This window comes from Nonomuraea sp. NPDC049129 (assembly GCF_040648495.1).
GTDB lineage: Bacteria > Actinomycetota > Actinomycetes > Streptosporangiales > Streptosporangiaceae > Nonomuraea.
Genome location: NZ_JBEZDU010000001.1, coordinates 401,517 through 514,356, shown reverse-complemented (window position 1 = coordinate 514,356; position 112,840 = coordinate 401,517). Strand labels below are relative to the sequence as shown.

The 112,840-nt window shown below is 69.6% G+C and carries 104 protein-coding genes (1 of these 104 running past the window's edge); 48 read left to right on the top strand and 56 right to left on the bottom strand.

Annotated features, from left to right (window positions below; genetic code table 11):
- Both AB0B64_RS02190 and AB0B64_RS02185 read right to left on the bottom strand, forming a co-directional pair.
- Nucleotides 1–2,792: the 5' portion of a glucodextranase DOMON-like domain-containing protein gene (locus AB0B64_RS02190; protein ID WP_358173977.1), read on the bottom strand. 475 nt of this gene lie to the left of the window's left edge; the window shows 2,792 of its 3,267 coding nt (coding positions 1–2,792); it begins with the start codon at nt 2,790–2,792; its stop codon lies beyond the left edge, outside the window.
- Between the two features lie 57 nt (nt 2,793–2,849).
- The gene (locus tag AB0B64_RS02185) at nt 2,850–4,007 is read right to left on the bottom strand and encodes a DUF418 domain-containing protein (RefSeq protein ID WP_357947879.1); all 1,158 of its coding nucleotides are present in this window, start codon (nt 4,005–4,007) and stop codon (nt 2,850–2,852) included.
- Nucleotides 4,008–4,249: 242 nt separating this feature from the next.
- Here AB0B64_RS02185 and AB0B64_RS02180 point away from each other — a divergent pair, with 242 nt between their 5' ends.
- The 3 genes from AB0B64_RS02180 (at nt 4,250) to AB0B64_RS02170 (ending at nt 6,140) form a co-directional block, all read left to right on the top strand.
- Nucleotides 4,250–4,939, top strand: a complete 690-nt coding sequence (locus AB0B64_RS02180; protein ID WP_357947880.1) for a type 1 glutamine amidotransferase domain-containing protein — start codon at nt 4,250–4,252, stop codon at nt 4,937–4,939.
- A complete protein-coding gene (locus AB0B64_RS02175; RefSeq protein ID WP_358173974.1) occupies nt 4,936–5,646 on the top strand; it encodes a dienelactone hydrolase family protein in 711 nt (236 codons plus the stop codon). Before AB0B64_RS02180 ends, AB0B64_RS02175 begins: the two co-directional genes overlap by 4 nt.
- 86 nt (nt 5,647–5,732) lie before the next feature.
- Nucleotides 5,733–6,140 (top strand): nuclear transport factor 2 family protein, encoded by a 408-nt coding sequence (locus AB0B64_RS02170; protein WP_357947886.1) that lies wholly within the window; start codon nt 5,733–5,735, stop codon nt 6,138–6,140.
- A 124-nt stretch (nt 6,141–6,264) separates the two neighbouring features.
- Here AB0B64_RS02170 and AB0B64_RS02165 read toward each other — a convergent pair whose 3' ends face one another.
- Nucleotides 6,265–7,167 carry a TauD/TfdA family dioxygenase gene (locus tag AB0B64_RS02165; protein ID WP_357947888.1) on the bottom strand — a complete coding sequence of 301 codons (903 nt, stop codon included), beginning with the start codon at nt 7,165–7,167 and terminating at the stop codon, nt 6,265–6,267.
- Between the two features lie 245 nt (nt 7,168–7,412).
- Between AB0B64_RS02165 and AB0B64_RS02160 the strand changes: the two genes are divergently transcribed.
- Nucleotides 7,413–8,996 (top strand): protein kinase, encoded by a 1,584-nt coding sequence (locus tag AB0B64_RS02160; RefSeq protein WP_358173971.1) that lies wholly within the window; start codon nt 7,413–7,415, stop codon nt 8,994–8,996.
- On the opposite strand, the gene AB0B64_RS02155 is transcribed toward AB0B64_RS02160, so the two are convergent.
- The 3 genes from AB0B64_RS02155 to AB0B64_RS02145 form a co-directional block, all read right to left on the bottom strand.
- On the bottom strand, nt 8,888–9,313 hold the full coding sequence (locus AB0B64_RS02155) for a DUF4832 domain-containing protein (protein WP_358174780.1): 426 nt from the start codon (nt 9,311–9,313) through the stop codon (nt 8,888–8,890). The two genes, AB0B64_RS02160 and AB0B64_RS02155, sit on opposite strands and share 109 nt — an antisense overlap.
- 219 nt (nt 9,314–9,532) lie before the next feature.
- Entirely contained in the window at nt 9,533–10,786 is a 1,254-nt protein-coding gene (locus AB0B64_RS02150) for an FxsB family cyclophane-forming radical SAM/SPASM peptide maturase (protein ID WP_357947893.1), read from the bottom strand.
- A gap of 92 nt (nt 10,787–10,878) precedes the next feature.
- Nucleotides 10,879–11,076: a hypothetical protein gene (locus AB0B64_RS02145; RefSeq protein WP_357947896.1), complete on the bottom strand. Its 198-nt coding sequence runs from the start codon at nt 11,074–11,076 to the stop codon at nt 10,879–10,881.
- Nucleotides 11,077–11,456: 380 nt separating this feature from the next.
- Here AB0B64_RS02145 and AB0B64_RS02140 point away from each other — a divergent pair, with 380 nt between their 5' ends.
- Complete coding sequence (locus AB0B64_RS02140) at nt 11,457–11,669, top strand: hypothetical protein (RefSeq protein WP_357947899.1); 213 nt, start codon at nt 11,457–11,459, stop codon at nt 11,667–11,669.
- 34 nt (nt 11,670–11,703) lie between these two features.
- Complete coding sequence (locus AB0B64_RS02135) at nt 11,704–13,833, top strand: hypothetical protein (protein ID WP_358173968.1); 2,130 nt, start codon at nt 11,704–11,706, stop codon at nt 13,831–13,833.
- A gap of 40 nt (nt 13,834–13,873) precedes the next feature.
- Here the strand turns inward: AB0B64_RS02135 and AB0B64_RS02130 are convergent, their stop codons facing one another.
- From AB0B64_RS02130 to AB0B64_RS02085, 10 genes are all read right to left on the bottom strand, one after another.
- The gene (locus AB0B64_RS02130) at nt 13,874–14,887 is read right to left on the bottom strand and encodes an NAD-dependent epimerase/dehydratase family protein (RefSeq protein ID WP_358173966.1); all 1,014 of its coding nucleotides are present in this window, start codon (nt 14,885–14,887) and stop codon (nt 13,874–13,876) included.
- A complete protein-coding gene (locus AB0B64_RS02125; RefSeq protein WP_358173963.1) occupies nt 14,884–16,119 on the bottom strand; it encodes a hypothetical protein in 1,236 nt (411 codons plus the stop codon). The genes AB0B64_RS02130 and AB0B64_RS02125 overlap by 4 nt, the downstream gene beginning before the upstream one ends.
- Nucleotides 16,116–17,396, bottom strand: coding sequence for a hypothetical protein (locus tag AB0B64_RS02120; protein WP_358173961.1), 1,281 nt, complete (start codon nt 17,394–17,396; stop codon nt 16,116–16,118). The genes AB0B64_RS02125 and AB0B64_RS02120 overlap by 4 nt, the downstream gene beginning before the upstream one ends.
- 2 nt (nt 17,397–17,398) lie before the next feature.
- Nucleotides 17,399–18,091: a hypothetical protein gene (locus tag AB0B64_RS02115; RefSeq protein ID WP_358173958.1), complete on the bottom strand. Its 693-nt coding sequence runs from the start codon at nt 18,089–18,091 to the stop codon at nt 17,399–17,401.
- On the bottom strand, nt 18,088–19,296 hold the full coding sequence (locus AB0B64_RS02110; RefSeq protein ID WP_358173956.1) for an ATP-grasp domain-containing protein: 1,209 nt from the start codon (nt 19,294–19,296) through the stop codon (nt 18,088–18,090). The genes AB0B64_RS02115 and AB0B64_RS02110 overlap by 4 nt, the downstream gene beginning before the upstream one ends.
- Entirely contained in the window at nt 19,293–20,324 is a 1,032-nt protein-coding gene (locus tag AB0B64_RS02105; RefSeq protein ID WP_358173953.1) for a glycosyltransferase family 2 protein, read from the bottom strand. The genes AB0B64_RS02110 and AB0B64_RS02105 overlap by 4 nt, the downstream gene beginning before the upstream one ends.
- On the bottom strand, nt 20,317–21,537 hold the full coding sequence (locus AB0B64_RS02100; RefSeq protein ID WP_358173950.1) for a hypothetical protein: 1,221 nt from the start codon (nt 21,535–21,537) through the stop codon (nt 20,317–20,319). Before AB0B64_RS02100 ends, AB0B64_RS02105 begins: the two co-directional genes overlap by 8 nt.
- A 121-nt stretch (nt 21,538–21,658) precedes the next feature.
- A complete protein-coding gene (locus AB0B64_RS02095) occupies nt 21,659–22,021 on the bottom strand; it encodes a nuclear transport factor 2 family protein (RefSeq protein WP_358173947.1) in 363 nt (120 codons plus the stop codon).
- On the bottom strand, nt 22,022–23,017 hold the full coding sequence (locus AB0B64_RS02090; protein WP_358173944.1) for a UDP-glucuronic acid decarboxylase family protein: 996 nt from the start codon (nt 23,015–23,017) through the stop codon (nt 22,022–22,024).
- 346 nt (nt 23,018–23,363) lie between these two features.
- Nucleotides 23,364–23,735 carry a hypothetical protein gene (locus tag AB0B64_RS02085; RefSeq protein ID WP_358173940.1) on the bottom strand — a complete coding sequence of 124 codons (372 nt, stop codon included), beginning with the start codon at nt 23,733–23,735 and terminating at the stop codon, nt 23,364–23,366.
- A 139-nt stretch (nt 23,736–23,874) separates the two neighbouring features.
- On the opposite strand from AB0B64_RS02085, the gene AB0B64_RS02080 reads away from it, so the two are divergent.
- Genes AB0B64_RS02080 through AB0B64_RS02070 form a run of 3 tightly spaced genes read left to right on the top strand, consistent with a single transcriptional unit; the run spans nt 23,875 to nt 26,007 of the window.
- On the top strand, nt 23,875–24,402 hold the full coding sequence (locus AB0B64_RS02080) for a SigE family RNA polymerase sigma factor (protein WP_358173938.1): 528 nt from the start codon (nt 23,875–23,877) through the stop codon (nt 24,400–24,402).
- Entirely contained in the window at nt 24,395–25,570 is a 1,176-nt protein-coding gene (locus tag AB0B64_RS02075) for a hypothetical protein (protein WP_358173935.1), read from the top strand. Before AB0B64_RS02080 ends, AB0B64_RS02075 begins: the two co-directional genes overlap by 8 nt.
- 29 nt (nt 25,571–25,599) lie before the next feature.
- Nucleotides 25,600–26,007, top strand: coding sequence for a hypothetical protein (locus tag AB0B64_RS02070; RefSeq protein WP_358173932.1), 408 nt, complete (start codon nt 25,600–25,602; stop codon nt 26,005–26,007).
- Here the strand turns inward: AB0B64_RS02070 and AB0B64_RS02065 are convergent.
- The 3 genes from AB0B64_RS02065 to kstD form a co-directional block, all read right to left on the bottom strand.
- Entirely contained in the window at nt 25,988–27,238 is a 1,251-nt protein-coding gene (locus AB0B64_RS02065) for an MFS transporter (protein ID WP_358173929.1), read from the bottom strand. The genes AB0B64_RS02070 and AB0B64_RS02065 overlap by 20 nt on opposite strands.
- 184 nt (nt 27,239–27,422) lie before the next feature.
- Nucleotides 27,423–30,491 carry an NACHT domain-containing protein gene (locus AB0B64_RS02060; protein WP_358173926.1) on the bottom strand — a complete coding sequence of 1,023 codons (3,069 nt, stop codon included), beginning with the start codon at nt 30,489–30,491 and terminating at the stop codon, nt 27,423–27,425.
- A gap of 95 nt (nt 30,492–30,586) precedes the next feature.
- Nucleotides 30,587–32,362 carry a 3-oxosteroid 1-dehydrogenase gene (kstD, locus tag AB0B64_RS02055; protein ID WP_358173923.1) on the bottom strand — a complete coding sequence of 592 codons (1,776 nt, stop codon included), beginning with the start codon at nt 32,360–32,362 and terminating at the stop codon, nt 30,587–30,589.
- 305 nt (nt 32,363–32,667) lie between these two features.
- Between kstD and AB0B64_RS02050 the strand changes: the two genes are divergently transcribed.
- Complete coding sequence (locus AB0B64_RS02050) at nt 32,668–33,861, top strand: Ig-like domain-containing protein (RefSeq protein WP_358173920.1); 1,194 nt, start codon at nt 32,668–32,670, stop codon at nt 33,859–33,861.
- Nucleotides 33,862–33,874: 13 nt separating this feature from the next.
- Here AB0B64_RS02050 and AB0B64_RS02045 read toward each other — a convergent pair whose 3' ends face one another.
- Nucleotides 33,875–34,504 (bottom strand): CoA transferase subunit B, encoded by a 630-nt coding sequence (locus AB0B64_RS02045; protein WP_358173917.1) that lies wholly within the window; start codon nt 34,502–34,504, stop codon nt 33,875–33,877.
- Nucleotides 34,501–35,274 carry a CoA transferase subunit A gene (locus AB0B64_RS02040; RefSeq protein WP_357947950.1) on the bottom strand — a complete coding sequence of 258 codons (774 nt, stop codon included), beginning with the start codon at nt 35,272–35,274 and terminating at the stop codon, nt 34,501–34,503. The genes AB0B64_RS02045 and AB0B64_RS02040 overlap by 4 nt, the downstream gene beginning before the upstream one ends.
- Before the next feature lie 201 nt (nt 35,275–35,475).
- Between AB0B64_RS02040 and AB0B64_RS02035 the strand changes: the two genes are divergently transcribed.
- Nucleotides 35,476–36,981, top strand: coding sequence for an IclR family transcriptional regulator C-terminal domain-containing protein (locus tag AB0B64_RS02035; protein WP_358173914.1), 1,506 nt, complete (start codon nt 35,476–35,478; stop codon nt 36,979–36,981).
- A 134-nt stretch (nt 36,982–37,115) separates the two neighbouring features.
- Here the strand turns inward: AB0B64_RS02035 and AB0B64_RS02030 are convergent, their stop codons facing one another.
- The gene (locus tag AB0B64_RS02030; RefSeq protein ID WP_358173911.1) at nt 37,116–38,528 is read right to left on the bottom strand and encodes a glycoside hydrolase family 6 protein; all 1,413 of its coding nucleotides are present in this window, start codon (nt 38,526–38,528) and stop codon (nt 37,116–37,118) included.
- Nucleotides 38,529–39,027: 499 nt separating this feature from the next.
- Between AB0B64_RS02030 and AB0B64_RS02025 the strand changes: the two genes are divergently transcribed.
- Entirely contained in the window at nt 39,028–40,356 is a 1,329-nt protein-coding gene (locus AB0B64_RS02025) for a GH1 family beta-glucosidase (protein ID WP_358173909.1), read from the top strand.
- 18 nt (nt 40,357–40,374) lie between these two features.
- Here the strand turns inward: AB0B64_RS02025 and AB0B64_RS02020 are convergent, their stop codons facing one another.
- Nucleotides 40,375–41,049 carry an MOSC domain-containing protein gene (locus AB0B64_RS02020; protein WP_358173906.1) on the bottom strand — a complete coding sequence of 225 codons (675 nt, stop codon included), beginning with the start codon at nt 41,047–41,049 and terminating at the stop codon, nt 40,375–40,377.
- A gap of 103 nt (nt 41,050–41,152) precedes the next feature.
- Here AB0B64_RS02020 and AB0B64_RS02015 point away from each other — a divergent pair, with 103 nt between their 5' ends.
- The 5 genes from AB0B64_RS02015 (at nt 41,153) to AB0B64_RS01995 (ending at nt 45,621) form a co-directional block, all read left to right on the top strand.
- Nucleotides 41,153–41,719 carry a sigma-70 family RNA polymerase sigma factor gene (locus tag AB0B64_RS02015; protein ID WP_358173903.1) on the top strand — a complete coding sequence of 189 codons (567 nt, stop codon included), beginning with the start codon at nt 41,153–41,155 and terminating at the stop codon, nt 41,717–41,719.
- 2 nt (nt 41,720–41,721) lie between these two features.
- Entirely contained in the window at nt 41,722–42,714 is a 993-nt protein-coding gene (locus AB0B64_RS02010) for a CU044_5270 family protein (RefSeq protein ID WP_358173901.1), read from the top strand.
- A 68-nt stretch (nt 42,715–42,782) separates the two neighbouring features.
- The gene (locus tag AB0B64_RS02005; RefSeq protein WP_358173898.1) at nt 42,783–43,091 is read left to right on the top strand and encodes a hypothetical protein; all 309 of its coding nucleotides are present in this window, start codon (nt 42,783–42,785) and stop codon (nt 43,089–43,091) included.
- A 148-nt stretch (nt 43,092–43,239) separates the two neighbouring features.
- Nucleotides 43,240–43,758 (top strand): family 43 glycosylhydrolase, encoded by a 519-nt coding sequence (locus AB0B64_RS02000; RefSeq protein ID WP_358173895.1) that lies wholly within the window; start codon nt 43,240–43,242, stop codon nt 43,756–43,758.
- A gap of 21 nt (nt 43,759–43,779) precedes the next feature.
- Entirely contained in the window at nt 43,780–45,621 is a 1,842-nt protein-coding gene (locus AB0B64_RS01995; RefSeq protein ID WP_358173892.1) for a rhamnogalacturonan lyase, read from the top strand.
- Between the two features lie 12 nt (nt 45,622–45,633).
- Here AB0B64_RS01995 and AB0B64_RS01990 read toward each other — a convergent pair whose 3' ends face one another.
- Entirely contained in the window at nt 45,634–46,629 is a 996-nt protein-coding gene (locus AB0B64_RS01990; protein WP_358173889.1) for an MASE1 domain-containing protein, read from the bottom strand.
- A gap of 215 nt (nt 46,630–46,844) precedes the next feature.
- Between AB0B64_RS01990 and AB0B64_RS01985 the strand changes: the two genes are divergently transcribed.
- The 4 genes from AB0B64_RS01985 to AB0B64_RS01970 all read left to right on the top strand — a co-directional run bounded on the left by AB0B64_RS01985 (nt 46,845) and on the right by AB0B64_RS01970 (nt 51,286).
- Nucleotides 46,845–48,050, top strand: a complete 1,206-nt coding sequence (locus AB0B64_RS01985; RefSeq protein ID WP_358173886.1) for a histidine kinase — start codon at nt 46,845–46,847, stop codon at nt 48,048–48,050.
- A complete protein-coding gene (locus tag AB0B64_RS01980) occupies nt 48,047–48,709 on the top strand; it encodes a response regulator transcription factor (RefSeq protein WP_357947983.1) in 663 nt (220 codons plus the stop codon). Before AB0B64_RS01985 ends, AB0B64_RS01980 begins: the two co-directional genes overlap by 4 nt.
- 82 nt (nt 48,710–48,791) lie before the next feature.
- Nucleotides 48,792–49,247 carry a GNAT family N-acetyltransferase gene (locus AB0B64_RS01975; RefSeq protein ID WP_357947986.1) on the top strand — a complete coding sequence of 152 codons (456 nt, stop codon included), beginning with the start codon at nt 48,792–48,794 and terminating at the stop codon, nt 49,245–49,247.
- Between the two features lie 404 nt (nt 49,248–49,651).
- Nucleotides 49,652–51,286 carry an IS200/IS605 family accessory protein TnpB-related protein gene (locus AB0B64_RS01970; RefSeq protein ID WP_357947989.1) on the top strand — a complete coding sequence of 545 codons (1,635 nt, stop codon included), beginning with the start codon at nt 49,652–49,654 and terminating at the stop codon, nt 51,284–51,286.
- Between the two features lie 183 nt (nt 51,287–51,469).
- On the opposite strand, the gene AB0B64_RS01965 is transcribed toward AB0B64_RS01970, so the two are convergent.
- The 6 genes from AB0B64_RS01965 to AB0B64_RS01940 form a co-directional block, all read right to left on the bottom strand.
- Nucleotides 51,470–53,236: a right-handed parallel beta-helix repeat-containing protein gene (locus AB0B64_RS01965; RefSeq protein WP_358173883.1), complete on the bottom strand. Its 1,767-nt coding sequence runs from the start codon at nt 53,234–53,236 to the stop codon at nt 51,470–51,472.
- A gap of 41 nt (nt 53,237–53,277) precedes the next feature.
- Nucleotides 53,278–54,045, bottom strand: a complete 768-nt coding sequence (locus AB0B64_RS01960) for a hypothetical protein (RefSeq protein ID WP_357947995.1) — start codon at nt 54,043–54,045, stop codon at nt 53,278–53,280.
- Nucleotides 54,046–54,246: 201 nt separating this feature from the next.
- Nucleotides 54,247–56,151, bottom strand: coding sequence for a hypothetical protein (locus AB0B64_RS01955; RefSeq protein ID WP_358173880.1), 1,905 nt, complete (start codon nt 56,149–56,151; stop codon nt 54,247–54,249).
- Nucleotide 56,152: 1 nt separating this feature from the next.
- Nucleotides 56,153–56,959, bottom strand: a complete 807-nt coding sequence (locus AB0B64_RS01950) for a carbohydrate ABC transporter permease (RefSeq protein ID WP_357948001.1) — start codon at nt 56,957–56,959, stop codon at nt 56,153–56,155.
- Entirely contained in the window at nt 56,956–57,885 is a 930-nt protein-coding gene (locus tag AB0B64_RS01945) for a sugar ABC transporter permease (RefSeq protein ID WP_358173877.1), read from the bottom strand. Before AB0B64_RS01945 ends, AB0B64_RS01950 begins: the two co-directional genes overlap by 4 nt.
- Nucleotides 57,882–59,153, bottom strand: coding sequence for an extracellular solute-binding protein (locus tag AB0B64_RS01940; RefSeq protein ID WP_357948006.1), 1,272 nt, complete (start codon nt 59,151–59,153; stop codon nt 57,882–57,884). Before AB0B64_RS01940 ends, AB0B64_RS01945 begins: the two co-directional genes overlap by 4 nt.
- Before the next feature lie 142 nt (nt 59,154–59,295).
- Here AB0B64_RS01940 and AB0B64_RS01935 point away from each other — a divergent pair, with 142 nt between their 5' ends.
- Nucleotides 59,296–60,381 (top strand): FCD domain-containing protein, encoded by a 1,086-nt coding sequence (locus AB0B64_RS01935; protein ID WP_357948008.1) that lies wholly within the window; start codon nt 59,296–59,298, stop codon nt 60,379–60,381.
- Here AB0B64_RS01935 and AB0B64_RS01930 read toward each other — a convergent pair.
- The gene (locus AB0B64_RS01930; protein WP_358173874.1) at nt 60,357–62,774 is read right to left on the bottom strand and encodes a glycoside hydrolase family 95 protein; all 2,418 of its coding nucleotides are present in this window, start codon (nt 62,772–62,774) and stop codon (nt 60,357–60,359) included. The genes AB0B64_RS01935 and AB0B64_RS01930 overlap by 25 nt on opposite strands.
- A gap of 188 nt (nt 62,775–62,962) precedes the next feature.
- Between AB0B64_RS01930 and AB0B64_RS01925 the strand changes: the two genes are divergently transcribed.
- The 4 genes from AB0B64_RS01925 (at nt 62,963) to pip (ending at nt 68,647) form a co-directional block, all read left to right on the top strand.
- Nucleotides 62,963–63,655, top strand: coding sequence for a FadR/GntR family transcriptional regulator (locus AB0B64_RS01925; RefSeq protein ID WP_358173871.1), 693 nt, complete (start codon nt 62,963–62,965; stop codon nt 63,653–63,655).
- A gap of 5 nt (nt 63,656–63,660) precedes the next feature.
- On the top strand, nt 63,661–64,593 hold the full coding sequence (locus AB0B64_RS01920; protein ID WP_358173868.1) for an amidohydrolase family protein: 933 nt from the start codon (nt 63,661–63,663) through the stop codon (nt 64,591–64,593).
- 151 nt (nt 64,594–64,744) lie between these two features.
- Complete coding sequence (locus AB0B64_RS01915) at nt 64,745–67,642, top strand: M36 family metallopeptidase (RefSeq protein ID WP_358173865.1); 2,898 nt, start codon at nt 64,745–64,747, stop codon at nt 67,640–67,642.
- Nucleotides 67,643–67,699: 57 nt separating this feature from the next.
- Nucleotides 67,700–68,647 carry a prolyl aminopeptidase gene (pip, locus tag AB0B64_RS01910; RefSeq protein ID WP_358173862.1) on the top strand — a complete coding sequence of 316 codons (948 nt, stop codon included), beginning with the start codon at nt 67,700–67,702 and terminating at the stop codon, nt 68,645–68,647.
- Between the two features lie 125 nt (nt 68,648–68,772).
- On the opposite strand, the gene AB0B64_RS01905 is transcribed toward pip, so the two are convergent.
- The gene (locus AB0B64_RS01905) at nt 68,773–70,137 is read right to left on the bottom strand and encodes an aminotransferase class I/II-fold pyridoxal phosphate-dependent enzyme (RefSeq protein ID WP_358173859.1); all 1,365 of its coding nucleotides are present in this window, start codon (nt 70,135–70,137) and stop codon (nt 68,773–68,775) included.
- Nucleotides 70,138–70,231: 94 nt separating this feature from the next.
- Between AB0B64_RS01905 and AB0B64_RS01900 the strand changes: the two genes are divergently transcribed.
- Genes AB0B64_RS01900 through AB0B64_RS01875 form a run of 6 tightly spaced genes read left to right on the top strand, consistent with a single transcriptional unit; the run spans nt 70,232 to nt 74,913 of the window.
- The gene (locus AB0B64_RS01900) at nt 70,232–71,173 is read left to right on the top strand and encodes a hypothetical protein (protein WP_357948029.1); all 942 of its coding nucleotides are present in this window, start codon (nt 70,232–70,234) and stop codon (nt 71,171–71,173) included.
- Nucleotides 71,170–72,015, top strand: coding sequence for a nitrilase-related carbon-nitrogen hydrolase (locus tag AB0B64_RS01895; RefSeq protein WP_357948031.1), 846 nt, complete (start codon nt 71,170–71,172; stop codon nt 72,013–72,015). Before AB0B64_RS01900 ends, AB0B64_RS01895 begins: the two co-directional genes overlap by 4 nt.
- Nucleotides 72,015–72,944 carry an ABC transporter substrate-binding protein gene (locus tag AB0B64_RS01890; protein WP_358173857.1) on the top strand — a complete coding sequence of 310 codons (930 nt, stop codon included), beginning with the start codon at nt 72,015–72,017 and terminating at the stop codon, nt 72,942–72,944. Before AB0B64_RS01895 ends, AB0B64_RS01890 begins: the two co-directional genes overlap by 1 nt.
- Nucleotides 72,941–73,888 carry an amino acid ABC transporter permease gene (locus AB0B64_RS01885; protein WP_358173854.1) on the top strand — a complete coding sequence of 316 codons (948 nt, stop codon included), beginning with the start codon at nt 72,941–72,943 and terminating at the stop codon, nt 73,886–73,888. The genes AB0B64_RS01890 and AB0B64_RS01885 overlap by 4 nt, the downstream gene beginning before the upstream one ends.
- Nucleotides 73,885–74,649, top strand: coding sequence for an amino acid ABC transporter ATP-binding protein (locus AB0B64_RS01880; protein WP_358173851.1), 765 nt, complete (start codon nt 73,885–73,887; stop codon nt 74,647–74,649). Before AB0B64_RS01885 ends, AB0B64_RS01880 begins: the two co-directional genes overlap by 4 nt.
- A gap of 39 nt (nt 74,650–74,688) precedes the next feature.
- Nucleotides 74,689–74,913, top strand: a complete 225-nt coding sequence (locus tag AB0B64_RS01875) for a hypothetical protein (RefSeq protein ID WP_358173848.1) — start codon at nt 74,689–74,691, stop codon at nt 74,911–74,913.
- Nucleotides 74,914–74,943: 30 nt separating this feature from the next.
- On the opposite strand, the gene AB0B64_RS01870 is transcribed toward AB0B64_RS01875, so the two are convergent.
- From AB0B64_RS01870 to AB0B64_RS01855, 4 genes are all read right to left on the bottom strand, one after another.
- A complete protein-coding gene (locus AB0B64_RS01870; protein ID WP_358174777.1) occupies nt 74,944–75,099 on the bottom strand; it encodes a hypothetical protein in 156 nt (51 codons plus the stop codon).
- On the bottom strand, nt 75,041–75,523 hold the full coding sequence (locus AB0B64_RS01865) for a pirin family protein (protein WP_358173845.1): 483 nt from the start codon (nt 75,521–75,523) through the stop codon (nt 75,041–75,043). Before AB0B64_RS01865 ends, AB0B64_RS01870 begins: the two co-directional genes overlap by 59 nt.
- A 108-nt stretch (nt 75,524–75,631) precedes the next feature.
- On the bottom strand, nt 75,632–76,069 hold the full coding sequence (locus AB0B64_RS01860; protein ID WP_358173842.1) for a VOC family protein: 438 nt from the start codon (nt 76,067–76,069) through the stop codon (nt 75,632–75,634).
- Between the two features lie 649 nt (nt 76,070–76,718).
- Nucleotides 76,719–77,741 (bottom strand): substrate-binding domain-containing protein, encoded by a 1,023-nt coding sequence (locus AB0B64_RS01855; RefSeq protein WP_357948043.1) that lies wholly within the window; start codon nt 77,739–77,741, stop codon nt 76,719–76,721.
- A 160-nt stretch (nt 77,742–77,901) separates the two neighbouring features.
- Here AB0B64_RS01855 and AB0B64_RS01850 point away from each other — a divergent pair, with 160 nt between their 5' ends.
- From AB0B64_RS01850 to AB0B64_RS01825, 6 genes are all read left to right on the top strand, one after another.
- On the top strand, nt 77,902–78,912 hold the full coding sequence (locus tag AB0B64_RS01850; RefSeq protein WP_358173839.1) for an asparaginase: 1,011 nt from the start codon (nt 77,902–77,904) through the stop codon (nt 78,910–78,912).
- Nucleotides 78,913–78,914: 2 nt separating this feature from the next.
- Nucleotides 78,915–79,790, top strand: coding sequence for a polysaccharide deacetylase (locus AB0B64_RS01845; RefSeq protein WP_358173837.1), 876 nt, complete (start codon nt 78,915–78,917; stop codon nt 79,788–79,790).
- An 81-nt stretch (nt 79,791–79,871) separates the two neighbouring features.
- The gene (locus tag AB0B64_RS01840) at nt 79,872–81,197 is read left to right on the top strand and encodes an MFS transporter (RefSeq protein WP_358173834.1); all 1,326 of its coding nucleotides are present in this window, start codon (nt 79,872–79,874) and stop codon (nt 81,195–81,197) included.
- Nucleotides 81,194–81,970: an SDR family NAD(P)-dependent oxidoreductase gene (locus tag AB0B64_RS01835; RefSeq protein ID WP_358173831.1), complete on the top strand. Its 777-nt coding sequence runs from the start codon at nt 81,194–81,196 to the stop codon at nt 81,968–81,970. Before AB0B64_RS01840 ends, AB0B64_RS01835 begins: the two co-directional genes overlap by 4 nt.
- An 11-nt stretch (nt 81,971–81,981) precedes the next feature.
- Nucleotides 81,982–82,746, top strand: coding sequence for a 3-oxoacyl-ACP reductase family protein (locus AB0B64_RS01830; RefSeq protein WP_358173828.1), 765 nt, complete (start codon nt 81,982–81,984; stop codon nt 82,744–82,746).
- A gap of 96 nt (nt 82,747–82,842) precedes the next feature.
- On the top strand, nt 82,843–83,559 hold the full coding sequence (locus AB0B64_RS01825; protein ID WP_358173825.1) for a hypothetical protein: 717 nt from the start codon (nt 82,843–82,845) through the stop codon (nt 83,557–83,559).
- Here AB0B64_RS01825 and AB0B64_RS01820 read toward each other — a convergent pair.
- A complete protein-coding gene (locus AB0B64_RS01820) occupies nt 83,537–84,748 on the bottom strand; it encodes an ROK family transcriptional regulator (RefSeq protein ID WP_358173822.1) in 1,212 nt (403 codons plus the stop codon). The genes AB0B64_RS01825 and AB0B64_RS01820 overlap by 23 nt on opposite strands.
- Nucleotides 84,749–84,851: 103 nt before the next feature.
- Between AB0B64_RS01820 and AB0B64_RS01815 the strand changes: the two genes are divergently transcribed.
- The 3 genes from AB0B64_RS01815 to AB0B64_RS01805 are packed head-to-tail and all read left to right on the top strand — an operon-like array spanning nt 84,852 to nt 87,969.
- Nucleotides 84,852–86,222 (top strand): extracellular solute-binding protein, encoded by a 1,371-nt coding sequence (locus AB0B64_RS01815; RefSeq protein WP_357948065.1) that lies wholly within the window; start codon nt 84,852–84,854, stop codon nt 86,220–86,222.
- A complete protein-coding gene (locus AB0B64_RS01810; RefSeq protein WP_358173820.1) occupies nt 86,219–87,148 on the top strand; it encodes a sugar ABC transporter permease in 930 nt (309 codons plus the stop codon). Before AB0B64_RS01815 ends, AB0B64_RS01810 begins: the two co-directional genes overlap by 4 nt.
- A complete protein-coding gene (locus AB0B64_RS01805) occupies nt 87,148–87,969 on the top strand; it encodes a carbohydrate ABC transporter permease (protein WP_357948071.1) in 822 nt (273 codons plus the stop codon). The genes AB0B64_RS01810 and AB0B64_RS01805 overlap by 1 nt, the downstream gene beginning before the upstream one ends.
- Here the strand turns inward: AB0B64_RS01805 and AB0B64_RS01800 are convergent.
- From AB0B64_RS01800 to AB0B64_RS01790, 3 genes are all read right to left on the bottom strand, one after another.
- On the bottom strand, nt 87,955–88,455 hold the full coding sequence (locus AB0B64_RS01800; protein WP_357948074.1) for an NUDIX domain-containing protein: 501 nt from the start codon (nt 88,453–88,455) through the stop codon (nt 87,955–87,957). The two genes, AB0B64_RS01805 and AB0B64_RS01800, sit on opposite strands and share 15 nt — an antisense overlap.
- Nucleotides 88,456–88,464: 9 nt before the next feature.
- Nucleotides 88,465–90,009, bottom strand: a complete 1,545-nt coding sequence (locus AB0B64_RS01795; protein WP_358173818.1) for a serine/threonine-protein kinase — start codon at nt 90,007–90,009, stop codon at nt 88,465–88,467.
- Between the two features lie 584 nt (nt 90,010–90,593).
- Nucleotides 90,594–91,301, bottom strand: coding sequence for a DUF4386 domain-containing protein (locus tag AB0B64_RS01790; RefSeq protein ID WP_358173815.1), 708 nt, complete (start codon nt 91,299–91,301; stop codon nt 90,594–90,596).
- Nucleotides 91,302–91,413: 112 nt separating this feature from the next.
- On the opposite strand from AB0B64_RS01790, the gene AB0B64_RS01785 reads away from it, so the two are divergent.
- Nucleotides 91,414–91,557 carry a hypothetical protein gene (locus tag AB0B64_RS01785; RefSeq protein WP_358173812.1) on the top strand — a complete coding sequence of 48 codons (144 nt, stop codon included), beginning with the start codon at nt 91,414–91,416 and terminating at the stop codon, nt 91,555–91,557.
- 83 nt (nt 91,558–91,640) lie between these two features.
- Here AB0B64_RS01785 and AB0B64_RS01780 read toward each other — a convergent pair whose 3' ends face one another.
- Nucleotides 91,641–92,312 carry an aminoglycoside phosphotransferase family protein gene (locus AB0B64_RS01780; RefSeq protein WP_358173809.1) on the bottom strand — a complete coding sequence of 224 codons (672 nt, stop codon included), beginning with the start codon at nt 92,310–92,312 and terminating at the stop codon, nt 91,641–91,643.
- 31 nt (nt 92,313–92,343) lie between these two features.
- Here AB0B64_RS01780 and AB0B64_RS01775 point away from each other — a divergent pair, with 31 nt between their 5' ends.
- Nucleotides 92,344–92,778, top strand: a complete 435-nt coding sequence (locus AB0B64_RS01775; protein ID WP_358173806.1) for a hypothetical protein — start codon at nt 92,344–92,346, stop codon at nt 92,776–92,778.
- A 343-nt stretch (nt 92,779–93,121) separates the two neighbouring features.
- Here AB0B64_RS01775 and AB0B64_RS01770 read toward each other — a convergent pair whose 3' ends face one another.
- From AB0B64_RS01770 to AB0B64_RS01730, 9 genes are all read right to left on the bottom strand, one after another.
- Nucleotides 93,122–94,909 (bottom strand): ABC transporter ATP-binding protein, encoded by a 1,788-nt coding sequence (locus AB0B64_RS01770; protein WP_358173804.1) that lies wholly within the window; start codon nt 94,907–94,909, stop codon nt 93,122–93,124.
- Nucleotides 94,910–95,073: 164 nt separating this feature from the next.
- Complete coding sequence (locus AB0B64_RS01765) at nt 95,074–97,950, bottom strand: type 2 lanthipeptide synthetase LanM family protein (RefSeq protein WP_358173802.1); 2,877 nt, start codon at nt 97,948–97,950, stop codon at nt 95,074–95,076.
- Between the two features lie 18 nt (nt 97,951–97,968).
- Entirely contained in the window at nt 97,969–98,160 is a 192-nt protein-coding gene (locus tag AB0B64_RS01760; RefSeq protein WP_357962539.1) for a DUF6229 family protein, read from the bottom strand.
- A gap of 54 nt (nt 98,161–98,214) precedes the next feature.
- A complete protein-coding gene (locus tag AB0B64_RS01755) occupies nt 98,215–98,403 on the bottom strand; it encodes a DUF6229 family protein (protein ID WP_225302757.1) in 189 nt (62 codons plus the stop codon).
- A 1,002-nt stretch (nt 98,404–99,405) separates the two neighbouring features.
- Nucleotides 99,406–100,149 carry a DUF6461 domain-containing protein gene (locus AB0B64_RS01750; protein WP_358173800.1) on the bottom strand — a complete coding sequence of 248 codons (744 nt, stop codon included), beginning with the start codon at nt 100,147–100,149 and terminating at the stop codon, nt 99,406–99,408.
- Between the two features lie 443 nt (nt 100,150–100,592).
- Nucleotides 100,593–101,150 (bottom strand): DinB family protein, encoded by a 558-nt coding sequence (locus AB0B64_RS01745; protein WP_358173797.1) that lies wholly within the window; start codon nt 101,148–101,150, stop codon nt 100,593–100,595.
- A gap of 447 nt (nt 101,151–101,597) precedes the next feature.
- On the bottom strand, nt 101,598–101,930 hold the full coding sequence (locus AB0B64_RS01740) for a hypothetical protein (protein WP_358173794.1): 333 nt from the start codon (nt 101,928–101,930) through the stop codon (nt 101,598–101,600).
- A 21-nt stretch (nt 101,931–101,951) separates the two neighbouring features.
- A complete protein-coding gene (locus AB0B64_RS01735) occupies nt 101,952–102,158 on the bottom strand; it encodes a hypothetical protein (RefSeq protein WP_357962527.1) in 207 nt (68 codons plus the stop codon).
- Nucleotides 102,159–102,227: 69 nt separating this feature from the next.
- Entirely contained in the window at nt 102,228–102,635 is a 408-nt protein-coding gene (locus AB0B64_RS01730) for a RidA family protein (protein ID WP_357962525.1), read from the bottom strand.
- Between the two features lie 143 nt (nt 102,636–102,778).
- Between AB0B64_RS01730 and AB0B64_RS01725 the strand changes: the two genes are divergently transcribed.
- Nucleotides 102,779–103,159 carry a helix-turn-helix domain-containing protein gene (locus tag AB0B64_RS01725; RefSeq protein ID WP_357962522.1) on the top strand — a complete coding sequence of 127 codons (381 nt, stop codon included), beginning with the start codon at nt 102,779–102,781 and terminating at the stop codon, nt 103,157–103,159.
- Between the two features lie 472 nt (nt 103,160–103,631).
- Here AB0B64_RS01725 and AB0B64_RS01720 read toward each other — a convergent pair whose 3' ends face one another.
- From AB0B64_RS01720 to AB0B64_RS01705, 4 genes are all read right to left on the bottom strand, one after another.
- On the bottom strand, nt 103,632–103,754 hold the full coding sequence (locus tag AB0B64_RS01720) for a hypothetical protein (RefSeq protein ID WP_358173791.1): 123 nt from the start codon (nt 103,752–103,754) through the stop codon (nt 103,632–103,634).
- A gap of 406 nt (nt 103,755–104,160) precedes the next feature.
- Nucleotides 104,161–104,604, bottom strand: a complete 444-nt coding sequence (locus tag AB0B64_RS01715; RefSeq protein WP_358173788.1) for a hypothetical protein — start codon at nt 104,602–104,604, stop codon at nt 104,161–104,163.
- A gap of 168 nt (nt 104,605–104,772) precedes the next feature.
- Complete coding sequence (locus AB0B64_RS01710) at nt 104,773–106,365, bottom strand: transposase (RefSeq protein WP_358173785.1); 1,593 nt, start codon at nt 106,363–106,365, stop codon at nt 104,773–104,775.
- A 530-nt stretch (nt 106,366–106,895) separates the two neighbouring features.
- Nucleotides 106,896–107,492, bottom strand: coding sequence for a TetR family transcriptional regulator (locus tag AB0B64_RS01705; protein ID WP_357962672.1), 597 nt, complete (start codon nt 107,490–107,492; stop codon nt 106,896–106,898).
- 130 nt (nt 107,493–107,622) lie between these two features.
- Between AB0B64_RS01705 and AB0B64_RS01700 the strand changes: the two genes are divergently transcribed.
- From AB0B64_RS01700 to AB0B64_RS01685, 4 genes are all read left to right on the top strand, one after another.
- Nucleotides 107,623–108,519: a zinc-binding dehydrogenase gene (locus AB0B64_RS01700; RefSeq protein WP_358173782.1), complete on the top strand. Its 897-nt coding sequence runs from the start codon at nt 107,623–107,625 to the stop codon at nt 108,517–108,519.
- 164 nt (nt 108,520–108,683) lie between these two features.
- Nucleotides 108,684–109,535 (top strand): IS5 family transposase, encoded by an 852-nt coding sequence (locus AB0B64_RS01695; RefSeq protein ID WP_358173780.1) that lies wholly within the window; start codon nt 108,684–108,686, stop codon nt 109,533–109,535.
- Nucleotides 109,536–109,567: 32 nt separating this feature from the next.
- Nucleotides 109,568–109,954: a VOC family protein gene (locus AB0B64_RS01690; RefSeq protein ID WP_357952195.1), complete on the top strand. Its 387-nt coding sequence runs from the start codon at nt 109,568–109,570 to the stop codon at nt 109,952–109,954.
- Nucleotides 109,955–110,104: 150 nt separating this feature from the next.
- Nucleotides 110,105–110,782 carry a GNAT family protein gene (locus AB0B64_RS01685; protein WP_357952196.1) on the top strand — a complete coding sequence of 226 codons (678 nt, stop codon included), beginning with the start codon at nt 110,105–110,107 and terminating at the stop codon, nt 110,780–110,782.
- A 209-nt stretch (nt 110,783–110,991) separates the two neighbouring features.
- On the opposite strand, the gene AB0B64_RS01680 is transcribed toward AB0B64_RS01685, so the two are convergent.
- Both AB0B64_RS01680 and AB0B64_RS01675 read right to left on the bottom strand, forming a co-directional pair.
- Entirely contained in the window at nt 110,992–111,657 is a 666-nt protein-coding gene (locus AB0B64_RS01680; protein ID WP_357952197.1) for a response regulator transcription factor, read from the bottom strand.
- Nucleotides 111,654–112,802 carry a histidine kinase gene (locus AB0B64_RS01675; RefSeq protein ID WP_358173777.1) on the bottom strand — a complete coding sequence of 383 codons (1,149 nt, stop codon included), beginning with the start codon at nt 112,800–112,802 and terminating at the stop codon, nt 111,654–111,656. Before AB0B64_RS01675 ends, AB0B64_RS01680 begins: the two co-directional genes overlap by 4 nt.
- Between the last annotated feature and the right edge of the window lie 38 nt (nt 112,803–112,840).

Sequence of the window (112,840 nt, the reverse complement as noted above, 5' to 3'; positions counted from 1 at the left end):
GGGTCCTGGACGTACACGTCGAGCAGCTGGGCGCCGATCTGGCTGCCGAAGGTGGGAGTGAGGTCGGCGATCTCGGCGCGCAGGTAGACGGTGCTCGCGTCCATGATCACCTGGAACCTGCGTAGGTCGAAGGCGCCCGCGTGGAAGTCGGCGGCCGTCGGGTAGGCGTAGGTGCCCGGCCCGTCGTCGTCGCCTTCGGGGTCGGTGACGTCGAGGACGGTCGTGGCGCCGGTGATGTCGCCGATGACCGACCGCCGGGCGTACCCGGTGCGGCCGTCGGGGGTTGTGGCGGTCACGGTGAGTACGACCTCGCCGAACGAGACCGGCGCCTGGGCGGTGAAGCGGCCGTCGGCTCCGGCCCGTACCGAGACGACCTTGGTGGCTGCGCCGATGTCGATGGGCGTGGCCGCGACGTCGACGCGCGCACCGGGCGCGGTGGTCCCTTCGACCGTGACCGATGTGCCGGTGGCGGTGCTCCCTTCCGCCGGGGCGGTGACGGTGAGCGGCGCCGTCGCGGGCATGCCGTGGGCGGCGTAGCGGCGGCGTACGATCTCGGGCTGCTCGGCCGGGCGGCCCGCCGCGAGCGAGAGGATCAGCCGCACCTCCTGGGCCTGCGCCCAGGTCAGCGGGGAGGCCGAGCCGGCGGGCTCGCCGTCGCGGAAGCCGATCGAGGCGGTGGCCGGGTCGGTGCCGTACGGCGCGGCGGCCAGGTCCGGGTTCTCCCACGCCTGCTCCGGGACCAGGCCGGTGCCGGAGGACATGGCGCGCATCGCCGCCAGGAGGGACGCCGCCGTACGCGGGTCGCCGGTCTGCAACGCCTGCTCGGCCCGTTCGCCGGACAGGACCGGCCACAGGTGGCCCGAGCCGGTGTTCGCGGTGGGCCAGGGCCACCCCGACGGGGCGCAGGAGGTGGGGTCGGGCTCGTAGCAGTCGCCGTAGCCGTCCTCGGTGCCCGCGGTGTCGGAGCCGTAGCGGTACCAGCCCCGGCCGTTCGGCGTCGTACGCCCGATCACCCGGTCCACGACCGGCAGACTGGCCAGCACGTCGGGGTCGGTGGCGGGCAGGACGCCCAGCCGGGTCAGCTCCAGGAAGCCCGCGTCCACCACCCGGCGCTGGTCCTCGGTCGGGCCGCCGTTGCCGAGGTTGTACGGGGCGGCGGCGTCCGGGTCGCCGGTGCGTGACAGGCGCAGGAAGTAGCGGGGGGCGTACGGGCCGGTCGTGGTGACCGTCCAGCCCTTGACCGAGCGGGCGAAGTGGTCGGCGGTGGCGCGGTAGAGCCTGGCCCGGCCCTGGTCGTCGCGGCCGGCGGCGATCTCCCCGGCGGCGACGAGACCGGCGATCTCGGCCGCGATCGTGGACGGCGAGTAGCCCTGCTGCTCCTCCCAGCGCTCGACGCCGAACGCGGGCCCGTGCGCGACCAGGAAGTCCGCGGCCTGGCGGACGTGTTCCCACAGCTCCGCGCCGATCCCGGCCTGGTGGGCCATCAGGATCGGGTACGCGCTCTCGTCGAGCTGGTCGCCGCCCGAGTCGGGGGCGAGCCGGCCGTTCAGCAGGGAGTTGCGCGGCAGGCGGCCGTCGGGCAGTTGCTGGCGTTCCAGCAGGAAGCGGGCCGTGGCGCGGGCGGTCGCCAGGTCGCCGTCGGTGAGGAAGCCGGTGAACGCCTCGTACAGGTCGCGGGCGAACACCTCGCGATACGACCCGAAATAGACCGCCTTGCCGCCCACCTTCTCGCCCGCGCCGACCGCCTGACCCCATGGGCTGGCCAGCGAGGCGACGACGGCTCCGGGGAAGGTCTTGTCCTCGCTCGCTTTCAGCACGTTGGCGGACAAGCGGTAGGCGTCGGCGAGCGAGGCGGGCGGCCTGCGCAGCCCGGCGTCGTAGGTGGCCCAGCCCGCCTCGTACCGGGCTCGGGTGGTCGCGAACGGCCGGGCGGCGGCCTCGCCCGCGGTCCGCAACGCGGCGGCCGCCGTACGGCCGAAGCCGAGCGCGAAGGTCACCGCACCCGAGCCGTCCAGGGGCAGCCGGGCGGTGGCGACCACGTTGCCGTCCGGCGCGGTGGCGTTGGGGGTCAGCGTGTGGTCGGCGTCCAACTGCGCGGCGCCGTCGCTGGGCGTTCCCGCGTAGCCGACGCCCGCCTGCGGCAGCCGCCGCTCCGCGCGCAGCGCCAGGTGGGTGGGTACGGCGTAGTCGCGGGCGGGTGCGGAGGTCTCGGTGTTCGGGTCGGAGATCACCGGGGCGCCGGTCTGGCCGTCCACCACGCCGCTGTCTGCCCCGCCGTTCGGCGTGCCGCCGCCTCCGTTGCCGTTGACGCTCGCGTCCAGCCGTACGTACAGGCGCAGTCCGGCCGGCTGGAGCCGGGTCCTGACCACGACGGCGTCGCTGTCCGGATCGGTGAGATAGGTGGTGGTCAGGCGGTAGCGGCCGGTCTTGCTGGAGGAGGTGATCGTGCAGGTCATGCCGGAGCGGTCGGTGCTCACCTTGTAGGTGGTGTCGCGGGACTGCAGCTCGGTGAACGTCGTGCCGTCGGTGACGGCGAACTGCATCGTCTCGACGTTGGTGTTGTCGATGGTCGGCTCGTAGACGTCGGACAGCACGCCGCCCGCGACCGTGTACCAGACCTTGGAGGCCCGGCCCGCGGCCGTACCGACGCAGTCCTTGCGCGCCAACCCGAAGTGAGACGCCACACCCGGCCCGGCAGGGGCGGGACCCCGGGCCTGCGCCGGTATGACCGGGAGCCCGACCAGCGCGACGGCGACGGTGAGGGCGAGTGTGAACCGTCGAACCATGGCCATGCCGTGCCCCCTTGGATCCGCCCTTTCGTTGCAGAGAAGACCAGGCCCTGATCCGTGTCAACCCCGACCCGCGGTGAGACGGCGAAGGCCGTACTCGATCGGGCCGTAACGATGGCTCCGCAGCCACCACCAGCTCAGCCCGAGCAGGAGCGCGTAGATCACCGCGGCCACGCCCATCACGGCGAGCGGCGACAACTTGCCCGCCAGGGCCAGTCCGTAGCCGGTGAAGACCAGGCAGCAGAGCAGCGACTGCCCGATGTAGTTGGAGGCCGCCACCCGCCCGGCCGGCGACAGCACGCCGATGACGGCGGGAAAGCGCTTGAACGCCTGGAGCAGGGTGACCACGTAGGCGGCCGTCAGCAGCACCGAGCCCACGTTGTTCACCGCCAGCGCGAGCAGATCCAGCGTGTCCCCGGACGAGGACGACGCCCAGGTGAAGAAGACCGCGGCGGGCAGGCCGACGCCGAAGCCCAACCACTGGACGCGCGGCACGAGATGGGCCCAGCGCTCCGGCTCCTCGAACAGCCTTGACCGGCCCGCCGCCAGCCCGAACAGGAACATCGCCATCGCCATCGGCCCCTGCCCGATCCACACCATCGCGGCCAGCGCCGGGTACGTCTCCACCTGGAACGACAGGAAGCTCAACGGCCCACCCGTGACCAGCGCCTCCGCCCGCGCCCCGGCCGCCGCGTCGGTCACCGCCGCCGTGCCCGCTGCCGTGCCCGTCGCCGGGTCGAGCAGGGTCAGCCCGGCCAGCAGCAGCCAGATCACCGACATGACGCCGATGATGACGCAGCCGGTGACGACGGCCTTCCTGGGCGAGATGCCGCGCATCGCCAGCAGGATCACTCCGAGGGTGGCGTACAGCGTGAGGATGTCGCCGACCCACAGCAGGAACCCGTGCAGCACCCCGATCACGAAGAGACCGAGGCAGCGCCGCAGCATCCTGGCCTTGACGTTGACCCCGTCGCGCGTCTGGAGCGTGAAGGAGTAGCCGAACAGGAAGGAGAACAGGATGTAGAACTTCGTCAGCACCAGCGTGCTGACGAGGTACGCGACCGGCCCCTCGGTGATGGGCAAGATGCCCGTCCCCACGGCGTAGCCGGGATCGGCGAAGAACCCGATGTTCGCCACGAGGATGCCCGCCAGCGCGAACCCCCGGACGGCGTCGATCTCGTGCACACGCCGTGAGCCCGGCGCCTCGGTCAGTGTCATGATCCCGACGCTAGAGAAGCCGAGCCCACCGGCACATCGACCTTTGGCAGCCTCCAAGGCCGACCAAAGTCGCTGGATCCTTCCGTTCCTCCGGAGCAGGTGTCCTTCCCGAAGGACCCTAGCCACCACGGACCGTCACAGGGATACGGTCGTGGGCGGAGCGGCCAGCTATCAGAATGCTGATGGATGCACCCACATCGGGCTATTGGCGGCCGATGGCCCCCGAGGGCGATCATGGGGCCATGACCCAACGCATTCTGATCGCACTGACCAGCCACGCCGCACTGGGCGACACCGGCAGGGACACGGGTTTCTACGTCCCGGAGGCGGCCCATCCCTGGGAGCTCTTCACCAAGGCCGGATTCGAGGTCGACCTCGTGAGCGTCGCCGGTGGCGAGCCGCCGCGCGACGGGGTGGACCTGGACGACCCCGTCCAGCAACGCTTCCTCGCCCTGCCGTCGCTTGGCAAAACACCTCGGCCGGAGGATGTTGATCCGTCCGGGTACAGCGCGATCCTGTTCGCCGGCGGGCACGGCACGATGTGGGACTTCCCTGACAACCCTGCCATGGCCGCTCTGACCCGTACCATCTGGGAGAACGGCGGCGTAGTCGCCGCCGTGTGCCACGGCCCGGCTGCCCTGGTCGGCGTGACATTGTCCGACGGCACGCCGCTGGTGGCGGGGCGCCGGGTGGCGGCCTTCACCGATGCCGAGGAGGCGGCCGTCGGGCTGACCTCGGTGGTTCCTTTCCTGCTCGCCTCCCGCCTGCGCGAACTGGGCGCCGACCACGTGCCCGCCCCCGACTTCCAGCCCCAGGTGATCCGCGACGGCCGCCTGGTGACAGGCCAGAACCCAGCCTCCGCCACAGGTGTGGCCGAAGCCGTCCTGTCCGCCCTTGCCGACGTCGCCTCAGGCACCGGCACGGCACCGTGAATCCCACGGTGCTGACCAGCGACGGTCCCATGGGTGGATACCTCGTCCGCCCCGCCGGGGACGGCGTGTATCCGGCCGTCATCGTGGCCCACCAGCTGTTCGGGCTGACCGAGGACGTGCGCGCGGTCGCGGACCGGATCGCGGGCATGGGGTACGTGGTGCTGGCCCCCGACTACTACCATCGCGCCGACCCGGGCGTGGAGCTGCCGGCCACCGACGAGGGCCGCGCACGCGGGTTCGAACTGATAGCGACGCTGAGCCGTACAGGAGTGCTGGAAGACACCCGCGCGGCCGTCGACTACCTCGCGGCCCGCGACGACACGAGTGGCGCGGTCGGCATGGTGGGCCTGAGCCTGGGCGGCCACCTGGCCTACCTGGCCGCCACCCAACTCGGCTTCCCGATTACCGTGGTCCTGTACGCGGGCTGGCTGACGGGCACCGACATCCCGGTGAGCAGCCCGGAACCCACGCTCGACCTGACCCCGGGCATCAAGGGCAAGCTGGTGTACATCGTCGGCGACCGCGACCACGCGATCACCGAAGAGCAACGGACGGCCATCGCCGAGCGCCTTCAGGCCGACGGGATCAGGCACGAGATGGTCGTCCTGGCGGGCGCCCCACACGCCTTCCTGGCACAGGAGGACTCGCCGTACCACGCCGAGACCTGGCAGCGCATCGAACGGGCCCTCGCCGACGAACTGGCCTGAGCCGTCCCGAGCCGCAGGCGAACCCTCAAGTAGCATCTATCGTGCGGGCCGAGCGACATTTCTACTGGTCACGAGGGGTGTAACGAGTGAACAGCGCAAGGGATCCCGAAGCTGAGATCCGGGCTCGGCTCCAGGAGCATTGGGCGGCCTCCGAACGCGGCGATGTCGACGCCGAGCATTCGATCTACGCCGCGGACGCGATCCTGGACTACCCGCAGTCGGGCGAGCGCTTCAGAGGCCGGGCGAGGATCCAGGCGCAACGCGGCGGGCACCCGGCCGAACGCCACTTCACCATCCGCCGGATCCTGGGCGGCGGCGGCGTTTGGGTGAGTGAGTGTGTGATCACCTATGACGGCGTGCCCACACACTCGCTCAGCGTCATGGAGATCACCGATGGCCTCGTGACGCACGAGACCCAATACTTCGCCGACCCCTTCCCCGCACCTCCCAGCCGGGCTGCGCTGGCCGAGCCGATCCCGGTCCGCGACCAATAGGAAATGCACGCCCGGCCGCCCACCATCCCGGCCTGGCCGGGCGGGACCACCCCCTCGATCGATCGGCGGTCTCGCTCGGCCAGGCCGCGTAGTCGTCTCCCTGGACGACAGGCCGTTCGCGGGGTCAGGCCGCGACAGGTGAGTACGCGGCCGCGTCCCCCTTCAGCACCGTGCTGGTCCGTCCGTCCACGTCCACCGGGACGTCGCCCGCGATCGTGACCCGGTGCAGGCGGCGCGGTTGGTCGCCGAAGTCGTGCACGACGCGGTGCTGGGTGGCGCGGTTGTCCCAGATGGCCACGTCGCCGGGCGCCCATCGCCAGCGGACGGTGTTCTCCACCTGGGTGACCTGCTCCTGGATCAGCTTGATGACCGAGGCGGAGGTCTGCGCCGACAGTCCGATCAGCCGCTTGGCGAAGTCGCCCAGCAGGATGGCCCGCTCGCCCGTCTCCGGGTGTACGCGCACCACCGGGTGCTCGGTCTCGTAGACGGTGGCGGCGAAGACCTCGGCGTACTCGCGGGTCCGCGCGGGATCCTCCGACGTCGCGATGCGCGCGTAGTCGTACTGGTTGGTGTGTACGGCCCGCAACCGGTCGAGCAGGTCACGCAGCTCGGCGGGCAGGTACTCGTAGGCGGCCACGGTGTTGGCCCACAGCGTGTCGCCGCCCGCCGGGGGAATGGTGATGGCCCGCAGGACCGAGGCGAGCGGCGGCCGGTCGACGAACGTGACGTCGGTGTGCCAGCGGTCGACCTTGTGCCCCTTGCGATAGTCGAGGTCGAGGATGTGCGCGTTGTCGTCGAGGGCGGGCACGGTGGGATGCGCGGTGGTCAGGTCGCCGAGCAGCCGGGCGAAGGCGACCTGCCGCTCCTCGTCCAGGTGGTCCTGGCCGCGGAAGAAGAGCACCTTGTGGGCGAGCAGCGCGAGGCGGATCTCGGCGACGACGTCGGCGGGCAGGTCGCCGCCGAGCCGTACACCGCTGACCTGGGCGCCGATCCGGCCCGCTACGGGGTCGATGTGCAGGGTTGACATGGATGTGGTCCTTCCAGGAGATGGGATGTCGGCCGATCAACGGAAGGACGGACAGAGCGCGCTGGCCACGCGGCAGAAGTCCACGTGACCTCGGATGGTGAGAACCATGGGCGTCACAGTTCTCACCGTAGATCGGGGACGCTCCTATAGTCAACACAACAGGTAGGAAATAAGGGTTTTAGTATTTCGCGCAATCCGCGTGTGGGACTGACGCGAATAAGGGGTGACTTTCTCGGGAGGAAGCGATGCGCGCTATCGAGCCCCTGCGTACGGGTGACCCACGCCGGCTGGGCGTCTATCGGGTGATCGGCCGGATCGGCAGAGGCGGCCAAGGTGAGGTGTACCTCGCGGAAGCGGACGGGCCGGAAGGGCCGACCGGGCAGCGTGTCGCCGCGAAGCTGCTGAACGCCGGTTCGTGGGACGACGAGCGGGCGCAGCGCATGTTCATGCGCGAGGTGGCCCTGGCCAAACAGGTGGCCCGATTCTGTACGGCTCAGGTGGTGGACGCCGGGATGCTCGGCGGTCAGCCGTACTTGATCAGTGAGTTCATCGACGGGCCCTCCTTGGCCGAACGGGTGGCGAAGGACGGTCCGGTCATCGGGAGCGCGCTGGAGCGGCTCGCGATCGGGACCGCCACCGCCCTGACCGCCATCCACCAGGCCGGCATCGTGCATCGCGACTTCAAGCCGGGAAACGTGCTGATCGGTCCCGACGGTCCACGCGTCATCGATTTCGGCATCGCTCGTGAGGCGGACACCACGGCCACGGCGACCAGTCAGATCATGGGCACGCCCGCGTACATCTCGCCGGAACAACTCGCCGGCTTGCCCGCGGGCGCCCCCTCCGACGTGTTCGCCTGGGGTGTGACGATCGCGTTCGCGGCCATGGGGAAGGCGCCGTTCGGGCAGGACTCGATTCCTGCGGTGATCAACCGCGTGCTGAACGATACGCCCGATCTGTCCCCGATCCAGCTGCCGCTGCGCGACCTGGTGGAGCGATGCCTCGCCAAGGACCCGGCGACCCGGCCCACCGCGCAGGAGCTCCTGCTGACGCTGCTCGGGGGCAGGTCGGGCGACCTCAAGGCCGCCGCCGACCTCGCCCCACCCGCCGCCCTGTCCGCCGAGCCGCCTATTGATCCGCCTACCGAGCAACCCGCTGAGCCGTCCACTGGGCCGTCCGCCGGGCCGTCCGGTGGTGCGCGGTCGGGGCGTCGCGTGGCGCTCACGGTGGCCGCCGCCCTGCTGGTCGGTGTCGGCGTAGGCGCGGCAGCCGTACGGCCGTGGGCCCCGCGGACGGTGAGCGCGGACACCCGGACCGGCGCGACCGTCACCACCCACCCCCCGACGCCCAGCCCGAGCGCGACCAGCCTGGACACAGCCAACCTGACCACAACCAACCTGACCACGACCGGCCTGACCGGGACCAGTCCGGCCACCCCCAGCGCGACACCCAGCCCGATGGTGCCGGTCGTGGCCGGGCTGCGGCAGAAGGACGCGGCGTCCAGACTCCAGCAGGCCGGGCTGGCCCCCGGAAAGCTCACCCCGGACTGCTCCACCGGTGGCCCGCCCGGCAAAGTCCTGCGCGCCGCCCTACGGCCGGGCACGAGCACGGTCGACCTGGTGATGAGCGCGGCCCGCGCCCGCGTGCCCGACGCGCGCGGCTGGCCGCTCGACGCGGGAAAGGCGGCCGTGGAGAAGGCCGGCTTCACGGTGAAGGTCGGCTACCGGAAGGGACCCGACTGGATCGGCAAGGTGGCGGCCCTGAGCCCGCCCGCCGGAGCGACCGCGTGCACCGGCACAGAGGTGGAGATGTCGATCGGCGTCAAATGATCGGCGGCCGTTGGGCGCGCGGCAGAATTCAGGCATGTGCGTCGAGGAGCTGTCCACGGCCGAGCACCGGGTGTGGACGGTGGCAGCAGGCTGTTGAAGCCGTTGGTGGCCTCCCAGACGTTCTCGTTGGCCAGCCGGATCGAGTATTCGGGCCGGGACGACAGCTGCGGGTCGGGCAGGTCGAGCAGCAGCGCGTAGGTGCCCGCCGACATGCCCGACGGCAGCGTCACGTGGTCGATCGCCGCCGTGCCGCCCGCGAGACAGAGGCGGGGATGGCGTTGAGCGGGAAGCGGTACACGGCCTAGGCGGCGGGTGATCTCGGCCAGGCAGTCGCCGCTGTTCCAGCCGCTGATGACGTCGGGGTAGTAGTCGGTGTTCAGGTGCGTTCGTGAACCCGGACGGGTTCGGCCTGGTTACCGAGGACTCTGCCCGGTGGGCGCGCGGGGCCTGAGGAACTTAAGAATTTCGCCGAACGCCCGAAGACCGCGTCGTGTTCGCGGTCTTCGGGCTGTCCTGCTCGGGAAGGCGCCGCTGGGTTAGTTGTGTTCCAGTACGTCCTTGGCCACACGCTCGACGATGTGGCCGATAAGACGGGACAAGTCGGCGCAGTAGACGGACGGGTTGAGATAGCCGGTTCCGACCTTGTAGCGGTGGGCGTAGAGTCCACCGCCGCAGATGTTGCTGATCGGGCAGGCCTTGCATGTGTCGCAGAGCGCGTCAGCACCGATCTGCCGGGCGACCGAGCCGGGCTGCAGCATGAGCGCGTCGAGCGAGTCACGTGACACATGGTGGCCGCTGATCGCGGCTCGATTGAAGGACGACTTGAGCTGGTGGCAGAAGTCGATCGAGCCGTTGGTGTCGATAGTGAGCGATTGGAAGGGTGCGAGTCCCACGGTCTCCGCGTGGCTGTGCCCGCCCAGGACGAGGTTGATGATCTCGTCGAACAGGCGGATCGACGTCGGACGTACCGGAGCGTCATACCATCGATCGAAAATCGGGATCAGCCAGTCGGCGTACGTCGTGGTATTCGAGTCGCCACCCCAGGCCGGCGGCGGCTGGTTCCAGTTTCCATGCGGGAGCAGGAAGTCGACCATGGGCGGCTCATGGGCAATGAGCATCTCGTAGACGTCGATCGGGTCGTTGGCCACGTCGACCGTGCACAGCAGGCCGGAGAACAGGTCGCGATACTCCGGGGTGCGCAGGGCGTTGAGGCCGCTGATGGTCGCGTCGTAGCTGCCGCGACCGTTCGCGTACTTGCGGTGCCGGTCATGCGCTTCCCGGCCTCCGTCCAGACTGACGTAGGCGCGGATTCCACATTCACGCATCAGCCGGAGGTTGTCCGGGGTGAGGAGCACCGCGTTCGTGGTCATACGGATGTCGAGCTCGATGCCAGGTGGCGTCTCGGCGTGGAAGCGCTCAGTGAGATAGGTGATCAGTTCGGGGCCCGCCATGAGCGGCTCGCCGCCGTGCAGAACCACCTTGGCATCAGGTATGTCATCGGCGTGGGCCCGCATGTGTTCACCGAAGCGGGCGGCGGCCTGGTCCACGGTGTCCTTCGACATAGTGGCCGGGTTGTCTTTCCAGCTGTCATCGGCCATCTCGTATACGTAGCAATAGTCACACGAGAGGTTGCACCTGCTGTGAACTTTGAGAACGAATTCGACGAATGGTTTTGGCCGCCACTGCGGATCCGCCAGGGCCGCGTCGACGACATCCTTCGTCGGCCACTCACTGACCTTGGTACCTAGGCTCACCATCGAGTTAAGGCTGATCAGGGGGAGTTCTCTCACTTAAACCATCCTTACCCTGTATTTTCGCAGGGAGAAGGCTGCGCGGCTTGGACTGCAAGACGCCGCGCAGCCGGAACTCGGTTGCCCTGGGATCAGCTATTGAACCAGCGCGCCGGCGTGTAGACGGCGTCGTCGCTGGCCACGCGGTCGAGCGCCGCGCCCAGCGCGCTAGAACCGGTGTCGGCCGAAGCCGCGGCCGCGCCGACAGTGAGCGCTGCGGCCGCGGCCGCAGTAGCGGCGGCGAGGGCCGCGACTCGCCGCAGGTGTTCCAGGTTGGACTTTTCGGGCATGTGATATCTCTTTCCTGTAAAGGAATTAATTACCTCCAGATCGTAGGCATGGCGATCTTCGTCCGCAAGCCTGTGTTTTTACCGTCCTTTTCAGTGGACCGTGACATTTCATGTCACAGCAGCAGCCGCTCGAGGCCTCGGCGTGGCGAAACGCCAGGTCGCGGACGGTGCTGAATGCGGGCCGGCCAGGCTACGTCCGGGGAGATGGTGTTTGAGAAGGCCACCCGTAATCCAACGGACCGCTAAGAGGAAATCGCCTTAATGTTAACTTTTCTACTATTTGTCTCATTCGTCGAGTCGGCTTTCTTGCGGCGCCGCGCGTCATCGATTTCGGCATCGCTCGTGAGGCGGACACCACGGCCACGGCGACCAGTCAGATCATGGGCACCCCTTCGTACATCGCGCCGGAGCAGCTCGTCGGCTTGCCCGCGGGCGCGCGCGGCTGGCCGCTCGACGCGGGAAAGGCGGCTGTGGAGAAGGCCGGCGACCGGAATGGTCGCGACTGGATCGGGAAGGTGGCGGCCCTGAGCCCGCCCGCCGGAGCGACCGCATGCACCGGCTCAGAGGTGGAGATGTCGATCGGCGTCAAATGATCGGCGGCCGTTGGGCGTGCGGCAGAATTCAGCCATGCGCGTCGAGGAGCTGTCCGCGGCCGAGCGCCGGGTGTGGGAGGCGTTCCCCCGGGGCGAGCTGGTCGACTTCCGCACCGGGAAACCGGACGAGGACGACCCGGCGACCGGCGCGAGCTGGGGCGCGGAGCGGACGGTCCGCGCCGGAGTGATCACTGAGCTCCTCCTGCGGGAGGAATCAGCGCGGTTACCGGCCAGGTGGGAGGAATCAGCGCGGTCACCCGCCCTGCGGGAGGAATCAGTGCGGGTACCCGCCCAGTGGGAGGAATCGGCGCGGTTACCGGCCCTGCGCCTCAAGGGCGCCCGCGTCACCGAACTCCTGGACCTGACCCACGCCACCATCGGCCACCCGGCGCGGTTCCTCTCCTGCGACTTCGAGCAGGTGCCGCGCCTGTACTGGGCCCGCTGCCAGCAGCTGAGCTTCACCCGGTCCCGGCTGCCCGGCCTGTCGGCGTCGAACGCCCAGATCGGCGGCCACCTGAGGCTGGAGAGCTGCCTGTTCACGGGGCGGGTGGAGCTGCGCGGCGCCCACATCGCGGGCAGCCTCACGCTTGACCACGCCCAGGTGCGGGCGCCGGGGCTCGCGATCGACTGCGACCGGCTCCAGGCCGACCGCGGGATCGCCGCCATCGAGCTGCGGGCCGAGGGCCACGTGCGGCTGTCCAACGTCAAGGTCGGCGGTACGTTGATCATGGACGACGCCCGGCTGACCGCGACCGACCGGCACGCTCTGACGCTGGACGGCCTCGTCGCCGACGGCAACGTGTTCTGCCGGTGCATGACGGTCACCGGGATGATCAGCCTGCGCAACGCCCGCGTCACCGGGCCCTTCGCCCTGACCGGCACCACCATCGACCACCCGGGTGAGATGGCCTTCCGCGGCTCGCGGATCACCGCCGAAGGCGGCCTCTACCTGGGCGGGACCTTCTCCGCCAACGGCACGGTACGGCTGGCGGACTCCCGCGTCGACCGCGAGCTCAACCTGACCGGCGCCCGCCTGGACAACCCCGGCGGCGACGCGCTCCAGGCAGAGGAGATCCAGGTCGAGGGCACGATCGAGGCGCGCGGGCTCACGGCACGCGGCCGGGTCGACCTGTCCCAGGCCCGCGTCACCGGATCTCTGCGCCTGGCCGGCGCCGACCTCTCCGCCCCGGGCAAGGTGGCGCTGGACGCCGACGGCATCTCCATCGGCGGCGCGCTGGCCTGCGTCGACGGGTTCCGGTCCGTGGGCGTGGTACGGCTGGTCGACGCCACCATCGGCACGATCGCCGACTTCAGCGGCGCCCGCCTGAGCAACACCCCCGGCGGCAAAACGCTGGACGCGGCCGCGGCGACCATCGGCAGCGGGCTGTTCTGCGGGCATGGCTTCACCTCCGACGGCGAGATCACGCTGATCGGCACCCAGGTCCGCCGGCACGTGTACTTCAACGACGCCACACTCGCCAACCCCGGCGGCCGGGCGCTGGCGGCCTGGCAGTTGGAGGCGAGTGAGCTGTACCTACGCCCGAAGTCGGCCCCCGAAGGCACCGTCGACCTGCGGCACGCCCGCATCGGGGTGCTGCGCGACGACCCCGCCACCTGGTCGCCGCGTCTGCAGGACGGCCTGACGTACGAGGCACTGGATCCCACGCTGCCCGCCGCCCGGCGGCTGGCCTGGCTGGAAGACGGCTCGGACGAGTACGTGCCGCAGCCGTACGAGCAACTGGCCAACACCTATCGGCGGCTCGGGCACGACGAGGACGCCCGCACGGTCCTGCTGGCCAAGCAGCGGCGGCGGCGCGCCACGCTCCGCAGGCCCGCCCGCGCATGGGGCGTGCTGCAGGACGTCACGGTCGGCTATGGCTTCCGGCCGCTGCGCGCCGCCGCCTGGTTCGTCGCGCTGCTGGTCGTGGGGGCGACGGTGTTCGCGCTCGACCGCCCGCCGCCTGCCGAGGCGGGCAAGGGGCCCGTGTTCAACGCCGTGGTGTACGCCCTGGACCTGCTGTTCCCGTTGATCGACTTCGGCCAGGAGAAGGCGTTCCAGCCGGTCGGCGGCGCCCAGTGGGTCGCCTACGGCCTGGTGCTGGCGGGCTGGATCCTGGTCACGACCATCGTCACCGGCATCACCCGGGCCCTGTCCCGTCAATAAGCCGTCACGGGACGACGAGCGCCTGCCACGATGTAGGCCGTCACGGGACGACGAGCGCCTGCCACGACGGCGGCATGTTGCGGGCCACCTCGATCCCCGAGAACACCGACGGTTCCTGCGGACCGTGCTTCTTCGCCCACGCGGCCATCTGCGCGAGCCCGTCGGCCAGCGGCACCGACCCCGTCCCCACACCGAGCAGGTCGCGGGCCTTGTCATGGGAGGAGTAGGCGTGCACCACCTCGTGCCGCGCCGGCAGATGCCGGACCCGGAGCGGCGCGTCCATGGCCGCCGCCACCGCGCCCGCCAGTTCGTTGACCGTGTACGGCCGGTCGCCGCCGATGTTGAAGGTCTCCCCGTAGGCCCGCGGGTTGCCGATCGAGCGGGCGATCGGCAGCGCGACGTCGTCGATGTGGCTGAAGGCCCTGGTCTGCTCGCCGTCCCCGAAGACGGTGCACTCCTCGCCGCGCAGGATCTGGTTCATGAAGATGCCGATGACGTTGCGGTAGCGGTCGCCGATGTTCTGCCGCTCGCCGTAGACGTTGTGCGGGCGGAAGATGACGTACGGCAGGCCGAACATCTCGCGCGTGACCTTCAGCTCCTGCTCGACCGCGTATTTGGCGATCCCGTACGGGTCCACGGGCGCGGGCGTCAGGTCTTCGGTCATCGGCGGCTCCGCGTGGCCGTACACGGCGATGGAGGAGGTGAAGACGAAGCACCGGACGGTTCCGGCGTTGACGGCCGCGTTGATGAGGTTGACGCTGCCGATCACGTTGTTGGTGTAGTTGTAGCGCTTGATGAAGTGACTCAGCCCCTCGGCGGCGTACGCGGCCAGGTGGAAGACGTAGTCGAAGCGCCACTCCGCGAACAGCGCGTCCACCACCTCGGGGTCGCAGACGCTGCCCTGGTGGAAGCGGGCGCCCTCCGGGACGTTGGCCGGGTCGCCGCCCGAGAGGTCGTCGAGCACCACCACGCGATGACCGGCCCGGAGCAGATCGGTCGCCACATGCGAGCCGATGAAACCCGCGCCGCCGGTGACCAGCGAGGTATGGGTCATGACAAGGACTCCTTCGCTACAGGGTGAGGGGAGAGCGTGCGCCGTGGCCGGAGCCAGCGCAGGAGGACCGCCGCGTGGACGAGCGCGCCGACGGCCAGCACGCCCACCGCGCCGAGCGCCCCGGCCCAGGGCACGACGACGGCCGCCAGCACCACGACCGCCGCCAGCGACACCACCGCGCCTGCCGCGGTCACGCGCAGCGCTAGGGGAGTGGCGTTCTCCATCAGGTAACTGGCGCTGCCCACCGCGAAGATGATCGGGACGCAGGCCACGTACAGGACGACGACCCCCAGCCCGCCGAGCGGGCGCAGCAGGAGCGGCGCCACGCAGGAGACGGCCGCCACATAGGGGATCCCGGCGAGCAGCAGCAGGCGCAGCCAGCGGGACAGCCGCTCGTACGCCGCGGACAGGTCCCGCTGGTGCAGTGCTTGGGAGACGCCGGGCTGCAGGACGCGCAGCAGGTAGCCGAACGCGTTGAGCAGCGTCCCCGAGGCGACGGAGGCCATGTAGAGCCCGGTGCTCTCCGCCTGCGCGCCGCTGACCGAGAGCGTCACGAACAGCAGGCTCATCGACACGCCCGCGACCACGTCGGGGATCGCCATCAGCAGGGACGTCCCCACCGCGACGTGTACGAGGACCCGGCGCCGCAGCCCGGCGAAACTCGGCCGCAGCCTGGTCAGCAGCACCACGTTGAGCACGGACACGTTCGTCAGGCACAGGGCCAGGAACACCGTGGGCGAGGCGTGCCCGGTCGCCGCCGCCCCGGTCCAGCAGGCCAGGCCCGTGGCCAGGACGAGATGGTTGGCCACGTCCCGGCCCGGCCGGCCGATGGCCCGGCTCAGGCCGACCAGCACCTGGTTGCCGCCGATGCCGATCGCGTACAGGCCCGCCAGCCCGCCCAGGAGCCACGGCCCGTTGTGCCCGAACAGCAGCACGCCCGCCAGGACCGCGATCGCGATCACCAGCAGCAGCCCGGCCAGCGCCACGAAGACGCCGACCAGCAGGCCGACGGTGTGCCGCGCCCGCGGGATCAGCTTCAGCGCGCACTTCTCGATGCCGATCGACGCGAGCGGCGTCAGGAATGCCGCGCCGCCCATCGCCTGGGCGTATCCGGCGTAGTCTCCGGAGCTCCAGACCGCCAGGAGCACGACGTTGGCCAGCAGGAGCGTGCCCCGGAAGGCGGCCCGCCCGCCGAGCAGCACCATCAGCTGTCTGGGTGCCGCGAGCCTCATGCGGGCGGTGCGCCGTAGTCGGAGGTGACGAATCTGCCCTTGCCGCCGGCGGTGATCTCGACGGTCTCGGCGGGCACCACCTCCAGCGGGAACTCGCCACCGGCCAGGCCGAAGAGCTTGTCCCGTACGGTCGCCAGCACCTCGCCCGGCGGGTCGGCGCTGGGCACGACGTGCACCCGCACCAGGCCCGCCGTGTCCTGGTGGACGAAGCACTCGCTGATGCCCGGATGGGTGGCGGCCAGGTGCAGAAAGGCGTCGGGGTAGAGCCGCTCGCCCGACGGGAGCGTGACGTAGTCGTTGCTGCGCCCAGTGGTGAGCCGCAGAATGCGGAAGCGGCGGCCGCACCGGCAGCGGCCAGGCTCGATGAGGCCGATGTCGCCCAGGCTGTAGCGCAGCAGCGGCATGGCCCGCTCCATGAAGGCGGTGACGACCACCTGACCGGCCTCGCCGTCCGGGACCGGATCGCCCGCCGCGTCGACGATCTCGCAGTAGACGCGGTCCTCGCCCAGGTGGGCGCGGCCGTAGCGGCAGTCGTAGGTGACGTTGAGCACCTCGAAGGCCGAGTACTCGTCGAAGACCGGAGCGCCGAACCGCTCGGCGAACATCGCCCGGTGCTCGGGAAGCAGCAGCTCCGACTCGGTCATGACGATGCGCAGGGTCCGCCGCAGCCGCGCGAGCTCCTCCGGGGTGAGCTCGCGCAGCAGGGCCCGCAGGTGCACGGGGTAGCCGATCAGCACCTTGGGCCGGTTGGCCAGGAGCTCCGCCTTGATCTCGCGCATCGGCCGGTGGGAGAGGATCACGTGCCGCCGGAACAGCCCGAACCGCTCGAACATCCGGGCGGGCGGCGCGAACGGCCGGATATGGCTGAGCCGGTCGGTCGGCAGGTAGCGGCCCGTCGCCAGGAACCGCCGCACGCAGGCCGCCATGTGGTAGTCGTGGCTGTCGCGGTCGTGCAGGATCCGGACCCGGCGGCCGGTGCTGCCGCTCGTCTGGAAGGACAGGCACCGATCCTGGTCGACGCCGTCGGCGAGCAGCCGTTCCAGTGGCTGCTCGCGCAGCACCCGCTTGTCCAGCACCGGCAGCTCGGCCAGCTCGGCCAGGTCACGGAGCGGGCCGCCGCGCGCGTAGCGGGGGTCGTCGCGGTAGTAGGGCACCCGGGTACGCGCCAGCTCCAGCATCCGGTTGAGCCCGCGAAGCTGGCGACGGCGCAGCCCCGCCGCGCCGCCGTACTGCCGCGCGATGCTGAGCGGGACGTAGCCCGCCTCGCGGATGATCATCGCTACGCGCTCTCCGAGCGGGCCTGGAGTGCCTTCGGCGTGAGCCTGCGGCCCAGCGACTCCCACCAGCGCTGCGGGCTGAGGAAGACGACGAGCGCCAGCACCACGTGTACGGCGATGAAGGCGTACGCCTCGTACTTGGTCGGCGCGTGGCCGATGAACACGCTCATGTGCGTGGCCCACTCCCACACCTCGGGGATGGTGCTGTACGCGGGATCGACGTGGTTGTTGACCGTCAGGAACGCCAGATCCTCCAGGCCCGACAGCATCAGCAGCAGCATGCCGTAGCCGAGCCTGCGTACCGTCCCCGCCGAGCCGCCGCCCAGCCGGAACGCCATGGCGAGGGAGACGATGATCAACGGGGTCAGCGTGAGGACGTGGTAGTAGAGGTCGTAGTACGCCTCCCTGGTGCCGGCCACCTCGGAGCCGAAAAAGAAGATCTTGGGCACGAAGTAGAGGAAGTACACCAGGAACGCCGCCGGGATCGCCAGCACGTGCAGCTTGAGGCGCTTGGCCCACTCCACGTCGAGCCGGGATATGGCCTCCGTGGCGAGCACGAAGGGCAGCAACTTCACCAGGAAGATCCACAGCGACTTCACCTGGCGGTCGTGCGGCAGCCCGAACCAGACGAACGCCGCCGCCAGGACGGCCAGCGCCGCGAAGATCAGGAAGCCGAGGTGCTTGCGGGGGATCATTCTGAACCTCTCGTATCAGGCTCGATCACGAACCGGAGGGTGCGCAGTGCTTCGTCCAATGCCGTTTCCAGCTGCTCACGCGTGTCGGCGACCATGACCAGGTAGCCGAGCTTGTGGCCGGCCTGCGTGTAGGCGCGGACGTGCTCACCCACCGTCTTGAACACCTGGACGTCGACGACCTCGGGCATCCGCCGGAGCGCGTCCAGACCCTCGATCGCGGTGAGCACCCCGTCGACGTCGGCGGCCAGGATGCGCAGCACGGCCGTTCGGCGGCGCGAGACGCCGATGCGCAGCGGCTCGCCCAGGGCCAGCCGGATGGCCGCCTCGACGGTGTTCAGCCCGAACGCGTGCTGGACCATCAGCGGCATGCCGTTGCCGCCCAGCCTGGCGCCCATCTCGATGAAGCAGATGTCGCCGCCGGGGGTCAGGACGAAGTCGAAGTTGACCGGCCCGTGCCGGTGGCCGACGGCCGCACAGATCGCGGCGACCGCCGCGCTCAGCCGCGCGTGCACGTCGTCGTCCAGGTCGGCGGGGACGACGTGGGACAGGCTGATCATCGCCGGTGGCCCGGTGATGACGCGGTCGGTGACCGCCATGAAGGCGAGCTCGCCGTCGGCGAAGAAGGACTCCACGGCGCAGTGCCGCCCGGCCACCAGCTCCTCGACGATCACCTGCCGGGAGAAGGAGTACTTCCAGGCGTGCTCGATGGCGCCCACCAGCTCGGCGGGACCGTCGAGCACAGTGATGCCCTTGCTGCCCGAGGAGTCGGCCGGCTTGACGATCAGCGGATAGCCCAGGCGGTCCGCCGCCTCGGTGAGCTCGTCGATGCTGTCGTGCTGGGCGTGGCGGTAGGTGGGCAGACCCAGACGGCCGACCACCTCACGGAAGAACCCCTTGTCCACCGAACAGCGCAGCGCGTCGGGAGCGGGCTGGTGGGCGGTGCGGTAGAGGCGGCTCAGCTCGGCGACCGCCTCCTGGGCCGCGTCGCTGGCCGGCGAGATGACCGCCGCCACGTCGATCGGGCCCAGCGCCTGGGCGATCCCCTCCGGATCCCGGCTGGTCATGCAGAGGAACTGGTCGGCCTCGGCCGCGCCCAGGGCGTCCGGGCGCTGGTCCACGCCGATCACCCGGTAGCCGAGCCGGCGGCCCTCGCGGTAGGCGGGGAGCTGGTCCTCGCCGCCGCCGAGCACGATGAGGTTTCTCATGAGGCGTTCTCCCAGACCTCGGTGGCGACGTAGGGGGTCTCGTAGCCGTACAGGGCCTCGTCCGCGCGGATCGGGATGTTGGCCTCCCTGATCTGATAGCGGGGCGCGCCGATCGCCTGGACGCGCATCATCCGTACGAGATAGCGGGCGACCACCGCGAGCGTGACGAGCGTGACCAGGCCGGTGACCAGGCTGGCCTCCGCCAGCTCGGTCGGGCCGAACCGGCCCGCCAGCGCCAGCGCCAGGATCGCCACCCCGATCACCACCACGGCGGTGGCCAGCGCGCTGAGCCAGACCAGCGGCCGGAAGGAGAATCCGACGAAGAGCTCGATCGCGTGGGCGGCCAGCTTGCGCAGGTTCCACTTGCCCTGGCCGTCCAGGCGCGGCCGATGCGTGGTGGGCAGCGTCGTGTAGCGGGCGCCGAGCAGCGGCGCGGTGGCGATGAAGTACGGCGTGGACAGCCGGCTGTCCACCACCTTGCGCGCCACGCTGGTCTTGACGATGCGGAACACCGACGCGCCGGGCGGCAGCTCGATGCCCAGCCAGCGGCGGGCGAACGTCTGGTGGCCGCGGGTGCCGAGCCGCCGGTACCAGGCGTCCTGCCGGTTCTCGCGGACCGCGAACACCACGTCGTAGCCCTCGAGTGCCTTGTCCACCAGGCGGTGCATCTCCTGGGGAGGGGACTGGAGGTCGGCGTCGAACTGCACGGTCCACGGTTTCGAGGCGTACTTGAACCCGGCGGAGAACGCCGCTTCCAGCCCGAAGTTGCGGGCGAAGGAGAGGTACTTCACCCGGGGGTCCTCAGCCGCGAAGCCCTTGATCGCCTCAAGGGTGCCGTCCGTGCTCCCGTCGTCGACGAAGAGCAGCTCGACGTCGTCGTAGGCGGCCAGCTCAGAGCGGATCTCCCGGTACGCCCGCTCGACGCAGGCGATCTCGTTGTAGCAAGGAATCATGGCGGTGATGCCGGGCCGGGGGCGGTTCGCCGCTTTCGTGGCCGGTGGCTTCTCTCTCAGGGTGGAATCAGACATCCGCCGCGGCCCCTTTCTCTGGCGGCGCGGGATTCCCGGAGGGATCGAGCACCTTGACGAGCTTGATCTTGCCGTTGGGTTCCGGGGCGATCTCCTCGACCGGCAGGACGGTGACCTCCTGGTCGGGTACCGCGCGCAGGACCGCGTCCCGGATGTCGGCCGTCACGCCGGGACGGGCGTCATGGGCCAGCACCACCCGCACCTCGAGGGACCCCGGCCGGTGCTGGACCAGCTGCATCCGGCTCACCTCGGGGAAGCTCTGCACGGGGAAGGTGATGAAGTCGCCGTAGTAGCGCCTGCCGTCGGCGCCGGCGATCCGGTCCTGACTGCGGCCGATCACCTCCCGCACGATCGGGGTCGTGGCCACCCCGCACGGGCAGTCGTTCGGGCCGATCCGGACCCGGTCGCCGAGCCGGTAGCGGATCAGCGGCATCGCCTCGCTGTGCAGGCGGGTGATGAGGATGTCGCCTTCGCCGTCCTCCACCGAGACGGTCCCGTCCTCGTGCTCCACCTCCACCACCAGGTCGGACGAGCGCAGGTGCAGCGCCCCTCGCGGGCAGGTGCGGGCGATGGTGAAGACCTCGACGGAGGCGTACACCTCTCGGTGGGCCGCGCCGAAGTAGTCGAGGATCCGCGCCCGCGCGGTCGGCGACAGCCGCTCGCCGCCGAACAGCACGGTCCGTACGCCCCGATGCCGGACGCCACGCCGCCGCAGTTCGTCGACGACGCTGCGGATGACGTTGGGGAACCCGATCAGGAAGGTCGGCCGGGCCGCCAGGAACGCCGCCACCTGCTCGTCCAGCGAGCGGCCCGTCGGGATGTGGAAGTTACGCAGGACGCCGAAGCGCTCCAGAGGATGGCGCAGGAACGGATTGACGCGGAAGTAGGCGATCCGGTCGGTGGGGCGCAGGCCGTTGGACAGCATGTCCTGGAGGTAGGTCGCGCGCAGGTAGCCGAGATCCCGCTCGGAGTTGCGGATCGTGATCGGGATGCCGGAGGAGCCGCTGGTCGTGGCCGCTCGGGTGTTGTCCGGGGTGAAGCCGGCCGCGAGCAGTTCGTCGCCGGCCGTGCCGTGCAGATCCGTACGGTCCAGCACGGGGAACTCGGCCAGGTCCCGCGCGCTCTGTAATCGCCGGACCAGCGCGGGGTCGAGCAGCCGCCGGTAGTGGGGGACGTTGTCGTAGGCGTGGCGTACCAGGGTGCGTAACAGCATGGCCTGGAGGCGTAATTGCTCCGTGTGGTCGAGGCGCTCCCGCCGCCGGATCCGGGCCAGATGATAGGCGACCGGCGCGAGATTGATCGTGGATCGAAGCCTGCTCAGGGGGCCACCTCGCTCAACTGAAGGTGTTCTGGTCGTGCACGAGCAGCCACTGTCCGTCGATCCTGGCGAAGTACAGCGTGAGGTAGTACGACTTCTCGTACGGCCGGCCTTCGGCATCCAGGTCGGCATAAGCGACGGACAGCACCGCCAATGCTGATTCGCCATAGGTCTCCGTCCGGATGACCGTCGGCTGGAGTGACCAATCCGGATCGCCGAACCAGGCGGTATGGAACTCGCCGATCGCGTCTTTTCCGGTGAGCAGCTTTCCGTTGGGCAGAATCACCGTGGCGTCCCGGTGGACGGTTGCCATGAATCCGGCCAGGTCACGGGTTTCTATCGCCCGCAAATGCGCGGCGAGCGCTGGTGAGAATTCCATCTAGGGCGCCGCGGCGGTGAGGCCGGCCTGGTCTTCGGCGCCTTTGGCCTGCCATAAGTGCGGGTGCTCCTGGAACCAGGAGATGGTGCGCCGCAGCCCCTCCTCGATCGGCGTCCGCGGTTCCCAGCCCAGCCGGGTCCTGGCCAGCGTGATGTCGGGGCGGCGCACGGTCGGGTCGTCCTGGGGCCGTGGCGTGAACGCGATCCCCGACGCCGAGCCGGTGAGCTGCTTGATCCACTCGGCCAGCGCGAGCACGGACAGCTCGTGCGGGTTACCGATGTTGACCGGGCCGTCCAGATCCGAGTTGCACAGCCGGACGATCCCCTCGATCAGATCGTCCACGTAGCAGATGGACCTGGTCTGGGTGCCGTCACCGGCCACCGTGATCGGCTCGCCGAGCAGTGCCTGGCGGACGAACGTGGGGATCGCCCGCCCGTCGAACGGCCGCATCCGGGGGCCGAAGGTGTTGAAGATCCGCAGGATCGCCGTGTCGACGCCGTGGGCCCTGCGGAAGGCCATGGTCATCGCTTCGGCGAACCGCTTGGCCTCGTCGTAGACCCCGCGCGGGCCCACCGGGTTGACGTTGCCCCAGTAGCTCTCCGGCTGCGGGTGGACCAGCGGGTCGCCGTACGTCTCCGAGGTCGAGGCGAGCACGAACCGCGCGCCCTTCTCCTTGGCCAGTTCGAGCGCGTTGAACGTGCCGTTGGAGCCGACACGCAGCGTGTCGATCGGCAGTCGCAGGTAGTCCGTCGGCGAGGCGGGGGAGGCGAAGTGCAGGACGGCGTCCAGGTCACCGGGGACGACGAGGTGCAGCGACACGTCGGCCCGGACCAGCCGGAACCGCTCCTCGGCCATGAGGTGCTCGACGTTGGCCGGCGACCCGGTGAGGAAGTTGTCCACGCAGACGACCTGATAACCATCGGCCAGGAACCGTTCGCACAGATGCGAACCGAGAAAACCGGCACCACCGGTAATGGCCACGGTGGGGCGGTTCATAACAGCTTCTCGTGAAGTCGCCAGGTCAGGGCGCCCGAACAGGACAAGTTGTATTCCTCCAGCTTACTTGCGCGGCGTAACGCCCGCTGTCTTTATTTCCGGTAATGCGGCGGGCTGTGCTGCGTAAGATGTTTAATGTCCCGCTTTGCGATTTCGGGGCGATGCTATGTCGGCCTGCTCGCCAGCGTCAAGACATCTGTCATAGAGGAGCTTTCCGCCCGCCTCCATTCAGTAACCACTCGCTTGCGTTCTGGTCGATCCGTCCAGCGTCAGGGCCGTGCCGCTCCCGATGGCGGCGGCCGCAGAGGGCGCCGCCATCGGGAGCGCCGTCAACCGGCCCGGCGGGTCACCGGCTGATGCTGGGCGTCTGCCAGGTCGCCCCGGTGTTCATGTCGATCAGCTTCAGGAAGCAGCTGCCCTGGGACCCCACGGCGAAGGTGTAGGTGCGGGTCTCGCCGGCCGAGATGTAGAACGATCCCTCGTCGCCGAACCAGCGCCCGTTGGCGCAGACGAGGTTGAAGTCCACGTGCGCCGTGCTGCCCGCGACTTTCTGGTAGGAGGCGTCGTATCCGCGCGGGTCGATATTTACACACAAATATCCCACGCCCGTCGACGTGCACTGCGACGCGGCCTCGGCGGGCGCCCCGAAGGCCAGCAGACCGCCTGCCACGGTAAGCGCTGAAAGGGCGGTGGTAATGGTGCGACGGATGGCCTTCATTGCTCTCTCCTATTTCCTGGTCGGGGTCGATGGCATGGAATTTAGCAGCTCCCGGGTACGCATACTTTCCGTTTAATGGGCGGCCCGTGAATTGTGGTGGAAAAAGAAAATAGAGGGGGGACGCAACCTTCCTCCGCCCTTGCGTGTCCTTGTAGGGGTGGAGGATCCGCAGGACGGCGAGAGGTCGTTCGAATCATTCGTGGCCGCTCGGCTGGCGGCGCTGTACCGCTACGCCATGGTCCTGACCCGCGACCGGCACGACGCCGAGGACCTGGTGCAGGAGGCGCTGACCAGGACGGGGGTGCACTGGCGCAGGATCGTCCGCAAGGACGACCCGGAGGGCTACGTCCGCACGGCGATGCTGCGCATCATGACCAACCGCTGGCGGCGCCCCCGGCGGGAGGTCGCCGTGGCCGAGCCGCCCGAGCCCGCCGTGGAGGACAGCGGACTGGAAGGTCTGCTCGCCGACGCGAGCCTCAGGGCGCGGCTCGCCGAGCTGCCCCCGCGCATGCGCGCGGTTCTCGTCCTGCGCTACGTCGAGGAGCGCAGCGAGAAGGAGATCGCCCGCCTGCTGGGCTGCAGCGCCGGCACCGTCAAGAGCCAGGCGTCACGGGCGCTCGCCAGGCTGCGCACCGCTCTCGATACTCAGGAGGTCGATCATGGATGACGTGGAGTCGCGGCTGGGCGACGTGCTGGGCGACCCCGGCCGGACGGATCCGCCCGAGGGCCTCGCCGACCGCGTCCACCGGGGCGTCGCGGTCAGGCGGAGCCGGCGCCGGGCTCTGGCGTTCGCCGCGGCGGCGTGCGCGGTCGTGCTGGCGGTGGGCGTGCCGGTGGCGTGGCGGCAGATCGGGGGAGGGGAGCAGATGGTCGCCAACTCCATCGACGGGCTCGAAGACCTGGTCGACATGCCTGGTTCGGTCGCCTTGCAGAAGGAGACCAAGGACGCCGGCGACTTCTTTCCCGAGGCGCTGGGCGAGGACGGGTCCGTGCTGGGCCGGTCGGACAAGGCGAAGAAGCTGTGGGAGACGGGTCCGGACGGCGGCTCGCTGCGACCGCTGAACGTGGACGCGGGCGAGACACCGGCCACCGGATCGGGTATCCGCGTATGGCCGGGGACCAATATCGTCGCCCCGCTCTACTGCCAGGACCAGAACGGCATCACACCGGTCATGCCGTTGAACCTGGTCGGATCGCCGTTCTGGGTCAGCGGAGGGACGATCGTCGGCAGTGACCCGCAGATGCGGCCGTGGACGGCCAAGGGCTGCACCCAGGGAGCCCCGGTGTCCGGCGTCTCCGGCGAGGCGGTCGCGTTCTCCTATCCCGACCTGTTCGTGGCCGACCCCTTCGACGCCAAGGGCCTGCGCCAGGTGGACGTCGAGTCGGGGGCGGTGGCCGCCCGGCGCCCCCTGCCCGAGGGGGTGAACGTCCGGGCGACCAGTGCGGAGCGGTGGCAGCTCTGGCTGGCCGCGGCCAACCGTGACACGTTCGCCTGGGTCGTCGACGGCGTGCTCAGAACGGCGGACCGCGCCGACTGGCAGGTCACCGAGGGCCCGCGTGTCGGCCGGGCGGTGGAGCTCAACTGGGGCCTCACCGGGATGTCGAAGGGAAAATATCAAGCCATGTACGCCCACCTGGGCGCGCACCTCACCGCGGGCAATCGGCTCATCGTGTACACCGGGCACGCCGAGTTCGACGAGAGGCCCGGCTGGCAGTCTGTGGTCTACGACCCGCGCAGCGGACAGTCGTTCGAGCTCCAGGGCGTGGCGTACGCGGCCGGCGACTGGCTCCTGTGGAACGACGGCACCTCCTACCGCCTGGCGCGGGTCCGTTGATCGGACGCCCCTGGGTGATGATCGTGCTCGTGGCGCTCCCCACGGCCGTCAACCTGGCTGACGACGGGCTCACCTGGATCTGGACCCGATCCCTGCCGGGGCCCCTGCTCCACGCGATCGCGTGGGCCGGGCTGCTGGACGCGTGGCTGCTGCTCGACCTCCTCGCCGCCGTGGGCGTGCTGGGTGGCGCCGCCGTCGTGGCGGTGGCCGTCCGGCGCCCGGCGGTCGCCGCCACACTGCTCGGCCTGGTCGCGGCGGTCAGCCTCGCCGCCGTCCCGACCGGGCCGGAAGGGTGTCCGCCGCTCTGGTACGGCCTGGCGTACGCGGCGGCACTGGCGACGCTGCCGCGCTCTCGGCCGCGCTCTCGGCCGCGCCGAGACGCGGCCGAGAGTCGCGCCGATCCTCATCCGGCCTCGGTCAGCACTGGTCGAGGTTGATGCCCTTCGTCTCGCGGGCGGTCAGGAAGACCACCAGGCTGATCAGGCACAGCCCCGCGAGATACCAGGGGAACCAGCTGGCGTGGCCGCTGTCCGTCAGCCGCTCGACGAGGTGCGGTGACGTGCCGCCGAACACCGCCACGGTCAGCGAATAGGGCATCCCCAGGCCGACCGAGCGCACCTGCGTGGGGAACAGCTCCGCCATGGCGGTCGGCGCGACGGAGGCGTAGCAGCCGAACAGCAGCAGCCCGACGGTCATCACGATCACCAGCGACTCGGGCGTCGAGTTCAGCAGCGTGAACAGCGGCACGATGAGCACCACATAGCCCCCGGCGAAGGCACACAGCAACGGCTTGCGCCCGATCCGGTCGGACAGAGCGCCGTACAGGGGCAGGACCATGATCATGGCGGACTGCGCGATCACCGACGCCCACAGCGCCGACTCCGCGGGCATGCCGAAGTTGTCCTGTACGTAGCTGGGCAGGTAGACGAGGAAGGTGTAGTAGACGACCGTCGCGCCGACGGTGAATCCGACGACGCGGAGTCCGCTGACCGGATGCCTGCGGAGCACCTCCCAGGTCGGACGGCGCACTCTGAGGTCCCGTCCGGCCAGGAAGGGGCTGGTTTCGTGCAAGGTGCGCCGCAGTTGCAGGCCGTAGACCCCGAACACGGCGCCGATCGCGAACGGCACGCGCCACCCCCATTCGGCCAGGCCGGATTCGCCCAGGACGCTGAAGAGCAGTTCCGCCAGCAAGGTGGCGGTCAGGGGGCCGAGCGTGCCGGTGACGTACGCGAAGCTGGAGTAGAACCCCCGGCGGCCGGGCGGGGCGATCTCGGCGAGATAGGTGGCGGCGGCGGCCATCTCCCCGCCCGTGGACAGCCCCTGCACGATCCTCGCCACCAGCAACAACGCCGGTGCCAGCAGCCCGATCTCCGCGTACGTGGGGCACACCGCCAGGATCAGGCTGCCGCCCGACACCAGGAGCACGGCCAGCGTCATGCCGCCGCGCCGGCCGAACCGGTCGGTGTAGCTGCCGAGCAGGATGCCGCCGAGGGGGCGGAAGAGGAAGCCGATCGCGAAGATCATCATGGTTTTGACCTGGGCGAGCGCGGGGTCGTCCGCGGGGAAGAACTGGCCGGCGAAGAATACGGAGAAGATCGCGTACGCGTTCCAGTCGAACCATTCCAGCGCGTGGCCGATCGTGGCCGCGACGAGGCCGCGGCGCGACATCGGGCGAAAATGGCCGGCGGTGACGGGGGAATGGCGCATTGTGTCAGTATCACGCGCGACGTGGTCTTTCTGGGCGTGATTCGCGACCTGTGCTGGGGTCGTCGGCGTAATAGGGCGATTGGGAAAAAGCGACATTCTGCGATTTATGATGACAATATTGGTTATTATGTGTGACACATATTTGTCACACGGTCGCGAGAATGATGGTTTCGGTGGGTGGCAGTTCTCCGGTGGAGCGTCGTTCGAGAAGGGTGATCCCGGCCGCGAGCTCGCGGAAGGCGACGGCGAGCTCGTTGGCGCCGCGGGTGTCGGCCTCTGCGGCCAGGCAGAGGGTCGCCAGCCGCAGCGTCGTCGCGGTGCCTGAGGTGAGCCGCTCGCGGCGGGTGAACAGCGGCACGGCCGCCGCGCGCAGTCCGTCCGCGATCCGGTGCGCCCACGGAGGCGGCGTGCCCGCGTCGAGCGGCCCGAGGGCGCTCCTGAGCGCCTCGTCCACTGTGTGCAGCCTGCTCATCAGCGTGTCCGGCGGCACGACGTACGGGCCGGCCGGGAGGCTGGTCTGCTTGAGGAACGCCCGGGCGAACTGGGCCGGCCAGTCGGCGGGGGCCGTGTCCAGGCGCAGGACCCGCGCCAGAGCGTGCGACAGCGCGCGTCCCATGACCCGGTCGAGGGCCCGGTCGAAGGCGTGATCGAGGTCGAGCGCGTGATCGAGCACGAGGTCGGGGTCGAGCACGACATCAAGGGCGTCGGCCGCCGTCCACCCGCCACCGGGGTTCGCGGTCCGGGCGTGGGTGAAGGACGCGGCCAGGGTGTCGGCCATGGCGCGGGCGCGGGCGCGGTCACGCTCGTGGTCGAGGCATCGGCTGAGCGCGCGAACGTCGGCCTCCATCTGGTCGAGGCCGGCCGGGTGGGCGAGGCCGAACGCGTCGCCGATCCCTCGTACGTGACTGATGGTCCGGCTCAGATCGAAGGCGTGGTCGAGAACGTGGTCGAGCGCCGGGTCGAAGACGGGAACGAGGTCGAGGCCGCGGCGCAGCACGCGGACGCCCACGATGGCGCGCAGCAGGAGCAGGCGGACGAAGGTGGGCATCGAGCGGCGGACGTCATCGTTGACATGCCGGATCAGCGTCGCGGCGGTCACCTCGTAGGGCTGCCCGGCGCCGGGAGGCGTCCACAGCCGGGGAGCGCGGTGATCGCCGGGTTCGCTCCAGACGCTCAGCGCCGGCGCCCCGGGGTTGAGCGAGCGCTGAACCACCGGATTCTCGATCTCGTCATGGGTCGGCAGCCGATAGACGGGCTCGTTGCCGGTCACACCGTTGACCCAGTCGACGAAGGCCGCCGCGTCACCCGCGCGTACCCCCGTGATCGGGTGGTCGCCGCACGGCCCGTACGCGATGGGCTCGACCCTGGCCGGGCCGTCCGGCTCCGGAGCCCGCGTGTCCAGCACGTACAGCCAGTAGATGCCCGCGGTGATCGGGCGGGCGCAGACGCGTCCGCCGGCGCCGGTCCTGGTCAGGTGGCGCAGATGGTGGGCGACCAGGACGCCGGCCATGAGCCGGCGGCGCTCGGGGTCGGCGTCCGGGGTGAAGGCGGAGCCCAGGAGCCGGTCGAGTCGCGTACGCAGGGCGGGGTCGAGTTCGCTGCCCTCCTCGGCGCAGTCGAAGGCCAGGGACAGCGCGGTGACGGTGCCCGAGGACAGGCAGGCCGCCACGATCGGGTCGGCGTCGGAGCGGGCGGCGTACAGGAGGGTCGTCTCCCGCCACCACACGTCGTCGACGGCGGCGACCAGCACGTCGGGCCGGCCCTTGTCACGGATGTGCGCGGCGGCCAGGTACTCCTGGAAGGTGTGGTGGGCGAAGGAGTAGAGGTCGCTCTCGCGCTCGATGAGCAGGCCGTTCGAGCGGACGTCGCACAGGAGCTCCTCCGCGGTGAGCCGCGTCGCCATGCGGCGCAGGGCCGGCCGGATTTCGGCCAGTACGGCGGTGCTCGGCAGGTCGCGGACGCCGCGTTGCATCATCGCGTGCGCGACCCGGCGCAGCAGCACCTCCTTCTTGTCGCCGCTCAGCTCGAGCGGGAGCTTCTTGGCCTTCTGCCGCCGCCAGAGCATCACCTGGCAGATCTCGCTGTAGAGGCGCTCGCGGCTCTCCGGCAGGGCGCCCGGGTGGCGATGGACGTTGGCGATCATCGTCAGCAGCAGCGGGTTGATCGTCAGCTCGTACAGCTCGGGGGTGTGGTTGAGCCGGTCGAGCAGGTCGTCGGCCGCGGCCTCGGCGAGCCGCCGCGCGTCCTCGCCCGCCTCGCCGTGCTTTTCGACGGCGGTGTACCAGCCCCGGACGAACCGGTTGACCTGCTCGTCGGTGAAACCGCACACCTGGAGGACCGTCGCGCCATCGACCCGGGCCGACAGGTAGCCCCGCGGCCGTGAGGTGATCGCGTAGTCGTTCTTGGGGTAGCGCCTGATCTGGGTCTCCACCCAGTCGGCGACGCTCCTGCGGTCGTCCTGGCCGGCGATCTCGTCCAGGCCGTCGAGCATGACGACGCAGTCGCCGTCGCGCAGCTTCTCCTCGAACCAGCCGGCCGGCTCCTTGACGCCCGGCTCCACCGTGTTCCGTACGAGCTGCGGCAGCGTGACCGTCGGGGCCGCCACGATCTCGGCGGCGTGGTCGCGCAGGTAGAGCAGGATCGGCACGCTACGCCGCCGTCCCCGCCCGGCCCGGCAGATCTGCTGGGCGGTGTGGCGCAGCAGGGTGCTCTTCCCGCTGCCCGGAACGCCGACGATCGCCAGCACCACGGGGCGCCGGCGGTCGAGGAAGTCGCCGATCGAATGGCGGTCGGTCACCTCGGCGGGCAGCTGGGCGAGCACGTCCTGGCGTACGTCACGCGGCGCCCGATAGGCCAGGCTCACGTCGACGAAGACCTCGTCCAGCTCGGGGGTGTAGTAGCCGATGGTCGGCAAGCCCTTGAGATCGATGTAGCGGAGGCTGCCCAGCAGGGACTCCCGGTAGCGCTTGTCGAACCGGGAGACGCGCCGCCCCACGGCCCGGTCGAGGCTGTCGACGATTCGCTGCCGCCAGCGCTCCACGACCTGCCCGGCGATCTGCCCGGCGAAGAGCGCGAGCGCGAGCAGGCCCTCGTAGAGCGCGAGCAGGATGCCGGTGACCACCGGGTCGTCCCAGATCCGCGGTCCCCACGCGGCCACCGCCACCGACGGGGGAACGATGGCCGCCAGGAGCCACCTGACGAGCTTGCCGACCATCCGACCATCGTTCACCGGCGACGGCGGCCACGTCCGGATCTCTACGGAAGGTGATCAGAATCTATCCCCGTGTGACTGGGGGTCGCTTCCATGGCTCAGATGTCGTTCGCCGCCACGTAGCCGAAGGTCATGGCCGGTCCGATGGTCGAGCCGGCGCCGGCGTAGCTGTGTCCCATGACGGCGCCGCTGGCGTTGCCGGCCGCGTACAGCCCGGGAATGACCGAGCCGTCCGCCCGGAGCACCCGCGCCCGCGCGTCCGTACGCATCCCGCCCTTGGTGCCCAGGTCACCTGGGACGATCTTGAACGCGTAGAAGGGCGCCAGCCACAGAGGCGCCAGGCAGGGGTTGGGCTTGACGACGGGGTCGGCGTAGTAGCGGTCATAGACGCTGTCGCCACGATGGAAGTCGGTGTCCTTGCCGGTCGCCGCGAAACCGTTGAACCGGGTGACGGTGGCGCGCAGCGTCGCCGCCGGGACGCCGATCTTCTGCGCCAGCTGCTCTATCGTCCACGCCTGGAAGGCGGCGCCGCTGTCGTACCAGGACTGGGGGAACGGCAGCAGCGGCGCGATGTCCTTGAACAGGTAGCGGTTGCGGTAGTTCTGGTCGACGATCAGCCAGGCGGGGATGTGCGGTGACGCCGCCGTGTTGCGGTCGTACATGACGTGCACCACGTCGCTGTACGGCGCCGCCTCGTTGACGAAGCGCTCGCCCTTGCCGTTGACCAGGATGCAGCCGGGCAGCGTGCGTTCGGCCAGGCAGAAGTACGGCTCGTCGGGCAGCGGGATCGCCGGTCCCCACCATGCGTCGTCCATCAGGTCCAGCGCGGCCCCGGCGCGTTCGCCCGCCTCGATGCCGTCGCCGGTGTTCTCCTTGGCGCCGACCGTCCAGCCGGTGCCGATGGGCTGCCGCTGGAACTCCGCGCGCATCGCCGCGCTGTGCTCGAACCCGCCCGAACCGACGATGACGCCGCGGCGGGCCTTGATCAGCGTCTGTACGCCGTTCCGCGTCACGACCACGCCGGTGACGCGGCCGCCTTCGACGCGCAGGTCGAGCAGCGGGGTGTTCAGCCATACCGGTACGTTCGCGGCGAGCAGTCCGGCGCGCAGGCTCGCCGCCAGGGACTGGCCCATGGTGAGCGGTTTCTCGCCGCGCAGCGCGGCCGCCGTGCCTCTGGCCAGGCACGCGGCGCTCACTTCCAGGCCCTTCGGGTTGACCAGGCTGAGGTTCAGCCACTTGTAGTCGGCGCTGAAGACGACCAGGCCGGCCGGGGTGGGGATGTACGGCGGGTTCAGGTGGGCGAGTTCGGCGCCGAGGATGTGCCCGTCGATCTGGTCGGGCTCGATGGAGCGGCCGTTCGGCATGCCGCCGGGGTACTCCGGATAGTAGTCGGAGTAACCCTCCATCCACCGGAACCGCAGCGGGCTGTTCCGCATCACGAACGAGATCATGGCCGGGCCGTTGGTCAGGAAGGCCTGCTGTCGCGCTTGGGGCACGGTGTCGCCGACGACGCGGGAGAGATACTGGGCGGCCTTGGCCGGGGTGTCCGGGACTCCGGCGGCCAGGATCACCTCGTTGTTCGGGATCCAGATCCCGGCGCCGGAGCGGGCCGCCGACCCGCCGAACGTCGGCGCCTTCTCGACCACCACGCACTGCAGGCCGCGCTTGGCCGCGGTGAGCGCGGCGGTCATCCCGGCCGCGCCCGACCCGACGACCACCACGTCGTACTCGACGTCGGCGGCGTACGCGGGTGCGCGGCCCAGGGCCGCTTCGGTCATGAGGACGCCGCCGGCGATGGCGGCGCCGCGCAGCAGCGTGCGGCGGCTCGGTCCATCTGTGGACGTTACGGGCGTTGCGGGCGTCGAATCGGCCATGGTGGATCGGATCCCTTCAACGTGCGTGCGCTGCGGGCAGCACAGGTGGTCGGAGGAACAACCGTGGTGGCACCTCGCGCCGGTGCGACGCTACGGAAGAGCTGGGGGTGTGGCCCCCGTCACAGCATGAAGCATGCGCTTGGTTGGGAACGCCTGTCAACAGATTGTGCGGGAGTGGCGATCATCAATGCCGCGGCGGCGTGGCGGCGCATGATCCCGCGGCGTCGGGGCAAAGGCCGTACGGCCCATTGGCAAACATGATTGAGTGAAATTTGACTATTCGTCAGGTACGGGAGGCATCAAGGATGCGGAACGGCCGGACCGGCACGACGATGTTCGCGAGCGCGCTCGCCTTGGCGGTGGCCCTGACCGCCGGATGCACCTCCAGCGGTGGCGCGCGGAACCCGGCGGCCGCCCCCCGATCACAAGGCCCGGTGGCGAAGGTGGCGATCAGCCCCGCGGACGGGACCAAGAAGGTCGCGCCGGACACCGGGGTCAGCGTCAAGGTCACCGACGGCAAGGTCACCCGGCTGGCCGTCGCCGATTCCAAGGGCCGAGAGGTGAGCGGCGCCGTGGGCGCCGACGGGACCTGGCGCCCCAAGTGGCCGTTGCGCCCCTCGACGGCGTACACGGTCAGCGCCCAGGTGACCGGCACGGACGGCAAGGAGGTTACGACGCAGGCGAAATTCACCACGCTGAAGCCGAAGCGCGCGCTGGAGAGCGGCATGTCGCCGCTGGACGGCGAGAAGGTCGGCGTCGGCATGCCCGTCCAGCTGCTGCTGTCGCGGTCGGTGACGGGCAAGGAGGAGCGGGCCGCGATCGAGCGGGCCCTGGTGGTCGAGATGTCCGAGCCGGTCGAGGGCGCGTGGAGCTGGGTGAGCGACCGGGAGGTCCAGTTCCGGCCGCGTGAGTACTGGCCGACCGGGGAGAAGGTCAAGGTCGTCGCGCATCTGGCCGGCGTACGGGCGGGTGAGGGGGTGTGGGGTACCAAGGACCGCAGCCTGAGCTTCACCGTCGGCGCCAAGCACATCACCAAGGTGAACGCCCGCACCCACGAGGCGGAGGTGAGCGACGGGGACAAGGTCGTCAAGACCATCCCGGTCAGCCTGGGCAGACCGGGCGACGACAGCTATTCGGGCACCATGATCGCCCAGGAGAAGGCCGCGGACATCATCATGGACTCCGCGACCACCGGTCACCCGGGCGAATACCGCATCCCTACCAAATGGAACGTCCGGATGACCTACAGCGGCACCTTCTTCCACGCCGCCCCCTGGTCGACCGGCGCGCAGGGCAACTCCAACGTCAGCCACGGCTGCGTCAACGCCAGCCCGGCCAACGCCCGCTGGTTCTTCGAGTTCACCCAGCGGGGTGACATCATCCAGGTCAGCGGTACGTCACGGAAGCTGCGGTTCGGCAACGGCCCGACACCATGGGCCAAGTCATGGGACGACTGGCTGGCCGGCAGCGCGCTGGGCAAGCCCGTCAACGGGGGCTAGCCGCGTCGGCTTTTCAGGTGATGACCCGCGCATCCGTACGATCGCGCAGGTGCGCGACGCTCACGCCGGGCGCGCTCTCGACCAGCGTCAGGCCCTTGTCGGTGACGTCGAGGACGCCGAGGTCGGTGATGATCCGGTGCACGCACGCCCTGCCGGTGAGCGGCAGCGAGCACTCCTGGACGATCTTGGGGGATCCGTCCTTGGCGGTGTGATCCATGATCACGAGCACCTTGCGGGCGCCGTGGACCAGATCCATGGCCCCGCCCATGCCCTTGACCAGCTTCCCGGGAACCATCCAGTTGGCCAGATCGCCGCGAGCCGAGACCTGCATGGCGCCCAGCACCGCGACGTCGATGTGGCCGCCGCGGATCATGCCGAACGACAGCGACGAGTCGAAGAACGACGCCCCCCGCCTTACGGTCACCGTCTCCTTGCCCGCGTTGATCAGGTCCGGGTCGATCTCCTCCGGCGTCGGGTAGGGGCCGACGCCGAGGATGCCGTTCTCGGAGTGCAGGATCACGTCCACGTCAGGGGGCAGGAAGGACGGGATGCGCGTGGGCAGTCCGATGCCGAGGTTGACGTAGTCGCCGTCGCGCAGCTCGGCGGCCGCGCGCGCGACCATCTCGTCCCGGGTCCAGCTCATGACGAGGTCCCTTCGGGGGGAGTTGAGGTGGTACGTCGTTCGACGGACTTGGCGGTGGCCTGTTCCGGGGTGAGAGCCACGACGCGGTCGACGAACACGCCGGGCAGGTGGACCTCGTCGGGATCGAGCTCGGTCAGCTCCTCGACCTCGGCGATCGCGATTCGCGCGGCCATCGCGGCCAGCGGGTTGAAGTTCCTGGCGGCCTTGTTGAAGACCAGGTTGCCGTGCCGGTCGCCCTTCGCCGCCCGGACCAGCGCGAAGTCGGTGGTGATGGCGTGTTCCAGAACGTACTGCCGGCCCCCGAACTCGCGGACCTCCTTGGGAGGCGAGGCGAGCGCGACCGACCCGTCGGGCGCGTGGCGCAGCGGCAGGCCGCCCTCGGCGACCGGCGTGCCGACCCCGGCCGGGGTGTAGAAGGCGGGGATGCCGCTGCCGCCCGCGCGCAGCCGCTCGGCCAGACTGCCCTGCGGGGTCAGCTCCACCTCCAGCTCGCCGCCCAGATATTGCCGGGCGAACTCCTTGTTGTCACCGATGTAGGAGGCGGTCACGCGGGCGATCCGCCGATCGGCCAGCAGGGTGCCCAGGCCGCCGCCGTCTACGCCGCAGTTGTTCGACACGACGCTGATGCCGTGCACGCCCGAGTCGTACAGCGCCTGGATCAGCACGTCCGGAATGCCGCAGAGACCGAAGCCGCCGACCGCGAACGACGCGCCGTCCCGCACATCGGCCAGCGCCTCATGGGCGGTGGCCACCACTTTGTCTCTCCGCACGACACTCCGCTTCGTAGTGTTCGCCAGGTGAACTTCAGTTCATTATCCTGGTCGAGTATGCGGAGCCGCATCGCTCCCTGTCAAAGTCCTTGGGGCGGCTTAGGTCGAGGATGGGCGGCTTGAGGCGGGTTGAGGCGCGCGGGTTGAGGCGGATGGGTGGAGGTTGGAGGAGGCAGGTTGGTTGAGGTCGGAGGAGGGCGGATGGAACCGGCGGGCACTCTGGAGCGCGGACTGGCCGTGCTGCGCGTGCTGGCCGCCGGTCCCAGGCGGCCGATGCGTGCGACGGACCTGGTGCGGGCCACGGGCCTGGCGAGGTCGACGGTCGACCGGATCGTGGCCACGCTCGTCCGGCTCGGCTACGCGCGGGCGGAAGAGCGCGACGTGCTGCTCGCGCCGCGCCTGATGGAGCTGGGGGAGGCGTACCTGACGTGCGGCGGTCTGGGGGCGCTCGATCCGTACGCCGAGCGGCTCGCCGACGAGCTGAACGAGTCGGTGTCGCTGGCCGTACGGGACGGCGACGGGGTCCGCTTCGTCGGGCGCTTCGTCCGCCGGCGAACCATGTCGGTGGCCTTCCGCGTCGGCGACCTGCTGCCCGCCGACCGCTGCGCGGCCGGACTGATCCTGCTCGACCCCGCCGCGCGGTGGGCCGAGGACGACCAGCTCACCGAGCCCGGCCTGGTCGCGGTCGCGGTGCCGGTACGGGACGCGGACGGGACGACGGTCTGCGCGCTGACCGTCGCCAGCCACACCAGCAGGCACACGGCCGCCGGCCTGCGCGACCACGCCCTGCCCAGCCTGCTGAAAACGGCGGCGGACATGGCCGCGCCCCTGACCGACCCGCCACTCCCGCCGCCTGCCCTGCCTCTCCTGGCTGCCCCGTCCGCTCCGCCCGTGCCGAGTGCTGCGGGCGTGGACACGTCTCGTGCCAGGAAGGAGGAGTTGGGCGCGGAGTATCTCCAGTCGCTGGCCCGGGGTCTGGCCGTGCTGGTGTCGCTCGGTTCGGCGCGCGGCGGGCTCACCCTGGCCGCCGCGGCCAAAGCCACCGGTCTGCCGCGGGCCACCGTACGGAGGGCGGTCCAGACTCTCGACCGCCTCGGGTACGTCGCCGCCGACGGCGCGCGTTTCGTCCTGCTGCCCAAGGTGCTGGAGTTGGGGTACGTCCACCTGTCGGGCCGGACCTTCGGCGAGATCGTCCAGCCGCACCTGGCGGACCTGGTGGCGCGGGTCCACGAGTCGGCCTCGGTCGCGATGCTGTCCGGGGACGATGTCGTCTATGTGGCGCGGGTGCCGACCGTGGCCATCATGAGCGTCGACATCACCGTGGGCACGCGCTTCCCCGCGTACGCCACCTCGATGGGCCGGGTTCTCCTGGCCGACCTGCCCGGGGAACGGCTGGCCGGGATGCCTTCGCCCCCGCTGACCCGCCACACGCTCACCGCGCCCGCCGACCTGGCGGCAGCCGTACGACAGGCGGCCTTGGACGGGTACGCCCTTGTCGACCAGGAGCTCGAGGAAGGCGTGCGGTCCATCGCGGTGCCGATTCGCGACCGGAGCGGCCGGGCCGTCGCGGCCGTCAACGTGGCCACGCACGCCAGCCGCGCCACCCCCGCCGAGCTGATCCGCGACGTCCTGCCCGCGCTCACCGAGGCCGCCGCACGCATGGAGGCGGACCTGGCCCACACACGCGGCGCCGCGCGTCTTCACTGAACGTCCTCTTCACTGAACGTCCTCTTCACTGAACGTTTGCCACCACGATGGTCGGTGGCGCCACGTGTACCCCGGCCCGCCGTGGCCGGCCGGGGCACGTCACCCTCCAGGGCTACTCCAGAAATACTTAGGGGTTAGGAGGTGCCGTTGATCAGGGCCATGGCCAGCTTGGGGCTGAAAGTGCCGGCCGGGATGCCCGCGCCCAGGTTGCAGCTGCCGTCTGAGTCACCCGGGACCTTGACCCAGAAGACGTACTCGGCGCCGCTCGTCTGCTTGGCGGGCGCGGTGCCCAGCTTGCGTCCGGGCGGGTTGCACCAGTTGTCCACGCCCGTCCAAGGGCCGTTGCCGTTGCGGCTGGTGTCGATCACATACTTCTTGGCGCCGACGGTCCCCGACAGGTAGCCGTTGACCGCGACGGCGTAGCTCTCGGAGTTGGCGGTGGTGATGTAGTTGGAGACGTTCACGGAGAAGCCGCGCGTGTTGGCGATGCCCGACTTGACCAGCAGCGGAGCCATGTCGGCGGCCGGAATCCAGGTGGCGTTGCCCGCGTCGAGGTACACCCAGGCGTTCGGCGCCTGGGCTTTCAGCACCTGGGTCGCGTCCAGCAGCATCTTGTACTGGTCTTCCGGATCCTTGCCGATCTGGGTCACGCAGCCGGCGGCGGCGACGGCGTCGGGCTCCAGTACGACGATCGCGTGCCTGTTGCCGATCGCCTTGGCGAACTCGGTGATCCAGGCGTGATAACCGGCCGCGTCACCCGCGCCGCCGCCCGACTGGTTCGCGCAGGCGTCGCGGTTCGGGATGTTGTACGCCACCAGCATCGGCAGCTTGTCCGCGGCCTGGGCGGCGCCGACGTAGGTGTCCACGGCCAGTGTGAGGTCGGTGAACCAGCCGCCGAACCACTCGAAGATCGGCTTGTTGGCGATGTTCGAGCCGATGGCCGTCGCGTCGCTCGTGCCCTGGTTGGCGGCGACCCACTTGGCGGGGTTCGACTGGTTGTTGACGTACAGGGCCGTGGGCCGGGTCGTCTGCGTCTCCATCAGTGAGACGTTGTCGAAGCGGACTGTCGGGGTGCCGCCGGACCCGCCGAGCTGGAAGGTCACCTCGGCGGCGGTGTTGGTGGCGGACGCGGCCACGAACGGGATGCTGTAGCGCCTGCTGCTCGTCGTGAGCTGGACGGGCGCGGCCAGCGACTGGTTGGAGCTGGGCGTCGCCACGTACTGCACGGTCGTGGTGGCCTTGAAGGCCGTCGTGGAGTACGCGTCGAACGAGAGCGTGTAGCTCTTGCCGGCGTTCAGGGCGGTCGTGGTGGGACTGGACACCATGGCGTCCCACGGGTTGGCGACGACGGACGTCACGTTCACCCGCATTCGGCCGGACTCGGCCGCGACCGTCGTCTGGCCGATCGTCTGCCAAGGGGCCGTCGAGCTGGTGAAGGCGCCGTTGCCGATCAGCTGGGCGGCGGCTGAGGCAGGCGGTGGGACGGCCAGGACAGCGGCCACGACCGCGGTTAACGCTGCGGCGGCTTTTGCTGCGATAAATCGCACTAAATCACCTTTCAGTGGGGTGTGGTGCGCCGAAGGGCTCGGTGGGGTTGGGCGCACCAGGAGAGCGTCGTCGACGGAGGCGCTGGAGGGGGAGGGTCACCACGGCCGGCGCACACGCCGGCCGCACTCGAACAGGCATGCCGGACCTCTCTCGGTGCGGTACCGCGGCGTCGGCGTGATCATTACTGACCACCCTAGATACGGTCAAGGGATTAGGTAGTGGTAAATATCCATCCCATGGGCCCTCTTCTCTCCGGCACAGGTGATGGTCTACCGTTTATGGGAGCGCTCCCAGGCGGTTGAGGCACCGATCGGCACAGGTCAGGTCTGTTCCCAAGAGAGCCGCGACCGCGCACCGGACGCCGAGGTCGCCTGTGGCGGTGGCAACGGCTCAATGGATCGGCCGTTGCGGGCGGGACGATCGAGCCGGTGGTCACGACCTTTAGCGGATTGCGCCGCCGGATCACCTCGGCGGCATCATGGAGAGGGCCGTCAGGGCATGAGTTTTCTCTGGGGCGCGGCGACGTCCAGCTATCAGATCGAGGGCGCGTTCGCGGAGGACGGCCGGGGGACGTCCATCTGGGACACCTTCAGCCGCGTCCCCGGCAAGGTGCGGGGCGCCGAGAACGGCGACGTGGCCTGCGACCACTACCACCGGTACGCCGACGACGTGCGGCTGATGGCGGAGCTGGGGTTGCGGGCGTACCGGTTCTCCGTCGCGTGGCCGCGCATCGTGCCGGAGCGCGCGGTGGTCAACCAGAAGGGCCTCGACTTCTACCGCCGCCTGGTGGACACGCTGCTGGAGCACGGCATCACCCCGTGGCCGACGCTCTACCACTGGGATCTGCCGCAGTACTTGGAGGACGCGGGCGGGTGGCCCAACCGGGACACGGCCTATCGATTCGCGGAATATGCCGACATTGTGCATACGGCATTGCGCGATCGGGTGGCGAACTGGACGACGTTGAACGAGCCGTGGTGCTCCGGGCTGCTCGGGTACGCCAACGGGGAGCACGCGCCGGGGCGTCAGGAGCCGTCCGAGGCCGTCAAGGCGGTGCACCACCTGCTGCTGGGCCACGGCCTAGCCGTCCCCATCTTGTCCGGAAATATCGGCATCACGTTGAACATGTCAGACGTGACGCCCGCCACGGAGTCGGCGGCGGACGCGGACGCCGCCCGCCGGATAGACGGCATCCAGAACCGGCTGTTCATCGACCCGGTGCTGCGCGGCTCCTACCCCGAGGACGTCGTCCGCGACCTGGCGCCCCACAGCGACTTCTCCCACGTCCTGGACGGGGACCTGGCGCTCATCTCCCGGAAGATCGACATGCTCGGGGTCAACTACTACTCGCCCGCCCTGGTGGCGGCCGGCGAGCCCGTACCTTCCGGCAGTACGCCGTGGATCGGCGCGGAGGACGTCCGCTGGGTGGACGGCGGCCGCAAGCGCACCACGATGAACTGGGAGATCGACGAGAACGGCCTGCTGCGCCTCCTCCAGCGGCTGCGCAAGGACTACCCGGCCATCGACCTCTACATCACCGAGAACGGCGCGGCCTTCGCCGACGAGGTGAGCGAGGACGGCGCGGTGCACGATCCGGACCGCGTCGACTACCTGGAACGCCACATCAACGCCTGCGCCGAGGCGGTGAACAGTGGCGTCCCGCTCAAGGGCTACTTCGCCTGGTCTTTGCTGGACAACTTCGAGTGGGCCCACGGGTACGGACAGCGGTTCGGCCTCGTACACGTGGACTTCGACACCCAGCGCCGCACCCCGAAGGACTCCGCCCTCTGGTACGCGGCCCGCATCCGAAAGGGCGGCCTGGTGTGAACTGACCACGAGATAGGTTCAGCCGCGTGACCCGTACTTCTCCGTATACGTACGGGCAACGCGCAGGAGCTCGGACTCCATCCACTCGGCGGCGGCCAGCGTACGCGGGAGCAGGTGGCGCTCCGTGGTGGCGGCGCGGAGCAGCAGAGCCGCCGTGATGTCGTGGTCGGGACGGCGGACGACGGTGATCGGATCGCCCGCGCGGATCTCTCCCGGCGCGATCACCCGTAGCAGCGCGCCGGTGCGGCCGACCTCGATGAACCGTTTCATCCAGCCCTGCTCTCCGACCCACCCCGCGAACGTGCGGCAGGGAATCCGGCCGGCGGTCACCTCGACCACCAGGTCGGAGCCCACTTGCCAGCGTTCCCCGATCAGCGCCTCGGCCACGTCCAGCCCGGACGTGGTGAGGTTCTCGCCGAAGGCGCCGTTGGCCAGCGTACGGCCGAGAGCCTGCTCCCAGGCGTCCAGGTCCTCGCGCGCGAACGCGTACACCGCACGGTCACTGCCGCCGTGGAAGCGGCGGTCGCAGACGGCGTCCCCCGCCACGCCGCCGCCCGCCGTGCCCTTGGGGCCGACGGGTGACACCTGGACCGGCCCCGTCACCGGGCGCTTGTCGATGCCCGTCATCCCGCCCGGGGCATCGGTGTAGTCCACGGGCATGGGGCGGCCGACGTTCACCGACAGAAGTCTCATGGCCCCCAAGCTATGCGGAGCGAACACTTTTGGGGCTATCGGTGAAGGAAGGGGGACCGATCCCCCGCGACGGAAGACAGGCGATGACTCGAAGAGCTACGACATGGCCCCGATGACGGAGCGGGCGGAGGACGCCGCGATCATCGAGCGGTCCTTACGGGAACCGGAGTGCTTCGCCGAGCTGTTCGACCGCTACCACGGTCCGATCCACGGTTATGCCGAGCGGCGGCTCACCCGGCCCCTGGCCGACGACATCGCCGCCGAGACGTTCCTGATCGCGTTCCGCCGGCGCGACACCTACGACCTGTCCCGGCCGGACGCCCGGCCCTGGTTGTACGGGATCGCCTCGAACCTGATCTCCCGCCACCACCGGGCCGAGGTCCGGCAGTACCGCGCGCTGGCCAGGGCCGGGGTCGAGGAGAGCAGCGAGGACCACGCCGACCGGATCGCCGCCTCGCTGGCGGACCGGCCTTGGCTGGCGGCGGCGCTGGCCGAGCTGCCCGCGGCGGAACGCGACGTACTGCTGCTGGTCGCCTGGGCCGACCTGACCTCCGAAGAGGCGGCCAAGGCGCTCGGCGTTCGGGCGGGCACGGTACGGTCCCGGCTCCACCGGGCCCGGACGAAGATCCGCGCCGCGCTGGACCCGGCACTCACCAGGAAGGACAGCTGATCATGAGCGAACATCCGGACGCCGATCTGGACGCCCTGCGCCGGGCCTGGCCCGAGCCCGTCCCGCCGTCCCATGACACCTGTTCCGCCGCCAGGACCGCGCTCCTTCAGGAGGCGACCGCGGCGCTTCCCCGGCGTGCGCGCCGCTTCCGCCTGCCTCGCGCGGGCGGGCGCGTCCTCGCGGCGGGAGCGCTGGCCGTCGCGATCACGGCGGTCGCGTCCGTCGTCGGGAACCCCGAGGGAGACGCACCGCGCCCGATGGTCCCGGGCCTGGCGCTGCCGGCCGCCAACGCGCAGGTACTGCTCCACAAGGCGGCCGCCGTCGCCCGGGACCGGCCCTTCACCGCGCCCCGCCCGAAGCAATGGATCTACATGGAGACGCGCTACCAGGGTGTCCCCAAGGCCACCTCAGGCGAGGTACAGACCGCGGAGACGCCGCTGGAGAGCAGGGTGGATCGGGCCTGGACACGGGCCGACGGCAAGGTATTGGCCATGTTCGAAGGCGGCAAGCTGGTCCGCTCGTCCACCGGAGGTGGCATGCCCCCCACCGACTTCGCCACGGTCGCGGCGCTGCCAACGGATCCCGATGCGCTCCTGACCTGGCTGTACGGAAACGTGGGCGTTCGCCAGAAGCGGGATGTCACCGCCTACTTGATACTCGGCTCCCTGCTCAACAACAACCTCGTCCCCCCGGCCCAGGAGGCGGCCGTCTACCAGGCGATGGCCAAGATCCCCGGGGTGACGGTGAACCCGGACGCGGTAGACGTCGCAGGACGTCCGGCGCTGGCCGTCGGCTGTGTCGAAGACGGCTGGGTGGGTCACGAGATCCTGCTCGATCGGACCACCTACACGTACCTGGGCGAGCGCGCCGTCGCCATCGCCGACTACGTATCCCCCAACCCGGACATCGTCTTTTCGATCAAGAAGGGGACGATCATGAGCCGCTCCGTCCGCCTCGCCATCGGAATCACCGACAAGCCCGGAGTACGGCCCTGAACGGTGGCACGGCCCGCCCGCACCGGTGGGCGGCGCCGGCGGCGTCGCTGCTGCTGGTGCTCCCGCCGGTGGTGAACCTGGCAGGCGGGCTCACCTGGATCTGGACACCGTCGCTGCCGCTCCCAGTGCTCCACCTGCTGACCCGGGCCGGCCTGCTGGACGCGTGGCTGCTGCTGGATCTCCTCGCCGCTTCGGGCAGCCTGGGCGGGGCCGCCCTGGCGGCGCTGGCGGCACGGGAGCGGGCCACAGCCGTCCTGCTGATCGCCGCGATCTCGGCGATCAGCCTCGCCGCCGCTGTTGCCGGAGGCGCGTGGCCACCCACTTGGTACGCCGTGGCGTACGGGGGAGCGCTGGTCCTTCTATGCGTTTCGCGGTGATGGATCACGGGGTGAACGTTTCACCGGCCGCACCGAGCTGACCCGGCAAGACCCGAAGGCTCCGAGCCCGCGCCTTGACGCTCCCCGTACGGCCGAGAAGACTCACCGGCGATCCCCTCAGGTGTTAGCGATAACAGCGAGGTGGCCCATGGCGCGATTCCTCGTCTCTCTAGTGACCATGCTGGTCACGGCGGTGATCGCCTACGCCGCCTCCACGTTCGGCTCCCGCAACTCGGCGATCTTCCTGGCCACCAGTGCCACCGGCGCCTCGGGTACGTGGGCCAACCAGGGCCTGGTCATCTCCACCACCTCCGCCAGCAGCTACAACGCGATCGACCCCAACCTGGTCACGGACGCCGCCGGCAACTGGTGGCTGTCCTTCGGCTCGTTCTGGACCGGCATCAAGCTGATCCCGCTCAACTCCTCGACCGGGCTGCGGAGCGGGAGCGCGCTCTACTCGATCGCGCAGCGCACCGGCGCCAGCACGGCCGTGGAGGCGCCGTTCATCTTCCGGCACGGGTCGTACTACTACCTGTGGCATCAGGCGGTGATCACGGACAGCGACGCCGACGTCCTCTTCTACCACTACTACGCCGACAACGGCGCCTCGCTGCTGGGCATCAACCTCATCGCCTACGACGGCGCGGGCTGGCCCTACGTCTACTGATCAGGTCCGAAAGGAGCAGGCATGCTTCCCGCGCGAAGGCGCTCCCTCTCTCTCGTGATCGCCGTGGTCCTCGCCCTGACCGGGACCATGAACGTCGGTACCGCCTCAGCCGCCGCGGCCAGGCAGGTGGAGAACCTGGATCGCGGCCTGATCAGCGTCCATTCCGGCAGCGGCAACCTGGTGTCCTGGCGGCTGCTCGGCAGCGAGAGCATGAGCACGGGATTCAACGTCTACCGCGGCTCGACCCTGCTGACCTCGTCGCCCATCACGAGCTCGACGAACTACCTGGACTCCGGCGCCGCGGCGACGTCCACCTACACCGTGCGCGCCGTGGTCGGCGGGGTGGAGCAGGCGCCCTCCGCGGCGGCGACGCAGTTCGCCAACGGGTACCTGGACGTCCCGATCCAGCGGCCCGCCGGCGGCACCACGCCGGACGGGGTCGCCTACACCTACAGCGCGAACGACGCGAGCGTGGGCGATCTGGACGGTGACGGCCGCTACGAGTTCGTGCTCAAGTGGGATCCGTCCAACGCCAAGGACAACTCCCAGTCCGGCTACACCGGCAACGTGTACGTGGACGCGTACCGGCTGAACGGGACCCGGCTGTGGCGCATCGACCTGGGCCGCAACATCCGCGCGGGGGCGCACTACACCCAGTTCCAGGTGTACGACTACGACGGCGACGGCAGGGCCGAGGTCGCGATGAAGACCGCCGACGGGAGTGTCGACGGCACCGGCCGGGTCATCGGCTCCGCGTCCGCGGACTACCGGAACTCCTCCGGATACGTCCTGTCCGGGCCGGAATTCCTGACCATGTTCAACGGTCAGACCGGGGCGGCCATGTCCACCGTCAACTACAACCCGCCGCGCGGGACTGTGTCCAGCTGGGGCGACTCCTACGGCAACCGGGTCGACCGGTTCCTGGCCGGTACGGCGTACCTGGACGGGCAGCGGCCCAGCCTGATCATGGCGCGGGGTTACTACACGCGTACGGTGATCGCCGCGTGGGACTTCCGAAGCGGCGCGCTGACCCAGCGGTGGACGTTCGACTCCAACGTGTCCGGCTCCCAGTACGAGGGGCAGGGCAACCACCAGCTGTCGATCGCGGACGCCGACGCCGACGGCCGGGACGAGATCATCTACGGCTCGGAGGCGATCGACGACAACGGGAGCCCGCTGTGGAACACCCGGCTGTTCCACGGTGACGCGCTGCACGTCGGCGACCTGATCCCGGCCCGCTCCGGCCTCGAGGTGTTCAAGCCGCACGAGAACACCAACCAGCCGGCCACCTCCATGGTGGACGCCCGGACCGGCGCCGTCATCTGGACGAACCCCTCCTGCGGGTGCGACAACGGGCGCGGCGTGTCCGACGACGTGTACGCGGGCAGCGCGGGCGCCGAATCGTGGTCGTCGGCCGTCTCCGGGATCTTCAACACCTCCGGCGCGAACATCGGCCGCAAGCCCGGCTCGACCAACTTCCTCATCTGGTGGGACGCCGACCCGGTCCGCGAGCTGCTCGACGGCACGCACATCGACAAGTACGGCACCGGCGCCGACACCCGCCTGCTCACCGGTTCGGGCGTGCACGCCAACAACGGCACCAAGTCGACCCCGTCCCTGTCCGCCGACCTGTTCGGTGACTGGCGCGAGGAGGTCGTCTGGCCGACGACGTCGGAGACGGCGCTGCGGATCTACAGCACCCCCACCGTGACGACCCGGCGGCTGTGGACCCTCATGCACGACCCGATGTACCGGGTGGCGATCGCCTGGCAGAACACCGCCTACAACCAGCCGCCGCACCCGAGCTACTTCATCGGCAACGGCATGCCCACCCCGGCCCAGCCGAACGTCTACGTGCGCTAGATCGTTATGACATCAGCCGCTTTCGCGCCGTACTTCGGGTTCGGGCGGCAACCGTTGGGCCGCGGTCCGTTCCCGGTCGACCCGGTCCGCGACCTCAGTAAGGCGCGCACAGATGTGCTCGAGCCTCTCATGGGCTTGATTTCGCTCCGCGATGATCGCTGCCAGCAGCAGGGCGGTCAGCGACGCGGCCCCGTTGAACGCTTGCAGAGTGACCATGTTGAGGAAGAGGCCGTGCTCGGCGAACGGGCCCGAACCTTGCGCGGCCGCGACGATCGCGACCGTCGACACGATCAGCGCGCATGCCGCGGCGCCCGCCAGCTGGAAACGCAGGGCGGCCCAGATCAGGAACGGGAAGACGAGGAAGAGCAGGTTGATGGAGCTCACCGTCGCCATCACCGTGACGAGGAGCGTGCCCACGGCCAAGGCCACAGCCTCGCCCCAACGGGACAGACGAGCGTCCCACGGAGTCCGGGATGTGCGCAGCACCAGCAGGATGGGCGTTACTACGAGCACGCCCATCGCGTCGCCCGTCCACCACACCGACCACGTCGGCCAGAAGTCACCGCTTCGCAGTGCGCCGGCGAGCAGGAGCACGCCACTGCCCACCGTCGAGCTGATCAGCATCGCGGTCAAGGCGCCGAGGAAGACCAGCGCCAGCGCGTCCCGCAACCGATCCAGCTCGATGCAGAAACGCGCGCGAACGAGCAGGAGGTAAGCGCACACCGGAGCGAAGGTGTTCCCCACGGAGATCGCCGCGACCGCGAGCAACGACGGTCCGAGCATCAGGTTGACCAGGAACGCACCGAGAGTGATCCCGGGCCAGACTCGGATGCCCATGAGAAGCAGACAGGCCAGCGCGATGCCCGTCGGCGGCCAGAGCGGCGTGACCTGCCCGCCGACCAGCTCCTGCGCCAACCCCACCTTCGCAGCTGCGAAATAGGCGCCTGCGACGGCAAGCATCCGCAAGCCGTTCACGGCATATGAGCGGGGCCGAATGTTGTTCAGCACGCCGCCTCACTCCCTCTCACCTGCGAAAACTGCCCCCATGACATTCTGCTACGGGATGGGCCCGCGGTCACCGGCCGCTGGACGGGCTCTCGCGCACGCGACGTGCGGCGCGGGCCCGCCGGGGTTTCCGGCGCGAGCTGGCCTGCAACTTCCGCGGCAGCCGAGGTAAACCCCAGGTAGATGCGTAACGGCCGATCCCGGAGTTAGCGTGGCGGATGCCCATCAGCGCCGCATCACTCGTCCGGCGAGTGTCCGCGGTCAACCCCCTGCTCCTCGACGGCGCCCTGGCCCTGGCGCTGGTCGTCGGGACCTGGCTGTGGGAGATGTACGACCCGGGCAAGGGGCGGCCCCCGGACACGTTGTCCCTGTCCCTGACCGTGCTGGTGAACGCGCCGGTGGCACTGCGCAGGCGGGCGCCGGTCGCCGTCCTGGTGGTCTCCACCGGGGCGGCGCTGGTCTACCACATGCTGGGCTACCACCTCGGGCTCAACAGCATGGGGCCGCTGGTGACGCTCTACACCGTCGCCGCCCACCGGTCCTGGGCGTACACCCTGGCCGGGGCGGGGCTGATCGTGACAGAGTGGACGCAGGCCTCGGTCCGCCAGCCCGACGTCGCGCTGTGGTCGGCGTTAGGGCAGTCGCTCCTGGTGGCGGCCTACGCCGTGGGCGCGGGCACGAGCACGCGGTTGCTGGCCGAACGTACCCGGCAGCTCGCCGTGCTGGCCGACCAGCTCCACCGGGAGCAGGACGCCGCCGCCCGCCGCGCCGTCACCCACGAACGGGTACGGATCGCCCGCGAGCTGCACGACGTCGTCGCCCATCACATGTCGGTGATCTCCGTACAGGCGGGGCTCGGCCGCTACGTCGCCCTGTCCGACCCGGCCACCGCGCACGCCACGCTGGGGGTCATCGCCGGCACCAGCCACGAGGCGCTGGCCGAGATGCGGCGGCTGCTGTCGATCCTGCGGATCGAGGCCGACGACGAGGACGACGGGCTCTACTCCACCGCCCCCGGCCTGCAGAGCCTCGAACCCCTGGCGGAGCGGATCCGCGCGGCCGGTCTGCCGCTCACGGTGATCGTCGAGGGTGAGGTCAGGCCGCTGCCGCCCGGCCTGGACATGTGCGCCTACCGCATCGTCCAGGAGTCCCTGACCAACGTGCTGAAGCACGCCGGTCGCGCCCGGGTGGAGATCCGGGTGACGTACGGCCCCGCCACGCTGGCCCTTCGCGTGACCAACGACGGCGCCGCGGCCACCGGGAGCTCCCGTTCTCGTGGGCACGGATTGATCGGCATGACCGAACGTGTCAGGCTTTATCAGGGAACGATCAACGCAGGGCCGCTGCCGCTGGGCGGATTCGAGGTGCTGGCGATCTTCCCGCTGTCCCCGCCCGACGATCAGCCTAAAGAAGCGAGCTCATGATCAGAGTGCTCGTGGTCGACGATCAGGTGCTCATCCGTGCCGGTCTGGCCGCGCTGCTGCGCGCGGCGGGCCTGGAGGTGGTGGGCGAGGCCGCCGACGGTGAGGAGGCGGTGCGCCTGGCCGCCGCGGTCAAGCCCGAGGTGATCCTGATGGACATCCGGATGCCGGGCATCAACGGCATCACGGCCACCGAGCGGATCCTGGCCGCCGCCGAGGGGACGCCGCCCAAGGTGCTCATCCTCACCACGTTCGACCTGGACGAGTACGTCTTCAACGCGCTGCGGCTGGGCGCCAGCGGCTTCCTGCTCAAGGACACGCCGCCCGAACGCCTGATCGCCGCCATCCACACGGTCGTCTCCGGCGACATCCTGCTGGCCCCGGTCGCCACCAAGCGGCTGATCGAGGCGTTCGTCGACCCGCCGCCGGCCGTCGAGACCCCGCCACCGGCCCTCGACCGCCTGACCAGCCGTGAGACCGAGGTGCTCGGCCTGGTCGGGCACGCCCTGTCCAACAAGGAGATCGCCGAGCGGCTGTCGGTGAGCGAGGGCACCGTCAAGACCCACCTCAACCGCCTGATGGCCAAGCTGGGACTGACCAGCCGCGCCCAGGTGATCGTCTTGTCCTACGACTGTGGCCTGGTCAGACCAGCCTCCCGGTAGCCCTGGTAATCTCCGAACCGCCCATTCGGGATAAGACCGTTCAGGGATAAGTCCGTTCGGGGATAAGAAGGGGACGGAGTCCATGAAGATCGCCGTAGACGACCTCTCCGGTCCGGAGATCGCCGCGTTCCTCGACGAACATCTCCAGCAGATGCGGTCGATCACGCCGCTGGAGAGCAAGCACGCCCTCGACCTTGACGCGCTCCGCGCGCCCGAGGTGACGTTCTGGACGGTCGTCGACGGAGACACCCTGGTCGGCTGTGGCGCGATCAAGCGGCTGGACGCCGAACACGCCGAGGTGAAGTCGATGCGCACCCGGCCGGTGCGCCGGCGCAGCGGGGTGGCGTCCCTGCTGCTGGGGCACATCATCGCCGAGGCCACGCGCATGGGCTTCACCCGGCTCAGCCTCGAGACCGGCTCCGATGAGTTCTTCCTGCCGGCGAGGAAGCTGTACGAGAAGTTCGGGTTCGCCTACTGCGAGCCGTTCGCGGACTACCGGCCCGACCCGAACAGCGCGTTCATGACAAGGACGCTATAGGCATCCCCTATCGACTTCGAAGCGTAGTCATACGATTGCAATGAGCAGTCGAAAGGCGAGGGGATCATCATGGCCAAGCGTACCGAATGCCCGGTTGTGGTGATGTGTTCGTTCGCTGGCCTCATACGCGGTCGGGGCTGCCGAGCAATAGTCGGCCCGGATATCAGCCGTGGTAGGCGCATGGATCATAAGCGCCTGGTGTCCAAGTGCCGCTCATGCGTTCTAGCTTGCACAACCAAATATTGGTAATCTTATGGTCACTGTCCGTGAAAGTTGAGGGGTGCGGGTCATCGCAGGCATAGCGGTTGGCTTCCCTGGTGTATGCGGTGACGTCATGGTGCGGCCACCAGCATGGGCGCCGTTCGGTGGACAGACGTGCCCGCCCGGCGTTGGAGGCTGCACGCATGGCTGACTCGCTGCGGGCGATCGCTGCGCCGTTCGTCGCTCTGGGGCCGTCCGGGGTGGCGATCCGCGACCGGCTCAAGGGCTTGACGGCGCAGGATGAGCAGGTGCTGCGGCTGGTGGGTGCGCATCTCGGCGTGCTGGCTTCGCGGGATCTGGCAGTGCGTTGCCGTGCTGGGCTGGAGCATTCCCCCCAGGCGTGGGCGGCCCGCAAGCGGGAACTGACGCCGCTGTCGTCGTCGCGCTGGGCGGGCAGCATCACGAAGGCCTCCCATGATCAGTGGGCGCTGGCTCGCCGATCCGGGCTGGCCCACATCTGCTCGCTTGAGGCGGCCATCCGGACGATCGCGCACCGGCTGGCTCAGCCGATCGGCGCGAAGGGTTCGAGGAAGGCGCCGGGTGGTTACCGCAGCAGGCGGGAGTGGCATGCCAAAACCCGCCGCCTGCACATGCTGACCCACCGGCTGGAGCGGGAGCGAGCCGACTACGAGTCCGGGCGGGTGCGGGTGGTGCGGGGCGGCAAGCGGCTCGCCCGCAACCGGCACCATCTTGCCGCCGCCCAGCTCACCGAGGCCGAGTGGCGCGATCGGTGGCAGGCCGAGCGGTGGTTCCTGCAAGCCGATGGCGAGTCGGGCAAGCGCTACGGCAACGAGACGATCCGCATCACCTCCGACGGCGAGGTTTCCCTCAAGCTCCCGGCCCCGCTCGCCGCCTACGCCAACGCCGAGCACGGCCGGTATGTGCTCGCCGGGAAGGTGCGCTTCCCGCACCGCGGGCAGGAGTGGGCCGACCGAGTGGAAGCCAACCGAGCTGTCGCTTACCGCATCCACCTGGACGTCGCCCGCGGCCGCTGGTACGTGACCGCTTCCTGGTCCTATCCGGTTACCCAAACCATCCCGATGGCCGCCGCCCTGGCCGAGGGCGTGATCGGCGTCGATACCAACGCCGACCATCTGGCCGCCTGGCGGCTGGACGTGCACGGTAACCCGATCGGCAACCCGCGCCGATTCGGCTACGACCTGTCCGGCACCGCCAGGCACCGCGACGCCCAGGTCCGGCACGCCCTAACCCGCTTGTTGCACTGGGCTCGGGCGTGCGGGGTACGCGCCATCGCCGTCGAGGACCTCGATTTCGCTGCCGAGAAGACCCGAGAGAAACAGGGCCGCAACCGGCGATTCCGGCAGCTCATCTCCGGTATGCCCACCGGCAAACTCCGCGCCCGCCTCACCAGCATGGCCGAAGCGACCGGCATCGCGATCATCGCCGTGGACCCGGCCTACACCTCCAAGTGGGGCGGGCAGCACTGGCAAAAGCCCCTCACCTCGACCAACCGTAAGACCAGCCGACACGATGCAGCGAGCATCGCGATCGGCAGGCGCGCCCAAGGGCACCCGATTCGGCGACGGATGACACCGCCCCACGACGACCAGAGCGATCGTCGCGGGCATCGGACCGTCCAGGCCCAACCGGAGACCGTTGGGCGTGAGGAACCCCGCCCCCGCATACCCGGACCACGGACACGATCCGCGCTGCCCGGACGCGGCCAGTACGCGGGCAACCAGCACGCCCACCACCGTTCGGGGCGCGCGGCTGAGCATGAGCCCTGGCAACAGGACCCATTCCCGCTCAGTCCCTAGGAACGGTGCCGTCACGGTATGACGGGGCCGATCAGCGAGGGGCATACCATCCACGCATATCGCGGCGCTATGGGAACGGGCCCTGCGGCAATCGCCGCGAGGCCCGGCTCCACCGGTCGTCGTCCGGTTCACGATCGGTTGAGGAAAGCGTGCTCAGTTCACGATCGGCTGAGGGGAACGCGCTCAGCTGGGGATCGGGTACGGGAACGCGCTCGTCACGCCGATCTTGTCGTACTCCATCTTCGAGGTGTCGAAGCCGTCCGCCCAGTTGGCGTTGGTGACCTCGTTGCACTTGTACGCCTGGTACTTGTCGTCGCTGACCTTGCCCACCTCGACGTTGGAGATGGCGAAGCCGCATCCTCCCGCGTCCATGTGCACGCCGCGGGTGCCGGAGTCCGGCATCTGCCCGGCGGGGTCGTTGAGGACGTCGCCGATCACCATCTGCGTGACGTAGTTGTCGATCGGATGCGGCTCGACGTTGTGCACGCCGTAGGTGTAGAAGGCGCCCATGTCGCCGCTGTCGAGGCCGGTCTCCTCCAGGCGGATGTAGGAGAACTTGTTGTTGCGGGCGTAGTTGTCCTCGTTCTTGATCTCGGGGCGGACCTCAAGGCTGATGCCGTAGCGGGCGCTGTGCTTGACGACGATGTTGCTGACGGTGTTGTTGCCCGTGCTCATCAGCTCGATGCCGGCCGCGTCGCCGGGGACCAGCTCGCCGACGTGGTAGATGTAGTTATTCGTGATCGTGTGATGTCCGGAGATATCACCTTCGCCGGGGTAGCCGCCCTCCACCTTGATGCCGTCGCCGCCGAGGTTGTCCAGCAGGCTGTCCGACACCTTGACCCGCTCGTTGGCGAAGAGCAGGAAGACGCCCGTGAAGCCGCTGTCGGACAGGTGCAGCCTGGTCAGGTCGATGTCGCGGGAGTTCGTCACGGTGATCATGCCGAACCTGTTGCGCGGCATCTCGATCTGCCGGTCGTAGATCGGGTACTTGTGCTCGTAGCCCGAGTCGCCCGGGGCGTTCCAGGCATAGCGATACCAGTCGACGAAGTCGGAGTACTGCAGTTGCAGCCCGTCGAAGGCGAGGTTCTGGACGCGCCGGTCGGGGGACGACCCGGCCAGCGAGATGATCGTCTTGACCGTGGGCGCCATGACCTTGTCGATCGAGCCCTTGGGCCAGTAGTAGACCTCGCTGTTGGCGAAGTCGAAGTAATACTCGCCCGGCTGGTCCAGGAAGCGCAGCGTGTTCTGCAGGAAGTAGCGCGAGCCGCTGCGGCTGTTGACGAGAGTGAAGCGGGCGTCGTGGTTGAGCGTGAAGAAGTTCTTGCGGAAGTCGGCCCCGCCGAGCGGCACGGTGTCGGAGAACCAGCTCCACGATCCGCCGGACCAGACGACCATCTGGGCGTTCTTGTCGAAGTCGGCGTCCCACTCCTTCGGGATGTCCTTGGCGTCGAAGAAGAGCCAGTTGTGCACGGCCTGGTATTCCGCCTCGGGCGTCACCGAGAACAGATACGGCGACCACAGGTCGTCGCTGGTCCTGTTCGGGTAGCGGGCGGTCGTGGCGCGCTTGCCGTCCTCGAAGAGGGTGTAGAAGTTGCGGTCGACCTTGGTCTTGTAGATGGTGTCGTTGTACTTCTGCCAGCCGGTCAGCGGCTTGGCGCCGAGCAGCCTGGCCTTGCCGGGGCCGTCGGCGCTGCGGTAGGTGATCTTGTGGCCGTTCTCGCCGGAGTCGGCCTCGGTGAAGGTGATCGTCTTGTCGACGACGTAGTCACCGGTCTTGACGTTGACCACGATGTCGCACTTCTGGTGCTTCTTCTTAGTTCGCAGCTGGTCGCGGGCCTGCTCGATGGATTTCCACGGACGCTGGGCACTGCCGTCGGCCCGGTCGCCGCCCGTGGGGGAGACGTAGTAGTCACACGTGGCCTTCTCCGCCGCCGTCGCTGGTGCGGTCAAGCTGCCTAGCAATAAGACGACCGCACCCAAGGACCTGAGGATCACTGGCTCTCCTTTGCTTCCCGCCACTGCTCGTACTCGGCGCGGGTTTGGGGGGTTAGGGGGTAGTAGTCCGAAAGGGCGCCGCCGTCCTCGATGCGGGCGCGGCTGTAGCGCTCCCACTGCTCGTGTTCGGCGGCGGCTTCGATCACCGACTCGGCCCGGCGGCGCGGTACCACCACGGCGCCGTCGTCGTCGGCGACGAGCAGGTCACCGGGGAGCGCGAGCGCCCCGCCGACGGCGACCGGCACGTCATAGGCCCACGGGAACAGCTCCGCCTGCGAGGCGTAGTGCGGGGTCGCGCCCGTGGACCAGATCGGCACGTCCAGCTCGGCGACCCGGGGCAGGTCCCTGATGCGGCCGTCCACGACGATGCCCGCGCCGCCCTTGCGCTTGAAGTAGCGGACCAGCATGTCGCCGAAGCAGCCGGTGTAGGCGCTGCCGTACGCCTGGACGACGAGCACGTCGCCGGGCCGCACCTCCTCCAGGACCGCCCACAGCGCGGTGTGCCGCTCGACGTACTCCTGGCCGAGGCCCGAAGCGATGTCCTCGCGTTGCGGCATGAACTGCAGCGTCCGGACCCGGCCGGCGATCTTCTGCCCCCGCGCCAGCGGGAGCGGTCCCTCGACGAAGGTCCGCCGGATGCCCTGGGCGTGCAGTTTCGCGCAGGCGGTGGCCGAGCTGATCCGGGACAGCCCGGCCACGAGGGCGGGATCGGGTTCGGCGGGCAGCGGCCCGCGAACGGGAAGGTCCCAGATGGGGTCGTCCATGAAACTCCTCGGTAGAAGGGCTCGGTGTGGCTCGGGGTAGGGCCCGTGACTCGATAGGGCTCGGTGCGGCTCGGGGTAGGGCCCGTGACTCGATAGGGCTCGGTGCGGCTCGGGGTGGGGCCCGTGACTCGGTAGGGCCCGGGGATGGGCCCGGCCTCGGTCTCGATACGGCGAGAGGCTTGATACGGCGAGAGGTGCGGGTCAGTAGTGCTGGTGCGACGGGGTGCGGACGCGCGCCGTCGTGTGCAGGTCGAGCCGGATGCGGCGCCCGGGCGGCAGCTCCACCAGCAGCCGCGGACCGCCCACCGCCACCTCCCGCTCGGCCTCACTGATCGGGGGCGCGGTGTAGGCGCGCGGATCGCCCGGATAGCCGGGCTCGGCCCCGGTCACCACCGCCCGGTCGATGTCGTGCTCGCCGAACGCGCCCGCCTGCACCACGACCCGGCGGGTCCGGCTCAGCCCGAGGTTCACCAGCTCGACGCGGACGCCGTCGGGACGTACCGAGTCGACCAGCGCGGCCACGTCGGCGGGCAGGCCGGGGCGGTGGCGGTCGGCGTCGAAGTAGGCCAGCCGCGTCGGCAGCAGCCCGCCGTTGTAGAGGACCTGCGGCGTGCCCGTGACCAGCTGCAGCAGCGCCTCGGTGAGCACCGGGTTGAGCCGCTGCCAGTGGTGCACGTGGACGGTGGCCAGGTCGGCGTGGTCGGCGTCGATGAGCGCCATCCGCCGCTGCACCTGGCCGAGCGCGGTGGCCAGCATGGCCTCGGGGAAGCCGGGGTTGGCGCCGCGCAGGTACTCCAGCCAGGGTGCCTCGTGCCCGGCCTCCTCCTTGTTGCGGAACGGGTGCACCGTGGTCCAGTCATAGCCCGAGGCCGCGCGCAGCCGGTCCAGCCGGTCGGCGTCCTCGGCGGACCGGCTCGCCTGCCACAGCCAGACGGGCAGGCCGAGCTGCGGCGGCTGGAAGTCGAACCAGCCGCCGTCGTCGTGCCGGTTGGGCACCAGCATGGTCGGCTGCCCGGCCTCCTCGCCCAGCTCGGCCAGCCAGCGGTCGCTGGTGCTCATCTCCGTGCCGGTCACGCTCGCCTGCCTGGCGTGGGCGTACACGCTCTCCAGGGGGTCGCGGCCGATGGCGAGCGTGGCGTCGTCGCCGGTCAGCAGGTGGGCGTTGACGGCGGCGACGGCCGCGGCGGCGCCGACGCTGTAGAGGCCGTGCGGCCACTGCCAGCCGTAGTTGCCGCCGTACCACCGGCCGCCGTGCAGCTCGCCGACCTTGCCCGACGGGCCGACGTTGTCGGGGAGTACGCCGTCGTTGGCGGTGGCCCGCTCCTGCCAGGCGCCGATGTAGCGCAGTGCCCAGTCGCGGTAGCGGTCGTCGCCGTCGTACAGCCAGGCGTTGACGGCCAGGCTGGTGGCGGCCAGGTTGACCGCCACGTCGCCGCGGCCGATCCGCTCGCTCATCGCGGCGCCCATGCGGGCGGCGTTGCCGGGGTCGGCCAGGTCCGCCCAGGTCGTGATCCCGGGCAGGTCGCGCAGCGGCAGGCCGTACGGTCGCATGCTGGTCAGGCCCGCGTGGTAGGAGGCCCACTCCCGCTGCATGCCGTAGCGGGGGCCGCCCGCGCCGTTGTGCGGAGCCCGGATGAGGTCGAGATCGGCGTCGTAGTTGGCCGAGCCGGGCAGGTAGAGCTCGGCGAACCGCCGGGCCCGCTCGCGGTAGCGCTCGTCGCGCGGGTCTGCGGCGCAGATGCCATAGAACAGCAGCAGCGACTCGCCCTGGTGGAACCAGTCGTAACCGCGCTCGAACTCGTCCACCAGGTAACCCAGCTCGGTGAGCTGCGCGGTCACGCCCTCCCAGTGGTGCTTGGCCGCGTCGAGCAGGTCGTCGGCGCCGCCGAGCTGGTAGAGCGCCGGCCAGTTGAAGAACGCCTCGTAGAAGTCGTCGGCGCCGTCCCGGTCCTCGGTGGTGCCGTGGTAGATGAGCCGTCCGTCGGGCCCGCAGTAGCGGGCGGCGAAGGCCCGCCACGCCTCGTCGAGGGCGTCGAACAGCCGGCGTTCGAGCACCGCCCAGGCGGGCGGCGCGCCAAGAGGGACAGTCGCGGTGATCTCCCGCATGTCAACCTTTCGTGGCCCCGGCGGTGAGGCCGCTGATGATGTGCCGTTGCATGAAGACGAAGAAGACCAGGAGCGGGGCGATGGCCAGCAGCAGTGTCGGGAAGACCACCGTGTAGTCGGTGGAGTACTGGCTGACCGCCGCGTAGACGCCGGTGGTCACCGTGTACAGGCCGCTGCCGGGGCCCAGGATGATCTGCGGGTTCACGAAGTCGTTCCACACCGAGAAGGTGTTGAGGATGACCATCGTGGCGACCGCGGGCCGCATCAGCGGGAAGACGATCTGCCAGAACGTCCGCAGCCGCCCGGCCCCGTCCACCGCCGCCGCCTGGTCGAGCACGGCGGGGACGGTGGCGATGTAACCGGCGTACAGGAAGATCGAGAACGGCAGCGTGAGCACGGTCTCGAACAGCACGAACCCGCGGATCGTCCCCATCAGCCCGAGCGTCTTGAGCACGTACACGACGGGGATGACCAGCACCTGGCCCGGGATGAACGTCCCGGCCAGGAAGAACAGCATCAGCACCCGGAAGCGGCGCTTCGGGCTGCGCGCGATCACGTAGGCCGCGGGCGCGGCCAGCACCACCGAGAGCAGGTTGACCGCCACCACGAACAGCAGCGTGACCGCGTACCCCTTGACCACGTTGAACTGCGGGTTCGTCAGTGCCCTGCCCAGAGGCTCCAGCGTGAGGCCCCCCAGGCCGAACGGGTTGCCCAGGATGTCCTGCTGACCCTTGAACGCGTTGACGGTCAGCACGTACAGGGGGATGAGCATGAAGGCGACGGTCGCCCAGAGGAAGGGCTTTCTCACTGGTGCACCGCCAGCTCGCCGCGCCTGCGCAGCCGGGTCACCACGAACGCCAGCGCCGCCGTCACCAGCATGAGCAGCACCGACTGGGCCGAGCCGAAGCCGAGGCGGGCGTCGTGGAAGGAGTTCCACAGGATGAGGTAGGCGACGGTCTGCGTCTGACCGGCCGGGCCGCCCGCCGTCAGTGACACCACCAGGTCGTACGTCTTGAGCAGCGTCACCAGCGACAGCACGATGTTGACCGTCACGGACGGGCCCAGGGCGGGCAGCGTCACGTTCCTGAACACCTGGAGGCGGGTCGCGCCGTCGATGCGCGCCGCCTCGATCAGCGAGTGCGGTACGGCCTGCAGTCCGGCCAGGTACAGCACCACGTTGACGCCGAACCCCGCCCACACCAGCACCGCGATCATGGTGATCGTGGCCCACGTCGGATCGGACAGGAACGGCAGCACCTCGCCGCCCCAGGTGGTCACCAGGTTGTTGACCGCGCCGGTGGTGCCGAGGATCGCCGACCAGAGGAAGCCGACCACGAGGGCGCTGAGCACGTGCGGGTAGAACAGCACGATCCGGAAGAACGTGTTCGCCCTGGAGACGCCGTTCACCAGGAGGGCGAAGCCGAGGCCCAGGAGGTTGAGCCCGGCCGTGCCCGCCGCCGCGACCAGCAGGGTGACCAGGGCGGCGCGGCGCAGCTCGGGGTCGTCCAGGAGGTCGACGTAGTTGGCGGCGCCGACGAAGGCGGGGTTGGCGCTGAAGCCGTCCCAGTCGGTCAGGCTCAGATAGAGGGCCAGGCCGACCGGGACGATCAGCATCACGATGTAGAGGACGGTGGCGGGGGCGACCATGATCGCGGTGGCCCATCCGTCGCGGTTCCTGGGCTTGCGCCGCACGACCGTGGTGGTGACGACGGGTGCTTCTTGGGTGAGCGTCATGAACGGCCGGCCAGCCAGCGGTCCACGCCCTCGGCCACTTCCTTGGGCGACTTGCCCACGTACAGGCCCTGGACCTCGGTGTTCCAGGCGGCGTTGAAGCCCTTGGGCAGGGTCGCGTCCCCGTACCCCTCACCCTGCGGGACCCCGGAGGGGGCGCCGTCGAGGATCTGCTGCACCTGCTTCTCCAGCGGGGTGAACTCGCGCTCCACGCCGCTGCGGAAGTTGCCGTCCTGCTTGAGCTGGCTCTTGACCGCCGCCGGGTCGGTGACGAGCCACTTCACCAGCTTGACCGCCGCGTCCTTCTGCGGGGTGGACTTGAGGATCATGTACGGGGCCGCCATCGTGGCGCCCTGGGGGCCCGGGTAGCTCAGGCCCTTGTCGACCGGGGCGGGGAAGACGCCGACTTCGAAGTCCTTCTTGGACTTGGCCTCGGCGGCGGTGAACCAGCTGCCCATGACGTACATCGCCGACTTGCCGGACAGGAAGGCGGTCTCGGCGTCGGCGTACTTCATGCCCAGGGCGTTCTTGTCGACGTAGCCCTTGTCGATCCAGGTGCGGTAGCGCTCCAGGAACGGCAGCAGCGACTCGCCCGCCTTGAGCTTGCCCGCCTTGATGTCCTGCTGCCAGGTGGGGTGGGCCTGGGCGCGCGACGGGCTGGACAGCTGCAGCAGCTGGAGCCCGGTCAGGAACTCGCCGCCGGTCTGCAGCGGCAGCGTCCCGGCCGCCTTGAGCTTGCCCATGACCGTGTCGAACTCGTCGAGCGTGGTCGGCGGCTTGTCGATCCCGGCCTTCTCGAACGTGGCCTTGTTGTAGAAGACCAGCGACTGCGCCTGTACGCCGACGCCGACCGTGTAGACCTTGCCGTTCAGGCTCGCCTCCTTGACCAGCGGCGTGTCCTTCGCCCACGGCTGGTCGGTCAGGTCGAGCATCTGCTTGGAGAGCGTCTCGTCGGCCGTCAGCGTCTCGACCACGTCGGGGGCGTTGCCCGCGGCGAGTTGCTGGGGCAGCGTATCGGCCACGCCCTTGCCGGTCGGCGCCTCGATCTTGACGTCGATGCCGGGATTGGCCTGCTCGAACGGCTTGACCAGCCCGTCCCAGTACGCCTGGGTGAGGTTCGGGGTGATGTTGACCAGCATCCGTACGGTGACCTGGCCCCCCTCGCTCTGCTGCGCCGGCGAGCCGCCGGCGAAGCCGCCCCCGCCGCAGCCGGCGAGCAGGAGCAGGCCGCCGAGAGCGGTCAGGGCGTGGGTTGGACGTGGGGAGCGCATCGCACCTCCAGGGGAGACGCCTTTTAATGGGTCGTCACTCGATTAACGATTATTTAATACGTAGGTGACATATGCTCGTCAAGAGCCACGTAAATAGGTTGCGAGCGGATTGCCTGAGTCATAAATACGTTAGGATGGGCGGATGGCTGGACGCGAGGACGGCAAGCGGCTGGTGCTGGGCGCGGAGGAGCTGGACGCCCTGCGGGCGTGGGCGGAGGGGGCCGGTGAAAGCCTGAGCCTGCGCAGTCGCATCGTGCTCGCGTGCGCCGAGGGCCTGCCCCGCAACGAGATCGCGGCGCGGCTGGCGGTGAGCCCCGCGACCGTGGCCAAGTGGCGCGACCGCTTCGTCGAACGCGGCCTCGACGGCCTGGCCGACGCCCCGCGCCCCGGCCGCCCGCGCACCGCGGAGCGGCGGGAGGCCGAACGGGTGATCGCGGCCGCGGCCACCGGGCCGGCCGTCCCTTCGACGCGCACGATGGCCAGGCAGCTCGGCCTCTCGCAGTCCACGGTGGCGCGCATCTGGCAGGAGCAGCAGGTCGCGCCGCCCGCGGCCCGGCAGGTGCCCAGGGAACTGCTGTCCGACCGGGTCTACGAGCTGCTGCGCGGCTGGATCGTCGCCGGCGAGCTGGTGGCGGGGCAGCGGCTGGTGGAGTCGGAGATCGCCCGCCGGGTCGGCACCAGCCAGGCCCCGGCCAGGGAGGCGATCAAGCGGCTGGCGCACGAGGGCCTGGTCATCTCCTATCCCAACCGGGGCAGCTACGTCGCGGAGATCTCCGACGAGCAGGCCCGCGAGGTCCGCGACATCCGGGTGCTGCTGGAGGAGTACGCCGCCCGCGAGGCCGCCACCCGCGTCCGGCCCGAGACGCTGCGGCAGCTGGCCGCCGACGTGCAGGCGATGCGGCGGGCGGCGGGCGACGGCGACATCGGCGCCTTCCGGGACGCCGACCTGGCCTTCCACCGGCGCGTCTGCGCCGCCTGTGGCAACTCCTTCCTGCTGCGCCTGTGGCGGACCATCGAGTCCAACCTGTGGAGCCTGCACGTGGTCGGCAACCCGCTCTACGGCGGTGACTGGGGCGCGATGGCGGGCCACCACGACGACCTGCTGGCGGCGCTGGCCTCCGGCGACCCGGACGAGGCGGCCCGCCTGTTCGCCGCCCACGCCAGGGGCGAGGCGTCCCGCACCCCGCCCCGCACCCGGCCTGGTCAGGCGGACGTAACCACCTCGTAGACCCCGCCGCGCCGGGTGTCGAAGACGATCACCCCCGGCTCCGGCCGTTCGGCCTTGACCGGCCTGCCGTGCTCGGTCACCGTGACCTCCTTCGCGGTGCGCAGCGTGAGCTTCCGTCCCAGATCCGAGCGGATCTTCCCGCGCAGTACGGCCCCGCCGGCCCACTCCAGATCGATCTCGAAGCCGCCTCGGGCCCGCAGCCCGCGGAACGACCCGGCCGGCCAGACCGAGGGCAGCGCGGGCAGCAGGTGCACCTGGTCGCCGTGGCTCTGCAGCAGCATCTCGGTGATCCCCGAGGTCCCGCCGAAGTTGCCGTCGATCTGGAACGGCGGATGCAGGTCGAACATGTTGGGCGCGGTCCGGGCGGGCAGCAACAGGTTGCTCAGCCGCTTGTACGCCTCGGGCGCGTCCAGCAGCCGCGCCCAGAAGTTGATCTTCCAGGCCAGCGACCAGCCCGCGCCCGCCTCCCCCCGCAGCTCCAGCGTCCGGCGGGCGGCCGTGGCCAGCTCGGGGGACAGGCGCGGGTCGATCTGGTGGCTCGGGAACAGGCCCCACAGGTGGGAGATGTGCCGGCTGCGCGACAACGCGGCGTCGCCCCGGTAGTCCTCCTGCCACTCCTGGATCTGGCCGAGGTGACCCACCTGGGTGGGCACCAGCCGGGAGCGGGCCTGCTTCACCTGCTCCCGCATCCCCTCCTCCAGCCGCAGGATCGTCGAGGCCTCCTCGAAGGCGCCGAACAGGTCACGCAGGATCTGCATGTCCATGGTCGGACCGGCGCAGATGCTGACGTTCTCGCCGCCGTCCTCGTGGTGGCCGACCTCGGGGGAGTGCGAGGGGTTGGTCACCAGGTAGCCGGTTCTGGGGTCGGTCTGCAGCGTGTCCAGGAAGAACTGGACCGAGCCCTTGATCAGCGGAAAGTGCTCGCGCAGCCGCCGCTCGTCGCCCGTGTACAGGTAGTGCTCCCACATCGTCAGGCAGAGCCAGGCGCCGCCGCTCGGCCACACACCGTAGAAGGCGAAGTCGACGGGCGCGGTGCCGCGCCAGCCGTCGGTGTTGTGGTGGGCCACCCAGCCACCCGCGCCGTACTGCGTCTTGGCAGTCTTGGCCCCCGACTCGGCCAGGTCCTTGATCAGGTCGAACAGCGGCTCCATGCACTCGGTGAGGTTGGCGGGCGCGGCCGGCCAGTAGTTCATCTCGCAGTTGATGTTGATGGTGTACTTCGACTCCCACGCGGGGGTGAGCGAGTCGTTCCAGATGCCCTGCAGATTGGCCGCGTAGCCGGGGGAGCGGGAGCTGGAGATCAGCAGGTAGCGGCCGTACTGGAAGTACAGCGCCGCGAGCTGCGGGTCGGTGTCGAGCTGCTTGCGGGCGATGCGCTCGTCGGTCGGCAGCGCGACCGCTTCCGAGGTGCCCAGGTCGATCGCCACCCGCCCGAACAACCGCTGATAGTCCCGTACGTGCCGGTGCGCCAGCACCTCGTACGGCCGCCCGCTCGCCCGCTTCAGATGCCGCTCCGCCACCTGGGCCGGGTCGCCGCCGACGTCCTTGAAGTTCCGGTAACTGGAGCCCATGGAGATCAGCAGCGTGACCTCGTCGGCGCCCTCCACCACCAGCGTGCCGCCGTCGGTGCGGACCGTGCCGCCCTTCGCCTCGGCCCTGGCCAGGGCCTGGAAGCGCACCTCGCCCTTCATGCCCTGGGTGTCGCCGCTGACCCCGTCGAGCGCGATCGTGGCCCGGCCGGCCGCGGCCGTCGTGGAGCTCTGCGCGCTGGAGAAGGCCGCCTGGAACGACACCGCGCCCGGTTTGTCGGCCGTGTGACGGACGACGATGAGCTGGTCGGGATTGCTGGCGAAGACCTCGCGCGTGTGGCGGACGCCGTCGCGGACGTAGGTGACCGTGGTGACGGCGCGGGTCAGGTCGAGCTCGCGGCGGTATTCGGTGAACTCCGCCGACCCCGGGAACGTCAGCGTGAGGTCGCCGAGCACCTGGTACGGGGCCTGCTCGCTGGGCCGGCCGAGGAACTTCTGGTCGGCCAGGTTCTGTGCCGCCTGCCACTTGTCCTCCCAGACCAGCTGCCTGATCTGCGGGAGGGCGGCCAGCGCCTCGGGGCTGTCGTAATTGTGCGGGCCACCGGCCCAGATGCTGTCCTCGTTGAGCTGGAGACGTTCGGTCGCCACGCCGCCGAAGACCATGGCGCCGAGCCGCCCGCAGCCGACCGGCAACGCCTCCAGCCAGGCGGCGGCGGGCTTGCCGTACCAGAGAGTGAGGGGGTTGTCCCGCGCGGACGGCTCGGCCCGCGCGGGTTCTGCGGCGATGCCGCTCGTGAGCAGGGATCCGGCGGCGGCTCCCAGCCCGGTCGTGAGCACGCCCCTGCGTGTGTAGCCGTGGGTCACCAATACTCCTCTTGTTTCGCTTTCGCGGAGGTTGTTGCGCGGTGGTTAACGCGGATGGGCCAAGGCGGACGTGGGATGTATTAGTACGCTCGATCATCGTCCGCTGTCTAGTTCCCCACGTCCGGCGCATAGGGCTGGCCAGAACATAGGACGTTTGTTAGATTCCAGCTGGCGAACGAGAGGATCAGATGTCCCTGACAGACGAGGCCATCGCCCGGATCCGGCAGCTCATCCAGTCCGGAGACCTGCCGCCCGGCTCGCGGCTGCCGCCAGAACCGCAGCTCGCCGCCCAGCTCGGCGTCTCGCGCAACCCACTGCGCGAGGCCGTCAAGGCGCTGGTCGTCGCGCGCGTCCTCGACGTGCGCAGGGGCGACGGCACGTACGTCACCAGCCTGGAGCCGGCGCTCCTGCTCGAAGGGCTCGGGATCGCCATCGAGCTGCTGCGTGACGACACACTCATGGAGGTCATCGAGACCCGGCGGCTGTTCGAGCCGGTCGCCACGGCGCTGGCCGCCACCCGGGTGTCCGACGCCCAGCTGGCGGTCATCGAAGAGCAGCTGGCGGCCATGCGGGAGGTCAGCGGCGACGTGGAGAAGCTCAACCACTTCGACGCCGCCTTCCACCGCGCGGTCGTGGCCGCGACCGGCAACGAGACGCTGTGCACGCTGCTCGACGGCATCTCCGGCCGGACGACGCGGATGCGGGTGTGGCGCGGGAGCGTGGTGTCGGGCAGCGCGGACCGTACGCTGGCCGAGCACCAGGCGATCTACGACGCCCTCGCCGCACGAGACGCCCCGCTGGCCCAGGCGGCGGCGCTGATGCACGTCAGCACGACCGAGAGCTGGTTCCGCCTGGTACTCGCCACCGAGCCGCCGCGATGACCAGCATGGACGCGCCTGCGTCTGGGGTGGACGCGCCTCGCACCGACGCGCCGCGCATAGAGGTACCTCGGATAGACGCGCACCACCACGTCTGGGACCTCGGGGTTCGGGCCCACGGCTGGCTCGATGCCGAGAAGCTGGCGCCGATCCGCCGCACGTTCACCCTCGACCGGCTCGCCGAGCACGCGGCCGCGGCGGGAGTGGGCGGGACCGTGCTGGTGCAGGTGCTGCCCGACCTGGCGGAGACCGTGGAGTTCCTGGCCTTGGCCGCGGCGTCCGAGCTGGTGGCGGGGGTCGTGGGCTGGGTCGATCTCACCGCGCCCGCCGTCGCCGAGACGCTGGCCGACCTGCCCGGCGGGCGGTCAGGCAGGGCAGGCCAGGCAGGTCGGCCCGGCGGGCTGGTGGCGATCCGCCACGGCGTGCAGGCCGAGCCCGACCCCGGCTGGCTCACGCGCCCCGACGTCCGCCGTGGGCTGGCCGCCGTGGCGTCGGCGGGTCTGGCCTACGACCTGCTCACGCTGCCGCACCAGCTGCCCGCGGCCATCGAGACGGTGGCCGCGCTGCCCGAGCTGACGTTCGTGCTCGATCACCTGTCCAAGCCGCCCATCGCCTCGGGGGAACTCGAACCGTGGGCGAGCCGGATCCGGGAGCTGGCCGCACACCCGAACGTGTACTGCAAGCTGTCCGGGATGGTCACCGAAGCCGACTGGACGTCCTGGCGGGTGGCCGACCTGCGGCCCTACGCCGAGACCGTGCTGGCGGCGTTCGGGCCGGAGCGGGTGATGTTCGGGTCGGACTGGCCGGTCTGCCTGCTCGCGGCTGATTACCAGCGGGTCGTGTCGGTGGCCGAGGAGCTGTGCGCGGGGCTGTCGGCGGGGGAGCGCGCGGACGTCTTCGGCGGTACGGCCTGCCGGGCATATCGGCTCGGGAACCGCTGACGCGGACCCCCACCTATGCCCCCATACGCCGATATTTCGGGCTTTACAAGATCTTGTCAGCGCATAAAACCAGTGTTAACTCTTGCGGAGGCGCGGGACACGAGTTCCCGCGCCTCTGGACGTTCAGGAAAAGGATGTGCAGGAGGAAAAGGTGTCGAGCAGACCCTGGTTACGCAGCACTGTCGTCGTCTTCGCCATCACGGCGTCCTCTCTACCCCTCACCGGAGCCGCCCGGAGTGAACCGGGCGCGACGGCTCCCCAAGTCCAAGGCGTTCAGGAGGGCGAGCCCGGCAAGCCCGACCTGGACAACCGGCAAGGCAGAGTCCCGCCGCCGGTCGGGATCAACGCCCGCAGCGCGGGACCGGCGGCCGAGATCCGCTGGAACGTTCTGGGCACCCCCGCCGCCATCACCAGCGCCGAGCCGCTGGCCGAAGGGCTGGGCGCCGACCCGGAGCAGGCCGCGCGCGCTTATCTCAAGAACAACGAGCGGGTCTTCGGCCTGTCCGCCGCGTCGGTCGACGCCCTGGAGAAGGTCGCGGTCAACCCGATCGGCGCGGGCCATGCCGTACTGCTGCGCCAGCGCTTCGGCGGTCTGCCGGCCGGCGTGGACGGCCTGGTCGCGATCGGCGTGGCCGGCGGCAAGATCAGGCACGTGACCTCCTCGCTGTCGCGTGACACGGCGGCGCCCCCGGCCGCCACGATCACCGCGCAGCGGGCCATGGAGATCGCGGCCAGGGACGACGGCATCGACCTGGCCACGGCCGTGACCAAGCAGGTCAGCGCGGTGGCCGTGCCGGCGCCCGACGGGGTGCACAGCGCGTACCAGGTCGTCCTGATGGGCGGTCAGGGCGAGGCGGCCGGATACACCACGCACGTGGACGCGGTCAGCGGCGCGATCCTCGTCCGGGAGAACCTGGTCGAGCACTTCGACCCGGACAACCCGACCTGGTCGGCCTTCCCGTCGAACCCGCCGGACGACTACTCCTCCACCGACACCCGCCAGACCTGGTGCTTCGCGGCGGCCTCCGGCTGCGACTACGTGACCGGCGGCGACCCGCCGACCGGCAAGGCGTGGGACGTCGACCACGCCACGAACACCTCCACCACCACCAGCGTCGGCAACGCGGCGAAGACCGTCGAGAACCGGGCGAACCCCGACCCGTTCTCGGTCGGCACCCGCAGTAACGTGCTCACGCCGAGCCGGAACTACGCCTACCCGTGGCGGAACCAGTGGCACGAGGCGAAGTGCAACCCGGCGGTCTTCGACCAGAGCGGTGAGAACGACCTCGAAGCCGCCATCGCCAACCTGAACGCCATGCACAACCGCATGCACGACTGGTCCTACCGGCTCGGCTTCACCGAGACGGCGTGGAACATGCAGGTGGACAACGGTGACCGTGGCGGGCTCGGCAACGACCCCGAGCAGGGCAACGCCCAGGCGGGCGCCCGCGATCTGACCGTGCGCGACAACGCCAACCAGATCACCGGGCCCGACGGGGTGGCGCCGATCACGAACATGTACCTGTGGCAGCCGATCGCGGGCTCGTTCTACTCCCCGTGCGTGGACGGCGACTACGACATGTCGGTCATCGGCCACGAGAACACCCACGCCATCTCCGGCCGCATGATCGGCGGCCCGAACGCCGGCTGGAGCGGCGCGCAGGCCGGCGCGATGAACGAGAGCACCTCCGACCTGATGGCGATGGAGTACCTGTTCGAGTACGGCTTCCGGCCCTCCGGCCTGACCCCGTACGTCACGGGCGGCTATGTCACCGGCGACCGCGAGCGGGGCATCCGGAACTACGACATGTCCAAGTCGCCGCTCAACTACAGCGACATCGCCTACGACCTCGTCGGCCAGCAGGTCCACGCGGACGGCGAGATCTGGTCGGCCACGCAGTTCGACGTGCGCGACGCCTTCGTCAAGCGGTACGGCAAGGGCACCGCCAAGCAGCAGCGGGCCTGCGCGGACGGCAAGACGCCGCTGGCCAAGTGCCCGGGCAACCGGCGCTGGGCGCAGCTCTCCCTCGACGCCCTGCTGCTGATGGCCTCGGGCGCGGTCAGCTACGTCGATCATCGGGACGCGCTGCTCGCGGCCGACGCGATGCGCTTCGACGGCGCGGACCAGGACATCATGTGGCGCGCGTTCGCCGAGCACGGCCTGGGCGCGACGGCGGCCAGCGTCGGCCCGAACGACCCCGACCCCACGCCGAGCTTCGTCAACCCGGCAGGCAAGAACGGCTCGCTGCAGCTCAAGCCGCTGGGCGAGGCGAAGGGTGCGGCGCTGCGCCTGTACGTGGGCGACTACGAGGGACGGGTGGTCCCGGTCGCCGACACCGACCCCGCGACGCTGCTCGGTGACACCGTGGAGATGACGCCCGGCGTCTACGACTTCGTGGTGGCGGGCAACGGGTTCGGGCACACGCGGCTGAAGTTCCCGGTGGTGGGTGGCGCGAAGCTGCCGCTTCCCCTGCCGCTGTCACGTAACCTCGCCTCGGCCACGGCCGGCGCGGTGGCCTCGGGCGACGGCGTCAACCAGGCCAAGCTGATCGACGAGACCGAGGCCACGAACTGGGCCTCACTCACCGGGGCGCCGGCCGGCAAGTCGGTCACGGTGGACCTGGCGGGCGACAGCCCGGTCAAGATCCGCCGAGTCCAGGTCAGCGCGATGCTCAGACCCAACATCAACGACCCGGCCGACCCCGGCGCGCAGAACCGGTTCACCGCCCTGCGCTCCTTCGAGGTGCTCGCCTGCGCCAAGGACTGCGCGAACCCGGCCAATTTCCGGAAGATCTACACCAGCCCGGCGGACGCCTTCAAGACCACGCTGCCCCGTCCCCGTGGCGCGAACCTGCTCATCAAGTCGTTCACCGTTCCCGCCACCACCGCCACCCACCTGATGCTCCGTACGCTCACCACCCAGTGCACCGGCAACCCGCTCTACGCCGGTGAGCAGGACAACGATCCCAACTCCTCGACGGACTGCGCCACGGCCAGCCCGGCGCGCGACCAGGCCCGAGCCGCCGAATTCCAGGCGTTCTCGTACTGATCCGCCGAGACGGTACGGCTTGCGCTCACCACCGGGCGCAGGCCGTACCGTTGATCTATGTATCCTCCGATCGAACCCTACGACCATGGGCATCTCGACACCGGCGACGGCCATCTCGTCTACTGGGAGGTCTGCGGAAATCCCGAGGGCAAGCCCGCGCTCGTCGTCCACGGCGGCCCTGGTTCGGGCTGCTCGGAGAATCAGCGGCGCGGGTTCGATCCGGAGCGTTACCGCATCATCCTGTTCGACCAGCGCAACTGCGGCCGGAGCCTGCCGCACGCCAGCGACCCGGCCACCGATCTGTCCACCAACACCACCCCGCACCTGATCGCCGACATGGAACGGCTGCGGGAGCACCTCGGTGTCGACCGGTGGCTGCTCTACGGCGGCTCGTGGGGGTCCACGCTCATGCTCGCCTACGCCGAGACGCACCCCACGCGGGTGTCGGAGATGGTGATCTGCGGCGTCACCATGACCCGCCGCTCCGAGATCGACTGGCTCTACAACGGCGTCGGCCGCTACTTCCCCGAGCAGCGGCAGCGCTTCCGCGAGGGCGTCCCGGAGTCCGACCGCGACGGCGACGTGCTGGCCGCCTACGCGCGGCTCATGTCCGACCCCGACCCCGCCGTCCGTGCCAAGGCCGCCCACGAGTGGGTGACCTGGGAGGACACGGTGATCTCCATGGAGGTCAACGGCTCGCCGAACGCCTACAGCGACCGGCCGCCCCTGGCGCTGCTGGCCTTCGTACGGATCTGCGCCCACTACTTCTCCAACGGCGCCTGGCTGGAGGAGGGCATCCTGCTGCGCGAGGCGCACAAGCTGGCCGGCATCCCCGGCGTCCTCCTCCACGGCCGCTTCGACCTGGGCTCACCCTTGGAGACCGCCTGGGACCTGGCCCAACGCTGGCCCGACGCCCGGCTGGTCGTGGTGGACGACTCGGGCCACACCGGCAGCGGCACCATGCGCAAGCAGGTCATGGCCGCCCTGGACGCCTTCGCGACCTGACCCTCTTCGTTTCCCCCGGAGGGGGTCCCTCTCCAGGGTCCTCAGCCCCGACGGACCGGCTTCTTCCGCACCCCCGAAGGGGGTATTCCTCCAAGGGACCCCAGCCACAACGGACCGTCACAGCCCTAATGACGGTCGGCCCCCGGTCGCTTGGCGGCCAGGGCGATCACATCGGCGAGTTCGCCCAGCTCAGCAGGCTCCTCGGTAAGCGCGGCAATGGCCAGCCGCAGATGCGGCCGACCAGGCCGGATCCGATACCGGCTGCCGGGCGCCGCCGAGATGCCGTGGGCGGCCAGCGTGACCAGAGCCTCCGACTCGTCATGGACCGGCACCCACAGCACGAGACTGTCCCGCCCCCCGGTGTGCACACCCCGAGCCGACAGCGCGGTGACCAGGCTCGCCCGGCGCCGGGCGTACGCGATCCGAGCCTGCTCCACGATCGACTGCGTGCCCGGATCGGTGAGCAGATGGGCCAGCGCGTCCTGGAGGATCCTGCTGGTCCAGCCGGTGCCGTAGCTACGCAGCACCCGCACCCGCTCCACAGCCTCCGCCGCCCCGCCGATGATCGCGAGGCGCAGGTCGGGCCCGTGTGACTTGGAGTACGAGCGCACGAGCACCGTCCGGTCGGGCAACCGCGTGCCGATGCTGCTCAGCGGCTCGGTGGACAGGTCGCCGATCCCGTCGTCCTCGACGATGAGGGTGTTCGTGGGGGCGAGGAGCCGGGCCAGCTCGGCGGAGCGGCTCTCGGGCACCGCGTAACCGCACGGCGAGTGACCGCGCGGCTGGTAGACGAACGCCACCGGGCTGGAGCGCAGGCTTTCGGCGAGCGCGGCCGGGCTGGGCCCGTCCTCGTCGCAGGCGACGGGGACCACCTCGACGCCGATCATCTCCAGGATGTCGAGCAGCCTGGCCGCGGTGGGCTCCTCGATGGCGATGCGGTCGCCGGGCAGGGCGGTCGTCTGGCAGAGCAGCTGGACCCCCTCGTACCCGCCACCGAGCGCCAGCCAGCTCTGCGCCGCGAACGGCCAGGTGGGTTCGACCGCGGCCCGCAGGCGCGGGGTGATCGTCTCGCGGACGTAGCCGTTGAAGCCTTCGGCGGAGGTGGCCGTGGCGAGCGCGGCGTCGAGGGGCGGGAGGAGCGCCCGGTCCGGCGCCGCGATGGCGAGGTCGATCGCCAGCCGGCTGCCGAAGTGGCCGATCCGCTCGTAGCGCGCCGGGTGGGGCACGCCAGGAGGTCCGAGCACCACGGTTCCCCGGCGGCCCTCCGTACCGATCATCCGGTGTTTGCGCAGTTCAGACCAGGCTTCGGCGATCGTGCTCGGGCTGACGCCCAGCGCGCGGGCCAGACTCCGCACGGTGGGCAGCCGCGCGCCGGGCCGCAGCGTGCCCTGCCGGATCAGGTCGATCAGAGAGGTGGCGATGCCACGCGCGCTCGGTTCGCGAACCTGCTGCCCCAGCCAGGCGGGATCGACCTCCACGAGAACTCCCATCTGACAAAGCTTTGTTCAGGAACAAAGAGCAACTTGTGTAGCGGATTTCGCTGAACATAAGGTACAGCCCAATACATCACTAAAGGGAGTTTTTGTGACGAAACCTGGCATTCGGCTTGGTCTGCGGGACTGGGATCACCTCGTGCCCGTGGCGACCGGGACGCTGACGTCCGAGGCGTTCGACCTGGATCTCGATTCCCGGTCGATCACGCCGGACGTGCTGAGCGAGCCCGAGCTGGACGGCGGGGAGACCTCCTTCAGCAGGTACGTTCTCGGCCGGGCCAAGGGTGACGACCGGCTGGTGGGACTGCCCGTCTTCGTGATGCGCGGCTTCCGCCAGCGGTGTGTGCTGGTGCGGCGTGACAGCGAGCTGCGCGAGTTCGCCGAGCTGAAGGGGGCCCGGATCGGCCTGACCGGCTGGCCGGACTCGGGCAACACCTGGACGCGGGCGCTGCTCCGGGCGGCCGGAGTCGACCTCACCGAGATCCAGTGGACGGTCGGCGCCGTGGACGCGCCCGAGCCGGGCAAGGACCGCGTCGGCTCGGCGAAGCTGCCGGACAACGTCAGCGTGACCGACGGCTCGCTCGCCGAGCAGCTCGACGCCGGACGGCTCGACGCGATCATGACCCCGTTCATGCCCGAGGGCTTCTTCACCCCCGAGAGCCGCTTCCGTCACCTTTTGCCCGACCACCCGGCGGCCGAGCTCGACTACTACCGCCAGAACGGCTTCGTCCCCGGCATCCACCTGGTGACGCTCAAGCGCGAGGTCGTCGAGCGCCACCCCTTCCTGCCGCAGGCCGTACAGGAGCTCTTCGAACGCTCCAAGCGACACTGGCTGGCGCGGCGGCGGCTCCTGACGGACACCACCCCGTGGCTGCTCGCCGACCTGAGCCGGACCCAGGAGGTCTTCGGCGCGGACTGGATGCCGTACGGCACCGCCGCCAACGCCGCGATGACCGCGGCCTTCTGCGCGGAACTGCACGCCCAGGGGATCGCCCCCGCTCCCATCGACCCCCAGGAGGTCTTTCCCTCATGAAGAACCTGCGTGTGGCGGTCGGCCAGTTCGCCTCATCAGAGGACTGGGCGGCCAACCTCAAGACCTGCGGCGACCTCTTCGACGAGGCCGCCGCCGGGAACGCGGACCTGCTGGTGCTCCCGGAAGGGGCGATGGCCCTGTTCGTCGACGATCCGGTACGGATCCGGCAGGCGGCCCAGCCGCTCGACGGGCCGTTCGTCACCGGCCTGGCCGAGCGCACCCGCGGGACGTCCACCACGGTGATCGTCGGCATGCACCAGCCCGCCGAGGACGGCCGGGTGATCAACACGCTGGTCGCGCTGCGCGATGGCGAGATCATCACCATCTACCGCAAGCTGCACCTGTACGACGCCTTCGGCCGGCGCGAGTCGAACAACGTGGTGGCCAGCTCGGACAGCCCCGTCGTCTTCGACTGCGCGGGCTGGAAGGTCGGGCTGATGACCTGCTACGACGTCCGGTTCCCCGAGCTGGCCCGGCTCCTGGCCGACCAGGGCGCGCAGGTGGTCGCGCTGCCCGCCGCCTGGGTGCGCGGCCCCGCCAAGGAGTGGCACTGGGAGGTCATGGTCACCGCCCGCGCCCTGGAGAACACCTACTACGTGGCCGCGTCCGGCGAGTGCGGCCGGCGCAACATCGGCAACAGCATGTTCGTCGACCCGCTCGGCATCACCCGAGCCCAGCTCAACGGCGACACACCCGGTCTGCTCTGGTCCGAAGCCTCGGCCGAGGAGCTCGACCGGGCCCGCGAGAGCCTGCCGGTCCTCGCCAACCGGCGTTTCACCGTCAATCCCCTCCCCACCACCCCCTCGACAGGTCCCTCGACCTCGATCGCCCAAGGAGCGTAATGCGTAAGACCCAAGCCGCCGGTGCCGTCATGGCCGGTGCCCTGCTGCTGGCCGGATGCGGCGCCAACCCGACCGAGAGCCAGGGCGCCGTCGGGGACACCCCCTCCGCGCCCGCCGCCGCCAGCCACGCCAAGGACCAGGCCCTGTTCGACCGCCTGCCCGACAAGGTGAAGAGCGCGGGCAAGCTGGTCTCGGTGAACAACGGCTCGTTCCCGCCGTACGAGATCGCCGGCACCGACGGCAAGTCGCTGACCGGTGTCGCGGCCGATCTGTCCGAGGAACTGGGCGGCCTGCTCGGCGTCAAGATCGAGCACGTGACCGTGGACGGGCTGCCCAGCCAGCTCACCGGCATCGCGGCCGGCCGCTACGACCTGGCCCTCGGGCCGGTGGGCGACTTCCCCGACCGCCAGGCCTCCAACGACTTCGTCGACTGGGTGCAGGAGTTCGTCGTCTTCGCCGTGCCGAAGGGCAACCCGAACAAGATCCAGTCGATCGACGACACCTGCGGGCTGCGGATCTCCGTGATGGCCGGCGGCTCGGCCGAGAAGGTGATCAAGGCGCAGTCCGACACCTGCGTCAAGGACGGCAAGAAGAAGGTCGAGGTTCAGTCCTACAAGGACCAGCCCACCTCGATCCTCGCGGTCCGCTCCAACCGGGCCGACGCCTTCTTCTCCTCGCAGGCGCCGCTGACTTACTTCGTAAAGCAGTCGGGCGGTGAGCTGGAGCTCGCGGCCACCGGCAAGCCCAACGGATTCGACACCCTCTACCAGGGCGCCGTCGTGGCCAAGGACTCGCCGCTGCGGGATGTGATCAAGGACGGCATCCAGAAGCTGATCGACGACGGGACGTACGAGAAGGTCATGGCCAAATGGGGGACCAGCGGCAACATGCTCAAGCAGGCCGGCGTGAACCTGGCGGCGAAGCAGTGACCACCGCCACCGAGCGGCACTCGCCCCCTGAAGTGGACGTCGCGGGGGCGGCGCGGACGCGGCACCCGCTGCGCTGGGTGGCCTCGATCATCCTGCTGATCCTCGCCGCCCAGCTGGTGAACCTGCTGATCACCAACCACAACTTCAAGTGGGACGTGGTCGCGCGCTACTTCAACGCGCAGGTCATCGGGGCGGGCATCATCACGACGCTCTACCTCACGGTGATCGCCATGGCCGTCGGCGTGATCCTGGGGGTGATCGTCGCGATGGGGCGGCTCTCCCAGAACCCGATCGCGCGGATCGTCTCCGGGCTCTACGTCTGGTTCTTCCGTGGTACGCCGGTGCTGGTGCAGCTCGTGCTCTGGTACAACCTGTCCGCCCTGATGCCGCAGATCTCGTTCGGCATCCCGTTCGGCCCGGAGTTCTTCACGGCCGACACCAACAAGCTGATCACGCCGCTGCTGGCCGCCATCCTCGGGCTCGGGCTCAACGAGGCGGCGTACATGGCGGAGATCATCCGAGGCGGTCTGATGTCGGTCGACCCCGGCCAGACCGAGGCCGCGTCGGCGCTCGGCATGAGCCGGGGGCGGACCTTCCGCCGGATCATCCTGCCGCAGGCGATGCGGTTCATCGTGCCGCCGACCGGCAGCCAGGTCATCAGCATGCTGAAGGCCACCTCGCTGGTCAGCGTCATCGCCCTCGCCGACCTGTTGTACACCGTGCAGGCGATCTACAACCGCACCTTCCAGACCATCCCGCTGCTCATCGTGGCCTGTGTCTGGTACCTGGTGATCACGTCGATCCTGTACGTCGGCCAGTCCTTCATCGAGCGCCACTACGCGCGCGGCGCCACGCGGAACGCTCCCCAGAGCTTCTGGAGCTTCCTGATGTTCCGGCGACGGCAGCCGGCGCCGGCCCCGACCCGCGAGGAGACGCCATCATGAGCACGCCCATGGTGCACGCCCGGGCCGTACGCAAGAGCTTCGGCCACCTGGAGGTGCTCAAAGGCATCGACCTGACCGTCGAGCGGGGTGAGGTCGTCGTCATCCTGGGTCCCTCCGGGTCGGGCAAGTCGACGTTCCTGCGGTGCGTCAACCACCTGGAGACCATCGACGGCGGCGCCATCCACGTCGACGGCGAGCTGATCGGCTTCCGCGCCAACGGCGGGCGGGTGCACCACCTGGGCGATCGGGACATCACCCGCCAGCGCCGGGAGATCGGCATGGTCTTCCAGCAGTTCAACCTGTTCCCGCACTTCACCGTGGTGCAGAACATCATGGAGGCGCCCGTCGGGGTGCGCGGCGAATCCCGCGCGAAGGCCCGTACGCGGGCTCTTGCCCTGCTGGAGCGGGTCGGCCTGGCGGACAAGGTGAACAGCTATCCCCGCCAGCTGTCCGGCGGCCAGCAACAGCGGGTCGCCATCGCCCGCGCGCTGGCCATGCAGCCCAAGCTGATGCTCTTCGACGAGCCGACCAGCGCGCTGGACCCCGAGCTGGTGGGCGAGGTGCTGGCCACCATGAAGGGCCTGGCCACCGACGGCCTCACCATGATCGTCGTCACGCACGAAGTGGGCTTCGCCCGCGAGGTGGCCGATCGGGTGGTGTTCATGGACGGCGGGGTCATCGTGGAGGCCGGGCCGCCCGCAGAGGTGCTGGACAACCCGCAGAACCCGCGCACCCGCGCCTTCCTCAGCAAGGTCCTCTGAGGTCAGGCACCGGCCTGATCGGAGGTCGTCGTGTTACTGATGAACGTGGCGCTGAGCGTGCGTTCAGCGGCCGGGGTCTCCGCCACCACGACCGGACGGGATGCCATCAAGAAAGTACCGGGTCGCGAGAATGGCCTGGCCGTGGATGTGCTGGGCCTGGTCATCGCGGTGGTGGTCGCGGCAAGTGTGACGGTGTCCTGCTTCCTGACGATCATCAGCAGCGGGATGGGAGAGATGCGATCGACGAACGCGCCCGGCTCGTAGAGGGCGCTTCAACCGTCGGTGTGGGGCGGCTCAGGCCGCGATGGTGGCGTGCATCTCCCACACCAGGAGCTCGGCCGGCTCCGTGGCGATCACCTGCTGGCCGCCGGTGGCGGTGAACCGGACGGCGTCACCGGTCGCCAACTCCCCTGCTCCCTCCAGGCTGACGGTCCCGCGCGCCACGAACAGGTGCAGGTAAGGGGCCTCGGGGAGTTGGACGGCCTGACCGGGCTGGAGCCGGGCGGCGTACTTGTTTCTTCGCCGCTTCGCCGTCGTGGTTGCTCATGCCCGAGGCGACCGGGACCAGGCCGCCGGAGAGCAGTTCTCGCTCGATCTCCAGTTGTTCGTAGCCGGGCGTGATGTTGTTCTCATCCGGTACGACCCACATCTGGATGAAGTGCACCGGGTCGCGGTGGACTTCCGCGCCGAGACGCCAGGAGTCGTTCTTCTCCGAGTGCAGGATGCCGCGGCCGGCGCTCATCCGCTGCGCCAGACCGGGATAGATGACGCCGTTGTGGCCGGTGGAGTCCTGGTGGACCAGCGAGCCCTCCAGCACCCAGGTGACGATTTCCATGTCCCGGTGCGGGTGGGTGTCGAAACCGGTGCCGGGCACGAGTTCGCTGGTACGGCGGCCGACGGGATGCGCTTCATCAACATCGCCTTCCCCAGTGAGCGCTGGCGCGCCTTCGCCGACCTCCCCGGCCGGACGGGGTCAGGCGGGCTAGTCGGCGTAGACGTCGTGCAGCATGCCGGTGGCCTGGCCGACCTCGATGAGGTGCCCGTCCGGGTCGCGCATGTAGCAGCGGATCTCGGCCTTACGGTCGATCGGCTCGGTGAGGAACCGGGCGCCGAGCGACGTCGCGTGCGTGTGGAAGGCGGCGATGTCGGCGACTCGGACGTTCATGAACGCGGTCACCGGGTCGCCGGGCTCGGGTGCCCGCAGTGTGACGTCCGGTTTGTCCGGGGTGGGGCCGCCGCCGGGGTTCATGATGATCCACGTGTTGGCGACCTTCACGATCGCCGGGTTTTCTTCAAGGACGACCTCGCCGCCCAGGACGTCCGCGTAGAACGCGCGCGAGCGGGCCACGTCCCGGACGGTCAGGAAGTGCGTGACCACGAGCCCCTCGACGGGCGCGGGCAGCTGTTCGCGGTCGACCATGCTCATCTCCTCACAGGTTGTGGCGCGCTTTGTGGGCCCAGCGGGCGGGGTCGGCCTCCAGGGCGACCCGGTCCAGTGCGCGAGCTCGGCGGCGGCCTCGTTGCAAGGTGTCGCGGGTCTCGTGCCAGTCGGCCACGCGCAGCCGCGGCCAGACTGCCGTCCCATCGCCGTCCCCCTCGGCCGGATCGGTCGTGCGCCGTTCTCGCGCAAGGGCGGTTATACCCGGCCGGACGGGGGGCTAGTCCCGTTCTCCACATGTCAGAGGCGGTACGCGAGTTGATGTCCCTTTGATCGCTTGCACTGCATGAGGAGGGCTGATCACGGGCTCGTTGCCGGGTTACGGACGAGCTGAGTGAACAATCCCGGCTCCGTCTCCACGAGGATGCCGAGGCCGGCCAGACCTTTGAGCTTGGCGCGGGTGTTCTCGATGTTCTTACGCTGCCAGGGGCAGGCCTAGGGCCTGGCAGAGATCGAGCCGACCCTGAGCGCCCGGCGAGCCGCACGCATGCAGGCTCGCGCACGGGCCGGCATCACCGTCGCAGACCCGCCGACCAGCCTGACCGACACCCTCGGCCCTCGTAGTCGCGGGCCAGCCGGCGGCGGAGCATGAGCCGGCCCAGGGTGCGTTCGACGACCCAGCGGCGTGAGGTCAGGCGCCGGCCGTCTTCCGGGTGAGGGCGGCGTAGAGCTCCGGGTCGCTCGACGCGCGGACGATGAGCTCCGGACGGAGCAGCTCGGTCTCCCCCTGCTCGCCCTCGAGGACCCGGACGAGCTGGTGCAGCCCACGGCGGCCCATCTCGTGCATGGGGGAGCGGACCGAGGTGAGCGGGACCGGCAGCTCGGCGGCGAGCGGGGTGTCGTTGAAGCCCACGACCGCGATGTCCGCCCCGACCCGCAGCCCGTGATCGCGCAGCGCGCCGATCGTGCCGATGGCGCCGAAGTCGTTGACCACGAAGATCGCTGACGGGAGCGGGCCCGTCGCGAGCAGGCGTTCGGCCCCCTCGTGGCCGCCGCGCGCGTCGAAGCGCGAGTGCACGATCCGGTGCTCGGGGATCGGGAGCCCGGCCTCGCGGAATCTCTCGACGAAGCCGCTGGTGCGGTCGATGCCGGTGCTCGCGTACGGCTCGCCGGCGACGATCGCCACCTCCTCGTGCCCGAGCCCCAGCAGGTGCTCCGCGGCCATCCGGCCGCCGAGCCGGTCGTCGCAGACCACCGCCGGGTGCCGCCCGGCCCGCCGGTTGACCAGCGTGAACGGGACGCCACGCGCGGCCACCTCGTCGAGGAAGCCCGTGTCCGCGTGCGCGTCGCCGAAGATCATGCCGTCGACGCGGCGGCCGAGGACCATCTCCGTACGGGCGCGCTGGACGTCGGACAGGTCGCGCGTGTTGGTGACGAACGTCGACAACCCCTGCTCGGCCGCGGCCTCCTCGATGCCCTCGTATATGGTCGCGAGCACCACGTCGGACAGCCGGGGGACCAGCACGCCGATCAGGTTGCTGCGCTGGGTGCGCAGGCTCATCGCGTGCGGATTGCGCTGGTAGCCGAGCTCGTCGGCGAGCTTGCGGACGCGCTCCACGGTCGGACTCGACGCCGCCCGCAGACCTTCGCCGGGCTTGGCGTGCAGCACTCGCGACACCGTGGAGACGTGCAGTCCGAGCTGGTCGGCGATCATCTGCAGCGTAACCGGCCGCGCCCTCTTCGCACCCAATGTCCCTCGGCTTCCGGCTGGGGTTTTCTTGATTTTAACGTGAAGTTCTTGACATCTCGTAGGCGCAGGTCAGATGCTACCAAACGTTTGGCGCAAACGTTTGGGTAACTGAGGAGGCCGTCGAGTGTCCAAGGTCATCGTCCTGTCCACAGGAGGGACCATCGCGACCCGCCGGGACGGGCAGGGGGTGGGTCTCGCCCAGGATCGGGCGGGCGAGCTGCTCGGCCGTCTCCCGGTCGACCCCGGGGTGGAACTCGTCGGGCGGGACGTGCTCTGCGCGGGCAGCTACCTGTTCACGCTCGAGGACATGCGCGAGGTCGCGCTGCGGACCCGCGAGGCGTTCACCGACCCCGACGTGCTCGGCGTCGTCGTCACCCACGGGACCGACGGCATGGAGGAGACCGCCTACCTGGTCGATCTGTTCCATGACGACCCGCGGCCGGTCGTGTTCACGGGGGCGCAGCTGCCGGCCGACGCGGCGGACGGCGACGGCCCGCGCAACCTCGCCGACGCGATCGCGGTGGCGGCGGGCGGCCGGGCCTGCGGGCTGGGGGTGCTGATCGGCTTCGACGGCCAGATCTTCGCCGCCTCCGGCACCCGCAAGACGCACACGCTCGCCTCGTCGGCGTTCTCCGCGCCGGACAGCGGGCCGCTGGGGCGCGTACGCGACGGCCAGGTCAACATCGTGATGACGCCCGCGCGGGCCAAACCACTGGACCTCGACACCTTCGACCTCGACGGAGTCCGTACCGACATCGTGGCCCTCTACCCGGGCTGCGACACCGCCGCGCTGCGCGCGGTGGTCGACGCGGGCGCCACCGGGGTCGTCCTCCAGGCGCTGGGCGCCGGCAACGGCAACCCCCGGATCAGGGACGAGGTGGCCCGGATCACCGAGGCCGGCGTCGTCGTCGCCCTGTCCACCCGGGTAGACGCCGGACCCGTCGCCGCCCTGTACGGCAACGGCGGTGGCGCGGATCTCGTCGAGGCCGGCGCCATCCCCACCGGAACCCTGCGCTCGCCTCAGGCGCGCGTCCTGCTGAGCGCGCTGCTCGGCGGCCATCGCGACCCGGGCCGGGTACGCGAGGAGTTGCGCGCGCGGACCTGGAATACCTCTCCGATCGAAAGGACGAAGTGACCATGCCCAAGGAGATTCTCGTCGCGTACGGCGTGGACGTCGATGCCGTCGCCGGCTGGCTGGGCTCGTACGGCGGGGAGGACTCGCCGTGCGACATCTCGCGCGGCCTGTTCGCCGGCGAGGTCGGCGTCCCGCGGCTGCTGCGCCTGTTCGAGAAGTACGACCTGCGGACCACCTGGTTCATCCCCGGCCACTCCATCGAGACCTTCCCCGACCAGACCCGCCAGGTCGTGGCCGGCGGTCACGAGATCGGCGTGCACGGCTACTCGCACGAGAACCCGATTGCGATGAGCAGGGAGCAGGAGAGCGCGATCCTCGACCACTGCATCGACCTGGTCGAGAGGTACTCCGGCAGCAGGCCGACCGGCTATGTCGCCCCGTGGTGGGAGTTCTCGCCCGTCACCAACGAGCTCCTGCTGGAGCGGGGCATCAAGTACGACCACTCGCTCATGCACAACGACTTCAGCCCGTACTACGTCCGCGTCGGCGACTCCTGGACGAAGATCGACTACTCCCGCCCGGCGGCCGAGTGGATGAAGCCGCTGGAGCGCGGCCAGGAGACCGACCTGGTGGAGATCCCGGCCAACTGGTACCTCGATGACCTCCCGCCGATGATGTTCGTCAAGGCCAGCCCGAACAGCCACGGCTTCGTCAGCCCGCGCCACCTCGAAGAGATGTGGCGGGACCAGTTCGACTGGGTCTACCGCGAATCGGACTACGCGGTCTTCACCATGACCATCCACCCCGACGTCTCGGGCCGGCCGCAGAGCCTGCTCATGCACGAGCGCCTCATCGAGTACATCAGCGGCCACGAAGGCGTGCGCTGGGTGACCTTCGACGAGATCGCCGACGACTTCAAGGCCCGCTCACCCCGGTAGCGGCCCCGCGCCTGTCCATGCCGGTCCGGTGATGACGCATGCGCGAAACCCCCCACTCTCTTTCTCCGAAAGGGCATCTCCATGACAACCACCTCATCGGGCATCCCGGAATCGGGCACCCGGCCCTTCCCACGTGTTGGGGTGCGGCAGACGCGCAAGGCCACGGTGATCGCGCTGTTCGCCTGGATCTTCGCGGTCTACGACTACATCATGTTCGGGACGCTGCTGCCGGAGATCTCCGGCCAGTTCCAGTGGTCCCCGGCGCAGGCGTCACTGATCTCCACGCTGATCTCGGTGGGGACGGCGATCGTGGTCCTCGGAGTGGGACCGCTGGTCGACCGGCTGGGCCGCCGTAAGGGCATGATCATCACCGTGTCGGGCACGGCGCTGGCCTCGGCGGTGTCGGCCGCCACGATGAACGCCGCCTACCTGGTCGGCGTGCGGTCCATCGGCGGGCTCGGGCTCGCCGAGCAGTCGGTCAACGCGACGTACCTCAACGAGATCTACGCCGTCACCGAGGACGAGAAGATCAAGAAGCGCCGCGGCCTGATCTACAGCCTGGTCCAGGGCGGCTGGCCGCTCGGCACCCTGCTGGCCGCCGCGTTCATCGCGCTGTTCCTGCCGCTGGTCGGCTGGCGGGGCTGCTTCCTGCTGGCCACGTTCCCGGCCATCGTGATCGCGCTCCTGCGGCGTGGCCTGCGCGAGACACCGCAGTTCGAGCTGCAGCAGAAGATGGACCGGATGCGCAAGGAGGGCCGTACGGAAGAGGCGGCCGTCCTCGCCCGCGAGTACGGCGTGTCCGAGGCCAAGTCGGCGCCGTTCCTGGAGATCTTCCGGGGGTCGGCGCTGCGCAACACGCTCGTCCTCGGGTTCGCCTGGTTCGTCAACTGGTTCGGCATCCAGGTGTTCAGCGTGCTCGGCACGACGGTGCTCACCCAGGGCAAGAACGTCAGCTTCACCAACTCCCTGCTCATGTTCATCGTGATCAACGCGGTCGCCTACGTCGGCTACGTCTTCCACGGCTGGGCTGGGGACCGGTTCGGCCGGCGCAACGTGATCGCGTTCGGCTGGATGGCGTCCGGCGTCATCTTCGCGCTCATGTTGCTCGTCGCCAGTGGCACCTTCGCCGTGGTCGCGCTGTACTCGCTGGGCATGTTCTTCCTGGTGGGGCCGTACTCGGCGATGCTGTTCTTCATGGGCGAGTGCTATGACACCCGCTGCCGGGCCACGGGGACCTCGTTCATCAACGCGATCAGCCAGCCGGGCGCCATCGCGGCCGGTGCGATCATCACCGCGATGCTGGTCGCCGGCTCGGACTGGAACCAGGGCGCGCTGCTGGTCGGCGCGCTGGGCACGTTCCTGTCGGGATTCGTGATGTTCGGCGCGCGGAAGGTGCCCGCGCTGTGACCGCTCCCGACATTGACGGACGGGTCGCCGTTATTACCGGTGCCGCCAGCGGGATCGGCCGCGCGCTGGCCGTCTCGTACGCCGCCCACGGCGTCCGTACGGTCATCGGCACCTTCCCCGGCGACCCGCACGACCCCGCCGAGACCCTTCGGCAGGTGGAGCAGGCCGGTGGTGCCGGCGTGGTGCACGAGGTGGACGTACGGGACGCCGCGCAGGTGGAGGCGTTCGCCCAGCGCGCGCTTGACGAGTGGGGCCGCCTCGACATCGCGGTGGCCAACGCCGGAGTGCTGCGCCGGGCCCCGCTCGCGGAGCTCACCGACACGGCCTGGGACGACATGCTGCAGGTCGACCTGACCGGCGTCCTGCGCACCCTGCGCTCGGCGGCCGCCCGGATCTCCGGTCCCGGCGCGATGGTCGCCGTCTCCTCCATCGCGGGCGGCGTGTACGGCTGGGGCGAGCACGCCCACTACGCCGCCGCGAAGGCCGGAGTGCTCGGCCTGTGCCGGAGCCTCGCGGTGGAACTCGCTCCCCGGCAGATCCGCGTCAACTCGGTCATCCCCGGCCTCATCGAAACCCCGCAGTCGTCCGACCCGGTGAACTCGCTCGGCCCCGACGGCCTGGCCCGAGCCGGGCAGGACATCCCCTGGGGCCGGGTAGGCCGGCCGGCGGAGGTCGCCTCCGTCATCCGGTTCCTCACCTCGGCCGACGCCGGCTACATCACCGGCCAGAACATCGTCGTCGACGGCGGTCTCACCGTCCGCATGCCCGCCTGAGGAGGAACCGCATGCCCGCCCCGGAACACCGGCCCGCCCCGGTATATCGGCCCGCCCTGGAACACCGGACCGCGCTGATCACCGGTGGCGCGAGCGGCATCGGCCGCGCGATCGCCGAGGCGTACCTCCGTGAGGGCGCCCAGGTCGTCCTGGCGGATCTCGACGCCGAGCGCGCGGCCACCGACATCGGGGCGGCCGGGCACGTCGCCGTCGACGTGAGCGATCCCGGCTCCGTCGCCGGGGCCGTCACCAGCGTGCTGGAGCGGTTCGGCCGGATCGACGTCCTGGTCAATTCCGCCGGCATCCTCACCGAGGCGCCGCTGGTCGAGATGGACCCGAAGACGTGGGCGGAGACGATCGCGGTCGACCTCACCGGGGTCTTCCTGTGCTGCCGTTACGTCGTGCCACAGATGGTCGAGCGGCGCTGGGGACGGGTGATCAACATCGCCTCCCAGCTCGGCATCAAGGGCGGCCGCTCGCTCAGCCACTACGCGGCGGCCAAGGCCGGGGTCATCGGCCTCACCAAGTCGCTCGCGCTCGAGGTCGCCGAGCACAACGTGCTGGTGAACGCGATCGCACCCGGCCCCATCGAGACCCCGCTGGTGGCCGGGATCACCGAGGAGTGGAAGGCGGCCAAGCGGGCGGAGCTGCCCCTGGGCCGTTTCGGCCGCCCGGAGGAGATCGCGCCGACGGCGGTCCTGCTCGCCAGCGACCCCGGCGGCAACCTCTACGTCGGCCAGACCCTCGGCCCCAACTCCGGCGACGTCATGCCGTGATCCGTGTGGCGGGCCTTCTGGGAAGAGCGAATGGCTGATGTGCGGCGCTGCGGGCCGGGAGAGCCCACTGATGTGCGGGCGGGGTGGTGATGGCTGATGTGCGGTGCTTGCGGTGAGCGCGGGGACGCGGACTGGGCGCGGCCCTGGGTGGCCGGGCCGGTCGCCCGTGCGGCGGTGGCTCGCGCGGTCAGCCGGGTACGGCCGTCTCCAGGGGCGCGGATCTCGCCCGCCGCCGCTGGCTGGCTCGTCGTCCGTCCCACCGGTGGCTCCGTGGTCTGCGCCACGCTCGGCGAACTCGTCGCCGCGGTGCGCATCGCGTCGTCCGGCGCGATCAGCCCGCTGGACCCGGCGCGACCTTCGGGGCGGCTGCCGGTTCCCGCAGCGGACGGCCGGACGGGGATCGTCTTGCGCGTAGACCCCCTCGCGCCGCCAAGTCCCGCTCTTGGCGCGGGAGCCGAGGTGGTGGTGCCGGACGAGGCGGCGGCGCTCGCCGTACTGGCCGAACTCGCGACGCCGGTGTGGCTGCGACGGCTCTACCTGGAGCGCGTCGAGGGAGTGAGCGCGTCGTGGGGCCGGCCGTTGGACGGCCCGTCCATGCCGCCACCCGGATCCGCGGCGCTCGCCGCCGATGCGGTCGTCAGGCTCGAATGGGCGCGGCAGGCGGGCCGGTTCGACGACACGGCCTTCGCCCTGAGCTGCCCTCTCGACGACGACGCGGCGCTGCTGGACGTGGAGATCCGCGCCGGTCACGTGGTCCGCGCCCGTACGCTACCGTACGGACGCCTGGAGATCAGCGGTTCAGGAGCGTACTGAGCCGGGGAGCGTACGTGGCGTGGAAGACCAGGGATGCGGCGCCGATCGCGGCGGCGTCGGCGGCGATGGGGGAGGTCTCGACCTGGACCGTGTGGAGGCGGCGGGCCAGGGGCCGGGTGGCCACGGCCGCCGCGATCACCTGGCGGTAGACGTCCGCGACCTCGTGCATCGCCGGGCCACCTAGCACCAGCAGATCGATGTCGAGCATGTTGACGATGCTCACGGCGGCGTCGGCGAGCCGGGCCGCGACCTGGCCGATGACCGTACCGGCGAGGGGATCGCCGGCCGCGGCCGCCGCGCAGATCGCCGCGTGGTCGAGCCCTTCAGCGCTCAGCGTGCTCTCGGCGCCCTCGGCCAGCCGCGCCCGTACGGTCGCCTCGATCGCGCTCGGGCAGCAGACCGCCTCGACGCAGCCGCGGTTGCCGCAGTAGCAGTCGGGGCCGTCCGGCGCCACCGTGATGTGGCCGAACTCCCCGGCGTTGAGGGAACGGCCGCGGTAGATCTGGTTGTCGAGGAACAGCCCGCCGCCGATCCCGGTCCCCAGATACAGGTAGGCGAAGCTCGGCGCGGCCCGGGCCACCCCGGCCCAGCGCTCGCCGATCGCCGCCGCCGTGGCGTCGTTGTCCGAGGTCACCGGGAAGCCGGCGTGCTCCTCCAGCAGGCGTTTGATGGGCACGTGGTCCCATCCGGTCAGGCGCGGCGGGACGTTCATGATGCCCTCGGCGTCGAGCGGTCCCGGACAGGCCAGGCCGATGCCCAGCACCTTGCGGTCGGGTACGTCCGCTTCGCGCAGCACCCGGCGGGCGGTGCGGGCCATCTGGCGGATGACCGCGTCGGGCGCGAGGCCGGGGCGTACGGCGGTGTGCAGCTTGGCGACCGGCTGCCCCGCCAGATCGGCCAGCACGTACGAGATCTCGCCGGGATCGAAGTGGATGCCGACGGCGTAGCCCGCGGTCGGGTCCACCCGCAGGATCGTGCGCGGTTTGCCGCCCCGGGACGGGAGCGAGCCGTCCTCGATGACGAGCCCTTCCTCCAGGAGCCGGCGCACGATGACGGAGACGGTCTGGGCGGTGAGCCCGGCGCGCCCGGCGATCTGGACGCGGCTGATGCCGTCCGAGACCTGGATCGCCTCCAGGACGACGGCCCGATTGAAATGGCCTACTTTCGGAAGATTTGTCCCCTTCTGCATATGGCTGCTCCCCGTGTTTTTGGGCTTCTGTCGTTGACTTAATAAATCAAAAAGATTTACCGTCTCGTCAAGTCAGTTCTGTGGGCCGGTGAGAAGGAGTCCCATGAGACGAGCGATGGTGGCCTCGATCCTGACAGTCGCGTTAGCCGCCACGGCCGGCGCATGTGGTGCGGACACGCCGCAGAAGAGCGCCAACGGGGCCAAGGAGATCGAAGTCCTCTACAAGGTGGAACCCTCCTGGCCGCACCTGGAGAAAATGCTCAAACAGGCCAAGGCGCAGTACGAAGCCGCGCACAAGGGCGTGACGATCAAGCTGACCGCGGTCCAGGGCAACAACGAGGTCTACTACACCAAGCTCGCCCTGCTGAACCGCTCGGCCGAGTCGGCTCCGGACGTGTACCTCCACGACACCTTCCAGGTCAACGCAGACGTCGCCGCCGGCAAGCTCGCCCCGCTCGACGACTACCTGAAGACCTGGCCCGACTGGGCCACCCAATATCCCGACTCGGTCAAGCAGGCCGCCAAGGGCCCCGACGGCAAGACCTACGGTGTGCCGATCAGCACCGACACCCGAGGGCTCTGGTACAACAAGGACATCTTGACCAAGGCCGGCATCCAGCTGCCGTGGCAGCCCAAGACCTGGGCGGACGTGCTGACCGCGGCCCGCGCGATCAAGCAGAAGGTGCCCGGCGTCGTCCCCTTTAGCATGTACTCCACCAAGCCGCACGGCGAGGCCGCCACCATGCAGGGCTTCGAGATGCTGCTCTACGGCACCCCCGGCGGCACGCTCTACGACGACACCCAGAAGAAGTGGGTCTCCTCCGGCAAGGCGTTCACCGACTCGCTCGCCTTCATCAACACGATCTACCGAGAGGACCTCGGCCCGAAGAAGGCCGACGCGTTCAACCCCAAGCTGGGGGAGAAGATCGGGCTCGACTGGTTCCCCAACGGCAAGATCGGCATCGACCTCGACGGAGCCTGGATGTCGGGCAGCTGGCGGCCCACCAGCACCAAACCGTGGCCGCAGTGGGCCGAGAAGATGGGCTGGACCGCCATGCCGACCCAGAACGGTCAGGCGCCCGGCGCCGTCAGCATGTCGGGCGGCTGGGTCATGGCGATGAGCTCCTACGCCAAGGACAAGAAGGACGCGTGGGACTTCATCGCCACGGCGACCAACAAGGAGAACACGCTGGTGTACTCCATCGGCACGGGTGACCTCGCCCCGCGCAAGGACGTGGCCGCCGACCCGAAGTACAGCGCTGACAACCCGAGCGTGAAGTTCTGGTCCGATCTGGCGTCTGTCACGCACTACCGCCCGGCGTACGAGGTCTATCCGAAGGTCTCGGCCGAGGTGCAGAAGGTCATGGAGGCGATGACGACCGGCTCCAAGACCCCGGAGGCGGCGGCCAAGGAGTACGCCGACGCGCTGCCCGGCGTCGTCGGCGGCCCGGACAAGGTGATCCCCGGCTCATGACCGTCACGTCCGTGACGCCGCCACGGCTGGCCGGCTCCCCCGACAAGGGGGAGCCGCGCCGGCGGGCCCGGCGCACCCTGCGCTGGCTGCTGCCGCTCGGACCCGCCCTGATCATGTTCGTGATCTTCATGGTCGGGCCCATCCTGTGGAGCGTCTACATCGCCTTCACCAACGAGACGCTGACCGGCGCCGCGTCGGTGAACTCGCAGTTCGTCGGTGTGGACAACTTCGTCAAGATGTTCAGCGACGAGGACTTCCGCAACTCCCTCCTGCTGACCTTCGTCTTCGTGATCGGCTCGGCCGTCATCGGGCAGAACACCCTCGGCCTGATCATCGCGCTGCTCCAGCGGGGCCGGGGACGAGCGGTCCGGAGCGTGGTCAACGGCATCGTGATCGCGGCCTGGGTGGTGCCCGAGGTGGTCGCGGCGGCGTGCTGGTACTCCTTCCTGGCCGAGGAGGGCACACTCAACGAGGCGCTCGCCGCCCTCGGCTTCTCCCAGGACTGGCTCTACAGCGCGCCCATGATCGCGATCATCCTGGCCAACGTGTGGCGCGGCACCGCGTTCTCCATGCTGGTCTACTCCGCCGCGCTGTCGGACGTACCGGGGGAACTGCTGGAGGCGGCGGCGGTGGACGGGGCGAGCACCTGGCGGCGGCTGGCGCACATCACCCTGCCGCTGATCCGCCGCTCGATCCTGTCGAACCTCATGCTGATCACGCTGCAGACCCTGGCCAGCTTCGGCCTGATCTACGCCCTCACCGGCGGCGGTCCTGGCACGGACAGCCAGACCACCCCGCTCTACATGTACGAGCAGGCGTTCCGCTACTTCGAGATCGGCTACGGCAGCGCGATGGCCCTGGTGATGCTGGTCATCGGCGCCGCGTTCTCCCTCGTGTACCTGCGACTGATCAAGGTGGACACCTGATGACGCGCCTGGCCGCCCGTGGCGCGGCACTCATCTCGCTCGCGGTGATCGCGCTGGCCTTCCTCGGGCCGTTCCTGTGGGTGCTCCTCGCCTCGCTGCAACCCGACGCCAACCTCGCCGCGCAGCCGACCTTCCAGTTCTCGCTCAAGAACTTCAGCGCGGTGCTGACCTGGGAGACCATCTACCACCCGATCATCAACTCGATCCTCATCTCCGGCAGCACGGCGATCCTCACCGTGATCGTCGCCGGGCTCGCCGCCTACCCCCTGTCCCGCTACACCCTGCGCTTCAAGCGGCATTTCATGCTGACGCTGCTGTTCACGACCGGCCTTCCGGTCACGGCGATCATGGTGCCGGTCTACTCGATGTTCTTCCGGTTCAACCTGTACGGGTCGATCCCGGCCATGGTGCTGTTCCTGGCCGCCAGCTCGCTGCCGTTCTCCATCTGGATGATGAAGAACTTCATGGACGGCGTGCCGGTGAGCCTGGAGGAGTCCGCCTGGGTCGACGGGGCCGGCTGGGTGCAGTCGCTGCTCAGGATCGTCGGGCCGCTGATGGCTCCCGGGGTGGCGGTCGTGGCCATCTTCGTCTTCGTCGGCCAATGGGGGAACTTCTTCGCCCCCTTCGTCCTCCTCGACACGCCGGAGAAGCAGCCGGCGGCGGTGACCATCTACACCTTCTTCTCCCAGTACGGGCAGGTCGCCTACGGTGAGCTGGCCGCGTTCTCGATCATCTACACGACCCCGGCCGTGGCCCTCTATGTCGCCGTGAACAAGTACCTCGCCGGTTCCTTCAGCTTCGCCGGATCAGTGAAGGGCTGAGCGGCGTTCCCAGTACGCGGAGACGACCCGGGTGTGCAGCGGGAAGGCCAGCTCCCGCGGCTCGTCCATCACCGACCACTCCATGGTCTCGGCCGTCGGCACCATCGGCGGCAAGGCGGCCGAGACGGTCGGCGGTGCCAGGCCGAAGACCAGCAGGGTGCCGTCAGGAGCGCTGTGCGCGTCGAACAGCCGCACGCGGTCCGCGTCGACGACGACGGCCGTCTCCTCGTACAGCTCCCTGGCGGCGGCCTGCTGCCAGCTCTCGCCCACGTCGATGAACCCGCCGGGCAGGGCGAGCTCGCCCCGATGCGGCTCGATGCCGCGCCGGACCACCAGCAGACCGTCGTCCACGGGCAGCAGCAGCACCGCGACGGGCAGCGGGTTGAGGTAGGCGGTGTTGCCACAGCCGGCGCAGGTGCGCGGCCAGGGCTGGTCCGGGGTGTACGCCGTGCCGCAGAAGGAGCAGTGCGAGTGCCTGATCGCCATGAGGTGAGACTAGCGATGCCGGTTGACGGCGTTGACGACGAGCTTGGCCGTCCGGTCGGCGGTGGTGAACCCCGGCTGCCGGCCCGTGTGGTAGACGACCACCCAGACGTTCGACAGGCGGAACGAGATCTGGGTCCGGTAGATCGTGTCCACGATGGATTCGGCCCGGGTGTAGCTGTACGCCTCGTCGCCGACGTCCGGACCCTTGCGGACCTTGGTGCCCGGGTTGCGCTTCGGTTCCTCCTTCATCGTCTTGACCGTGTACTCCTGGGCGGTGTGCGCGGCCGAGGCATCCGCCAGGCGGTTCGCCGTGACGCTCACGAACGCGCCGTTGTCGGGGCGGGTCCACATACAGGCAGTGGCTGTCTGGTACTGGCGTTTCACCGCGCCGCCGAGTAGTGAGCGCGCCTGGGCGTTGGTCAGCAGGCCACACGCCTCGAAGTTGCGCCCGAACAGCGCCCGGGCGGACCCCGTCGAGCGGGACGTCGGGGCCGGGGTGGAGGTGTCGCCGATCGTTTCGCTGAAGGTGGCGGTGAAGTTCGGCAGGACCCGTACCAAGACCACCACCCCTGTGGCCACGGCCAGCACGACCGCCAGCCCGGCGCCCAGGAGGATGAGAGGCACGCGGCTGCGCTTGGGCACAGCGCCGGCCTGGGTCCGCTCGCGGTGCAGGGCCGGGTCGGTGCCGGCCGTCCTGAACGAGGGTGTGACGGGCGCCGGGCCCACCTCCGACCGGGCTGGCACGGTGCCCTGGGCGATGGCGTTCAGCCAGTCGGCTGCCTGGCCGGGGGCGCAGCGCCGTACCGGATCCTTCTCCAGGATCGCGGCCAGTACGGGGGCGAGCGGGCCGGCCAGCCGGGCGGGGGCGGGCGGCTGCATGAGCACGGCCGCCATCACGGCAGCCTGGTTGGCGCGGGCGAACGGCGGCCCGCCCTCCACCGCCGTGAACAGCGTGGCGCCGAGCGACCACAGGTCGGCGAGGGGGCCGTCGGTCTCGCCGCGCAGGCGCTCTGGAGCGATGTAGCCGGGCGAGCCGGTGAGCAGGCCGGTCTGCGTGAGCGCGGCGTCCCCGGCGACGGTCGCGATCCCGAAGTCGGTCAGCAGCACCCGTCCGTCGTCGGTGAGCATGACGTTGGCCGGTTTGACGTCCCGGTGCAGTACGCCCGACGCGTGCGCGGCGCCGAGCGCGTCGAGCATCTGGAGGCCGATCCAGGCCACCTGGCGCGGGGCCAGCGGGCCGTTGGTGCGTACGGCCTGGTCGAGGGAGCGTCCGCGGACCAGCTCCATGACGATCCACGGCCGGCCGCCGTCGAGGACGACGTCGTGCACAGTGACGATCGACGGGTGGGAACGCAGCCGCGCCGCGGCTCGCGCCTCGCGTAACGTGCGTTCGGCCAGCTCAGTACGTGCCGCCTCGTCGAGGTCCGGAGGTAGCCTGACCTCCTTGACGGCCACTTCCTGCCGCAGCAGTTCGTCCATCGCCCGCCAGACGGTGCCCATGCCGCCTTGGCCGAGCGGGGACAGCAGCCGGTAGCGGCCCGCGAGCAGCGTCACCGGACCGCCGCGCTTCGCGCACGTCCTGACGTGTTCTCGGTCCCGGGGCCACCCACTGCTTCCTCCGCTATCGGTCCTATGCGGACAGAAGTGATATTAGGGGTCTGTGCTGCCGCGCGGGCACTTACTGCGGAGTCGCGCCGATCGGTGCTCTCCCTCAAAGGGCCTCCGCTTCGCTCCGGACGTTCTCCCAGGCGGGCTGGCGCCCGCCCCCTGAAGGGCCTCGCTGCGCTCGGACTGCCTTCCAAGAACGCTTCGCCCGGTCGGCTGGTTGGAGCGGACTGAGCATGGTCGCAATTCATTGAAACCGGCACCAACTTGGCCTTTATCCCCGAGACCGGCCCGCGGGGATGTCTCCTTGTTGCTGTAGCCCTCCAGATTGCTCAGACGTTGGTCAGGCGGGGATATCCCCAGGGAGGGCCGTCAACGTTGCCAAGCCATACACGCTGCCAGCTTGGAGTGACAGTCGATCCGAAGCTGGATTGATGAGGAGAGCCTGCTGTCAACGGCCGATTGCGTGGGTCTGACCCCCAGGCGGCGATGAGGTGGGGGTCGCGTTGGTGTTCGTAGCGGCCGGGGACCCGTCAACCCGCTGCGGGTGCCGCCGTGGGCGCACCTGACGGGGCTTGGTCGAGCGCGTGACGGCGGACGCCGCGGACCAGCAGGTAGCCGACCATCCAGAACTCCCCTACGGTCGCGGGGACAGTGAGAGCGTCTGCGACGCCCTGCGCGTCGGGGACGAGGTATCCGACGAACGCGCTGAGCAGGTAGCCGATGCCGCCGCCGATGAGAATCCAGCCGAGCGGGCGGGGCATCCAGCCCGAGCGGAGCACGCACGAGCCCATGGGGATGAGCCACAGGCCGAAGAACACTGCTCCCACGCCCCACAGGTTGCCGCTGACCAGGTACAGGACCTGGACGACGGCCGCCGCGTCGCCGATCGGGTCGAGCGCGACCTGGACCGCTGTGGCGAGCAGCGCCGCGCTGGAGAGAATCGCGACCGCGTTGACGAGGCCGAAGGCGGCGATACCGCTGGCGGCAAGCGGGTGTGCGGTGCGGAACAGGCGGTAGAACCATGCCGCTGTGAGGGCTTGGGTGACGACGATGAGCAACTCTAAGGCGACCCCGGCGCGGGCGAGCGATTCGTGGTCGACCAGGTGGGCGAGCGTCGCACCGGGATCGCCGGCCGTGAAGAGCCGCGGCCGGATGAGCAGGAAGCCCAGTGCGCCGGTGACGGCGAGGCCGAGGTAGAGCAGCCCGGTCATGCGGGCGGTGCGGATCAGCGCGTGCATGGTGGCTCTCCTTGAGGGCTGTGCCGGCGCGGCGGCCGCGGGAGATCGACTGTGTGCCTTACTCCGTAAGGTAACTTACGATGTAAGACGCCGACAAGGGGGTGGAAGACCGATGGCGGCGAAGGCATTCCGCGAGCCGCTCAGCCGCGAGCGCGTGCTGGCGGCGGCGGTCGTCCTGGCGGATGCGGAGAGGATCAAGGCGCTGACGATGCGCCGCCTCGACGTCGGCCTCGACGTTGAGGCCATGTCGCTCTAGCCTTCCAAGAACGCTTCGCCCGGTCGGCTGGTTGGAGCGGACCACGGCGGGGTAGCCCCGATCAATGTGGAGACGTACGCGACTTAGCGGAAAAGTCGCAGAACCCTCTCGGCTTGGCGCTCGAGGGTGCCTACCGGGTTATGAGGCATCGCCGGCCCATCGGGGCCGAGCTGGAGAAACCAGCCCAGCGCGATCAGGCGGCGGAAGCCCCGCACCCGCGCGGCTTCCCCCGGGGCCAGGTCGATGTGGGCCAGCAGTTGCTCGGCATCCAGGGCGCCGTCGATGCGGGAGATGTGCTCGGTTATCTCGCCAAGTTCGAAGGCGCGATCGTTGCGGCCGGAGTCTTCCCAGTCGATAAGCCGCACGCGTCGCTCGTGTCCGTCCCACAGCAGGTTCGCGTGGTTGCCATCCGCTAGCCCGAGGACGGGCGGATGGGGGTTCGTCACGAGCTGGTCAGGGTCGCTGGATGTCAGCCAGGCGGATCCCGCTTGGCAGGCGTGCCGCACAAGGGGGTCCGCGCCGAGGTCGGGTCGCTTGTCGGCCCAGACGCGGGCTTTGCCCAGAGCCGCGGCGGGTCCCCAGGGGGCGGGCTCGACCGCTTCCACCACCTGAGTGGGGATTGCCTGGTGCAATCGGTTCATGGCGGTGGCCAGCGCGCTGACCTGCTCGTCAGTGGCATGCTCGCCGCGCAGGACACGGCCGGGCAGCCTGGTCATCACGATCATGGGTGGGTGAGCGTCGAGAGCGGCTTCCACAGGCGTGGGCGCGAGGTCAGGCGCGTGCCTCGTGGCGATGGAACAGCCCGGCAGCGGGCTGACCTGGCTGGCAATGCGCCGCAACCATCTGGGAAACGTGGCGGCGCTGCTGCAGCAGCTCGCTCTCGGGCAGATCCCCCTCACCCACGACGCCTTCCACGAACTTCAGCCCTGGCGGGTCGCCGCTCACCTGGAAGAACTCCTGGTGGCCTGCGGCGTCCTGCCCGCCGTCGGGGCCAAGATGGCCGAGTTCGAGAGCTTCCGCATTCTGGCCGAGCAGGGACTGCGGGCGATCGGCGACGACCCGGCTCGTAGACGGCGGCTGGAGCTCATGCGCGACATGTACGCGTTCATGATGGACCGCTGCCCGATCAGTCAAGCCGATGCTCCGCCGCCTGCTCGACGACCAGGTGGCGCTCGCCGCACGCCCGGCCGACATGGTCGTCTACCATCGGAAGTCTCTTAGCGGGCCACACATCGCCGAGAAGCTCGGCGTACCGGCCGTCGCCGCCCCGCTGCTGCCCGCGTTCCAGATCGATGATGTGGCAATCCGTCCCCGGGCTTGAGCTAAAGACCTGAAGAACATGAGCACGGTGACGGCACTCCACCCGTTTTCTCCATTGCTGGTGCCACCTCGACCCAAGGTCGGCGGCACTGACCGTCACACTCGCGCTGGCGAGCTAGACCGGCACGGCGAACCGGCGGCGTGGGTTCGGTGGTGAAAGCCACCGAACCCACGCCCCCGCGCACGCGCCACCACGAACGGCACCTCGTCGGCCCACCCCGGCGGTGGGCGGGGAAGCCGCGGGTCAGGGGGTTGGGAGAGTTATGGGGGGTGATGTGCCGTACATCTGGGCTTGCAGGTGGTACAGGTCGGCGTAGCGGCCACCTGTGACCAGTAGTTGCTCGTGGGTGCCCTGTTCAGCGATCCGGCCCTCGTGCAGCAGATAGATGCGGTCGGCGTTGCGGACGCTGGAGAGTCTGTGGGTGATCAGGACGACCGTGCGGCCCGCGGCGACGCGGCGCAGTGTCTCGTAGACGGCGTATTCGGCCTTGGCGTCGAGCGGGGCGGTCGGCTCGTCCCAGATCAGCAGGTGACCGTCGCGGAACAGTCCGCGGGCGACGGCCAGCCGCTGCCACTGGCCGCCTGACAGGTCCTGGCCGCCGCGGAACTTCTTCGACATCAGGGTGTCCCAGCCGCGCGGGAGCCCGTCGATGACCTCGGTGGCGGAGGCGAGGTCGGCAGCGGTGCGCAACGCGACGTCGCCGGGATCGTCCTTGTCGTGGCGTCCGACCCGAACGTTGACCCTGGCGTCGTGTGGCCATCGGACCGGATGCTGCAGGACCATGACGACATGCGAGACCACCTCGGCGGCGTCCATTTCGGCGAGGTCAAGGCCGTCCCAGGTGACGGTGCCGCGCGTGGGGCGGTAGAGCCCGGCGATGAGTTTGGCGAGCGTGGTCTTGCCCGAGCCGTTCTCTCCGACGAGCGCGATGGTCTGCCCCGCGTCGATGGTCAGGTCGATGTCACTCAGCGCGAGCCGGCCGTCACCCGCTCCCGCGTAGGAGAAGGCGACGCCACGCAGACCGATCCGTCGGGGTGCGGCCGGGACGGGCAGGCCCCCCACGGCGGGACGGCGGGTGCGTGCGTCCTCCAGGAAGGCCTCGTAGTCGCTCACGTAGAGCGCCTGCTCGAACAGCTGGTTGGCAGCCAGGACGAGACGGTTCAGCGCCGCGGTGGCGGTCCGGATCGCGATGACGGCGGTGCCGGCGACGGCGAGCGGGATCCAGCCGATGTGGAGCAGCACCCCGAGCAGCACGAGAGTGGCCCCGGTGGCCACGCCCGCGAGCACGCGGCCCGCCGTGCGGGTGCGCGCCTGGGCCAGGGCGACACGCACCTCCTCGTCGCGCAGGACGTCCCCCACCCGCCGGTACTCCTCCAGCAGGAACGGCTGCGCCTGGCAGGCGCGGATCTCCGCCGCGGGCTCCCGCTCGGTGGCGAGGTCGGCCAGCATCAGGATCCGCCGGTTGAGCGTGACCATGCGCGCGGTCGCCTCGTAGCCCTGCTGGGCCGCGTGCAGCACGGCCCAGCCTTCGGGCAGCACGCTGAGGACGAGCACGGCGAGCAGCAGTGGGTGGAGCACGCCGATGCCGATGGCGGTCGCGGCGACAGCGAAGGCGGCGCCGATCAGCTCGACGACGTTGCCGGTGGCCCGTTCGAGGTAGTACAGCCCCCGGTCGCGGGCACGGTGCATCCGGTCGTAGAAGCCGTCGTCGTCGAACGCGGTCAGCTCGACCGCGAGGCTCGCGGAGAACAGTCCGTCTTCGGCCGCTCTGCGCACCGCAGGGTCGAGGCGCGCCCGGGCCAGCGTGACGGCCGCCTCCACGCCGCCGCGCAGCGCGTACACGCCGACCAGCAGCGCCAGGCCAGGGAGCGCCGCCATGACCCGGTCCGGGGTCGGCCCTCCGGAGAGGAGTTCTTCCAGCACGGCGGTGGTGGCCAGCAGCCCGGACGCCGTCGCCACGCCCGACACCGTGAGCAGCAGGAGGATGGCGAGGGCGGGCCGCCGTCCGGCCCGCCAGACGATGTCGAACACCGGGCGGACGGTGCGCGGCAGCCGCCGCAGGTTCCGCCAGGGCCCGCCGTCGCGGTCGGGGTCCGCCAGGTGCCAGTACGGCGAGTTCAGCTCGTCGTCGGTGCTCAGAGCAGCTCACCCCTCTGGGTCGGCCAGCACCACGGACAGTCGACTCTCAGCGCAGCTCACCCCTCCGGGTCGGGTAGCAGGACGGACGGGAGCGGGCTGTCCGGATGCATCCGCAGCAGCTGGTAGACCATGCCGCCGACGCCCGGCATCAGCCCCGGGGTGAAGGCGTCGCGGGCGAGGCCACTGACCGGCCCGTGCTCGTCGATGCCGCCGATCATCCGCGCGGTGAGCGCCTCACGGGTCAACCGTTCGGGCCCGACACCCGCCTCGATCGCGCGGTAAAGGATCTCCCAGTTGCCGAAGTCTCCGTGGCAGAGCGTGTGACTCCAGCCGAGACCTATCGACCAGGACGACGCGGCGGCGCGGCGGAGTACGTCCCGCCAGCGGGGGTCGCCCTCGCGGGCCAGCCGGTCGGCCGCGACGAGGCCGATGCCGCCGCCTCCGTGGCACCACGCGCTGGAGGTGACACGGGGATCGTCCACTTCGCGCAGGTCCCGCCATCCGTTACCATCCGGGTCGTACAGCGACTCCTCGAAGAGGAACGCCTTGCCCGCCAGGGTGCCGAACTCGGCGCCGCCGGACGTGGCGGCGTCGGAGAGCCGGGCCAGCGCCCAGCCGATCCCGGTGGCGCCGTGCGAGACCCCGCCTATCCCCTGGGGGAACGCGGCGCTGGGCCAGGACGCTCCACGGTCCTCGACGCGGGCCAGTGAGACCAGGCGCTCCCCGATGCGACGGGCCTCGGTGAACCACCGCTGGTCGCCGGTGCGTCCGGACAGGCGGAGCAACGGCACGATGGCGCCGGCCATGCCGGTGAGCAGGTCGTAGCCTTCGTCGGCGGCCACCGCCTCGGGCAGTTCCTCCGCCAGGGCACAGGCCCGGGCGACCGCTTCGGCGGAACCGACGGCGCCGAGCCTGCTCAGCAGCAGCCAACTCCAGATCTGCGAGCCGATGCCGACGTAGCCGCCCGGCGGGTCGGGGCGACGCCGCGGCCCGGTGTGCCGTTCTTCGGCGTCCCGGTCCTCGGCCATCGTGATCGTGCGGAGCAGACCGGCCAGCAGCTTGTCCAGGCCGGGCACCTTGTCGGCCCTTCCCTGCTCGGTCTCGCTCGCGTAGGCGGCCAGCAGGACGGCGACCCCGTACGCGCCGCCGTACACGTCAGGGCTCAGCGACTGCACGAACCAGCCGGTGGAGGTGAGCACCGGCGCGATCCAGGTGACCGTGCCGTCGTCGCCGTGAACCGCCGCGTCCAGCACGCTGCGGGCGATGGCGGCGGCCACCCGGCGCCGGCGCACGTCGAGGTCCTGGTGCCGGATGACGGGCGCGGCCATCGGCTTGTTGCCGGGCATCCACCCCTCGTTGAGGTAAGCGCTGACCAGGGCCGCCCGGATCACCTCGCGATCGAGGGCGGCGTCGCGATCGCGCCAGCGCCGCAGCGCGTCCGCGATGAGGTCCTGCTCGTCTCCATACGAGGTTCCGCCGGGGCCGTCCAGACGACCACGGGCGGGCGATGTGGCGAAGAAGGGGATGTCGCCGGTCAGCAGCTCGACCACCTCGGCGTCGATCACCTCGGGGTCCGACGGTGCTCCGGGCAGGTTCTCGGCGTGCTGCGCCAGCAGCCGCGCGGCCTTGCCGACCGCAGTGGCCTCGTCGTGCAGTGATACCGGGTGCCACAGCATGCGGGCCAGCTCGGCGTAGGCCTCGGTGGCGCGGAGCACGACCCGGATGGGACGGTCGGCGAAGTCCTCGAGCAGCCCGGCCAGCTCGCCCGCCCGGTCCAGCGCGTCGAGCCGCTCGGTCAGCTCGACGAATCCCAACAGGACCCGGTCCCAGTAGCGGGCGAGGACCGGGTCAGGGCTGGGGTGGTTGGCCACCGCTCCCATCTCGGCCCGCGCCATGCCCACTCTGGCCATGTCCGTGCCCGCGTCGACGACGACGGGCACCTCGGTGTACGGCTGCTGACCGGGCAGCGCGCCGGCGGCCGACATGTCGACGCCGCGCCAGCCGAGCGAGACGCCCCGTCCGGGGAGAAGACCGGTGCGCAGCACCGACCCGCCGAGCAGGTCGGTCGCCAGGTCCACGGCCTCGCCGTACCCCGAGGGCTTGGCGGGGGCGTGCGGGGTGAACAGCGTCTCGCAGTCGATGACGACGGGGGCCGGCCCGGCCGCGATGAGGTTCTCCGCGTGCAGGTCGCTGCCGCCGATCAGGCGCATCAGCGCCAGCCAGTGCCCGATGCCGCGGTAGAAGGACCGCAGCTCCGCGTCGTCCGCGCAGTAGCGGTGCCCGATGTGCTCCGCCCACCCGTACCCCTCACGGACCAGCACGTCAGGTACGCGGATGTCGGTCCCGGCGGGCAACTCGGCGGCCAGGCGGGCGATCAGCCGGGCCAGTGCCTCATCCACGGCGAGGGAGCGGGGCTTGTAGACGACCTGCCCCTGCGCACCGTGCAGGACGGCGACGGTGCGCCCGCCGCGATGGCTGTCTCCCGCCCCGAAATCGACCCGGACCAGGTCACCTCGGAGGCCACCCGGCAGCGCGGCGAGCGCCGCCCGGTCGGCGGCGAACCGGCGGGCCAGTTCCTCGGCCGCGGCACACCGGTTGCTGATGATCGTGGCAAGCCTGGACGGCATCGGGGGGTAGTGCTGCCCCATGGATCGCCAGAACTCGGGCGTCGCGGCCGTCGCCTTCCATTCCTGCCACCGCAGCTGTGGAGTCTGCGCGGTTAGCCTTCCACTGATCCTGGCCGCGTTGAGTTCCAGCAGCAGTACACGGTTGACCTTGAGACGGACGGTCTCCTCCAATGTTTCGGCGGCCGCGTGGTGGATCACCTGGGCCTCCGCCGGCGTGAGGCCGGGGATCGATCCCAGCGTGGGCGACAGCCCGGCCAGCGCCGGTGCGGTCAAATACTCCAGCGACGGGTCGAATTCCCCGGCCATACGTCCAACCTTCCTTGATCAGCAGCAGAGGCCGGTGCGACCCGCGGTGCAGGCGCTGGCCCTCTTGGTGGTGTCCATGAGGGCCATCGTGATCTCCGACTCGGCGTACTCACCTGTGAGCAGCGGGCCGGCCGGGTTGTCCTCAATGGTCGCCGTTCCGCTGCGCCAAGCAGCGACGATCTCCTCGGAGCGTCCCAGCGTGACGGGCATGCTTACTCCTTTCGTGGCAGGTGTGCTGTCCTGCGTTGACCGGGGGGTTCGAGGTCAGCAGCAGGGGATGGTGCGGTTGCCGGTGCACGAGCTCGGCCGCCGGGTGTCGTCGCGAACCATCGTGATCTCCGACTCGGCGTACTCGCTCATGAACAGCGGGCCGGCCGGGTTGTCCTCGATGGTCGCCGTTCCGCCGCGCCAAGCAGCGACGATCTCCTCGGAGCGTCCCAGGGTGACAGGCATGCTTACTCCCTTCATGACCGGACGTCTCGACCCACGCTAATCAGCCGCTCCAGAAAATCAACACATATCGGGCGTAATGTGCACTTGGCTATATTCCGGAGAAATGTCGAAAATTGCTATTGACTGCGGCCAATCTTGCACCGACGTCCAGCAGGGGCCACGCGGCACGCCGTTCACGTCACCTGTGCGGCCAGGACGCGACGACGGTCCCGCACGTCAGAGACTCGACCGGTGATGGCCGTAATCCTCGCTCCGGCGACGGCGATCATTTGCGCGGGCGGACTGCTCGGGGATCGCTCTTCCACGCAGGAAGGGAAGCCGGGAATGATTTCGCCAGATCGGAGGTGCCGATAACAGGTGACGAATAACCCCGGAGGCGTGACCGTCTCACGACATTCCCAGCCGGTATACAGTTTGCCTGCCATTGCGGACGACAGTTATTTCGATTTGTGAATGCGACCCCAGGGAAAGGCCGGCCGCGAGGGGGAGCCTGCTTCGGGACGAAGAAGGCCGTGGGTATCGACGCGGACCCACCTGCGGGCCGGGCCGGACGACGCAGTATTGAAGGAGCGCGCGGTGCGGTGCCGGGTGCGGGCCGCGGGCATGCGGTCGCGAACACCGCAGGGGTCTGCTCGGGGGCGAGCGGGGCGGCGTCGCTGAGGGCCTGGGGTCCTGTACTGGTGAGCTCGCTATTCATCTGTCGCGAGTTGTCGTTCCCATGGGGCCTGATGGTGACGTTCCGTGTTCCCCGGCGGCGTAGCGGTTCCAGCCTCCGCCACCTTCCCGAAGGAGGCGGGCGGTGGTCTTGTCGTGGTATCCGACGCCCTCCGCTACCACGACAAGACCACCGCTTGACTCCTCAACGAGGGCGGTGGCGCCTGGAACCGGTACGCCGCTGGAGAGCACGGACAGTCATGGTGAGGCTCGTCTTCACCGAGAACTCGCAACAGTTCAATAGACCAGTTGACCAGTAAACCAGTCAGTACCGGAGGCCCATGGGAGTTAAGCGGCGCCGTGATCAGACTCAGGGCCGCTTACCGCCTTCAGCTGCTCGAGTAAAACACCGAGGCTCTTCCCGGGCTGAGGCTCTTGTGACGGTGGCAGGTCGGCGATCGCGCCCACCAGGAGTGGTCCGTCCAGCAGGTCGGCGGTGAACGTCACGCCGGTGAGGCGGGCCGCCATCGCGAACATCCGCGCGAGGCCGTGCCGGGACAGGTCGTCGTAGCGCTGGTCCCAGTCCTCGTCCGAGCCCTCCTCCAAAGGCAGGCCGAACTCGCGCATGAGGCCGGCGAGCCGGTCGGTGTCGGCACCGGAGCGATGCTCGGGAGAGGTCGGGTCGAAAGCGGTGATCATGATGCCGTCAGCGGCGTAGTGGAAGTAGTCGCAGGCGTAGTCATGTCGTAAGACGGACACCACGTCGGTGCCGGCCGACAGCCGCGCCAGCATCGGGCTGTCCGTCCCCGACCAGCCGCACGGCTCCACCGCCGCGCACCCGTCGCCGGTGGCGACCACTCCGACATAGCCACCGCCGTCACCGCCGTCGGTCGCCACCGTGAAGTCGGAGACCGCCAGCCCCAGCTCGGCGAGGCTCATCTCCGTGCTCGTGCGGGCGCCGAACCGGCGCAGCACCTCGGCCGGGTCGAGCCCGTGCAGCAAGGTCACGCAGTAGATCTCGCCGAGTCGGTTGCCCCGATCGCCGTACGGCGGTTGCAGCCAGCGGAACGGCGTCAGCGCCTCGATTGTCATGTCGCGATCTTGGCAGGCTCTACCGACATAGTCAGGCCCACTTCACCCTTCCGCGCGCACCTGCTGTCCGAGAGCCCGGCTTGTTGCCGCCGACATCACGGAAAGTCACTACCACGGCCCTCGGCATCGAGAACTCGCGATAGTCGAATAGGCGACTCCACCAGTACAAGACTCCGACTGGCTTCAACGGTCGGCGTTGGTCGCATAAAGATCGCAGACGAAGTCGAGGGATTCTTCCGGGTGGCATCGAGGACCTGCTGGCCCGGATCGAGCGACACGAGCAGAGAAGCTGCGCCATCTTGAAGTAGCTGATCAGGGTGGTGGCGTGAGGGTCGTTCGGGGTGCTCGTGCTGGTGGTGGGCGGCAGTCTGAGGTGTAGATGGTCTGGCAGGGTTGGTTTTGCGGGTTCCGAAGCTCGATCGCCGGTTACCGGAAAGTCATATTCAGCGCGGTACGGCTCCGTCCTGCCAGCGGTAGAGGTCGCGCAGCAGGGAAATCTCGGCGCCGTGATGGATCAGCTCCCTGTTGACGTGCAGGACGATGCCCTCCATGGGAAACTGCTCGGGACCCACCGGGGGCGGATTCTCCAGGTCAGCGTCCGAGAGCTCGCGGACCCCCGCGTTCCATCTCCCATACATCTCATCGAGCTGCTTTAGCGCCTCGTCAGCGGTCCCCGCGTAGGCGAATGTCTGGGAGTCGACGTCCTGGCCGCCGAAGTGCCATCCGACCCGATAGCCGAGGCAGGAGACGATGATGTGCGCAAGCCGCCAGGCAATCGTGGTCACCGGAGCCGGCACCGGGGCAGGGGACGCGGAGTCCATCATCCATTCCCCTGAACCTGCCGACATCGGTGTGGCCGACGTGTCACGTGGGCGGATGCTCCAGCAGCCGCGCACCGGCTCCCAGAAGTACTCCTCATCGGCAAGACCGTCCAGCCGCGGCCGCAGATTCTTGTGCCAGTGCCGGTCCAGCTGGTCCGCGAGTCGCTCGCTTCTTGTCATTTCGGCACAGTACAGACAACGGAGACCTGGCTGCGACCCTCGCGGACGCCGTCGCCGGCCGTGGACCGCGAGAGCGTACCGCACCGGGAGATGACGCTGGGGGCCCAGAAGAAGCCGAACCTCCAGCAGCCCGCTGGCTGCGACCACCAGCCTGCCGTACCGAACCCCGCCGCATAACCCCCAAAGGATTGACGAAGTCGATCACTTTAGGGGAGTCGGTGCCCTGCTCGTACAGCGCCCGCGCCAGGCGGGCCATCGAGGCGTAGTCGTCCCGTGACGCCTCCACGCGCAGCCGTTGGAGCGCATCCTCCGTCACTCTGACTCCCTTGGTCAGGGCCGGATCGTACATGATCGAGATCGTTCACACCTCTCACGAGCACCCACCGGTCACTGTCAGGTGACATCCAATCTGGCCATTGATCACGGCGTGACCTCGTGCTGGTCAGTTCATCTGTCACGGACGGCGAGGTGGCTGTGCCATTTGAAGTGGCCATTTTCCGGCAGTGGTAGCGGTTGCCATGTGTGACGCTGTTCGGCCAGGTGGCGTCGTCGGCGGATGCGGTGCTTGCGTCGCAGTTGCTCGACCCACCGGGTGAGCCCGTCTTGTTGTCCCCAGAGAGAGGGCGGGGCGGGCCCCTTACTCGCTGAAGCGGGCTCGTTCATCTGCTGAGCGACGCGCTCAGAGAAGCTGCGAAGCGCTCGCTCGTCCACCATGGCGACGTGGCGGCGCCAGCCCAGGTCGGTGAGGAGTTCGGTGAGCGCGACGGCTTCGGGTGTCAACGATCGAGCGCTACCAGGTGGTCACGTTCGACCCACGACTCGAACCCCACCCGGCGCTCCATCGTGGCCGACCAGTACCAGCCGGGATAGTTCCGCTGCCCGGTGATAGGACGGGAACGAACGGACGGGCAGCGCCTCCTCCAGCGCCACGCTCGCCAGCCGCTCCAACCCCACGAGCTGCTCCACGCCATCGGCAACGACGTAGGCGACCCTGAACTCGCTGATCATATTCCGTGACGTAGCGCTCACAAATCACATCATGGCCACTTCGGTGCTCAGTGAGCGAAGGCCATCTGTTCAGTCGAGGATCGCGGTGGCTTCGATCTCGACCAGGTGGTCGGGGACGTCCAGTGCCGCAACGCCTATCAGCGTGGTCGGCGGGGCCGGGGTGACCCCCAGCTTCGCGGCTGCCCGGGAGATGCCTTCCAGGAGCGGGGGCATCTTGTCGGGGGTCCAGTCGACGACGTAGAAGGTCAGTTTCGCCACGTCGTCGAAGGAGCCGCCGACCTCGGCCAGGGCCTTGCCGATGTTGAGGTAACTCTGCTCGACCTGTGCGGCGAGATCGCCTTCGCCGACCGTGACACCCTCGGCGTCCCAGGCGACCTGTCCGGCGATGAAGATCAGCTTTGACCCGGATGCGATCGACACCTGCCGGTAGACATCGATCTTGGGCAATCCGCTGGGGTTGACAAAGGTGATGGCCATGGTGCCTGTCTCCTCGTTCTGAGCGCCTGTGGGCTCGCGTCCGCGCCGACCACGACACTCTTGCTCTCTTGTGGTTACTCAAGAACTATAAGAGACTGGCTGCTGACGTGGAAGAACGCACTTTTCCGTGACTGGAGAACCTTATGGTGACCAAGCAGTTCACAGGCTCGCCCGAGGACGCAGACCTGGCGCGTGCGGGCTCCTTGGCGCGGGAGATCTTCTCGGACGTGGCCAACAAGTGGGCGTTCCTGATCGTCGAGGGCCTCGGTGATCGCACCCTGCGCTTCAGTGAGCTGCGGAGCGAGGTCGAGGGCATCAGCCACAAGATGCTCACCCAGAACCTGCGCATGCTGGAGCGCAACGGCCTGGTCGAGCGCACCGTGTACCCCACCGTCCCGCCGCGGGTCGAATATACCCTCACTGAGCCGGGCCAGGCTCTGCGAGCGACGGTCGATGGAATGTGCGGCTGGACCCACCGGTACTTCGGTCACATAGAGGCCGCACGCCGTCGCTTCGACGCCTGACTTCTGCGGCCAACTGGGATGCCGAGAGTGGCCAGCTAGCGTGCTCAGTCACATTTGGCCACTTCACCTGACGCTGGCCAACTATCTGGCCACTTTGGCTGGCACGCGGCCAGATGGCGTGTCACCTGACAGTTACCATCATGCAGTAGTCGGCAGGACCCCCCGGAGCCGCACTCCGCCGGCCGCGGCCGCCCGAGCCGGTTCGCCTCAGATCGGACGGTATCCCCGCGACCTGGTCACGGCAGGTGAGTCAGGTGTCCACCCGCGGCATCATTACCTCCAGCGAACCCGATCTCATCTGATCATCTTGGCCACATCTCGGGGGTCAGGGTGTGGCGGAACGGAAACGTACGCTAAGCCCATTCCCGCAGCCACCCTGCATCGGGCACACGCGAGGGATCACAGGCCTGACGGCCTACTGGATGCTCCAGGAGTGCGGATGTGAGGGAACAGGGCAGGCGAAGACGTTCAGCTAACCCCAGCGCCCCACGGTGACCTCGGTCGGCGTGGCGAACCGGTGCGCGGGCAGATCCTGTTCCTCGATCGGCTTCCAGCTGCCGCTGCCGCCGTCCCACTCGCTGCTGTCGATAGTCAACAGTAGGTCCATCGGTGCCGTGCAGGCCCGGCAGTGCATGGGAGACGGGGTCGGTCAGGTGCCACGACGCGAACCCTCCGACGCGCCAGCCGGGCGGAATGGACAGCTCCTGCTGGTAGGTGGGCGCCTCGGGTGCGTCGTCGTCCCCTGTCTCTTCGGCCTCCTCCTCGAGGGCTTCCTCCCAGGCGTCAATCCGGGCGTGCAGGTCCTTGGGCAGCAGACCGGCGAACGGGTAGGTGGCCACTTGTTCCGGGTGCAGCACGCAGGGCTCCGGAACATATCCGTCAAATCCCACGACCGCTGGTCGGGGCGGCGCGGCCAGGACCTCGGCCACCTCGGAGGATCGGCGCCAACGGAGGTCCAGCGACATGCCGCAGCCGGTCGGTCCGTGCCCGTCGAACGGGCATCAGAACACCTGGAGCAGGTCGCACCCGTCCGGTCCCGTCAGCAGGTCGGTAACGTCCCGCCGGTACAGCTGGGCGACACCGATCATCGGCAGCGGATCGGTATCGGCCACCCCCTCAACGCGATGCTTCCGCGCCAACTCCTCCAGGAGTGCCCGTTCCTCCGTCGTGGGACCCGCATCCGGGTCGCGGGCCCAGGCAGCCGCGAGGACTTGTCGCTCCCGATGGATGTCCGCGGGGCGCCGCCCGGTCCCGCGCTTGTGTGGCTTCGTACACACCGGCCATGGCTCGTCCGCCGGCCAAAGAAGGGGGCCGCCCACGGAACTGGACGACACGTCCGGGCTGCCCGGACGAGGGTGCAGCCGGGTAGTCGTACCGCGGTAAGCGGCCAGTTCCGGGAACAACACCTCAACATCGAGCGGGCGCGGCGGCGTGGTCCTCGTCATGGACGCGATCTTAGACAACACCTCAGCTACCGGGAGCCCGCTCCCATTCTCAGGTCAACGGCCCGAACATGACCAAACCCGACCGTCTCCTGGCTCGAGCCCCGGCACCAAATCCCTTTGTCAGCAGGCTCTTAGCTTTGTTTTTAACCTCTGGCCTGGAGGTTCTTCTCAAGCGGCGGATGCTGGTTGATCTTGTTTGCGGGGGACGGGGTGGTGTGGGGCTGGGCCGGAGCGTGATCCTCTGGGGCGTCCTGGGCCGGCCCTGGTGTGTTTGGGAACAGCTGCGGGAGTGCCGAGCAGGTGGTGGATGTTGCGAAACCCACGGCGGACCCGTCCGGGGGTGAGCGGTCGATCCGGGGTAGGTGGTTTCTCCCAGGGGCGGCGCAGGTCCTCGGCCAGGTCGCGGGCGAAGGCGAGCTGGGTGAGGGCGGCCATGATGAGACGGACCCAGCGGTCGGTCTGCTCGGGGGTGCGCAGCTTGGCGGTGATCAGCCCGAGGGTGCCCTTGCTGAACTTGAAGGTGTGCTCTTCGTCGAAGCGGGCCAGGTAGGCCCGCCAGATCTCGCTCAGGGCCAGCACGGTGGGGCCGGCATGCCACAGCCACAGCGTCTGGTGCGGTGTGCGGCCGTCGGGCAGGCGCTCGACCTGGACGCGGATCAGGTTGCCCTTGATGATCGGCAAGTCGCCCTGCCAGTCGGCGAAGTAGGTGCGGCCGCCGTGAACTTTCGGGTGGATGCCCCGCCAGCAGGCGATGCGCACGGTGCCGTACCTGGTGGTGCCGGGGAGAAGGAGTTCCTCATCGGGCTCGGGCTGAGGCTCGTCGACGCATTTGATGCGCTGGCCGAACTTGCCGGGCCGGCCGACCTTGCCCGGCCAGGTCAGCGGATCGCGGTAGTAGACGTTCTTGGCCGGTAAGCGGAGCACGAGGTGGGCGCGCACGCCGGTGAGCGCGGCGGTCAGGGCGGTGGCCGGGTAGCCGGCGTCCAGCACGATGACGGGGATGGGAAGGCCGCCTCCGGCCTGCCCGGTGGCCTCCAGACGGCCGATCAGGGCGCGGACCTGGTCGGTGGTGACCGCCAAGCGGGTGGAGTGGGTGGTGCGGGCCACGTCCACCGGCGCGGTCCACGCCGAGCGCAGCTCGCCGAGCGCGGCGACGAACTGATACTCCCAGCCGGGGATGGTCTTGCGGGTGCCGTCACACCGGCAGGCGTCGTGATAGACATGCCCGCGGTCGGGCGAGCACTCGGCGTCGGGGCGTGGATACGGCGTCCCGTCGATGGCGAACCGCGGCCGGATCCCGCGTGGCAGGCACGCCTCGGTCGTGGCCCGCGCCTGATCGGCCGGCAGCACCGCAAGCGCGTCGGCCAACGCCAGCAGTTCGCTATCTTGATCGGCCCTTTCCTCAACGGCGATTTCGTCGCGGCCCGGCCGTGGTCGGCGGGGCGGGCCGGCCACCGGCAGGAACTCCACGAGGAGATCAGTCAGAGCGTCGGCGTTGATGTTTCCGGCGGCCAGCGCGTCGTACAGCGCGCCATGGCCACGGCGGAACTCCGGCTCCAGCGACAGCTGCACCAGCGACGTTACCGGCTGATCGGCGCACACGATGGCGTCGATCAGTTCAAACAGCGCATCGGCCCGGCTGGTCAGAGCTTCGTACAGCCGTCGGCGGAACGCGGTCAGCCAGCCCAGCGCCAGCGCCCGCCGGATCGAGGCGCGAAAGCGATCTTCATTTGCCGGGCGCGATGAGACACGCGCTGCCACGCCGGGCAGAGCAGGTGCAAGTGTCAACTCCTGCGGTCGATCAGACCGCCGTGCCATCCTGAGCATTGGGCCACCGCCTTCCGAGATCCGTCAGATCCACGGTGAGACGGTGGCCCTCGGTTTGCCGTGCAGGACGACGTCTTTGACGACCGAGCTCTTGAACCGAGCGACCACATGCAGCTTTGACCTGCGGCGATAACGGCCGGTAGCAGCGAAATGCGTAGACACGCCAAGACGCGCCGTAGATGCCTGTGACGTCCATCAGACGGCCTGTCACGACCTTAAGCAGGCCGAACGCCCGTTTCAGAGGTTAAAAACAAAGCTTAGACCGACCGGCAAATGGAGCACTTCAGGCGTCGGGTGGTGGGGCGGTGGTCCCAGCGATAGCGGGTCGTCGAGCGTCGGATGAGCATGCGGAGCGTGACGAAGGCGGCGGCGAGGTATAGGTAGAAGTCCACGGCGCTGCTGCGCTTCTCCCTATGGGTGAGCACGTCCGGGCCCTGTTCGAGGCCGGGTGGCACAGAACGAGCTCATGCCTCCAGGCTGAGGGCGGAGTTCATGGTTGAGCAGGCCCGGCGCAAGAGCGCGGGCAGTTCGCCCGGTGTGCAGTCGGGCAGCCATTCGTCCAGAGCGCAGCGCCAGGTGGCCACGAAGAACTCGATGAGGAGCCGCAGTTCGAGACGGTTTTGTTCGTCAAGTCGGCACGCGATCTCGGCTTGGACTTCGGCGCAGTGCCGCAGCGTGTACCCGTCGAGTGCGGGTGAGTCGGCGATGAGCCGGAGCGTGAGCGGGAAGCGCCGGTACCAGTCCTCGTCCATGCGCTCCAGAGTGGTCAGCATGGCGGCGAGGAAGACATCGGCCAGAGGCCCGGACTTCTGGATGCCGTCCAGGACTTCCAGGTAGGTGTCCCAGAGCTGCTTGACGGCGGTGAGTGCAACGTCCTCCTTGGAGCGGAAGTTGCGGAAGAAGGTCCGCCTGGACACCTCCACCTGCTCCAGCAGCGCGTCCAGCGGAGCGTTGTCGAATCCGCGTTCGCTGAAGAGCGTGATGGCGGTGTCGATCAGTGCCTGGCGAGTATGCAGCTTTTTGCGTTCGCGCAGGCTGGCGGGTTGTTTAACGGTCGTCATCACAATCACTGTACCAAGTACGCCGAGATTACGCATATGCTCTACTAGAGCAAACGCCACACTATGGCATTTTATGAAAGGGAACCTTCCTGTGCGTGCACTCGTCGTGGATCACACCTCACCTGGACACTTGTCACTGACGGACGTCCCTGCCCCGCGACCCGCCGCCCACGAGGTGCTCGTGCGGGTCGAGGCGGTCTCGCTGAACTTCGGTGAGGTCCATGTGGCCACCCGTCCGGAGATGCCGGACGGCACCGTGCTCGGATGGGACGCGGCCGGCGTGGTCGTTCAGGCGGCCGCCGACGGTTCGGGCCCGGCCGAGGGAGAGAGGGTTGTCACCCTTGGAGGGGAGGCCGGCTGGGCCGAGTTGCGCGCCGTACCCGCCGCCCTGCTCGGCACCGCGCCAAAGGACGCCGATCCCGGCGCGTTGAGCACCGTTCCCGTGGCCGGGCTGAGCGCCCTGCACGTGCTACGTCAGATGGGATCGCTGCTCGGTCGCCGCGTGATGGTCACCGGTGCTTCAGGCGGCGTCGGCCGCTACGCCGTCCAGTTGGCCGCCCGCGCCGGCGCGCACGTCGTTGCCATCAGCCGGAGCACCGCTCAGGCGGACGGGCTGCGAGCCCTGGGCGCCCACGAGGTCCACCCCGAGCCGGCCGCCGTGCAGCAGCCCGTCTCGGCCGTTCTTGACAACGTCGGCGGACAGTACCTCGTCGACGCCTTCGCCTCCCTGTCGGCCGGCGGCAGCCTCATCAGCGTAGGCCGATCCTCCGAGGCCGATGCGGTGCTGTCACCGGATGCCCTGCTGGGCGACGGAGGACGGCACGGCCGGTCGATCCGCACCTTCTTCCTCTTCGGCGACCCCACCACCGACTTCTCTGCGGATCTGACCTGGCTGGCTGGAGAGATCGCCGCAGGCAGCCTCGATCCGGGCATCAGCTGGCGCGGCCCCTGGACTCGCCACTCCGAGGCAGTCAAGGTTCTGCTCGACCGTCGCCTCCACGGCAAAGCCGTCCTCGATCTCAAGTAACCGGCTGGCGCGACGCCGTCACAACCTTCCTCCGTGCCGTACGACGCTGATGGAGGTCAAAGACGGGGCTGCGACCGACGGGCGAATGGTGGTGCCGGGTACGAGACAGGCACGGGCTTGAATGATCATGGAGTTCTCTACGCTCAGTGATCACTGGAGGGCCCGTGCCTGCTGTGCCATCTTGCCTGCTCGCCCCCCTGTGGGACCAGTTCGCCGCCCTGCTACCCGCGCGCGATGACTATGCGCCGACCCACCCGCTGGGCTGCCACCGTCGCCGGGTCCCGGACCGAATCGTCTTCGAGCACATCGTGCAGGCCCTGGTCCACGGCACTGGATACGAGCGGATCGCCAGTTCGGGCTGCTCGGACCGAACCATTCGACGCCGCGTCAAGCTCTGGTCGCAGATGGGCATATCAGAGCAGATCCACGCCCTGGCGCTGCAAGCGTACGATCGCATGATCGGCCTCCAACTGGCTGAGATCTCTGTGGACGGATGCATCACGAAAGCTCCATCGGGCGGCGAGAAAGCTGGACGCTCCCCGGTCGACCGAGGCAAACAGGGACTGAAGCGATCGTTAGCCTCCGACGCGGCCGGGGTCCCTTTGGGAATTGTCTCCGCAGGCGCCAACCGGCATGACTCACCACTGCTCGACCCCACCCTCGAAGCAACGAAAGCCCAGGTAGGAGCACTCCCCGAGCAAGTGAACGTCAATCTCGACCGGGGCTACGACAGCGCCAGGACCCGTGCCTTGCTCGACGAGTTCGGCTTCACCGGCGAGATAGCCCGCAAGGGCGTGCCCGCACCGATCCAGGCCGGCAAACGGTGGGTGGTTGAGCGGTGCCACTCGTGGATGAACGGCTACGGCAAGCTGCGGCGCTGCACCGAGAAGAGCAGCAGCGTCGTGGACTTCTACCTATACCTCGCCGCCGCCTTCGTCACGCTCCGCATGCTCATCCGACGCTCGACGACCCGCTATCGCTGGGACCACCGCCCCACCACCCGACGCCTGAAGTGATCCATTTGCCGGTCGGTCTTAGCATGATCACCATGCATCGCAGTCGTGTCTACGCCCTCCTGATAGACACCCCCACGCCGGAGGCTGAGGCAGCGGCCGCCTTCTGGGCCGCGGCGCTGGGGGCCACGGCTCGCCCGCTGCCTTCCGAGGAGCAGTTCATCTCGCTGCACGGCGCCTTGCCCGAGCCTGGCCCGCTCGTGGCCGTGCAGGCGGTCGACGACGCTCCCCGTTTCCATGTGGACATCGAGACCGACGACGTCGAGGCGGAGACCCGGCGACTGATCGCCCTGGGCGCGAGTGAGGTGGCGCGGTGGCAGGAGTGCCGCACCCTGCGCGTCCCCGGCGGTCATCTCATGTGCGTGCTTCCCGTGGAGAGCGACCGCGCGGTGTTCGAGTCCGAGGCCAAGACCTGGCCCTAAGTCTGCCGCTGGTAGACCAGGCGGGTGGGGGCCGGCGTGGGGGTCTCGGACTGTCGATGGCCTGTAACAGTGCACGAGGCGAACGACGTGCTCAGGGCCAGGCCGAATATGTGATGCGCGCCGTGCCGGTCGGCCCGTACGGTTGCGCCCATGCCGACGACTGGCTCGCCTCTGTCCGCGTATCCCCCGCTGAACGTGCAGGTGCACACACCTCGGCTGTCCTTGCTCGGGGCGACAGATGAGCTCCTAGAACGCCTGGTCCCGACGGTGCGCAAGGGCGTGGCCGTCAAGCCCCCGTGGCCCTTCGACGATCCGATGTCCCTCTATGCGGACAGCCCGGAGCGCGAGTGGGGCTGGCTGCGGGCGGTGTGGCGGGGCCGGGGCCAGGTCAGCGAGAGCTTGTGGCGTCTGTACTTCGTCGTAGTCGTCGACGGCGAACCGGTGGGCATGCAGGATCTGATCGGCCGCGACTTCGCCGCGTTCGGTACGGTCACCACATTCTCCTGGCTCAGCCCGGACGTTCGGGGCGGCGGCCTGGGCAAGGAGATGCGGCAGGCGGTGCTGCAGCTGGCTTTCGACGGGCTCGGCGCCAGTGAGGCGGGCAGCGATGCCTTCGTCGACAACCACGCCTCGAACCGCGTTTCGCAGGCACTGGGTTACGTGCCGAACGGCGTCGACTGGGACACCCGGCGCGGCGAGCCGGCAGAGATCAAGCGGTGGCGGCTGACCCGGGAGCAGTGGATCAAGCGGCGGCGCGACGACATCGAACTCGTCGCCGTCGGCGACTGCCTGCCAGTCCTCGGGATTGACCTACCACCAGTTGACTGACCAACAAACCTTCCAGGGAGGGTGTCCATTACGCCGACAGCCCTGAACACGCGATAGAGCTGACAGGTCTGTGGCGGTAGATCACGACTGAATGTAGAGCCTGGTTCTGGGGTTCAAGGGCGGCGCTCCTGCCGAATCGTTTCGGAGCCAAACAGTCTGTGGGCCGCATTTTCTGGCGCTCTTGTCGGCAGCGTCGGCATCGCCCGGTGTCACGCGCCGGGCCGTATCAGGCCGCTCTCGTAGGCCAGGATGACCAGCTGGACTCTGTCGCGTACGTTCAGCTTGGCGATGGCCCTGGTGATGTGGGTCTTGGCGGTGAGTGGACTGATGACGAGCCGCTCGGCGATCTCGTTGTTGGAAAGGCCGAGCGCCACGAGCTTGACCGTCTCCAGTTCCCGGACGGTAAGGGCGGCCAATCGCTGCCCCGCGCTGGGCGTGAGGTCCTGCCGGTGGGCGAACTGCTCGATGACGCGGCGGGTCACGCCCGGAGACAGGAGCGCGTCTCCGTCGGCGACGGCGGCGACCGCCCGGCGCAGTTCGGCGGGTTCGACCTCTTTGGTGAGGAAGCCGCTGGCGCCGGCGCGCAGGGCGGCGAAGACGTGTTCGTCGGTGTCGAACGTCGTGAGGATGATGACGCGACAGCTCAGAGTGGTCGAGCCGGTGATGATGCGGCGCGTGGCGGTGATCCCATCGGTGCCGGGCATGCGGATGTCCATGAGGATCACGTCGGGGCGGGTGCTCGCGGCCAGCCGTACGGCTTCGTCGCCGTCCTGGGCTTCGCCGACGACCGTGATGTCCCGGGAGCGGGCCAGCAGGCTGCGGAAGCCGGCCCGTACGAGTGCCTGGTCGTCGGCGAGGAGCACCTTGATCGTCATGCCGTCGAGCCTGCCACAGGGATGTCGGCCCGCACGGCGAAGCCGCCGCCGGCGATCGGTCCTGCGGTGAGCGCGCCCCCGAGTGCGCTCACTCGCTCGCGCATACCGGCCAGGCCATGGCCTTCGGTGGCCTCGGCGCCGCCTGGGGCGCTGCGGCCGTCGTCGGTGATCTCGACGGTGATCGAGCGGGGCTGGTAGCCGATCGTCACCTCGGCCTTGCTCGCTCCCGCGTGCTTGAGCGCGTTGGCCAGGGACTCCTGGACGACGCGGTAAAGGGCGATGGCGAGAACGGCAGGGATGGCCGCGCGGTCGCCGTGCTCGTCGAGGGTCACCTCGAGCCCGGCGGCGCGGGCGTCGGCGATGAGAGTGTCCAAGGAGGCCAGATCCGCCTGCGGCGCGGTGTCAGCGGGGTTGTCGCGCAGGACCGCGACGAGGGAGCGGAGGTCGGTCATCGCCCGGTTCCTGACGTCCTTCGCCAGGCGTAGCGCGGCGGCGGCCGCGGTCGGATCCTCCTGGAGAGTGTCGGCGGCGACATTGAGCTGAACGCCGACGACGGCCAGCGTGTGCGCGATGATGTCGTGTACCTCGTGCGAGACGCGCAGCCGTTCCTCGGCGGCACGAGCACGGCTGTCGGTTTCGCGCAGCCGCTCGCGCCAGCGCATCGCGGCAGCGTAGGCGAGGCCCGCAGCGATGAGGATCGCCAGGAGCAGGCCTTCCCCCGCGACGTGTAAGACGTAGCGGGTCGGGTTCGTGTCCAGCGCCCAGCGGAAGTCGACCGCAGAGTAGACCAGCTGGGCCAGGCCGATGGCAGCCACCCAGCGCACGCGTGGCGTGGTTGCGGCGGTGAAGTAGGCGACCGCGGCCGGCCAGATCCAACCGGCGGGAGACCAATGTCCGGTGAGGTGATAGGCGAAGATCCCGCCGATCGACAGCAGCAGCACGGTCATCGGCCAGCGGTGTCTGACCAGCAGGAGCGCTCCAAGAAGCAGAGCGAGGGGGTACGTGCCCTGCCGGGGGGTGTGCACCCCGGCGGCGAGGGCTACGGCGATGAAGAAGACCAGCGTGAGGGTAGCGAGCGCAATGTCGGTGATCCGGGCGAGGTGCCGGACAGGAGCGGGTTCGCGTAGTGGGGGCGGTTCGGCCATGCGAAGGCCCTTTCTCGAGGGGCGAGGGGTGTAACGCC

Excerpts from the sequence above, each read along its gene's own strand:
- AB0B64_RS02185 (WP_357947879.1), bottom strand. The coding sequence starts at position 4,007 with ATGACACTGACCGAGGCGCCGGGCTCACGGCGTGTGCACGAGATCGAC.
- AB0B64_RS02180 (WP_357947880.1), top strand. The coding sequence starts at position 4,250 with ATGACCCAACGCATTCTGATCGCACTGACCAGCCACGCCGCACTGGGC.
- AB0B64_RS02165 (WP_357947888.1), bottom strand. The coding sequence starts at position 7,167 with ATGTCAACCCTGCACATCGACCCCGTAGCGGGCCGGATCGGCGCCCAG.
- AB0B64_RS02160 (WP_358173971.1), top strand. The coding sequence starts at position 7,413 with ATGCGCGCTATCGAGCCCCTGCGTACGGGTGACCCACGCCGGCTGGGC.
- AB0B64_RS02145 (WP_357947896.1), bottom strand. The coding sequence starts at position 11,076 with ATGCCCGAAAAGTCCAACCTGGAACACCTGCGGCGAGTCGCGGCCCTC.
- AB0B64_RS02140 (WP_357947899.1), top strand. The coding sequence starts at position 11,457 with ATGGGCACCCCTTCGTACATCGCGCCGGAGCAGCTCGTCGGCTTGCCC.
- AB0B64_RS02135 (WP_358173968.1), top strand. The coding sequence starts at position 11,704 with ATGCGCGTCGAGGAGCTGTCCGCGGCCGAGCGCCGGGTGTGGGAGGCG.
- AB0B64_RS02130 (WP_358173966.1), bottom strand. The coding sequence starts at position 14,887 with ATGACCCATACCTCGCTGGTCACCGGCGGCGCGGGTTTCATCGGCTCG.
- AB0B64_RS02125 (WP_358173963.1), bottom strand. The coding sequence starts at position 16,119 with ATGAGGCTCGCGGCACCCAGACAGCTGATGGTGCTGCTCGGCGGGCGG.
- AB0B64_RS02120 (WP_358173961.1), bottom strand. The coding sequence starts at position 17,396 with ATGATCATCCGCGAGGCGGGCTACGTCCCGCTCAGCATCGCGCGGCAG.
- AB0B64_RS02115 (WP_358173958.1), bottom strand. The coding sequence starts at position 18,091 with ATGATCCCCCGCAAGCACCTCGGCTTCCTGATCTTCGCGGCGCTGGCC.
- AB0B64_RS02110 (WP_358173956.1), bottom strand. The coding sequence starts at position 19,296 with ATGAGAAACCTCATCGTGCTCGGCGGCGGCGAGGACCAGCTCCCCGCC.
- AB0B64_RS02105 (WP_358173953.1), bottom strand. The coding sequence starts at position 20,324 with ATGTCTGATTCCACCCTGAGAGAGAAGCCACCGGCCACGAAAGCGGCG.
- AB0B64_RS02100 (WP_358173950.1), bottom strand. The coding sequence starts at position 21,537 with ATGCTGTTACGCACCCTGGTACGCCACGCCTACGACAACGTCCCCCAC.
- AB0B64_RS02095 (WP_358173947.1), bottom strand. The coding sequence starts at position 22,021 with ATGGAATTCTCACCAGCGCTCGCCGCGCATTTGCGGGCGATAGAAACC.
- AB0B64_RS02090 (WP_358173944.1), bottom strand. The coding sequence starts at position 23,017 with ATGAACCGCCCCACCGTGGCCATTACCGGTGGTGCCGGTTTTCTCGGT.
- AB0B64_RS02085 (WP_358173940.1), bottom strand. The coding sequence starts at position 23,735 with ATGAAGGCCATCCGTCGCACCATTACCACCGCCCTTTCAGCGCTTACC.
- AB0B64_RS02075 (WP_358173935.1), top strand. The coding sequence starts at position 24,395 with ATGGATGACGTGGAGTCGCGGCTGGGCGACGTGCTGGGCGACCCCGGC.
- AB0B64_RS02065 (WP_358173929.1), bottom strand. The coding sequence starts at position 27,238 with ATGTCGCGCCGCGGCCTCGTCGCGGCCACGATCGGCCACGCGCTGGAA.
- AB0B64_RS02060 (WP_358173926.1), bottom strand. The coding sequence starts at position 30,491 with ATGGTCGGCAAGCTCGTCAGGTGGCTCCTGGCGGCCATCGTTCCCCCG.
- kstD (WP_358173923.1), bottom strand. The coding sequence starts at position 32,362 with ATGGCCGATTCGACGCCCGCAACGCCCGTAACGTCCACAGATGGACCG.
- AB0B64_RS02050 (WP_358173920.1), top strand. The coding sequence starts at position 32,668 with ATGCGGAACGGCCGGACCGGCACGACGATGTTCGCGAGCGCGCTCGCC.
- AB0B64_RS02045 (WP_358173917.1), bottom strand. The coding sequence starts at position 34,504 with ATGAGCTGGACCCGGGACGAGATGGTCGCGCGCGCGGCCGCCGAGCTG.
- AB0B64_RS02035 (WP_358173914.1), top strand. The coding sequence starts at position 35,476 with ATGGAACCGGCGGGCACTCTGGAGCGCGGACTGGCCGTGCTGCGCGTG.
- AB0B64_RS02025 (WP_358173909.1), top strand. The coding sequence starts at position 39,028 with ATGAGTTTTCTCTGGGGCGCGGCGACGTCCAGCTATCAGATCGAGGGC.
- AB0B64_RS02020 (WP_358173906.1), bottom strand. The coding sequence starts at position 41,049 with ATGAGACTTCTGTCGGTGAACGTCGGCCGCCCCATGCCCGTGGACTAC.
- AB0B64_RS02015 (WP_358173903.1), top strand. The coding sequence starts at position 41,153 with ATGGCCCCGATGACGGAGCGGGCGGAGGACGCCGCGATCATCGAGCGG.
- AB0B64_RS02010 (WP_358173901.1), top strand. The coding sequence starts at position 41,722 with ATGAGCGAACATCCGGACGCCGATCTGGACGCCCTGCGCCGGGCCTGG.
- AB0B64_RS02000 (WP_358173895.1), top strand. The coding sequence starts at position 43,240 with ATGGCGCGATTCCTCGTCTCTCTAGTGACCATGCTGGTCACGGCGGTG.
- AB0B64_RS01995 (WP_358173892.1), top strand. The coding sequence starts at position 43,780 with ATGCTTCCCGCGCGAAGGCGCTCCCTCTCTCTCGTGATCGCCGTGGTC.
- AB0B64_RS01985 (WP_358173886.1), top strand. The coding sequence starts at position 46,845 with ATGCCCATCAGCGCCGCATCACTCGTCCGGCGAGTGTCCGCGGTCAAC.
- AB0B64_RS01980 (WP_357947983.1), top strand. The coding sequence starts at position 48,047 with ATGATCAGAGTGCTCGTGGTCGACGATCAGGTGCTCATCCGTGCCGGT.
- AB0B64_RS01975 (WP_357947986.1), top strand. The coding sequence starts at position 48,792 with ATGAAGATCGCCGTAGACGACCTCTCCGGTCCGGAGATCGCCGCGTTC.
- AB0B64_RS01970 (WP_357947989.1), top strand. The coding sequence starts at position 49,652 with ATGGCTGACTCGCTGCGGGCGATCGCTGCGCCGTTCGTCGCTCTGGGG.
- AB0B64_RS01960 (WP_357947995.1), bottom strand. The coding sequence starts at position 54,045 with ATGGACGACCCCATCTGGGACCTTCCCGTTCGCGGGCCGCTGCCCGCC.
- AB0B64_RS01955 (WP_358173880.1), bottom strand. The coding sequence starts at position 56,151 with ATGCGGGAGATCACCGCGACTGTCCCTCTTGGCGCGCCGCCCGCCTGG.
- AB0B64_RS01945 (WP_358173877.1), bottom strand. The coding sequence starts at position 57,885 with ATGACGCTCACCCAAGAAGCACCCGTCGTCACCACCACGGTCGTGCGG.
- AB0B64_RS01940 (WP_357948006.1), bottom strand. The coding sequence starts at position 59,153 with ATGCGCTCCCCACGTCCAACCCACGCCCTGACCGCTCTCGGCGGCCTG.
- AB0B64_RS01935 (WP_357948008.1), top strand. The coding sequence starts at position 59,296 with ATGGCTGGACGCGAGGACGGCAAGCGGCTGGTGCTGGGCGCGGAGGAG.
- AB0B64_RS01925 (WP_358173871.1), top strand. The coding sequence starts at position 62,963 with ATGTCCCTGACAGACGAGGCCATCGCCCGGATCCGGCAGCTCATCCAG.
- AB0B64_RS01920 (WP_358173868.1), top strand. The coding sequence starts at position 63,661 with ATGGACGCGCCTGCGTCTGGGGTGGACGCGCCTCGCACCGACGCGCCG.
- pip (WP_358173862.1), top strand. The coding sequence starts at position 67,700 with ATGTATCCTCCGATCGAACCCTACGACCATGGGCATCTCGACACCGGC.
- AB0B64_RS01905 (WP_358173859.1), bottom strand. The coding sequence starts at position 70,137 with ATGGGAGTTCTCGTGGAGGTCGATCCCGCCTGGCTGGGGCAGCAGGTT.
- AB0B64_RS01895 (WP_357948031.1), top strand. The coding sequence starts at position 71,170 with ATGAAGAACCTGCGTGTGGCGGTCGGCCAGTTCGCCTCATCAGAGGAC.
- AB0B64_RS01890 (WP_358173857.1), top strand. The coding sequence starts at position 72,015 with ATGCGTAAGACCCAAGCCGCCGGTGCCGTCATGGCCGGTGCCCTGCTG.
- AB0B64_RS01880 (WP_358173851.1), top strand. The coding sequence starts at position 73,885 with ATGAGCACGCCCATGGTGCACGCCCGGGCCGTACGCAAGAGCTTCGGC.
- AB0B64_RS01875 (WP_358173848.1), top strand. The coding sequence starts at position 74,689 with ATGAACGTGGCGCTGAGCGTGCGTTCAGCGGCCGGGGTCTCCGCCACC.
- AB0B64_RS01860 (WP_358173842.1), bottom strand. The coding sequence starts at position 76,069 with ATGGTCGACCGCGAACAGCTGCCCGCGCCCGTCGAGGGGCTCGTGGTC.
- AB0B64_RS01855 (WP_357948043.1), bottom strand. The coding sequence starts at position 77,741 with ATGATCGCCGACCAGCTCGGACTGCACGTCTCCACGGTGTCGCGAGTG.
- AB0B64_RS01845 (WP_358173837.1), top strand. The coding sequence starts at position 78,915 with ATGCCCAAGGAGATTCTCGTCGCGTACGGCGTGGACGTCGATGCCGTC.
- AB0B64_RS01840 (WP_358173834.1), top strand. The coding sequence starts at position 79,872 with ATGACAACCACCTCATCGGGCATCCCGGAATCGGGCACCCGGCCCTTC.
- AB0B64_RS01830 (WP_358173828.1), top strand. The coding sequence starts at position 81,982 with ATGCCCGCCCCGGAACACCGGCCCGCCCCGGTATATCGGCCCGCCCTG.
- AB0B64_RS01825 (WP_358173825.1), top strand. The coding sequence starts at position 82,843 with ATGTGCGGTGCTTGCGGTGAGCGCGGGGACGCGGACTGGGCGCGGCCC.
- AB0B64_RS01820 (WP_358173822.1), bottom strand. The coding sequence starts at position 84,748 with ATGCAGAAGGGGACAAATCTTCCGAAAGTAGGCCATTTCAATCGGGCC.
- AB0B64_RS01815 (WP_357948065.1), top strand. The coding sequence starts at position 84,852 with ATGAGACGAGCGATGGTGGCCTCGATCCTGACAGTCGCGTTAGCCGCC.
- AB0B64_RS01810 (WP_358173820.1), top strand. The coding sequence starts at position 86,219 with ATGACCGTCACGTCCGTGACGCCGCCACGGCTGGCCGGCTCCCCCGAC.
- AB0B64_RS01805 (WP_357948071.1), top strand. The coding sequence starts at position 87,148 with ATGACGCGCCTGGCCGCCCGTGGCGCGGCACTCATCTCGCTCGCGGTG.
- AB0B64_RS01800 (WP_357948074.1), bottom strand. The coding sequence starts at position 88,455 with ATGGCGATCAGGCACTCGCACTGCTCCTTCTGCGGCACGGCGTACACC.
- AB0B64_RS01790 (WP_358173815.1), bottom strand. The coding sequence starts at position 91,301 with ATGCACGCGCTGATCCGCACCGCCCGCATGACCGGGCTGCTCTACCTC.
- AB0B64_RS01785 (WP_358173812.1), top strand. The coding sequence starts at position 91,414 with ATGGCGGCGAAGGCATTCCGCGAGCCGCTCAGCCGCGAGCGCGTGCTG.
- AB0B64_RS01765 (WP_358173802.1), bottom strand. The coding sequence starts at position 97,950 with ATGGCCGGGGAATTCGACCCGTCGCTGGAGTATTTGACCGCACCGGCG.
- AB0B64_RS01760 (WP_357962539.1), bottom strand. The coding sequence starts at position 98,160 with ATGCCCGTCACGCTGGGACGCTCCGAGGAGATCGTCGCTGCTTGGCGC.
- AB0B64_RS01755 (WP_225302757.1), bottom strand. The coding sequence starts at position 98,403 with ATGCCTGTCACCCTGGGACGCTCCGAGGAGATCGTCGCTGCTTGGCGC.
- AB0B64_RS01750 (WP_358173800.1), bottom strand. The coding sequence starts at position 100,149 with ATGACAATCGAGGCGCTGACGCCGTTCCGCTGGCTGCAACCGCCGTAC.
- AB0B64_RS01745 (WP_358173797.1), bottom strand. The coding sequence starts at position 101,150 with ATGACAAGAAGCGAGCGACTCGCGGACCAGCTGGACCGGCACTGGCAC.
- AB0B64_RS01735 (WP_357962527.1), bottom strand. The coding sequence starts at position 102,158 with ATGATCAGCGAGTTCAGGGTCGCCTACGTCGTTGCCGATGGCGTGGAG.
- AB0B64_RS01730 (WP_357962525.1), bottom strand. The coding sequence starts at position 102,635 with ATGGCCATCACCTTTGTCAACCCCAGCGGATTGCCCAAGATCGATGTC.
- AB0B64_RS01725 (WP_357962522.1), top strand. The coding sequence starts at position 102,779 with ATGGTGACCAAGCAGTTCACAGGCTCGCCCGAGGACGCAGACCTGGCG.
- AB0B64_RS01715 (WP_358173788.1), bottom strand. The coding sequence starts at position 104,604 with ATGACGAGGACCACGCCGCCGCGCCCGCTCGATGTTGAGGTGTTGTTC.
- AB0B64_RS01705 (WP_357962672.1), bottom strand. The coding sequence starts at position 107,492 with ATGACGACCGTTAAACAACCCGCCAGCCTGCGCGAACGCAAAAAGCTG.
- AB0B64_RS01690 (WP_357952195.1), top strand. The coding sequence starts at position 109,568 with ATGCATCGCAGTCGTGTCTACGCCCTCCTGATAGACACCCCCACGCCG.
- AB0B64_RS01685 (WP_357952196.1), top strand. The coding sequence starts at position 110,105 with ATGCCGACGACTGGCTCGCCTCTGTCCGCGTATCCCCCGCTGAACGTG.
- AB0B64_RS01680 (WP_357952197.1), bottom strand. The coding sequence starts at position 111,657 with ATGACGATCAAGGTGCTCCTCGCCGACGACCAGGCACTCGTACGGGCC.
- AB0B64_RS01675 (WP_358173777.1), bottom strand. The coding sequence starts at position 112,802 with ATGGCCGAACCGCCCCCACTACGCGAACCCGCTCCTGTCCGGCACCTC.